The sequence below is a fragment of the Paraliobacillus zengyii genome (assembly GCF_003268595.1).
Taxonomy (GTDB): Bacteria; Bacillota; Bacilli; order Bacillales; family Amphibacillaceae; genus Paraliobacillus_A; species Paraliobacillus_A zengyii.
On the sequence record NZ_CP029797.1, the window covers coordinates 207,501 to 322,843 of the forward strand.

At 36.4% G+C, this 115,343-nt stretch carries 110 protein-coding genes, 9 tRNA genes, 2 rRNA genes and 2 pseudogenes (1 of these 123 only partly in view); 92 read left to right on the forward strand and 31 right to left on the reverse strand.

Annotated elements, in window-relative coordinates:
- Nucleotides 1-19: 19 nt before the first annotated feature.
- The 16 genes from DM447_RS01080 to glmM all read left to right on the forward strand — a co-directional run bounded on the left by DM447_RS01080 (nucleotide 20) and on the right by glmM (nucleotide 9,101).
- A 23S ribosomal RNA gene (locus tag DM447_RS01080) occupies nucleotides 20-2,966 on the forward strand.
- A gap of 64 nt (nucleotides 2,967-3,030) precedes the next feature.
- Nucleotides 3,031-3,146, forward strand: a 5S ribosomal RNA gene (rrf, locus tag DM447_RS01085).
- A gap of 57 nt (nucleotides 3,147-3,203) precedes the next feature.
- A tRNA-Asn gene (locus tag DM447_RS01090) sits at nucleotides 3,204-3,278 on the forward strand.
- 4 nt (nucleotides 3,279-3,282) lie between these two features.
- Nucleotides 3,283-3,354 (forward strand) — tRNA-Thr (locus tag DM447_RS01095).
- A 20-nt stretch (nucleotides 3,355-3,374) separates the two neighbouring features.
- Nucleotides 3,375-3,446, forward strand: a tRNA-Glu gene (locus DM447_RS01100).
- Between the two features lie 5 nt (nucleotides 3,447-3,451).
- Nucleotides 3,452-3,527, forward strand: a tRNA-Val gene (locus DM447_RS01105).
- A gap of 3 nt (nucleotides 3,528-3,530) precedes the next feature.
- Nucleotides 3,531-3,606 (forward strand) — tRNA-Thr (locus DM447_RS01110).
- Between the two features lie 11 nt (nucleotides 3,607-3,617).
- Nucleotides 3,618-3,703 (forward strand) — tRNA-Tyr (locus tag DM447_RS01115).
- A gap of 51 nt (nucleotides 3,704-3,754) precedes the next feature.
- A tRNA-Gln gene (locus DM447_RS01120) sits at nucleotides 3,755-3,829 on the forward strand.
- A 14-nt stretch (nucleotides 3,830-3,843) separates the two neighbouring features.
- Nucleotides 3,844-3,919 (forward strand) — tRNA-Lys (locus DM447_RS01125).
- A gap of 30 nt (nucleotides 3,920-3,949) precedes the next feature.
- Nucleotides 3,950-4,022: transfer RNA gene (locus DM447_RS01130), tRNA-Ala, on the forward strand.
- Between the two features lie 202 nt (nucleotides 4,023-4,224).
- Entirely contained in the window at nucleotides 4,225-4,788 is a 564-nt protein-coding gene (sigW, locus tag DM447_RS01135; protein ID WP_112182609.1) for an RNA polymerase sigma factor SigW, read from the forward strand.
- Nucleotides 4,789-4,802: 14 nt separating this feature from the next.
- Entirely contained in the window at nucleotides 4,803-5,414 is a 612-nt protein-coding gene (locus DM447_RS01140) for an anti-sigma factor family protein (protein WP_112179344.1), read from the forward strand.
- 175 nt (nucleotides 5,415-5,589) lie between these two features.
- Entirely contained in the window at nucleotides 5,590-6,414 is an 825-nt protein-coding gene (gene cdaA, locus DM447_RS01145) for a diadenylate cyclase CdaA (RefSeq protein WP_112179346.1), read from the forward strand.
- The gene (locus DM447_RS01150; RefSeq protein WP_112179348.1) at nucleotides 6,407-7,654 is read left to right on the forward strand and encodes a CdaR family protein; all 1,248 of its coding nucleotides are present in this window, start codon (nucleotides 6,407-6,409) and stop codon (nucleotides 7,652-7,654) included. Before cdaA ends, DM447_RS01150 begins: the two co-directional genes overlap by 8 nt.
- Nucleotides 7,655-7,754: 100 nt before the next feature.
- Nucleotides 7,755-9,101: a phosphoglucosamine mutase gene (glmM, locus tag DM447_RS01155; RefSeq protein ID WP_112179350.1), complete on the forward strand. Its 1,347-nt coding sequence runs from the start codon at nucleotides 7,755-7,757 to the stop codon at nucleotides 9,099-9,101.
- Between the two features lie 49 nt (nucleotides 9,102-9,150).
- Here the strand turns inward: glmM and DM447_RS01160 are convergent, their stop codons facing one another.
- The 4 genes from DM447_RS01160 to DM447_RS01175 form a co-directional block, all read right to left on the reverse strand.
- Nucleotides 9,151-9,834: a DUF4956 domain-containing protein gene (locus DM447_RS01160; RefSeq protein ID WP_198663183.1), complete on the reverse strand. Its 684-nt coding sequence runs from the start codon at nucleotides 9,832-9,834 to the stop codon at nucleotides 9,151-9,153.
- Between the two features lie 36 nt (nucleotides 9,835-9,870).
- On the reverse strand, nucleotides 9,871-10,578 hold the full coding sequence (locus DM447_RS01165) for a polyphosphate polymerase domain-containing protein (RefSeq protein WP_112179353.1): 708 nt from the start codon (nucleotides 10,576-10,578) through the stop codon (nucleotides 9,871-9,873).
- 225 nt (nucleotides 10,579-10,803) lie between these two features.
- Nucleotides 10,804-12,105 carry a sensor histidine kinase gene (locus DM447_RS01170; RefSeq protein ID WP_112179354.1) on the reverse strand — a complete coding sequence of 434 codons (1,302 nt, stop codon included), beginning with the start codon at nucleotides 12,103-12,105 and terminating at the stop codon, nucleotides 10,804-10,806.
- Nucleotides 12,098-12,784 (reverse strand): response regulator transcription factor, encoded by a 687-nt coding sequence (locus DM447_RS01175; protein ID WP_112179356.1) that lies wholly within the window; start codon nucleotides 12,782-12,784, stop codon nucleotides 12,098-12,100. Before DM447_RS01175 ends, DM447_RS01170 begins: the two co-directional genes overlap by 8 nt.
- A 508-nt stretch (nucleotides 12,785-13,292) precedes the next feature.
- On the opposite strand from DM447_RS01175, the gene glmS reads away from it, so the two are divergent.
- The 4 genes from glmS (at nucleotide 13,293) to DM447_RS01195 (ending at nucleotide 17,817) form a co-directional block, all read left to right on the forward strand.
- A complete protein-coding gene (gene glmS / locus DM447_RS01180; RefSeq protein WP_112179357.1) occupies nucleotides 13,293-15,095 on the forward strand; it encodes a glutamine--fructose-6-phosphate transaminase (isomerizing) in 1,803 nt (600 codons plus the stop codon).
- 291 nt (nucleotides 15,096-15,386) lie between these two features.
- Entirely contained in the window at nucleotides 15,387-15,674 is a 288-nt protein-coding gene (locus DM447_RS01185; protein ID WP_112179359.1) for a TniQ family protein, read from the forward strand.
- A gap of 8 nt (nucleotides 15,675-15,682) precedes the next feature.
- The gene (locus DM447_RS01190) at nucleotides 15,683-16,741 is read left to right on the forward strand and encodes a TnsD family Tn7-like transposition protein (protein WP_241964581.1); all 1,059 of its coding nucleotides are present in this window, start codon (nucleotides 15,683-15,685) and stop codon (nucleotides 16,739-16,741) included.
- A 245-nt stretch (nucleotides 16,742-16,986) separates the two neighbouring features.
- Entirely contained in the window at nucleotides 16,987-17,817 is an 831-nt protein-coding gene (locus DM447_RS01195) for a TnsA endonuclease N-terminal domain-containing protein (RefSeq protein WP_112179363.1), read from the forward strand.
- 54 nt (nucleotides 17,818-17,871) lie between these two features.
- Here DM447_RS01195 and istB read toward each other — a convergent pair whose 3' ends face one another.
- Both istB and DM447_RS01205 read right to left on the reverse strand, forming a co-directional pair.
- Nucleotides 17,872-18,624 carry an IS21-like element helper ATPase IstB gene (gene istB, locus DM447_RS01200; protein ID WP_112179365.1) on the reverse strand — a complete coding sequence of 251 codons (753 nt, stop codon included), beginning with the start codon at nucleotides 18,622-18,624 and terminating at the stop codon, nucleotides 17,872-17,874.
- A pseudogene (locus DM447_RS01205) lies at nucleotides 18,617-19,090 on the reverse strand (Mu transposase domain-containing protein); the annotation flags it as partial. The pseudogene DM447_RS01205 and the gene istB, both read right to left, overlap by 8 nt.
- Here DM447_RS01205 and DM447_RS18215 point away from each other — a divergent pair.
- Nucleotides 19,090-19,257: a hypothetical protein gene (locus DM447_RS18215; RefSeq protein WP_162632530.1), complete on the forward strand. Its 168-nt coding sequence runs from the start codon at nucleotides 19,090-19,092 to the stop codon at nucleotides 19,255-19,257. The pseudogene DM447_RS01205 and the gene DM447_RS18215 overlap by 1 nt on opposite strands.
- Nucleotides 19,258-19,545: 288 nt before the next feature.
- Here DM447_RS18215 and DM447_RS01210 read toward each other — a convergent pair whose 3' ends face one another.
- Entirely contained in the window at nucleotides 19,546-20,088 is a 543-nt protein-coding gene (locus DM447_RS01210) for a CBO0543 family protein (protein ID WP_112179368.1), read from the reverse strand.
- 412 nt (nucleotides 20,089-20,500) lie between these two features.
- Here DM447_RS01210 and DM447_RS01215 point away from each other — a divergent pair, with 412 nt between their 5' ends.
- Nucleotides 20,501-21,007, forward strand: coding sequence for a CBO0543 family protein (locus tag DM447_RS01215; protein WP_112179370.1), 507 nt, complete (start codon nucleotides 20,501-20,503; stop codon nucleotides 21,005-21,007).
- 385 nt (nucleotides 21,008-21,392) lie between these two features.
- Nucleotides 21,393-21,869, forward strand: coding sequence for a CBO0543 family protein (locus DM447_RS18775; RefSeq protein WP_422385911.1), 477 nt, complete (start codon nucleotides 21,393-21,395; stop codon nucleotides 21,867-21,869).
- Nucleotides 21,870-22,490: 621 nt separating this feature from the next.
- Here the strand turns inward: DM447_RS18775 and DM447_RS01225 are convergent.
- A complete protein-coding gene (locus DM447_RS01225; protein WP_332871755.1) occupies nucleotides 22,491-22,862 on the reverse strand; it encodes a COX15/CtaA family protein in 372 nt (123 codons plus the stop codon).
- A gap of 133 nt (nucleotides 22,863-22,995) precedes the next feature.
- On the opposite strand from DM447_RS01225, the gene DM447_RS01230 reads away from it, so the two are divergent.
- The 3 genes and pseudogenes from DM447_RS01230 to DM447_RS18785 form a co-directional block, all read left to right on the forward strand.
- Nucleotides 22,996-23,664 (forward strand): hypothetical protein, encoded by a 669-nt coding sequence (locus DM447_RS01230; RefSeq protein ID WP_112179374.1) that lies wholly within the window; start codon nucleotides 22,996-22,998, stop codon nucleotides 23,662-23,664.
- Between the two features lie 43 nt (nucleotides 23,665-23,707).
- Nucleotides 23,708-23,944 (forward strand): alpha/beta hydrolase, encoded by a 237-nt coding sequence (locus DM447_RS18780; RefSeq protein WP_369974654.1) that lies wholly within the window; start codon nucleotides 23,708-23,710, stop codon nucleotides 23,942-23,944.
- Nucleotides 23,913-24,152 (forward strand): annotated as a pseudogene (locus DM447_RS18785) (alpha/beta hydrolase); the annotation flags it as partial. The gene DM447_RS18780 and the pseudogene DM447_RS18785, both read left to right, overlap by 32 nt.
- Before the next feature lie 920 nt (nucleotides 24,153-25,072).
- On the opposite strand, the gene DM447_RS01245 reads toward DM447_RS18785, so the two are convergent.
- Together DM447_RS01245 and DM447_RS01250 are read right to left on the reverse strand one after the other, a co-directional pair.
- Complete coding sequence (locus tag DM447_RS01245) at nucleotides 25,073-25,804, reverse strand: SDR family oxidoreductase (protein WP_112179379.1); 732 nt, start codon at nucleotides 25,802-25,804, stop codon at nucleotides 25,073-25,075.
- Nucleotides 25,805-25,824: 20 nt separating this feature from the next.
- A complete protein-coding gene (locus DM447_RS01250; RefSeq protein ID WP_241964545.1) occupies nucleotides 25,825-26,097 on the reverse strand; it encodes an Atu4866 domain-containing protein in 273 nt (90 codons plus the stop codon).
- 175 nt (nucleotides 26,098-26,272) lie between these two features.
- On the opposite strand from DM447_RS01250, the gene DM447_RS01255 reads away from it, so the two are divergent.
- The 3 genes from DM447_RS01255 (at nucleotide 26,273) to DM447_RS01265 (ending at nucleotide 28,053) form a co-directional block, all read left to right on the forward strand.
- Nucleotides 26,273-27,202, forward strand: coding sequence for an AraC family transcriptional regulator (locus DM447_RS01255; protein ID WP_112179383.1), 930 nt, complete (start codon nucleotides 26,273-26,275; stop codon nucleotides 27,200-27,202).
- Between the two features lie 131 nt (nucleotides 27,203-27,333).
- The gene (locus tag DM447_RS01260) at nucleotides 27,334-27,534 is read left to right on the forward strand and encodes a CsbD family protein (RefSeq protein ID WP_112179385.1); all 201 of its coding nucleotides are present in this window, start codon (nucleotides 27,334-27,336) and stop codon (nucleotides 27,532-27,534) included.
- Nucleotides 27,535-27,606: 72 nt separating this feature from the next.
- Complete coding sequence (locus DM447_RS01265) at nucleotides 27,607-28,053, forward strand: DUF1801 domain-containing protein (protein WP_112179386.1); 447 nt, start codon at nucleotides 27,607-27,609, stop codon at nucleotides 28,051-28,053.
- 31 nt (nucleotides 28,054-28,084) lie between these two features.
- Here the strand turns inward: DM447_RS01265 and DM447_RS01270 are convergent, their stop codons facing one another.
- Nucleotides 28,085-28,504: a VOC family protein gene (locus DM447_RS01270; protein WP_112179387.1), complete on the reverse strand. Its 420-nt coding sequence runs from the start codon at nucleotides 28,502-28,504 to the stop codon at nucleotides 28,085-28,087.
- 248 nt (nucleotides 28,505-28,752) lie between these two features.
- Between DM447_RS01270 and DM447_RS01275 the strand changes: the two genes are divergently transcribed.
- From DM447_RS01275 to DM447_RS01320, 10 genes are all read left to right on the forward strand, one after another.
- The gene (locus DM447_RS01275; RefSeq protein ID WP_112179388.1) at nucleotides 28,753-30,168 is read left to right on the forward strand and encodes a PTS mannitol transporter subunit IIBC; all 1,416 of its coding nucleotides are present in this window, start codon (nucleotides 28,753-28,755) and stop codon (nucleotides 30,166-30,168) included.
- 216 nt (nucleotides 30,169-30,384) lie between these two features.
- The gene (locus DM447_RS01280) at nucleotides 30,385-32,490 is read left to right on the forward strand and encodes a BglG family transcription antiterminator (RefSeq protein ID WP_232824268.1); all 2,106 of its coding nucleotides are present in this window, start codon (nucleotides 30,385-30,387) and stop codon (nucleotides 32,488-32,490) included.
- Between the two features lie 20 nt (nucleotides 32,491-32,510).
- On the forward strand, nucleotides 32,511-32,945 hold the full coding sequence (locus tag DM447_RS01285; protein ID WP_112179389.1) for a PTS mannitol transporter subunit IIA: 435 nt from the start codon (nucleotides 32,511-32,513) through the stop codon (nucleotides 32,943-32,945).
- Complete coding sequence (locus DM447_RS01290) at nucleotides 32,946-34,109, forward strand: mannitol-1-phosphate 5-dehydrogenase (protein ID WP_112179390.1); 1,164 nt, start codon at nucleotides 32,946-32,948, stop codon at nucleotides 34,107-34,109. It begins immediately after the preceding gene.
- A 576-nt stretch (nucleotides 34,110-34,685) separates the two neighbouring features.
- Nucleotides 34,686-36,335, forward strand: a complete 1,650-nt coding sequence (locus DM447_RS01295) for an AraC family transcriptional regulator (RefSeq protein WP_112179391.1) — start codon at nucleotides 34,686-34,688, stop codon at nucleotides 36,333-36,335.
- 113 nt (nucleotides 36,336-36,448) lie between these two features.
- Nucleotides 36,449-37,444, forward strand: a complete 996-nt coding sequence (locus DM447_RS01300; RefSeq protein ID WP_157967386.1) for an ABC transporter substrate-binding protein — start codon at nucleotides 36,449-36,451, stop codon at nucleotides 37,442-37,444.
- Between the two features lie 769 nt (nucleotides 37,445-38,213).
- Entirely contained in the window at nucleotides 38,214-39,278 is a 1,065-nt protein-coding gene (locus DM447_RS01305; RefSeq protein ID WP_112179393.1) for a FecCD family ABC transporter permease, read from the forward strand.
- Nucleotides 39,278-40,297, forward strand: coding sequence for a FecCD family ABC transporter permease (locus DM447_RS01310; RefSeq protein WP_112179394.1), 1,020 nt, complete (start codon nucleotides 39,278-39,280; stop codon nucleotides 40,295-40,297). Before DM447_RS01305 ends, DM447_RS01310 begins: the two co-directional genes overlap by 1 nt.
- 521 nt (nucleotides 40,298-40,818) lie before the next feature.
- Entirely contained in the window at nucleotides 40,819-41,895 is a 1,077-nt protein-coding gene (locus tag DM447_RS01315; protein ID WP_112179395.1) for a PstS family phosphate ABC transporter substrate-binding protein, read from the forward strand.
- Nucleotides 41,888-42,838, forward strand: coding sequence for a PstS family phosphate ABC transporter substrate-binding protein (locus DM447_RS01320; RefSeq protein ID WP_112179396.1), 951 nt, complete (start codon nucleotides 41,888-41,890; stop codon nucleotides 42,836-42,838). The genes DM447_RS01315 and DM447_RS01320 overlap by 8 nt, the downstream gene beginning before the upstream one ends.
- A gap of 65 nt (nucleotides 42,839-42,903) precedes the next feature.
- On the opposite strand, the gene DM447_RS01325 is transcribed toward DM447_RS01320, so the two are convergent.
- Complete coding sequence (locus DM447_RS01325) at nucleotides 42,904-43,857, reverse strand: aldolase catalytic domain-containing protein (RefSeq protein WP_112179397.1); 954 nt, start codon at nucleotides 43,855-43,857, stop codon at nucleotides 42,904-42,906.
- A 344-nt stretch (nucleotides 43,858-44,201) separates the two neighbouring features.
- Between DM447_RS01325 and DM447_RS01330 the strand changes: the two genes are divergently transcribed.
- The 6 genes from DM447_RS01330 to DM447_RS01355 all read left to right on the forward strand — a co-directional run bounded on the left by DM447_RS01330 (nucleotide 44,202) and on the right by DM447_RS01355 (nucleotide 50,424).
- Nucleotides 44,202-45,293, forward strand: a complete 1,092-nt coding sequence (locus tag DM447_RS01330; RefSeq protein WP_112179399.1) for a metallophosphoesterase — start codon at nucleotides 44,202-44,204, stop codon at nucleotides 45,291-45,293.
- A gap of 196 nt (nucleotides 45,294-45,489) precedes the next feature.
- Nucleotides 45,490-46,029: an RNA polymerase sigma factor gene (locus DM447_RS01335; protein ID WP_338418775.1), complete on the forward strand. Its 540-nt coding sequence runs from the start codon at nucleotides 45,490-45,492 to the stop codon at nucleotides 46,027-46,029.
- Nucleotides 46,010-46,753 carry an anti-sigma factor gene (locus tag DM447_RS01340; protein ID WP_112179402.1) on the forward strand — a complete coding sequence of 248 codons (744 nt, stop codon included), beginning with the start codon at nucleotides 46,010-46,012 and terminating at the stop codon, nucleotides 46,751-46,753. The genes DM447_RS01335 and DM447_RS01340 overlap by 20 nt, the downstream gene beginning before the upstream one ends.
- Before the next feature lie 234 nt (nucleotides 46,754-46,987).
- On the forward strand, nucleotides 46,988-48,334 hold the full coding sequence (locus tag DM447_RS01345) for a copper amine oxidase (protein ID WP_112179404.1): 1,347 nt from the start codon (nucleotides 46,988-46,990) through the stop codon (nucleotides 48,332-48,334).
- A gap of 60 nt (nucleotides 48,335-48,394) precedes the next feature.
- On the forward strand, nucleotides 48,395-49,018 hold the full coding sequence (locus DM447_RS01350; RefSeq protein WP_112179405.1) for a class F sortase: 624 nt from the start codon (nucleotides 48,395-48,397) through the stop codon (nucleotides 49,016-49,018).
- 209 nt (nucleotides 49,019-49,227) lie between these two features.
- Entirely contained in the window at nucleotides 49,228-50,424 is a 1,197-nt protein-coding gene (locus DM447_RS01355; RefSeq protein WP_112179407.1) for a NupC/NupG family nucleoside CNT transporter, read from the forward strand.
- An 86-nt stretch (nucleotides 50,425-50,510) separates the two neighbouring features.
- On the opposite strand, the gene DM447_RS01360 is transcribed toward DM447_RS01355, so the two are convergent.
- Nucleotides 50,511-50,966, reverse strand: coding sequence for a DUF2188 domain-containing protein (locus tag DM447_RS01360; RefSeq protein ID WP_112179408.1), 456 nt, complete (start codon nucleotides 50,964-50,966; stop codon nucleotides 50,511-50,513).
- A 172-nt stretch (nucleotides 50,967-51,138) separates the two neighbouring features.
- Nucleotides 51,139-51,777, reverse strand: coding sequence for an NAD(P)-dependent oxidoreductase (locus tag DM447_RS01365; protein ID WP_112179409.1), 639 nt, complete (start codon nucleotides 51,775-51,777; stop codon nucleotides 51,139-51,141).
- A 264-nt stretch (nucleotides 51,778-52,041) separates the two neighbouring features.
- On the opposite strand from DM447_RS01365, the gene desA reads away from it, so the two are divergent.
- The 9 genes from desA (at nucleotide 52,042) to DM447_RS01410 (ending at nucleotide 60,570) form a co-directional block, all read left to right on the forward strand.
- Nucleotides 52,042-53,061, forward strand: coding sequence for a Delta(5) desaturase DesA (desA, locus tag DM447_RS01370; RefSeq protein ID WP_112179411.1), 1,020 nt, complete (start codon nucleotides 52,042-52,044; stop codon nucleotides 53,059-53,061).
- A gap of 134 nt (nucleotides 53,062-53,195) precedes the next feature.
- Nucleotides 53,196-54,314 carry a sensor histidine kinase gene (locus tag DM447_RS01375; RefSeq protein ID WP_112179412.1) on the forward strand — a complete coding sequence of 373 codons (1,119 nt, stop codon included), beginning with the start codon at nucleotides 53,196-53,198 and terminating at the stop codon, nucleotides 54,312-54,314.
- Nucleotides 54,315-54,327: 13 nt separating this feature from the next.
- A complete protein-coding gene (locus DM447_RS01380; RefSeq protein WP_112179414.1) occupies nucleotides 54,328-54,924 on the forward strand; it encodes a response regulator transcription factor in 597 nt (198 codons plus the stop codon).
- 290 nt (nucleotides 54,925-55,214) lie between these two features.
- Nucleotides 55,215-55,478 (forward strand): hypothetical protein, encoded by a 264-nt coding sequence (locus DM447_RS01385; RefSeq protein ID WP_112179416.1) that lies wholly within the window; start codon nucleotides 55,215-55,217, stop codon nucleotides 55,476-55,478.
- A 2-nt stretch (nucleotides 55,479-55,480) separates the two neighbouring features.
- Nucleotides 55,481-56,842: a tripartite tricarboxylate transporter permease gene (locus tag DM447_RS01390; RefSeq protein ID WP_112179418.1), complete on the forward strand. Its 1,362-nt coding sequence runs from the start codon at nucleotides 55,481-55,483 to the stop codon at nucleotides 56,840-56,842.
- Between the two features lie 72 nt (nucleotides 56,843-56,914).
- Entirely contained in the window at nucleotides 56,915-57,859 is a 945-nt protein-coding gene (mvk, locus tag DM447_RS01395) for a mevalonate kinase (protein ID WP_112179420.1), read from the forward strand.
- Nucleotides 57,860-57,910: 51 nt separating this feature from the next.
- A complete protein-coding gene (gene mvaD, locus DM447_RS01400; protein ID WP_112179421.1) occupies nucleotides 57,911-58,888 on the forward strand; it encodes a diphosphomevalonate decarboxylase in 978 nt (325 codons plus the stop codon).
- 42 nt (nucleotides 58,889-58,930) lie between these two features.
- The gene (locus DM447_RS01405; protein WP_112179423.1) at nucleotides 58,931-60,028 is read left to right on the forward strand and encodes a phosphomevalonate kinase; all 1,098 of its coding nucleotides are present in this window, start codon (nucleotides 58,931-58,933) and stop codon (nucleotides 60,026-60,028) included.
- A 62-nt stretch (nucleotides 60,029-60,090) separates the two neighbouring features.
- Complete coding sequence (locus DM447_RS01410) at nucleotides 60,091-60,570, forward strand: hypothetical protein (RefSeq protein ID WP_112179425.1); 480 nt, start codon at nucleotides 60,091-60,093, stop codon at nucleotides 60,568-60,570.
- 93 nt (nucleotides 60,571-60,663) lie between these two features.
- Here DM447_RS01410 and DM447_RS01415 read toward each other — a convergent pair whose 3' ends face one another.
- Genes DM447_RS01415 through DM447_RS01425 form a run of 3 tightly spaced genes read right to left on the reverse strand, consistent with a single transcriptional unit; the run spans nucleotide 60,664 to nucleotide 63,150 of the window.
- Nucleotides 60,664-61,065, reverse strand: coding sequence for a potassium channel family protein (locus DM447_RS01415; protein WP_112179427.1), 402 nt, complete (start codon nucleotides 61,063-61,065; stop codon nucleotides 60,664-60,666).
- A 58-nt stretch (nucleotides 61,066-61,123) separates the two neighbouring features.
- On the reverse strand, nucleotides 61,124-62,113 hold the full coding sequence (locus tag DM447_RS01420) for a FecCD family ABC transporter permease (RefSeq protein ID WP_112179429.1): 990 nt from the start codon (nucleotides 62,111-62,113) through the stop codon (nucleotides 61,124-61,126).
- The gene (locus tag DM447_RS01425; RefSeq protein WP_112179431.1) at nucleotides 62,113-63,150 is read right to left on the reverse strand and encodes a FecCD family ABC transporter permease; all 1,038 of its coding nucleotides are present in this window, start codon (nucleotides 63,148-63,150) and stop codon (nucleotides 62,113-62,115) included. Before DM447_RS01425 ends, DM447_RS01420 begins: the two co-directional genes overlap by 1 nt.
- A 181-nt stretch (nucleotides 63,151-63,331) precedes the next feature.
- On the opposite strand from DM447_RS01425, the gene DM447_RS01430 reads away from it, so the two are divergent.
- On the forward strand, nucleotides 63,332-64,306 hold the full coding sequence (locus DM447_RS01430; RefSeq protein WP_112182611.1) for an ABC transporter substrate-binding protein: 975 nt from the start codon (nucleotides 63,332-63,334) through the stop codon (nucleotides 64,304-64,306).
- 75 nt (nucleotides 64,307-64,381) lie between these two features.
- Here DM447_RS01430 and DM447_RS01435 read toward each other — a convergent pair whose 3' ends face one another.
- Nucleotides 64,382-65,425, reverse strand: a complete 1,044-nt coding sequence (locus DM447_RS01435) for an NAD(P)/FAD-dependent oxidoreductase (protein ID WP_112179432.1) — start codon at nucleotides 65,423-65,425, stop codon at nucleotides 64,382-64,384.
- Nucleotides 65,426-65,758: 333 nt separating this feature from the next.
- Here DM447_RS01435 and DM447_RS01440 point away from each other — a divergent pair, with 333 nt between their 5' ends.
- Entirely contained in the window at nucleotides 65,759-66,739 is a 981-nt protein-coding gene (locus DM447_RS01440) for a ring-cleaving dioxygenase (RefSeq protein ID WP_112179434.1), read from the forward strand.
- A gap of 43 nt (nucleotides 66,740-66,782) precedes the next feature.
- On the opposite strand, the gene DM447_RS01445 is transcribed toward DM447_RS01440, so the two are convergent.
- Together DM447_RS01445 and DM447_RS01450 are read right to left on the reverse strand one after the other, a co-directional pair.
- On the reverse strand, nucleotides 66,783-67,394 hold the full coding sequence (locus tag DM447_RS01445) for a YczE/YyaS/YitT family protein (protein ID WP_232828021.1): 612 nt from the start codon (nucleotides 67,392-67,394) through the stop codon (nucleotides 66,783-66,785).
- 115 nt (nucleotides 67,395-67,509) lie between these two features.
- Complete coding sequence (locus DM447_RS01450) at nucleotides 67,510-68,427, reverse strand: methyl-accepting chemotaxis protein (protein WP_112179438.1); 918 nt, start codon at nucleotides 68,425-68,427, stop codon at nucleotides 67,510-67,512.
- 173 nt (nucleotides 68,428-68,600) lie between these two features.
- Between DM447_RS01450 and DM447_RS01455 the strand changes: the two genes are divergently transcribed.
- The 12 genes from DM447_RS01455 to DM447_RS01510 all read left to right on the forward strand — a co-directional run bounded on the left by DM447_RS01455 (nucleotide 68,601) and on the right by DM447_RS01510 (nucleotide 80,126).
- On the forward strand, nucleotides 68,601-69,752 hold the full coding sequence (locus tag DM447_RS01455; RefSeq protein WP_232828022.1) for a sensor histidine kinase: 1,152 nt from the start codon (nucleotides 68,601-68,603) through the stop codon (nucleotides 69,750-69,752).
- On the forward strand, nucleotides 69,749-70,381 hold the full coding sequence (locus DM447_RS01460; protein ID WP_112179442.1) for a response regulator: 633 nt from the start codon (nucleotides 69,749-69,751) through the stop codon (nucleotides 70,379-70,381). The genes DM447_RS01455 and DM447_RS01460 overlap by 4 nt, the downstream gene beginning before the upstream one ends.
- Before the next feature lie 132 nt (nucleotides 70,382-70,513).
- The gene (locus DM447_RS01465) at nucleotides 70,514-71,431 is read left to right on the forward strand and encodes an ABC transporter ATP-binding protein (protein ID WP_369974655.1); all 918 of its coding nucleotides are present in this window, start codon (nucleotides 70,514-70,516) and stop codon (nucleotides 71,429-71,431) included.
- Nucleotides 71,432-71,443: 12 nt separating this feature from the next.
- Nucleotides 71,444-72,718: an ABC transporter permease gene (locus tag DM447_RS01470; RefSeq protein WP_112179446.1), complete on the forward strand. Its 1,275-nt coding sequence runs from the start codon at nucleotides 71,444-71,446 to the stop codon at nucleotides 72,716-72,718.
- Nucleotides 72,715-73,830 (forward strand): ABC transporter permease, encoded by a 1,116-nt coding sequence (locus DM447_RS01475; protein ID WP_112179448.1) that lies wholly within the window; start codon nucleotides 72,715-72,717, stop codon nucleotides 73,828-73,830. Before DM447_RS01470 ends, DM447_RS01475 begins: the two co-directional genes overlap by 4 nt.
- A 136-nt stretch (nucleotides 73,831-73,966) precedes the next feature.
- Nucleotides 73,967-74,527 (forward strand): AAA family ATPase, encoded by a 561-nt coding sequence (locus DM447_RS01480; protein WP_112179450.1) that lies wholly within the window; start codon nucleotides 73,967-73,969, stop codon nucleotides 74,525-74,527.
- Between the two features lie 203 nt (nucleotides 74,528-74,730).
- Complete coding sequence (locus DM447_RS01485; protein WP_112179452.1) at nucleotides 74,731-74,826, forward strand: putative holin-like toxin; 96 nt, start codon at nucleotides 74,731-74,733, stop codon at nucleotides 74,824-74,826.
- A 203-nt stretch (nucleotides 74,827-75,029) separates the two neighbouring features.
- Nucleotides 75,030-75,680, forward strand: a complete 651-nt coding sequence (locus DM447_RS01490; protein ID WP_338418768.1) for a TetR/AcrR family transcriptional regulator — start codon at nucleotides 75,030-75,032, stop codon at nucleotides 75,678-75,680.
- Nucleotides 75,677-76,570, forward strand: coding sequence for an ABC transporter ATP-binding protein (locus DM447_RS01495; protein WP_112179454.1), 894 nt, complete (start codon nucleotides 75,677-75,679; stop codon nucleotides 76,568-76,570). Before DM447_RS01490 ends, DM447_RS01495 begins: the two co-directional genes overlap by 4 nt.
- Nucleotides 76,570-78,174 (forward strand): ABC transporter permease, encoded by a 1,605-nt coding sequence (locus tag DM447_RS01500; RefSeq protein WP_112179456.1) that lies wholly within the window; start codon nucleotides 76,570-76,572, stop codon nucleotides 78,172-78,174. Before DM447_RS01495 ends, DM447_RS01500 begins: the two co-directional genes overlap by 1 nt.
- Nucleotides 78,175-78,501: 327 nt before the next feature.
- Nucleotides 78,502-79,176: an HAD family hydrolase gene (locus DM447_RS01505; RefSeq protein WP_332871754.1), complete on the forward strand. Its 675-nt coding sequence runs from the start codon at nucleotides 78,502-78,504 to the stop codon at nucleotides 79,174-79,176.
- 56 nt (nucleotides 79,177-79,232) lie between these two features.
- Entirely contained in the window at nucleotides 79,233-80,126 is an 894-nt protein-coding gene (locus DM447_RS01510) for an ROK family protein (protein WP_112179460.1), read from the forward strand.
- A gap of 67 nt (nucleotides 80,127-80,193) precedes the next feature.
- Here DM447_RS01510 and DM447_RS01515 read toward each other — a convergent pair whose 3' ends face one another.
- Nucleotides 80,194-81,024 carry an alpha/beta fold hydrolase gene (locus tag DM447_RS01515; RefSeq protein WP_112179462.1) on the reverse strand — a complete coding sequence of 277 codons (831 nt, stop codon included), beginning with the start codon at nucleotides 81,022-81,024 and terminating at the stop codon, nucleotides 80,194-80,196.
- 30 nt (nucleotides 81,025-81,054) lie between these two features.
- Complete coding sequence (locus tag DM447_RS01520) at nucleotides 81,055-82,137, reverse strand: iron-containing alcohol dehydrogenase family protein (protein ID WP_112179464.1); 1,083 nt, start codon at nucleotides 82,135-82,137, stop codon at nucleotides 81,055-81,057.
- 811 nt (nucleotides 82,138-82,948) lie between these two features.
- Here DM447_RS01520 and DM447_RS01530 point away from each other — a divergent pair.
- Nucleotides 82,949-84,295 (forward strand): IS4 family transposase, encoded by a 1,347-nt coding sequence (locus DM447_RS01530; RefSeq protein WP_162632532.1) that lies wholly within the window; start codon nucleotides 82,949-82,951, stop codon nucleotides 84,293-84,295.
- A 276-nt stretch (nucleotides 84,296-84,571) separates the two neighbouring features.
- Here the strand turns inward: DM447_RS01530 and DM447_RS01535 are convergent, their stop codons facing one another.
- Nucleotides 84,572-84,949, reverse strand: coding sequence for a carboxymuconolactone decarboxylase family protein (locus DM447_RS01535; RefSeq protein WP_112179470.1), 378 nt, complete (start codon nucleotides 84,947-84,949; stop codon nucleotides 84,572-84,574).
- 145 nt (nucleotides 84,950-85,094) lie between these two features.
- Between DM447_RS01535 and DM447_RS18410 the strand changes: the two genes are divergently transcribed.
- The 8 genes from DM447_RS18410 (at nucleotide 85,095) to DM447_RS01570 (ending at nucleotide 91,247) form a co-directional block, all read left to right on the forward strand.
- Nucleotides 85,095-85,250 carry a hypothetical protein gene (locus tag DM447_RS18410; protein ID WP_198663197.1) on the forward strand — a complete coding sequence of 52 codons (156 nt, stop codon included), beginning with the start codon at nucleotides 85,095-85,097 and terminating at the stop codon, nucleotides 85,248-85,250.
- A gap of 335 nt (nucleotides 85,251-85,585) precedes the next feature.
- A complete protein-coding gene (locus DM447_RS01540; protein ID WP_112179472.1) occupies nucleotides 85,586-85,756 on the forward strand; it encodes a XapX domain-containing protein in 171 nt (56 codons plus the stop codon).
- Between the two features lie 13 nt (nucleotides 85,757-85,769).
- Complete coding sequence (deoC, locus tag DM447_RS01545; protein ID WP_112179474.1) at nucleotides 85,770-86,438, forward strand: deoxyribose-phosphate aldolase; 669 nt, start codon at nucleotides 85,770-85,772, stop codon at nucleotides 86,436-86,438.
- A gap of 626 nt (nucleotides 86,439-87,064) precedes the next feature.
- Nucleotides 87,065-87,604, forward strand: a complete 540-nt coding sequence (locus tag DM447_RS01550) for an HD domain-containing protein (protein WP_112179477.1) — start codon at nucleotides 87,065-87,067, stop codon at nucleotides 87,602-87,604.
- A 267-nt stretch (nucleotides 87,605-87,871) separates the two neighbouring features.
- The gene (locus DM447_RS01555) at nucleotides 87,872-88,453 is read left to right on the forward strand and encodes an RNA polymerase sigma factor (RefSeq protein ID WP_157967396.1); all 582 of its coding nucleotides are present in this window, start codon (nucleotides 87,872-87,874) and stop codon (nucleotides 88,451-88,453) included.
- Nucleotides 88,450-89,247: a DUF4367 domain-containing protein gene (locus tag DM447_RS01560; protein ID WP_112179481.1), complete on the forward strand. Its 798-nt coding sequence runs from the start codon at nucleotides 88,450-88,452 to the stop codon at nucleotides 89,245-89,247. Before DM447_RS01555 ends, DM447_RS01560 begins: the two co-directional genes overlap by 4 nt.
- Nucleotides 89,248-89,340: 93 nt before the next feature.
- Nucleotides 89,341-89,613 carry a YrhK family protein gene (locus tag DM447_RS01565; RefSeq protein WP_112179484.1) on the forward strand — a complete coding sequence of 91 codons (273 nt, stop codon included), beginning with the start codon at nucleotides 89,341-89,343 and terminating at the stop codon, nucleotides 89,611-89,613.
- 164 nt (nucleotides 89,614-89,777) lie between these two features.
- Nucleotides 89,778-91,247, forward strand: coding sequence for a Na+/H+ antiporter NhaC family protein (locus tag DM447_RS01570; protein WP_112179486.1), 1,470 nt, complete (start codon nucleotides 89,778-89,780; stop codon nucleotides 91,245-91,247).
- Nucleotides 91,248-91,307: 60 nt separating this feature from the next.
- Here DM447_RS01570 and pepT read toward each other — a convergent pair whose 3' ends face one another.
- Both pepT and DM447_RS01580 read right to left on the reverse strand, forming a co-directional pair.
- Nucleotides 91,308-92,540: a peptidase T gene (gene pepT / locus DM447_RS01575; RefSeq protein WP_112179488.1), complete on the reverse strand. Its 1,233-nt coding sequence runs from the start codon at nucleotides 92,538-92,540 to the stop codon at nucleotides 91,308-91,310.
- 246 nt (nucleotides 92,541-92,786) lie between these two features.
- Nucleotides 92,787-93,701: a MerR family transcriptional regulator gene (locus DM447_RS01580; protein ID WP_112179490.1), complete on the reverse strand. Its 915-nt coding sequence runs from the start codon at nucleotides 93,699-93,701 to the stop codon at nucleotides 92,787-92,789.
- A 173-nt stretch (nucleotides 93,702-93,874) separates the two neighbouring features.
- On the opposite strand from DM447_RS01580, the gene DM447_RS01585 reads away from it, so the two are divergent.
- The 10 genes from DM447_RS01585 to DM447_RS01630 all read left to right on the forward strand — a co-directional run bounded on the left by DM447_RS01585 (nucleotide 93,875) and on the right by DM447_RS01630 (nucleotide 104,374).
- Nucleotides 93,875-95,407 (forward strand): phytoene desaturase family protein, encoded by a 1,533-nt coding sequence (locus tag DM447_RS01585; protein WP_112179492.1) that lies wholly within the window; start codon nucleotides 93,875-93,877, stop codon nucleotides 95,405-95,407.
- Entirely contained in the window at nucleotides 95,407-96,861 is a 1,455-nt protein-coding gene (locus DM447_RS01590) for a phytoene desaturase family protein (protein ID WP_112179494.1), read from the forward strand. Before DM447_RS01585 ends, DM447_RS01590 begins: the two co-directional genes overlap by 1 nt.
- Nucleotides 96,851-97,678: a phytoene/squalene synthase family protein gene (locus DM447_RS01595; protein WP_112179496.1), complete on the forward strand. Its 828-nt coding sequence runs from the start codon at nucleotides 96,851-96,853 to the stop codon at nucleotides 97,676-97,678. The genes DM447_RS01590 and DM447_RS01595 overlap by 11 nt, the downstream gene beginning before the upstream one ends.
- An 88-nt stretch (nucleotides 97,679-97,766) precedes the next feature.
- Nucleotides 97,767-98,429, forward strand: coding sequence for a carotenoid biosynthesis protein (locus DM447_RS01600; RefSeq protein ID WP_162632534.1), 663 nt, complete (start codon nucleotides 97,767-97,769; stop codon nucleotides 98,427-98,429).
- Nucleotides 98,407-99,156 (forward strand): lysophospholipid acyltransferase family protein, encoded by a 750-nt coding sequence (locus tag DM447_RS01605; RefSeq protein WP_112179500.1) that lies wholly within the window; start codon nucleotides 98,407-98,409, stop codon nucleotides 99,154-99,156. Before DM447_RS01600 ends, DM447_RS01605 begins: the two co-directional genes overlap by 23 nt.
- Nucleotides 99,138-100,247 (forward strand): glycosyltransferase family 2 protein, encoded by a 1,110-nt coding sequence (locus DM447_RS01610; RefSeq protein WP_112179502.1) that lies wholly within the window; start codon nucleotides 99,138-99,140, stop codon nucleotides 100,245-100,247. Before DM447_RS01605 ends, DM447_RS01610 begins: the two co-directional genes overlap by 19 nt.
- Nucleotides 100,244-101,716, forward strand: a complete 1,473-nt coding sequence (locus tag DM447_RS01615; RefSeq protein WP_112179503.1) for a phytoene desaturase family protein — start codon at nucleotides 100,244-100,246, stop codon at nucleotides 101,714-101,716. The genes DM447_RS01610 and DM447_RS01615 overlap by 4 nt, the downstream gene beginning before the upstream one ends.
- Before the next feature lie 15 nt (nucleotides 101,717-101,731).
- A complete protein-coding gene (gene fni, locus DM447_RS01620) occupies nucleotides 101,732-102,760 on the forward strand; it encodes a type 2 isopentenyl-diphosphate Delta-isomerase (RefSeq protein ID WP_112179505.1) in 1,029 nt (342 codons plus the stop codon).
- Between the two features lie 82 nt (nucleotides 102,761-102,842).
- Nucleotides 102,843-103,385 (forward strand): hypothetical protein, encoded by a 543-nt coding sequence (locus DM447_RS01625; RefSeq protein WP_112179507.1) that lies wholly within the window; start codon nucleotides 102,843-102,845, stop codon nucleotides 103,383-103,385.
- Between the two features lie 2 nt (nucleotides 103,386-103,387).
- The gene (locus DM447_RS01630) at nucleotides 103,388-104,374 is read left to right on the forward strand and encodes an NAD(P)/FAD-dependent oxidoreductase (protein WP_157967897.1); all 987 of its coding nucleotides are present in this window, start codon (nucleotides 103,388-103,390) and stop codon (nucleotides 104,372-104,374) included.
- Between the two features lie 101 nt (nucleotides 104,375-104,475).
- On the opposite strand, the gene DM447_RS01635 is transcribed toward DM447_RS01630, so the two are convergent.
- The gene (locus DM447_RS01635) at nucleotides 104,476-105,021 is read right to left on the reverse strand and encodes a M15 family metallopeptidase (protein ID WP_112179511.1); all 546 of its coding nucleotides are present in this window, start codon (nucleotides 105,019-105,021) and stop codon (nucleotides 104,476-104,478) included.
- A gap of 150 nt (nucleotides 105,022-105,171) precedes the next feature.
- Here DM447_RS01635 and ilvD point away from each other — a divergent pair, with 150 nt between their 5' ends.
- Nucleotides 105,172-106,854 carry a dihydroxy-acid dehydratase gene (gene ilvD / locus DM447_RS01640; protein ID WP_112179513.1) on the forward strand — a complete coding sequence of 561 codons (1,683 nt, stop codon included), beginning with the start codon at nucleotides 105,172-105,174 and terminating at the stop codon, nucleotides 106,852-106,854.
- Nucleotides 106,855-106,980: 126 nt separating this feature from the next.
- Here ilvD and DM447_RS01645 read toward each other — a convergent pair whose 3' ends face one another.
- Nucleotides 106,981-108,093 (reverse strand): NAD(P)/FAD-dependent oxidoreductase, encoded by a 1,113-nt coding sequence (locus tag DM447_RS01645; protein ID WP_112179515.1) that lies wholly within the window; start codon nucleotides 108,091-108,093, stop codon nucleotides 106,981-106,983.
- Between the two features lie 241 nt (nucleotides 108,094-108,334).
- Here DM447_RS01645 and DM447_RS01650 point away from each other — a divergent pair, with 241 nt between their 5' ends.
- The 4 genes from DM447_RS01650 (at nucleotide 108,335) to DM447_RS01665 (ending at nucleotide 112,562) form a co-directional block, all read left to right on the forward strand.
- On the forward strand, nucleotides 108,335-109,342 hold the full coding sequence (locus DM447_RS01650; protein WP_112179518.1) for an ABC transporter substrate-binding protein: 1,008 nt from the start codon (nucleotides 108,335-108,337) through the stop codon (nucleotides 109,340-109,342).
- A 96-nt stretch (nucleotides 109,343-109,438) separates the two neighbouring features.
- The gene (locus DM447_RS01655) at nucleotides 109,439-110,425 is read left to right on the forward strand and encodes an ABC transporter permease (RefSeq protein ID WP_112179520.1); all 987 of its coding nucleotides are present in this window, start codon (nucleotides 109,439-109,441) and stop codon (nucleotides 110,423-110,425) included.
- A 1-nt stretch (nucleotide 110,426) separates the two neighbouring features.
- Nucleotides 110,427-111,221, forward strand: coding sequence for an ABC transporter ATP-binding protein (locus tag DM447_RS01660; protein WP_112179522.1), 795 nt, complete (start codon nucleotides 110,427-110,429; stop codon nucleotides 111,219-111,221).
- Between the two features lie 150 nt (nucleotides 111,222-111,371).
- Nucleotides 111,372-112,562, forward strand: a complete 1,191-nt coding sequence (locus DM447_RS01665) for an aminotransferase-like domain-containing protein (protein WP_112182613.1) — start codon at nucleotides 111,372-111,374, stop codon at nucleotides 112,560-112,562.
- Between the two features lie 35 nt (nucleotides 112,563-112,597).
- On the opposite strand, the gene DM447_RS01670 is transcribed toward DM447_RS01665, so the two are convergent.
- From DM447_RS01670 to ectA, 4 genes are all read right to left on the reverse strand, one after another.
- Nucleotides 112,598-113,032, reverse strand: a complete 435-nt coding sequence (locus tag DM447_RS01670) for a YueI family protein (protein ID WP_332871759.1) — start codon at nucleotides 113,030-113,032, stop codon at nucleotides 112,598-112,600.
- 115 nt (nucleotides 113,033-113,147) lie between these two features.
- Nucleotides 113,148-113,534 (reverse strand): ectoine synthase, encoded by a 387-nt coding sequence (locus DM447_RS01675; RefSeq protein WP_112179524.1) that lies wholly within the window; start codon nucleotides 113,532-113,534, stop codon nucleotides 113,148-113,150.
- Between the two features lie 30 nt (nucleotides 113,535-113,564).
- Complete coding sequence (ectB, locus tag DM447_RS01680) at nucleotides 113,565-114,824, reverse strand: diaminobutyrate--2-oxoglutarate transaminase (RefSeq protein ID WP_369974657.1); 1,260 nt, start codon at nucleotides 114,822-114,824, stop codon at nucleotides 113,565-113,567.
- A 68-nt stretch (nucleotides 114,825-114,892) separates the two neighbouring features.
- Nucleotides 114,893-115,343, reverse strand: partial view of a diaminobutyrate acetyltransferase gene (gene ectA, locus DM447_RS01685; RefSeq protein WP_112182615.1) — the 3' portion only. Its footprint extends 65 nt past the window's final position; the window shows 451 of its 516 coding nt (coding positions 66-516); its start codon lies off the right edge, out of view; it ends in the stop codon at nucleotides 114,893-114,895.

Consider the following 115,343-nt stretch of genomic DNA (forward strand, 5'->3'; position numbering starts at 1 on the left):
CGCTTTTATTAACTAATATAGTTAAGTAAGAAAGGGCGCACGGTGGATGCCTTGGCACTAGGAGCCGAAGAAGGACGGGACAAACACCGATATGTCTTGGGGAGCCGTACGTAGGCGTTGATCCAGGAATTTCCGAATGGGGGAACCCCCTGCTCGTAATGGAGTAGGACACTTTACTGAATACATAGGTAAAGTGAGGCAGACCCGGGGAACTGAAACATCTTAGTACCCGGAGGAAGAGAAAGCAAATGCGATTTCCTGAGTAGCGGCGAGCGAAACGGAATCAGCCCAAACCAAAAAGCTTGCTTTTTGGGGTTGTAGGACACGCTATACGGAGTTACAAAGAGACGTTTTACATGAATCGATCTGGAACGATCAGCCGAAGAAGGTAAGAGCCCTGTAATGAAAAGGACGTTTCCTCCAGCGTGGATCCTGAGTACGGCGGAACACGAGAAATTCCGTCGGAATCCGGGAGGACCATCTCCCAAGGCTAAATACTCCCTAGTGACCGATAGTGTACCAGTACCGTGAGGGAAAGGTGAAAAGCACCCCGGAAGGGGAGTGAAAGAGATCCTGAAACCGTGTGCCTACAAGTAGTCGAAGCTCGATATTTTCCTTCGGGAAAAAGAATGAGTGACGGCGTACCTTTTGTAGAATGGACCGGCGAGTTACGATTCTTTGCAAGGTTAAGCCGCACAGGTGGAGCCGCAGCGAAAGCGAGTCTGAATAGGGCGTGATAGTAAAGGGTCGTAGACCCGAAACCGTGTGATCTACCCATGTCCAGGGTGAAGGTCAGGTAACACTGACTGGAGGCCCGAACCCACGCATGTTGAAAAATGCGGGGATGAGGTGTGGGTAGGGGTGAAATGCCAATCGAACACGGAGATAGCTGGTTCTCTCCGAAATAGCTTTAGGGCTAGCCTCAAGGAACGTATGTTGGAGGTAGAGCACTGATTGGACTAGGGGCCCTTACCGGGTTACCGAATTCAGTCAAACTCCGAATGCCAATCATATTGCCTTGGGAGTCAGACTATGGGTGATAAGGTTCATAGTCGAAAGGGAAACAGCCCAGACCGTCAGCTAAGGTCCCAAAGTATACGTTAAGTGGAAAAGGATGTGGCGTTGCATAGACAACCAGGATGTTGGCTCAGAAGCAGCCATCATTTAAAGAGTGCGTAATAGCTCACTGGTCGAGTGACGCTGCGCCGAAAATGTACCGGGGCTAAACGTATCACCGAAGCTACGGATTCCAAGAAGTATTGCACTTCTTGGATTGGTAGGAGAGCGTTCTAAGTGCAGCGAAGTCAGACCGTGAGGACTGGTGGAGCGCTTAGAAGTGAGAATGCCGGTATGAGTAGCGAAAAAGAAGTGAGAATCTTCTTCACCGAAAGCCCAAGGTTTCCTGAGGAAGGCTCGTCCGCTCAGGGTTAGTCGGGACCTAAGCCGAGGCCGAAAGGCGTAGGCGATGGACAACAGGTTGATATTCCTGTACCACCTCCTTTCCGTTTGAACAACGGGGGGACGCAGTAGGATATGGAAAGCGCGCTGCTGGTTATGCGCGCCCAAGCAGTGAGGCTGTTGGATAGGTAAATCCGTCCAATGTAAGGTTGAGCTGTGATGGGGAGGGAACTTAAGTACCGAAGTTCCGGATTTCACACTGCCAAGAAAAGCCTCTAGTGAGGAAAGAGGTGCCCGTACCGTAAACCGACACAGGTAGGCGAGAAGAGAATTCTAAGGTGATCGGGAGAACTCTCGTTAAGGAACTCGGCAAAATGACCCCGTAACTTCGGGAGAAGGGGTGCTTCTTTTGCGAGAAGCCGCAGTGAAAAGGCCCAAGCGACTGTTTAGCAAAAACACAGGTCTCTGCGAAGCCGTAAGGCGAAGTATAGGGGCTGACACCTGCCCGGTGCTGGAAGGTTAAGGGGATGCGTTAGCTTTCGGGCGAAGCGCTGAACCGAAGCCCCAGTAAACGGCGGCCGTAACTATAACGGTCCTAAGGTAGCGAAATTCCTTGTCGGGTAAGTTCCGACCCGCACGAAAGGTGCAACGACTTGGGCACTGTCTCAACGAGAGACCCGGTGAAATTATACGATGCGTGAAGATGCGCATTACCCGCGACAGGACGGAAAGACCCCGTGGAGCTTTACTGTAGCCTGATATTGAATGTCGGCACAGCTTGTACAGGATAGGTGGGAGCCGTTGAAGCGTGAGCGCTAGCTTACGTCGAGGCGCCCGTGGGATACCACCCTGGCTGTGTTGACCTTCTAACCCAGAACCGTGATCCGGTTCGGAGACAGTGTCAGGTGGGCAGTTTGACTGGGGCGGTCGCCTCCTAAAGAGTAACGGAGGCGCCCAAAGGTTCCCTCAGAATGGTTGGAAATCATTCGAAGAGTGTAAAGGCAGAAGGGAGCTTGACTGCGAGACCTACAAGTCGAGCAGGGACGAAAGTCGGGCTTAGTGATCCGGCGGTACCGTATGGAAGGGCCGTCGCTCAACGGATAAAAGCTACCCCGGGGATAACAGGCTTATCTCCCCCAAGAGTCCACATCGACGGGGAGGTTTGGCACCTCGATGTCGGCTCATCGCATCCTGGGGCTGTAGTCGGTCCCAAGGGTTGGGCTGTTCGCCCATTAAAGCGGTACGCGAGCTGGGTTCAGAACGTCGTGAGACAGTTCGGTCCCTATCCGTCGTGGGCGCAAGAAGTTTGAGAGGAGCTGTCCTTAGTACGAGAGGACCGGGATGGACACACCGCTGGTGTACCAGTTGTTCTGCCAAGAGCATCGCTGGGTAGCTACGTGTGGAAGGGATAAGTGCTGAAAGCATCTAAGCATGAAGCCCCCCTCAAGATGAGACTTCTCATCTTTTTAGAGTAAGATCCCTCAGAGACGATGAGGTTGATAGGTTCGAGGTGGAAGCGTGGTGACACGTGTAGCTGACGAATACTAATAGATCGAGGACTTAACTATAATACTATATGTTGTCTTGTTGTAATTCTTATCTAGTTTTGAAGGTACACTATCTTCAAAATGGTTTAGTGACAATAGCGAAGAGGTCACACCTGTTCCCATGCCGAACACAGCAGTTAAGCTCTTCAGCGCTCATGGTAGTTGGGGCTTTGCCCCTGCGAGAGTAGGACGTCGCTAAGCCAGAATTTTTTTAAAATGTTAGCTTTGTGAAGCAATAATTTTATTGTGTCATATTGTTCCACAGTAGCTCAGTGGTAGAGCAATCGGCTGTTAACCGATCGGTCGTAGGTTCGAGTCCTACCTGTGGAGCCATTTTGCTTCCATAGCTCAGCGGTAGAGCACTTCCATGGTAAGGAAGGGGTCGCCGGTTCAATTCCGGCTGGAAGCTCTGTAGCATTTTTATACAATGGCCCGTTGGTCAAGCGGTTAAGACACCGCCCTTTCACGGCGGTATCACGGGTTCGATTCCCGTACGGGTCATCAATGGAGGATTAGCTCAGCTGGGAGAGCACCTGCCTTACAAGCAGGGGGTCGCAGGTTCGAGCCCTGCATCCTCCACCATATGCCGGCCTAGCTCAACTGGTAGAGCAACTGACTTGTAATCAGTAGGTTGGGGGTTCAAGTCCTCTGGCCGGCACCATTTTTAAATCTGGAGGGATAGCGAAGTTGGCCAAACGCGGCGGACTGTAAATCCGCTCCCATCGGGTTCGTAGGTTCGAGTCCTACTCCCTCCACCATTATTCTGTTTCATAGAAATTATGTAGCAGTGTTTTTCACTGTTTTTTTATTGGGCTATAGCCAAGCGGTAAGGCAACGGTTTTTGGTATCGTCATGCGCTGGTTCGAATCCAGCTAGCCCAGCCATTTTCTTAATTAAAGAGCCATTAGCTCAGTCGGTAGAGCATCTGACTTTTAATCAGAGGGTCGAAGGTTCAAGTCCTTCATGGCTCACCATTTTATTAATGAGTATATTTTATTGTATCTGGGGCCTTAGCTCAGCTGGGAGAGCGCCTGCCTTGCACGCAGGAGGTCAGCGGTTCGATCCCGCTAGGCTCCATCATACGTACTAGTAATTAAAAAAAGACTAAATTATGTAAAAGATCCCTTTTTATTAAAAAAGGGATTTTTTTATTTCTATAAAATGGTATACTGATTTTTATAAGAAAATGTAAATTCAACAAAAACATAAAAAAGTGAAACCTTTTATATAGCTAGTTCGTACATAAATTGACCGCAATAAAAGCGGAGGTATTTAGATGATGGATGCAAAAATAAAACAAATAATAAAACAAGTTAAAAAGGGAGATCAATCCGCATTTGAGGATATCGTTATCCTTTTTCAAGATAAGGTGTATCAAATTTGCTATCGTATAATTGGTAATATGCATGAAGCTGAAGATTTGGCACAGGAAGCTTTTATTCGTGCTTATGTTAATATACACTCATTCGATGAAAATCGTAAATTTTCTACTTGGTTATTTCGAATAGCTACAAATTTAACTATTGACAGGATTCGTAAAAAGAAACCTGACTACTTTCTAGATGCTGAAATCAAAGGCACTGATGGTTTAGATATGTATTCACAACTTTCTGCAGACCAAGCACTACCAGAGGAAGAAGTGGAGAGTTTAGAACTGCAGTCTTATATTCAACAACAAATTATGGACCTGCCTACTAAATATCGAAGTGTAATAGCACTTCGTTTTGTTGATGAAATGTCTCTTGCAGAAATAAGTGAAATTCTAAATATCCCGGTTGGGACTGTAAAAACTAGAATTCATCGCGGGAGAGAAGCACTACGAAAGAGGCTTCGTCATGTATAAGGAGTGTGAAAGTTATGGGCTGTAATAAAGAAGTAGTTGCTTTAATGCATAACTATTTAGATGGTGATTTATCCAATCAAGAAGAAACAGAGTTAAGATATCATTTACAAACATGTCAAGCATGTCAAAAATATTTTCAAGAATTAACCCGAACTACAACTTTGTTGAAAAATTCAAATGAGATACAAGTTCCTACAAATTTTACAGCAAATGTGATGAAACAGTTACCAAAAGAAAAAATACGACATGGTTACAAGAGATGGTTTAAAAACCATCCACTTTTAACAGCAGCCGCAATATTTTTTATCTTTATGTTTGGTAGTGTTTTCTCGGTATGGGATGAAGATGGACAATTGTCTGTTTCTAAAGATAGTAATTTAATTATAAAGGAAGATACAGTTATTGTTCCTAAAAATGTAATTATAGAAGGGGATTTAGTTGTTAAAAATGGAGATTTAAAGATAGATGGTCAAGTTAATGGGAACGTTGTATTAATAAATGGAGAACAGTTAATGGCATCAGCTGGAAATATAACGGGAGAAATTGAACAGGTGAACCAAGTATTTGAATGGATGTGGTATCACATTAAAAAGGTGAGTAAAGGTGTATTCAATTTAACTGATTAAAAAGCAAAGGAGTGACTTACAATCATTTCTTTGCTTTTTTTTAAAGAAAACTGTTTTATTATGATAAAGGGATAAAAATTGTGATAGTATGGTAACAATAGAAAATATGTTATAATAAAGTACGTAATATTTTACAGATGGGAAGATAAATTCATGAATAGAAGGATGTGTGACCATGCTTGATGGGGGATTAAACATTTTTAATCTTTTGCGTATCGGAATTGATATTACCCTTATCTGGTATGTTTTATATAAACTTATTATGCTTATTAGAGGCACAAAAGCCATTCAATTATTAAAGGGTATTTTTGTTGTACTAGGTTTTTATCTCGTTAGTTATGCTCTAAATTTACAAACTGTTCAAGTACTCATTGAACAAGTTATTGTTTGGGGACCATTAGCAATCATCATTTTATTCCAACCTGAATTAAGACGTGCATTAGAACAAATTGGTAGAGGTAGTTTTTTCAGTAGAAATAAGAACTCTGAAGAAGAAATATTAAACGAAGTTATTGATGCAATAGTTAAGTCATGTAACTATATGGCAAAGCGTCGGATTGGTGCTTTGATTACGATTGAGCGTGACACGAATATGGGTGATTTTGTGGAAACTGGTATCCCAATTCGAGGACAATTAACCAACCAGTTATTAACTAATATTTTCATCCCAAATACACCTTTGCATGATGGTGCGGTTATAATTAAAAAGGACGAAATTGTAGCAGCAGCATGTTACTTACCATTGTCTGAAAGTCCCTTTATCTCTAAGGAGTTAGGAACTCGTCATAGAGCAGCAATTGGGGTAAGTGAAGTAACAGATGCTTTAACGATTACTGTCTCTGAAGAAACAGGTCAAATTTCTTTTACTAAAAATGGTGAGTTACATAGAGATTTAGATCAAGATAAGTTAATGGATATGTTGAGAAATGATTTAGAAAGTTATTACATGAAGGCCCCTACGATAAAAAGTTGGAATTGGAGGGGGAAGAAGAATGAATGATTGGTTAAATAGACCGTGGGTTATTCGAGTACTGTCATTAATATTAGCTGTGCTGATCTTCATTGTTGTATCATTTGATAATCAGGAGAACAGTTCGAATGAGGTTGGATTTGATGACCTTTTTAGTAGTTCACAAGAAACGCAAATAGTTGAAGACATACCTGTTAATATTCAAATTGATGATGAACAGTACGTTGTTAGTGGAGTTCCTCAAACAGCATCTGTCACATTAGCTGGCACTGTGAGTGTGGTACAATCGACTGCGACACAACAAAATTTCGATGTATTTGTAGATTTGGAAGACTTAGAAGTTGGTACTTATACGGTTCCATTAGAACATGATGGGATATCGGATCGATTAGATGTAAGTATAGACCCAGAAGAAATTGAAGTAACTATTGAAGAGCGGGCTTCAGCAGAATTTGAGGTTATTGCTGATTATACAAATGAAGATGGTTTACAAGCCGGATATGAATTATTGGAAGCTTCTATAGAACCATCAACTGTTCAAATTACTAGTTCTAAGAGTGTTGTTGACCAAATAGCTGTAGTGAAGGCTTTTGTTGATGTAGATGGGATAGGAGAGTCTCTTACAATAGAAGAGGTTCCTGTACGTGTTTATGATAGCGAAGGAAATGAATTGAACGTGCGTATAGAACCAGAAACAGTAAGTGTTACTGTTAACGTAGACAATCCGAATAAAAATGTACCAATTAATATAGATACAACAGGAGAAGCCGCAGAAGGAATCATTATTTCGTCTACTACTTCAGAAACAGAGGAGGTTCAGGTTTTTGCCTCTGCATCTGATTTAGATGAAATAGATGAAATTTCAACGGAACCTATTGATCTATCTGAAATAACGGAAGATACTACTATAGAAGTTGAATTAAATGTACCTGATAATGCAAGGATGCTAAATCCATCTACAATTACGGTGAATGTTGAAACAGATCTGGAATTAGTTGAAACATTTGAAAACGCTCCTATTTCTGTTGAAAATTTGGACAACACCTATACTGCTTCGTTCATAGAGCCGCAAGGTGGAGAAGTTGATTTATCGGTGACAGGTTTTGAAACAGATTTAGAGGGTGTTACTGTAGCAGATTTCCAGTTAACTCTTGATGCCTCAGGACTGGAACCTGGAGAGCATGAGGTACCGATTGATGTGATAGGACCGAACAATTTGGACATTGTTCTATCAGTTGATGATGCCATAATAAGTATAACTTCTGAGTAAGTTCAAAATTGAATTTATATGTAAATACTTGGGTAAAATGATAAGTATGATAGAAAATAAATGTCTATATTTTAATTAGGAAACAAAGGAGAGGTACATTATGGGTAAATATTTCGGAACAGATGGAGTTAGAGGGATTGCAAATGAGCAATTAACTCCGGAACTAGCATTTAAACTGGGCCGATTTGGGGGATATGTACTAACCAAAGATACCAATAAACCGAAAGTATTAATAGGCAAGGATACACGCATTTCTGGGAGTATGCTTGAGGGCGCACTAACAGCAGGTTTACTTTCGATAGGTGCTGAGGTAATGCGACTTGGTGTTATAACAACACCAGGTGTAGCATATCTTACTAAAGCGATGAGTGCGGAAGCAGGAGTAATGATTTCAGCTTCCCATAATCCTGTAGAGGATAATGGCATTAAGTTTTTTGGACCAGATGGGTTTAAATTAACGGATGCACAAGAACAAGAAATTGAGGCTTTATTAGATGCATCAACTGATGATCTACCTCGACCAACAGGAGCGGATATTGGTCAAATCAATGATTATTTTGAAGGTGGACAAAAATATATTCAATACTTAAAGCAATCTGTTGATAACGACTTTGAAGAATTACATATAGCTTTAGACTGTGCACATGGATCAACTTCTTCATTGGCAACACATCTATTTGCTGATTTAGAGGCAGATATTTCTACGATTGGAGCATCACCGGACGGTTTGAATATTAATGCAGGTGTAGGCTCTACGCATCCTGAAACATTACAAGCCTTTGTATTAGATAAAAAAGCAGATATAGGTTTAGCATTTGATGGAGACGGTGACCGCTTAATTGCTGTCGATGAAAATGGTGATATTGTAGATGGTGATCAGATCATGTACATTTGTGCGAAATATCTTAATGAAAAGGGTCTATTACGACACTCAACTGTTGTTTCTACCATAATGAGTAATATTGGATTTTATAAGGCAATTGAAGCACAGGGTATGAAGAGTGATAAAACCTCTGTTGGTGATCGTTATGTCATGGAAGAAATGCGTAGAGGTGGTTTTAATTTAGGTGGAGAGCAATCAGGGCACATCATCTTTCTTGATTACATCACGACGGGTGATGGAATGTTAGCTGCCTTACAGTTAGTTAATGTAATGAAAGAAACAGGCAAAAAACTTTCAGAATTAGCTGGAGAGATGGTTAAGTTCCCACAAGTTCTAAAAAATGTTAAAGTAATTGATAAACACCAAGCCCTTGTTCATCCACGTATTCAAGAAGTGATTGCGAAAGTAGATGGAGAAATGGGTGATAACGGACGTGTGTTAGTTCGACCGTCTGGTACAGAATCATTGGTTCGTGTTATGGTTGAAGCACCTACATTAGAGAGATGTAATGAGGCAGTTGAAAAAGTAGTTACCGTAATAGAACAAGTTCTTGGAATGAAATAAGGAAAAGCGATGTCCTAATTTGGACATCGCTTTTAAATTTAGTATAAAGTTAGGCTGTGAAATTCCCATCATAGCTTAGCATGATAGCAGATTTAACGTTTTCCATATTTGCTATATCATTAACAAAAGCAGTTTTTGAATCTTTTACACGCACCTCATAAGTAACTTCATATTCATGATTTGACATCGATGATTTAGATTTAACTGCATGTTTTGTCGCAAATTGTGAAATGATTTTCTCAAAACCCTTCTCAATTGTAGGATTAGTATACTTGACGATTAGTAAATAAGGATTTTCAATGGTAACACGATTGATAAAGAAAATCATAACCAAACCAATTAAAACTGTCCCTACTATTACAAGTGGAATAAATCCTGCCCCACATAATATACCAGAAACGATTGCCCAAAATAAGTAGACTAAATCCATAGGGTCTTTAATTGGTGTACGGAATCTAACAATTGATAAAGCACCAACCATACCGAGTGACAATAGTACATTAGATGAAATCCCCATAATAATGAGAGCGGTAGCCATTGTCATAATAATAATGGAAACATTAAAGCTGTGGGAGTAAATAACACCAGAAAATGTTTTCTTATATATGAAGTAAATAACCAATCCAATAATAAAAGATGTTATTAAACCGAGTAAGGAATCGATTAGTGAAAATTCCTGTGTTGATTCTAAAAAATTCGAACTAAGTATATCTGAAAAATTAACTGTACCTATCATTGTGTTTTCCTCCAACATAATTTAATTTTATTTTTAGCCATACATTCGACTAAGGTGATACTTTGAATATGTGCCGAGTCTACGGTCGTTTACTTGTAATAGTTTTTTTATTACATCTGGTAGAAATTCATCATATTTCACTTCTAAAACGACTAAGTTTGGATCCAATGCTTCAATCATTGGTAAATCTCTATTTAGAATGTCGGTGTTACGAAAGCTTGTCTTGATTGAACTGTCAAAAGTAATTCGTACGTTTCCGTATGGGTAGATAAATACTTCTCTATTGTAGTCAACAACAGTAACAGGCTTTAATTGGTATAAGTGCATTTGAATATATAACTCACGCATTAATGACCTATCGTCCTCTTCCATCCATCCAACATTACCCATGCAAATTGCTTTGTACTCTTCTGGTGAAATTGGACAACTTATTTTTTGACATAAGTTGTTTCTTTTGCTTTTTCGTTCTAATTTTAAAGTTGTTCTGTCATGATTATAAAGTCGAACGCGATATTTATTTCGGCTAAGATAGCCTTCTTTTTTTTCAGTTAGAACCTTATCTTCACTATTATCAAAGTAAACACTGCGTATGAAGTATTTTCCGTGTTCATCGGCATTGTTATCGTAATGCATAACATGTTTTAAATTTTGGCGCAATAGATGACAATCTAATTTATTAATCGCATGTTTTAATTCTCGTCGTCCTTGTTTTTGTTGAAAGATATTTCGTTTAAATAACATATGTATTCTCCTTTCTGTTAGTTTACTGTGATAGTGCCTACTTCCTATTATATAAATGGAACTTAAAGTTAACTTAAAAAAACTTTACGAAGTTTTAACAGAAGTGTGGAAAAAGCGTGTAACAGGAAAGAAAAAAAACAAAAAACCCCGTCAAGACGGAGTTTTTAGAAAAAATCAATAATGAGAAAGCTCAATAGTGTTAGAAAATAAATAAAAAGGACATGACTACGGTAGCCGAACGTGAAGTACAGTGCCTTTAGGTGCATTCTGTTTTGCAGAAATAGAACCATCATGACTTGCAACAATCCACTGTGCAATCGATAAACCGAGTCCTACTCCACCTTGCTCACGAGAACGGGCCTTATCTTCTCGATAAAAACGTTCGAATATATGATCAAGATTCTCTGACTGCAAGCCTATTCCAGTATCTTTAATTACGATTTCATGATAGCCATCATACCATGATGTCAGAACCTCAATTTTATCACCTTCTTCGGTGTATTTTAAGGCATTGTCTAGTAAGATCACAAGTAGTTGATGCATACGATTTTTATCGGCAACGATCTTCTTCGTTGATTTTAATTTATAGTTTATCTGTTTATCTTGTGATTGCGCAATTTCTCGATAAGGTGCACAAACCCCTTCAACAAATATATCCAAATCAAATTTCTCTTTTTCTAACTGTGTTGCAGTAGAATCTGCACGGGCTAATGTTAGTAAATCACTAGTTAGTTTAGATAATCGATTCGTTTCAGATAAAGACAATGCGATATTTTCAAATACATCCACCACTTTCTTTTGGGGAGAGGTTAATAATAACTCTAATTTATTTTTTATAATCGCAAGCGGCGTACGTAATTCATGCGAAGCATTCTCGACAAATTCAGTTTGCTTATCCCAAGAGTTAATAATAGGTTGCATTGTCTTTTTTGATAAAAAGTAACTTGCCACAAGTGAAACCACTATAAAAATAATGGACACAATGATTAATAACTTTTCAAATCTATTTAAAAGCTGATATTCTGTATCAACATTTAATAGTAATTGTGTGTAAGCGACCCCTGTATCTTCTGTATTAGAAAAGGTGAGGGAACGGAATTGATAGACGTCATCTACTGTGAGTGGTTCAATTACATTCAATGACTCTGCATCGTTATCGACTTGTAAATCTTCTAAATAGCTTTGATAAAATAAACTGCCAATTTGATCTTGGTTAATAATTGTTCCGTCTTCTCCCCATTCAATCATAACAATTCGTGGGCTAGCCATTCTATCTTGTTCATTTGGGCCTCTTTCGATTGGATCTTCAGAAAGCTCTCTATTGTCATCGTCTAGCGGAGAAAAGCGTTCACTAGATGTTATAAGCTCTTGATATTCGATCAATTCTTCATCAGGTAATGAAAAAAGCGATGATTGAATTTGGCTATATATAATCACACCGAATAAAGCAAAGATTAAGCTAAATGCAATAAAGTTATAAATCATAAGCCGTAGCTGTTGTTTTTGAATAATTTTTTCCTTATTCATTTGTATCACCAGTTGCACTTAGCATATAACCAAGACCGCGAAATGTTTTTATATAATGGTGGTAATTGAATTGTTTTAGCTTTTTACGTAAATGACTAGCGTATACTTCAACAACAGTAGTAGAAGTATCTGATTCAAATCCCCAAATTCGATCAAATATTTGATCTTTCGTAACAATAATGTCCTGATTGTGAATGAGGTATTCTAATAAATCGAATTGTTTACCGTTTAATATTAAATTTTCATCATTTATACTGGCAGATTTATTTTGTATATTTAGCTTTAAATCAAGGAATGTTAAAAAGTGATTGTCTAACTCACCTGTAACTCGGCGAACAATTGCTTCAAGTCTTAGTAATAGCTCCTCCCGATGAAAAGGTTTAACTAAATAATCATCTGCCCCAATCTTAAAACCTTTGATCTTATCGTCAATACTATCTTTTGCAGTTAAGATAAGTACAGGTGTCTTAACTTGTTTTTCTCGGAGCTTTTGTAGCACTTCATAACCATGGATGGAGGGAAGCATAAGATCAAGAATAATAACATCAAATATATTCTGTTCGGCTAAAAAAAGACCTTCTTCGCCATCAAATGCTTGTGATACATCAAATTTGATTTTGGTTGTTTCCAGTATTGTGTGAGATAAATTTTTGTCATCTTCTATAATAAGCAATTTCATGTAGGTCACCTCTATGTGTAAATATAATATATGCTTATTAGAAACTTTTTCTGCAAAAATAGCAAGCCTTTCTTGCACGGTTAAATATTTCAAAACATATATTGTATTACCGAGAAAAAGAAGGATTTTGTAAAAATATCTCACTAAAAAAGATTGCTAGTTGATTTATTCTCGGTTAAAATAGGGTGTGTTCTCATTTCTAAAGAGAGCAGTATTCGAGAAGAAAAGGAGGAAAGTAGTTAATAGCAGTTAAAGCGCCTGAACTATTTTTGAACGATAAAAAATAGTTGACGAGGAGGAGGATTATCGAGTTTTCGGCGGATACCTCCCGGTTGCACACATCTCCAACCGAAAAGTTTTTATTCGAAAACAAAGAGGTGACTCTTTGAACAAGAATATTAACCTGATGATGAAAAAAATCATGAGAAAGGGGCAAATAGACGCCTCTAAATCAACTAAAGATATAGGTTTCGTTTGTTTGCCCCTTTATATTAGGAGGAAACAAAATATGTGTGGAATTGTTGGATATATTGGACAAAATGATACGAACGAAGTTTTATTAAACGGGTTAGAAAAATTAGAATATCGTGGTTACGATTCAGCCGGTATTGTAACGCTAAATGATGATGGATTGAACTTGTTTAAAGTAAAAGGTCGGATCGCTGTATTGCGTGATAAAGTAGATGAAAACGTAAAAGCAACTATGGGAATTGGCCATACCCGCTGGGCAACACATGGGGAACCAAGTGAGGAAAATGCCCATCCACACCAAAGCGCGTCTGGTAGATTCACCATTGTTCATAATGGTGTTATCGAAAATTATTACGAACTACGTGATGATTATTTAGCTAATGTAGCATTAGCAAGTGAAACAGACACAGAAATTATTGTACAATTAATGGAAGTCTTGTTTAACAAATATAGTGATGTTACAGAAGCGTTTCGTCAAACGGTTTCTTTATTAAAAGGTTCTTACGCAATTGCTTTAATTGATGCTGAGAATCAGGATACAATTTATGTGGCGAAAAATAAAAGCCCATTATTGGTTGGACTTGGTGATGGTTTTAATTTAGTAGCGAGTGATGCAATGGCAACATTGAAAGAAACAGATCGTTACCTTGAAATCCACGATAAAGAGATTGTTATGCTAAATCGTTCTTTTGTTGAAGTACAAAAACTAAACGGTGCTGTAGTAGAAAGAGAGCCTTTTACCGCTGAAATTGACGCTTCTGATATAGAAAAAGGAACTTATGCTCACTTTATGTTAAAAGAAATTGATGAGCAACCCTTTGTAATGAGAAAAATAGTCCAAGAATATCAAGATGAAAACGATAATATCAAATTAGATCCATCTGTTCGCCAGGCAATGATGAATACAGATCGTATTTATATTATTGCAGCTGGTACTAGTTATAATGCTGGTTTAGTAGGTAAGCAATGTATTGAAAAAGTAGCAGATATTCCTGTTGAAGTGCATATCGCAAGTGAGTTTGCTTATAACATGCCTTTGTTATCTGAAAAACCATTATTTGTATTTATCTCACAAAGTGGCGAGACTGCAGACAGTCGTTCTGTATTAGTTCGAATTAAAGACTTAGGTCATCCGGCACTAACGATTACAAATGTTCCGGGATCTACCCTTTCTCGTGAAGCGGATTATACTTTACACTTGCATGCAGGTCCTGAAATAGCAGTGGCTTCAACAAAAGCTTACACTGCACAAATTGCTGTATTGACCATTTTGGCTGTAGATACTGCACAAGCAAAGAATTTAGATTTAGACTTTGATCCATTACAAGAGTTAGGTATTGTATCTAGTGTAATGGAATCCTTAACAGATCAAAAAGAAGAATTTGAAAAGATAGCGAAAGAGTTTTTTACAGAAACACGCAATGCATTCTTTATTGGACGTGGAGCAGATTATTTTGTTGTCCAAGAAGCATCATTGAAGCTTAAAGAGATATCTTATATTCAAGCAGAAGGTTTCGCTGGGGGAGAGTTAAAGCATGGTACGATCGCTTTAATTGAAGAAGGAACTCCAGTAGTAGCTCTAGCAACACAAAAAAATGTAAATTACTCTATTCGAGGTAATGTGCAAGAAGTAGCAGCACGTGGGGCTAAGACATGTATTATTAGCCTTGAAGGATTAGATCAAGAGACTGACTCGTTTGTGTTACCGAAAGTACATGAACTATTCACACCGTTGGTGAGTGTTATTCCAATGCAACTACTTGCTTACTATGCTGCTTTACATCGTGATTGCGACGTAGATAAGCCGCGTAATCTAGCGAAGAGTGTGACTGTGGAATAAGATGTTTTTAAGAGTGTTTTTACAATGTATCATGAAAAAAAGTTTTATACTTGAAAAAAAAGTTCTATTCTTCGAAAAAAAGTTCTATACCAATTTTTGAGTAATAAAATATCAGGATGTTTAGTTGAAAAAAATAGATTTTAAAAATGTGATTTTAAAACTAAATATTTTTTTACCCTCTGCTCTTAAATAAGAACAGAGGGCTTTTTTATGTAGTTACCACTAATAGTAACCAATAAAGTATACGTTTGATATTTTTTTCGAATTAAATAATAGGAGGAGTATTATAGCATGATTGGATATTTTCCTCACCCATATAAAGATGAGAGTATCTATAGTATTGTTGCACGCTACCATTACCATATGGGAAATAAATCAAAGTATCATACATTAGAAGAATTATTTTCGAAAACTGTCTCTTTAAATACAGAATATATTAATAATCTGGATCAACTTAGTTCTAAAATAAATCATTTTTCTAATCAGCCGGGATATGAGTTGTTAATCAATCATACTACAGTCCCATTATACTATCCGTTTAATAAAACAACATTACTTTGTACAAACTGGATGATTTAGAAAAACATTTGGCGCTTGCCGAAGATGTAAAATTTCTCGTTAATTATCGAGCCTGTTTTCTTGAACAGGCATTATACAAGAAGTATCTAACCATTATAAAAATTAAAGGAATTGCTTATCCAATGTCCCAAATGCTAAAGAACTTATCTGATTTATTACTAACTACCTATGGAAATGAATTTTTAAATTATATGGATTCAAATTTAAAAGATGATAATTGGATAAATAGATTATTTCATGAAAAGAAGCTCTTCGACATTCATCCTATTAGGCACATTTTATTAATGAGGGCATTATCTGGATCTGTGGAAAGTTTTATTCATAACAGTGACCAGTTTGAACCCTTTGGTGAAGGTCCGTGGGTTTGTATGAATCCTTTATGTGATCATTACTTAAAAGAGGTAGTAACTAAAGTTGAAGTATCTGTACATCCTTTTAATAGAAAGATTCAAGGAGATTTTATTTGTAACTGTGGTTTTGTATATCGGTTAAGGCAAGGGGAATTTGATCCATGTAAAGTTCCTTATTTTAGCAGTCGTGTAATGAAGAAGGGACATGTTTGGGAACGAAACTTTTACAAGATGGTTAATCAAGGACTGAAAATGAATGAATTAGAAGAGAAAACAAAATTAAGCAGACCTACAATTAGAAAAATATTAAGAGAGGGAATAGATCCTATTCAGAATGCTATACAAAAAAGAGACAAGAAAACAAAAGAATGGAGGAAAAGGAAAACTGCAACTTATCGAAGGGTTTGGATAAATGCTGTGAATAACAATCCAAATCATACAAGGAGCGAGTTAGCGAATCATAATAGAGCTACTTTTGCATGGTTGCACCAATTTGATTCAGAATGGCTTGAAGAAAATTCACCAGTGTCCCAAAAAGGGCATCGACGGAAAGAAAAAGAGGATTTTGAAGAAAAGGATCTTTTCATGGTTAAGGAGGTTCAACGGATAAATGATGAATGGAAGCAGCATGAAAAAGTGGTAGGGAAAATTATAAGAAAAACCTTTTCTGCTATTTGTGATTTATTAGGTAGCAATAGAGAGAGAAAAGTTCCCTAAAACATATAAGTATGTTCAATCAATACAAGAGTCAGTAGAGCATTTTCAGATAAGGAGAGTTGATCTAGTACTTGAAATTCATTTCAAAGATAAGATTGTAACTAAATATCAGTTATTAGAAACGGTTGGAATCCGAAAGAATATTAAGCCAAATGTTGTCCCTTATGTTAATGAAATACTTATCAAGCATAACAACCTGATTACACTAATTAATTAACGTATGTAAATAAAGGAGTAGAGAATTAATGGCAAAACGCAAAAATATTTGGACTGAAGATAAAATTGCGCGGTATATAAAAGAGGGGAGAGGTAGCGGAGAATTAAGCGATTATAAACCATGGCTGACTAATCAGGATTTTCCCTCTTTAGGACGTACACATAGACCCAAAGGTTGGAAAACTAACAGGGAGCATCAGCTGTTTTCAGATATTGAACGAAACTATTTTTACATACTTGATTGGTCAGAAAATGTAATTGATATTAGAGAACAGTATCCTCTTGATAGAGAGAAAACAATCAAAATAGCTGATAAGAAACGAATAAACCATTCATTTGAAAGAGCAAATAAAACACCCATTGTGATGACAACCGACTTTTTAGTAACCGTAAAAGGCCAAGATGGAATAAATTATATTGCAAGGTCCATTAAACCGGCAAACCAATTAAATGATAAACGTGTTATAGAAAAGTTGGAAATTGAAAGGCAGTATTGGGAGGATGAAAATGTTGACTGGAGAATTGTGACTGAGCTTGACATTCCACGTGACCTTTGCAGAAATATTGAACAACTTCATAAACATTACGACTTAGAGGAAAAGGACAAGTTGTTGGCGGAAACTTTGTATAGAGAAATAGTAGAACAGGAGGGCATATTATTAAAAGCTCTAAATTCATTTGATTCCAAATATAATTTGGAGGTCGGTAGCGCATTGGCTCTATTTAAACATTTATTGGCTAATAAAAATATCAAATTGGATTTAATGCAGAAAATAAACTACAGGATGGATATGGGAAACCTCAATATTACAGAGTTAAGTGTAGAAGAAGGGACTGTAAAACATGAAAATATACTCTAATTATAAATGTCAAGCTTATCATGTACAATTTTGATTGTTTAAGAATGTACAAAATTACGCATCATCTTGCTTTAAATGATCCTTAATTCTATAAGAAGGTCCTACGATATTGACTACTTCTGCGTGGTGTAACACTCTGTCTAATATAGCGTTTGCTAACTTAGTATCTTGGAACACCCCATCCCATTCTTTGAAGCCAATATTCGTCGTTAAAATGGTGCTTTTCTTTTCATATCTCAAATCAATTAATTGGAAGAATAGCTTGGCATCTTCTTTGTCAATTGGTAAATAACCTATCTCATCTATAATTAATAATTTGTATTTCCCGTAGTGTTTTAGTCGCGCCTCTAATCTGTTTTCTAGTTTTGCTTTCATTAGGTTTAGTATTAGTTCGTTACACTTTATAAAATAAGTACTTGTTCTTTTCTTAGCTGCAGCGATACCTATGGAAGTTGCCAGATGTGTTTTACCAACTCCACTAGTTCCCATAAATATAATATTTTGTTTATCTTCGATAAAGCGTAAGGAAGTAAAATCGAGAATCTGTTGTTTACTTATTGCTGGTTGAAAGTCAAAATCAAACGCACTTATTTCTTTTCGGTGGGGGAAACCCGCCACCTTAACCATAGAGTTGATCATACTTTTCTCTCTAACATCAATTTCATAATTCGTTAGCTTAACTAATGTATCAACCAAGGAAAGCTCATTCTTCGTACTGAAGTCTATCGTATCACTTAGATGGATTACCATTTGTTTTAACTTTAAATACTCTAGATTACTTAATAACTGTTGATAGCTGCTATTCAATTTTATACACCTCGTCGATCGCTTGTAGGTTCTTTCTTGCTAACTCATCAATATCAGGATATTTAGGCATACCACGTGATAAAAAATCTACGTAGTGCTCTTTCTTGTAATTTAGTCTCTTTGGACTGAGTTGATGTTGTGCAATCAAATCCATGTTATAATAAATGTGGATTTGATCATCATATACTTGTAAACCAACGGTTTTTCCTTTGTATTCAGCTGGAACTGAATACTGATTTGATTTGTATGTAATCATACATGAAGGATTTACTTTTACAGGTTTATGCTTGATTTTATAAGAGTCTCTTATTTCTTTCCTTGGTAGGGGGAGTAAGTGACTCTTTTCTTGTTCTAAGGCAAGAATTGGAATCTTTCCGTTACCTTGGTTATAGCTGTGATTAACACGTTCATTTAGTTTTAGTACGAACTGATGGAGCTCTTCATAATCAAACTTACCTTGATCAGTTGGTTGAGGATGTACCGTCATTTCAAATTAGGAGAATACACTATATTGTTGATCAATTAAAAGAACAAGGTCAGAATGTAACAGAATGGTTAGTACGGAGAAAAGCTGGTTTAAAAACGAATTTAGATACTAAAGCTGAAAATGTACTTCGAGAACATACTGAGTAGGAATGAAACTATATTACTTATCACAAAAAAATGCGTGTTAGGGAAACCTTATTCAGTGATTTTCAACAATCGGGCCATATTGTTGAGTAACTCAATTATTACGTAGTAGACGAATACTGCGCAGCAAAGATCTTCATTTTTAGAGTGCTTTGTAAGGAATGTACTTAAAAACTAGAGAAGTAAGTATAGGTAAGTATAGGTAAGTATATGAGATATTGTAGATAGTGTTTTTTGTGAATAAGAAAGGACATTTGGTAGTCCTTTCTATTATTGTCCTTTGAAAAATCATTAACCATTATATTTTAATTTAACTTTGTCTATGATAGCCTTAGAAATAACAGCCATTATAACTAGACTTATAAAAGACCAATGGGCATTCCAGCTTTTTTCGAGGTAGATGTTTACGGCTTTCATCATGGGAAGAGCGATGTAAGATATAAAAGCGGAAAATACGCCTAAAGCAATCAAAAATGATTTCCAGTTCTCATATCTGTCGTATGTTAATGTAAGTCCAATTGGAATGATAAAAAGATTAGCAGGTAACATTGTTGGGATAATCGGTTCAAGTTGTATTCGATAGTCATACCAATCCATTGCTGTTGCAAGATCATCTAAGTTTCTATTTAATATGTATATGATACCGAGATACGCAATGGAGGGGAGAAGTCTTTCTTTCTTGATAAATAAAAAGAATAGTACTAACATTATAATGCATGCAACAAGAAGCATCCACCATTGCCAAGTGAATAATGTGTACTTGGTCCATAACTCCATTCTTAAGTCAGTCACTTGATTTGTAAGTTTATCTATTTTCTCCCCTAATTCCTCCATGTTTTATTCCCCCATATTTTAAGTTTTCTATTTTAAGTTTTCCCTTATATTAGATTCCTATTCAAATTACTAGGGACTGCTATGGACATGATTTAGTAAAATTGAGTACTAAAAAGGTGTGCGTTTTTAAGGTTGTGAATTAATTTATTTATTTAGAGTTAAGGTGCTTATGTTGATGAAAACAATTAATAAACCAAGTCATTACTACACAGTACAACGCTACTCGTGACTAAATGCTATTTATTCAAGACGATCACTTTTTAGGGTGATCGTTTTGTCGTATTTGACTAAATACTGTGTAGCAAATATTTTTAATTTTTAAATGAATTTGTGAAAAAAGTTATTGTGTATCCCTATAACTATATCTGACTTGGGAAAGGATGGTAATATGATTAGCCGGAGGAATGGTTTAATGTACATTTTAATTAATGTTTTCTACTTAATAGCAGGATATATATGGGGAGATTTGAAAAACTGGAAGAAGTATTATTCAACCATATTATTCCTCATTATTGGAGATTTTCTATATAATTTTCTACTTTATAATAAGTCCATGTGGCTTTTTCATGATTTAATATTACCTAATCATACTCTGATTACAATCTTAGCTATGCTTGTTTCTTATTCTGCGACAGTGTTAATTTATCTGGGAAGATTTCCTGAAGGATGGCAAAAACGTTTCCTATGGTTTTTATTATGGGTTGGAGTATATATGACAATAGAGTTCATAAACAGTAAATTAGGGTTTATCACATATCATAATGGTTGGAACTTGTGGTGGTCTTTCTTATTTACAGGTATTATTTTCTTCATTTCACCTATACACCACAAACGACCTCTCCTAGCTTGGTTAATATCAATTGTAATTATAATCTCTTTATTGGGTATTTTTGATGTAAAAATAAGTGATATGAAATAGAGTAGACTAATCTTAGATTAGTTGAAGATGATAAATCTAAAATACTCTATCATAAAAATACAGAATAAAGATAACTTCTAGTGTAAACATAAAAAGAGCAATTTTTATGAAGGTATTTCTATGCCAGTAAACCCGAAGATTACGCGAACTAGGCACATAATGGACTACATATCAATAGAAAATAATGATAATGCGGATGTTTGTATATTTTATAGCAGATGATAAAAAGCCAAGGGAATTATGGTAAATTTATTATGAAGAACTTGATGTTTATATTAGTAAAATAACAGGGGATTTGAGATATGAACGAGCTACAATACCAGTGGGATACACTTCTGAAGCTGTTAATAAAGAAGTACCGAAGCAAAGCCGACATAGCCATGGGGTGTGTAATTTGTGGATACTAATATTTATTGCATTTATCTTTTTTAACATAATTGCATATTTTGTTCCCAAAAAGATAAGTAAAATAGAAATCTATGCGACATGTTTTTTTGCTTATGCATATGGTATAACTACTGATATTATATTTGATTTGCATCTTCATCTTTATGGTTATTTTCAGAACGGATTTCAATGGGTGGGACTTCTCGGTATCATTTTATACTTTCCAGCAATAAGTTTTTTGTTTCTAAATCATTATCCTTCCGAAAAAAAGGTCACCCAAAAATGGTTTTATATTTTCCTTTGGTCTTTGTTCGCAGTTATCTTTGAATGGCTCTCTGTAAAAGCGGGATATTTTTATTATAATGGGTGGAAACTTTGGTACTCTGGAGCGCTATATCCACCTATATTTTTAAGTCTTGTGGTGAATCATAAATTGGTTAAAGGACTGATAAAAAGGTTCCAGAACTCTTTTTAAACTTTCGAGATTGATGAAGAAGAAAATACAAAATAGCTACAGAGCATTTGCTGCGAAGTACAAGGCTACTCGTGACTAAATGCTATTTATTCAAGACGATCACTTTTCAGTGTGATCGTTTTGTCGTATTTGACCAATACTGTTCAGTAAAGTTCTTCATTTTTAAAGAATGTACTAAATTAACGGCAGTAAATTTAGTAACAAACAATATTCTGTATCGATTAGAATCAGTTAGACAAGTGAAGATTAATTATAGTGTTACTCACCAACACTACAATTCGATATGGAGGGATATTCTGTGAATTCTCTTGTCAGCTTAATCTCAAACTTAATTTTATTGGTGATGAAGCTTGCATTCTCAATTAAGAGGAAGACATCTTGGGTAAAGTCAATATTAAGAAGGCCATCGTTAACCTAAGCATTGGAACTAATTAGAACATCTAAAATCACATCGTACTATGAGAAAGGTAGCTTACATTTTTTTAGCTTATCAAAAAATACATATATATAGGAATATTTGACACCCTGCCAATTGTTTAGTTCACTAAATTTAATTTTGCTTTTTTTGTTTTATTAACTTTACTTTATCCATAGTCCCAGGCGGTTGTTTGTTCGAGCCATTCATTTTGAATCATTAAATACAATAGTTCCTTGGCTAAATAAGACGAATTCTCCATTACATAAAGGAAACCCCGTACAAACTTTAGCCGCCCCCATATGCTTTACAAATGCACCTGTATAGATAACAGCATAAGCATAAATAGTAATTACAATGATAAAACGCTTAAAATGTATTCCGACCTGTACGGTGACCTTATTAAATTGTTTTTCAAATGTAAAAAAAGTAATCGTAAATACGGCTGCTAAAGAAATTGCTGAAAAACCAAAATGTAATGCCATAATTAATGGAGGTTGTCCAAATACAACTTGTCCAGCCCCCATTAAACCTTGAATAATAATAGCAGCCGAAGCTAGAATTGCAAAGAATTTTATTTCTTAAATATAATTCAATTTACGCCAAGACCAGAACGATAATATTATTGCAGGAATATTATAGTGCTAATTAAGAAACATCTGAATAGGGATTCTTATATCATTAGAGTTAACAAAACAGGAGGAGAGTTAATTGGATACATTTCTTTTCAGCTTTTTTACAGTTGCCTATATCGTTCTATTTGTTTTAGGACTATTACTATTTAGAACCTACCACATACAGAGTATATTGTTACTTTTACCTGTAATGGTTGGGCTTATCTATGACAACGGAATTATTGCTATTGGGCGATACATAGGAGCAGGAACTTTATTAGAAGGATTAAACCTTGCTCGCTTTTGGATACATGCATTATTCACTCCCATGCTCGTTCTATATGCTTGGAAAACACTTGAACAAGGAGAAGTCTTATGGGCTAAGCAATCTTTAGGGCGTATATCTGCCTTTTTATTAACCGTATCATTGGTGCTGATAGAACTTTTCACTGAAGTATTCGGACTTAATTTAGTGGCAAGTGTTGAATACGATGTACTAAGTTATAGTTCAAACGAAATATCGAACGGACCTCCCATCATGGTATTAGGTGTATCACTCGTATTGTTTGTTGCTTCTATTATCATCTGGCGGAAACAAAAATGGCCGTGGTTTTTCGTGGGTTCCCTATTAATGATTATCGGAAGCGCTGTGGGGTTACCGATAGAAAGTGGAGCAGTTATAAACTTTTTCGAAGTAGCGTTAATCAGCTCCTTGCTTTGTACAGCCTACTTTCAAAATAAAAGGGGGACCAGAAAAACAGGATAATTGGCTTATTTTCAAGCCAGAAAGGGATCCGAAAACGGGGATCATCTTATATTCAGGAGCGAAGGTGGAGCCAGAAGCCTATAGTTATATCGGACATCAGCTTTCCGAACAGGGCTATCTCGTGGGAAATCCACAAATGCTCTTTAATTTCCCTATCCTTGACACGAATAAGGCAAATGAGATTATTGACAATTATTCATCTATTTCTCATTGGTTTATAGGGGGGCGTTGGGAGGTGTTTCAGCAGCAAACTATGTCTACAATTACCACAAGAAGCTAGCGGCCTTATTTTGTTAGGGGCTTACCCGACAGAAGATACCGACTTTTCAAACACTCAACTCCCAAAACTTTCTATTTATGCTGAAAATGACGACCTTACAACACTTCACGATATTAAAGATACACGGAACTTACTGTCAAAGTCCGTGGTTTTCTATCAAATCGACGGGGGATATTGTGGCTTTGAAATAAAGTTCGATAATTTATAATAAAGTCTGATCATTTATAAAAAAGAGTGATAATTTGTAATAAAGTTTGATCAAAATCCTGTATTAATTAAACAAGATTTTTATTTTTTGCTCTTGTTGATACTAAAACTCTCTAGAATGGTATTCAATTAAAGGTCCAGATTGTGGAGTACTCTTGTATTGCGTAGTACAACCATTCTATGCAATAGAAAAAGGATATTTCACAATCGGGCGCAATTATTGAAGATCATTGGTCTAATTTCTCGGTAAATTACAGAAGTATTAGACTTTTTTATCTCTTAAATCCCTTAAAGTTGTAAATCTATATTCTCTTGGTATCACTCAATTGGTAAATGCATTGGGCAAAAAGTGGTAACTCGTTACAATCGCTGGTAAATAACATTGAAGAAGTGGTATATTTATATGGTCGCAATCAGTAAGTATAGAACTTTTTTTTCATGCGCATTAAATAGTATTCCATATAATGAAAGATGAGTATAGAACTTTTTTGTTATATCATTTAAGAAATTAAAGTCATTTTACTATATGGAGCGCATCATAGTATAGAACTTTTTTTTTTTGTAACATACAAATTAATATTCAACAAAGAATCAGGCTGGATCCAATGCGGATCCAGCCTGATTCTTTTTCTCTAATAGCCCTCTTTCGCCTCATTAAAACGGCCTCAGCCCTATGAAAGATAGAATTTAAGCCATTTAGCTCAATTTTATTACTCAACGATCGCAACAGGCCAATCGTCTCCTCCTCCTCCAAATTTTGAATGTTCTCTGGTGATTTTGCTTATCGTTATATACTATTATAAGGATAATTTACTATTGCAAATTTGAAAATATCACTTTTTCTTTGCTGAAAGCAGTTTTAAATACTCTATAGTTAGTCAAGGGAGTAGGCAAGTGCTCCCTTGACTATACAAAAATGTACTAAACCAACGGTCTAATTATCATTTCATTCACATCGACATTAGCAGGTTGCTCAATCGCATAAACAATGGAACGAGCGATAGTTGCGGCTGGTAGTGCATTGCGTCTGTATTCTTTCATAAAATCTATTGCTCCTTTATGTGTAATGCTATCGGCAAGCTCAGACTCCGTTACGCCAGGCGATACAAGAGTCACACGAATGTTCTGTCCCGCCGCCTCTTGTCGCAATCCGTCCGTGATTGCCCGCACTGCATATTTGGTTGCGCAGTAAACTGTTGCTGTAGGTGATACCTCATAGGCGCCAATGGAGGCAATGTTAACGAATTGTCCAAAACCCTGCTTCTTCATAACTGGGAGTCCTGCGGCAATACCATGAAGAAGACCACGGATATTAACGTCAATCATTCTATTCCATTCTTCGATCTTTAGAGCTTCTAATGGTGAGAGAGGCATCACGCCAGCATTGTTTACAATCGCATCTACCTGTCCGAAATGGGTCTGGGCCAATTTGATGATTTCCTGCATTTGTCCAAGCTCTGTCACGTCAAGTCTTTGAAACGTTACAGAACCTCCATTCGTTCGAATTTCGGCTGCCAAGGCCTCCAATCTTTCGACGCGCCTCGCTCCAATAACAATATTAGCACCCTGTCTAGCTAGTAGACGTGCTGTTTCTTCGCCGATTCCACTACTAGCACCTGTAATAATAACTGTTTTCCCTTCAATTGAATACATTAATATTCACCCTTGTCTTTTTATTTTTTCAGATATAGCACCATTCCTGCGTGATAGAGTAAACCGTCGACAAAGTCACCATCAGCCGTAAAGCCTGTGTCATCTACATATTTGATATGGTTGCCCACGATCGTATAACTGCCTTGGTAAGCGCTTGTGCGATCATCGCGGGCTTCATCATATCTTCCGTTTGGCAGTAGTTCATGCCGAATGTTTCTATCTGCGGTGACCCACATGCCGACATAAGGACGTGATATTGTCAGTTCGTTTTTCATATCATTTTCTCCTTTCATTCTCGATTGGAATTTGCGTTCGGGTCTTGCATCATCAATAGATTAAAGAAAGAACTTGTAACAGAACCCTAGTCATTCTTCCTACCACAGCTTTATTATGAATCAATTTGTAAGCAGGACGGTAGCCGAAATATTCACAAGTCTTGCCTAATCCTCTAAAAGATTATAGTATAATATGAAAAAGACATTGAGACAGGATGAAAAGAATGGGGGAGAATCTGTGAAACGAAATCGAGAATTAAAGGAGGTAATTGGACAATTTATTCGAACAGACGGCACGCAGGAGACGGCTATTCCGGGTTTGCGCTTTATTCGTACTTCCAAAATTTCTGAACCAGTTTACTCTGTCTACGAGCCATCTCTCTGTATAGTGGCTCAAGGCTCAAAAGTAGTCATGCTTGCAAAAGAGAGCTTTCAATATGATCCAGCCAGCTATTTGACGGCTTCTGTTCATTTGCCAATCATGGTTCAAGTCGTAGAGGCTTCACCTGAAATCCCTTACTTAAGTTTGCAGTTACAGCTCGATATGAATCAGGTTCTTGATATCCTACAATCATCGGATCAATCGTGGAGTTCTAAATCTGAATCAAGACGTGGTCTGGTAATTAGCCGGATGGGTGACTCGCTCCTCGACGCCGTGTTGCGACTAGTCCTACTTTTAGATACACCACAAGATATTCCTGTGCTTTCTACAGGTCTCAACCGTGAGATCATTTACCGACTTCTACAGGATGGACAGAATGAGACCTTGAAGCACTTTGCACTTATCGGGAGCCAAGCCCAGCGGATTGCAAAGGTGATCAAGCGACTAAATTTTACATTTGACCAGCCTATTCGAGTTGAAGAGCTGGCGGAGGAAGTACGAATGAGCGCTTCATCCTTCTACAGTTATTTTAAGGAGGTCACAGGCATGAGCCCGATTCAGTATCAGAAACAGCTCCGCCTTCAAGAAGCTCGCCGACTGCTCTTTATAGGAGAACTAAATGCGGCAGAGGCTTCGTTTCATGTCGGATACGAAAGCCCCTCACATTTTAGTCGGGAATATACCCGAAAGTTTGGATTGCCTCCGATGCAGGACCTTCAACGTCTACGTGAAACTTTATAAGGAATTATCTTATGTAATTCCCTCTTCTGAAAAGTAGGCACTTGTTATCATTTAGCAAACTGTATCAGTGTTTTAAACAAAAGTTATTCGGGTAAAGTTCTCTAAGATAAGATAAAGGAGACGTGATCATAATGGCAGATAAGAAGGGCCTAAGTGATAAAGTAAAAAGTACTATCAACAAGGCAAAGGGAGAAATTAAAGATCAATTCGGTAATGCTACCGACGATCCGAAGTTGCAAGCAAAGGGAAAGAAGGATAAAGCGAAAGGCGCTATCCAAGATGAAGTTAGTGAATCTAAGAAAGAACGGGAAGATGAAAATAACAAAGAATAGTTGGAAAGAGGCTTTGATCATGATAATTGGTCAAAGCTTCTTTATTGCAGTAGTTGAAGTGGAGGGGTAAACATGTCAATGGTTGAAATTAATAAATATCTAAAGGATAAAGAGGCAAAGTGGCAAGAAGCGTTTTTAGAACTCAATAAAACGATTGCTGAGAATATTCCCAGTGGTTTTGAGTTTGAAATGCAATACGGGATGCCTTCTTTCGTGGTGCCATTATCTATTTTTTCTGAAGGATACCATTGTAAATCGGATACACCGCTTCCTTTTATTAGCATAGGAATAAAAAAGAACCATATTGCTGTTTATCATATGGGGATCTATGCTGATGTGGAATTGCTAGGTTGGTTCCAACAAGAATATCCTAAATTTGTATCAACAAAGCTTAATATGGGGAAAAGTTGTATTCGATTTACAAATCCTAAAAAAATTCCCTATGCATTAATTGGCGAGTTAGTATCCAAAATTACGGTTGAAGAATGGATCGAAATGTATAAGGGCAATAAAGTCTAGCATTATAGTAAGGTTGGCATAAGTTGTGCAATTAATCATTTGTTGGATAATCACAATACTCAATAATAGTCCCTTCCGTATCAGCGGGATTTAAGTAGATTAAGCGACGACCGTGTTTGTTTGTCCGTAATGTATCTTCTAATACACGAATTCCTCGTTCCTCTAATTCAATTCGGGCATTATCCAAATTATCAACTTTGTAAGCTAAATGGTGAACACCTTTTCCCTTTTGTTTAATAAATTTGGCGATAGGAGAGGTTGTGTTATTGGTTGGTGCTAGTAACTCTGTTCGAAAACCATTCACTTCCATAATCGCAATCTCACTTTCTACACCGACAGCTTCACTTTTGTAGTGATCAATCAGTTCCGCACCTAAGACATTTTTATAAAATGAAATGCTATCCTCTATATTTCTAACTGCAACTCCAATATGATCTAGATTTTTTTCCATAACGGTCTCCTTATAATTCAGTTTGCCTCATTATAACATATAACAACTATGCCTCTTTCTTGGCTGAATTTATTTGGATATAATTTTCATCTAATACTGATAAAGTTGTCAATTTATAATTCTGTCAACATTAGTATTGACAAAACTAAATTTTGAAAGCGTTGCTTTAAATATTGTATACGCTTTATTATTAAGGAGAAGGTTCATATGACTCATATTATTTTAAGTTAAGGAAGGGGAAATTTTTTATGGCAGAAAAAGGGGTTCGCGAAAAAATACAACAGTTCGGTAGTTATTTAAGTGGAATGATTATGCCAAATATTGCAGCATTTATTGCTTGGGGGATTATTACAGCTCTATTCATTGAGACTGGTTGGACGCCAAATGCAGATTTAGCAGAAATGGTAGACCCAATGATCAAATATTTATTACCACTCTTAATTGGTTTTACTGGTGGTAAAATGGTTTATGGCGTTCGTGGTGGTGTAGTTGGTGCTACAGCAACTATGGGTGTTATTGTTGGTGCCGATATTCCGATGTTTTTAGGTGCAATGTTAATGGGGCCTCTAGGTGGTTACCTAATTAAGAGTATTGATAAACCACTACTACCAAAAATTCGTTCTGGTTTTGAAATGTTATATAATAATTTCTCGGCAGGTATATTAGCTGCGGTATTAGCAGGGGTAGCGATGAAAATCATTGGTCCCGTTGTAGAAGGATTAAATAATCTTCTAGGATCAGGTGTTGAAGTAATTGTAAATGCAGGTTTATTACCATTAGCGAGTATTTTTATAGAACCAGCTAAAGTGTTGTTTTTAAACAATGTTATAAATCATGGAATTTTAAGTCCTTTAGGTGTTGAAGAAGCAGCAGCAACAGGTAAATCTGTATTGTTCTTATTAGAAACCAATCCTGGACCAGGGCTAGGAATTTTGCTAGCATTCATGGTATTTGGAAAAGGAATGTCAAAGAGTTCAGCTTATGGAGCTTCTGTTATTCACTTTTTAGGTGGTATTCATGAGATTTATTTCCCGTATATATTGATGAAACCAGCATTAATTTTAGCAGCTATTGGTGGTGGAGCAACAGGTGTACTAACATTTACTATATTTAATGCAGGATTGTCTGCTACGCCATCTCCGGGAAGTATTTTTGCATTAATAGCAATGACTCCAAGAGGTAATCATATTGGTGTACTACTAGGTGTTATCGCCGCGACAGCCGTTTCATTCTTAATTGCTTCAGTCATTCTTAAATCAAGTAAAGATGATAAAGAGGAAGATATTGAAACAGCAGCAGGTAAAATGGAAGGAATGAAAGGCAAAAAGAGTTCTGTAGCAGATTCATTTGCAAGTCACAAAGATAATGTTACATCACTAAATGCAGAAAACGTAAATAAAGTTATCTTTGCTTGTGATGCAGGTATGGGTTCCAGTGCAATGGGAGCATCGTTACTAAGAGATAAATTCAAGAAAGCAAATATAGGTATTGAAGTTACTAATACAGCAATAAATGATATACCAAGTGATGCAGATATTGTTATTACACATAAAGATCTTACCGATCGTGCGAAGGCTAAATTACCAGGAGCACAACACATTTCGGTAGAAAACTTTTTGAATAGTCCTAAATATGAAGAACTTGTATCACAATTAAAAAAATAAGTACGTAATTATAGCCTTAACTTTCACTCTCAGTTGAAAGTTAAGGCTTTTTAGAAACAAACAATTTAAAAAGTTATTAAATAATGGCAACAACTTTTAAGACGAAAATAGTTCTGGAACTGATTGAATACTTTATTTTAAAAGGTATAGTATAGACATACGGTGTTGCTTTTCTATTTGTGTCAACATGTTCTGCTTTTAACACACCATTAGGAGGTGATCAGACTGTACATCTCTGGAAGAGAAAGAAAAATCATTGAACTTTTGTTACTGCAAGAAAATGGTGCAACGATTCAACAATTAGCTAGCAATTTAGAAGTTAGTGGTAGAACCATACATCGAGATTTAAAAAGCGTTGAAGATACTTTAGATTATTATCAGCTAAGTTTAAACAAAAAATCCGGTGTTGGGGTAAAAGTAAATGGAAGTAAGGAAAATAAACGAAAACTAAGCTTGGCTATAACACAAGTGGAACACACAGATTATACGCCAGATGAACGCCAGGCAATTATCCTATCTACCTTATTGGAGACAAGTGAACCAATAAAGTTGTTTACATTGGCTAATGAGTTACACGTGACGATTGCAACTGTAAGCAATGATTTAGACAAAATTAGTGAGATTTTAGAAACGTACGAACTAAAGCTTATTCGAAAAAGAGGTTATGGAGTAAATATCTCTGGTAGTGAATCCAATAAAAGATCTGCTTTAAGTTTTCTGATTTCTAAATATGTAGATGAGTTAGATTTTATTATATTTATCAAAGAAAATATCGAAAAAAAATCAAAACAACAATTAGATTCGATCTCAGAGAGACTGTTAGGTCTTGTAGATCAATCAAAGTTAGTCACGATAGAAAAAAGTATAGATCATGTACGTAATGAACTACCTTATGAGCTTGCTGATAGTGCGCACATCGGGTTGGTTGTCCATTTAGCTCTTGCTATTGAACGTTTACAGCAAGGAGAGCGTATTCGATTCGACTTAAACTATTTGAATGAAATAAAAGATACCAAAGAATACGAAATTGCCAAAAACATTATAAATGATTTAGAAGTTGCTTTTCATATGAGCATACCTAAAGATGAGATTGGTTACATTACAATGCACCTTCTTGGAGCAAAAATAAGATCTGATCATGACTATTTAGTTGAGGAATCATCTTTAGATATTGCATTCAAAGCAAGAGAATTAATTAATTATGTTGGCGATAGATTAGAAGTGAATTTAACAGAAAATAAGCATTTATTTAACGATCTAGTTACACATCTAAAACCGACTATGTACAGAATTCAAAAAGGTATGCACATTAAAAATCCCTTATTAACGGAGATATTAAATGATTATAAAGAATTATTCATCACTCTAGAGGATGGTTGTAAAGAGGTATTCCTTGGTACTGAATTTCCGCAAGAAGAGATTGCTTACCTTGTGCTACATTTTGCTTCAGCTACAATCCGTCGTGAGGAACCATCTGAATTAACTGTTTTGGTTATTTGTTCAAGTGGCATAGGAACTTCAAAAATGCTAGCAACACGTTTGATTCAGGAAATTCCTGAAATTGCAAAAATAGATAATCGTTCGTTATTTGAGCTAGATGAAATTAATTTAAATTCATATAATCTTGTTATATCAACTATTGCATTTCGAGAAAAAATAAGTAACTATATCTTGGTTTCACCCATTCTCACAGAGAAAGAGATTGATAGAATTAAAACTATTGTAAGGCAGCAACGTAAAACCGGTGCCAAGAAACAATTGGTTACTGAGTCAATAGTAGAAGGTGATCCGCAAGAACGGATTGTTACAAGATTACAACGTATGCAAAATTATTCAAAAGTAACGCTTGATTTACTTATAGAGTTTAAGGTTCACTCGATCAAAGAGATCTTAACTAAGGAAGAAATTTTAGAAGTTGCCTGTGAAAATTTAAAAGAAGCACAGAACATTAATAATAGCGCAGGCGTGTTTAAAGCTCTTGTTACTCGTGAAAACCTTGGTGGGATAGGTATTCCAGATACTTCTTTAGCACTTTATCATGCAAGAAGTGAATTTGTAAGAAAGCCGTCGTTCACTATATATGCATTAGAACATCCTGTTACTATAGTCGGAATGGATGATCAAGACATGCAAGCAAACACATTTCTTTTAATGCTCTTGCCTGAACATAGTAATAGTGAAAGTATGGAGATATTAAGTTATATTAGTGGATTAATTATTAGTGATCAACAAAGTATTACTACCTTTCAATCACAACAAGAAAGTATAATCAGTCAATTTTTATACCAACATCTAAATTCGTTTATTAATGACAAGTTATAAAATAATAAGGAGTGTCGAAAATGGCAAAAGAAATACTAACAAAAGATAATATTACATTAAATGCTTCATTAACAAATAAGGAAGAAGCAATACGTTTTACAGGGAAAATTTTAGTGGAAAATGGCTATGTCGAATCATCATATGTAGAAAAAATGCTAGAAAGAGAAGAATTAACTACTACTTATATTGGTAATAATGTTGCAATCCCACATGGTACAGAAGATGCAAAAGGTGCTGTAAAAGAAACGGGATTATCTGTTGTTATTTCTCCTGAAGGTGTTGATTTTAATGGCAACACGGTCAATATCTTAATAGGTATAGCTGGAAAGGGAAATGAGCATTTAGAAATTTTATCGAAAATTGCTCTTGTTTGTGCGGATGAAGGAAATATTCAAAAATTAATTAATGCTTCAACTAAAGAAGAAATTATGGAACTATTTAGCGAGGTGAATTAAATGGAAGCTGTACACTTTGGTGCTGGTAATATTGGACGTGGATTTATTGGATCTCTACTCTACAGATCCAATTTCCACACTACATTTGTCGATGTAAACAAAGAAGTGATTAATGCAATTAACGAAAAAAATCAATACAAGGTTATTTTAGCTTCTGAGCAGCAAGAGGAAGAGATTGTTGAAAATATAACAGGGATGAACAGTTTAGAAGACCCAGAGTCAGTTGTAGATCAGATTGTAAAAGCGGATATTATTACTACAGCTGTAGGACCTAATGTATTGTCAATTATTGCAAAACTAATTGCGAAGGGGTTAACAAAACGGATTAAACAAACCACTACCCCTCTTAATATTATTGCTTGTGAAAATATGATTGGTGGTAGTGCCCTCCTTAAGGAAAAAGTGTTAGAGTATATTGATGAAGCAGATAAAGAGACATTTGAAGAATTATTTGCTTTTCCAAATGCAGCTGTTGACCGTATTGTACCAAACCAAACGAATAAAGATATATTAACGGTTTCCGTTGAACCCTATTTTGAGTGGGTTATAGAAGATGATCTCATAAAAGGGGAAAGCCCCCCTATCGATGGCGTAACGTATGTACGTGATTTAGGTCCTTTTATTGAACGAAAACTATTCACTGTTAATACAGGTCATGCAGTTGCAGCTTATCTAGGCTACTATCTTGGTTACCAGACGATTAAAGAGGCAATGGACGCACCTATTGTAAAGTCATTTGTTATGGCAACATTAAAAGAAACTGGTGCTGTTTTAGTGAAACAATATGGTTTTGAAGCAGAAAAGCATCAACAATATATTGATAAAATCATAAATCGTTTCTTAAACCCACACATTTCTGATGAAGTAACACGTGTTGGAAGGGGACCATTGCGTAAATTAGGAGGAAATGATCGTTTAATTCGTCCGGCTAGTTTATACTTAGAAACTTTAGAAAAAGAACCGACGTATTTAGCAAAAGCGATCGCTGCAACTCTTCAATTTGACTATAGAGAAGATGAGGAAGCTGTATCCTTACAAAAAAGCATAAAAGAACAAGGATATGAAAAAGCACTTCTAGCTGTTTCAGGGTTAGATAAAGACCATCCGTTAATTCCAATTGTTTTAAAAGAGTTAGAGACATTAAACGAAATAAAAGCTAACTAAATATAGTTGAAATAGAATAGTAAACAAATAAACCCCATCAAAGGTGCATGATGGGGTTTATTTGTTTACTATTCTCTCTAATAAATGACTGTTGTCTTTTTATAACACAGTTACATTAAAGAGGTAGGAATCAGGGGCAAGTAGGATGAGGGTTTAGTTGGATAGAGTGGTTTAGTGAAATTTAATTTCTTTTCATTCATTATTATATTTCAAAAATCCATAGCTTGCATATAATTTCAATCCAAGAGTTGTCGGATTTAAAAATGTTTCCATTAATCAAATGAAGTGTATTCTTAAAAAATTATCATTGACGGATAGAGGTAGATAAAGATACACTGATACAATCGATAATGATTATCGATATCATTTACATAAAGATCTTAAGAAACTAAACTTGTAGAAAATGAAATTTAATATGAGTGGAAAGAAGGAAATAACCTTTCATCTACCTATGGTTCTAGCTATTATTTAGGAGTGACTAAGTTTAAACACCAAGATAGGTAGACGTATGATTGATGGTAAAAGAAATCGAATAACAAATAATATACAGGCGTCGAGGGAAGAGGGTAATAAGAAATGAACAAGGTTGAAAACGATCAATCAATCTTTTATCAGGCGATGTATGAAATACTGAATGTAGAATGCTTAGATTGTAAACCTGGCTGGCAGTTTGAAGAAAAGACAATTGATCATCATACAATTTTTTTTATTGTAAAAGGAAAAGGTGAAATAGTTATCAATAAACAGCTTATGACGATGTCACAGAAGAATATATTTATACTTCTTCCTGGTATGAAGGTTGAAGCCTATAACACAAATGAGAGTAGCTTAGAATTGTATAGATTGTCTTTTGAAATATTTCGTATATCAGAAAAAACGAACCAGTATAGAGTGTATGAGAAGGATACCACCTTCCCTAAAGAGGGGCAGATTCCTTTAGAGTTACATGGGTCACTTATTCGCCTAATGGAGCTCTTAATAGAAAGTTGGCATTCAACAATTAAAAGTCAGCAATTTAAAGGACAGATTTATTTGCGTGAAATCATCAATGAAATACTTAATAACGATTTCCTTATGACAAATGAGTCGACAACTCGATCATTTGAACAGTCCATTAAGCATATACAAAACATGTACCATTCGGAGTTAAGACTTGATAAGCTTTCTCGATTGGCGGGGATGCATTCAACCTATTTTTCTTCACAGTTTAAGAAAAAAATAGGTAAGGGTCCGATCGAATATATAACCGATTTGCGCATGAATCGGGCCAAAGAGTTAATGCTTTTTTCAAATGACAAAATTCGGGATATTGCTCGGATGGTAGGATACAATGATGAATTTTATTTTAGTCGCCGATTTAAAGCAAAACAGGGAATGGCACCAACCGTTTATATAAAAAATATCCGTAGAAATATTGTGCCACTCTCATATGCATATACGGATCATTTGGTCACTCTAGGTGTCGTTCCTCATGCGGCACATATTGCAAAAGAATTCACTTATATAACAAAGCAGGTTTCGATTCCATTTGAGCGTTCGCAATCATGGGGATTTCAAAGACAAGCACTAATGGAAGTGAAACCAGACTTTGTTGTGTGTAAAGAAAATATCGCTGCAAAAGTGAGAGAAAACTTGGCTGATATTGCCCCAATCATTGTGATTCCTTGGATACGTATGGATATATTTGATCATCTAAAGCAAATCGCACAGTTAGTTAATAAAGAAAAAGAAGCAGAAGAGTGGATTTACAGTTATGAGCAAAAAGTCAAAATTGCAAGAAAAAAAGTGGAGACTGTTATCGGTGGAGCCACTGTAGCCATTTGCAGCATCACCGACAACGGATTTAGAATGTATGGCAATCGAAATATGGGTCATGTTTATTACCGCTCATTACAGCTCCAACCTCCTGAAAAGTTGCGTAAGGAATTAGAGAAATATCCTGTTGGAACGGGTATTAACTGGCTACCTGTTGCTGCAGAAAATGTGATGGATTATGAGGCCGATTATTTATTGATTACGGCCAAGTCGAAAGTACATGCCAGAAATAAGCTAAAGCAACTCCAAGCTTATCAATCGTGGCAGCGGCATCCAGCTGTAAAGGCTAAGCGAATTTACTATTTAAATACCTATCAGTGGATTGTTTACGCACCATATTCAGTTGAGAGGCAACTAGAGGAAGCAGTGTCCTTGTTTACGGAGTCAAAAAAGGTCTCTGCTCTGATCTGAAAATAATCCATGTTAATAATCATAAAAAATGACATGGATTCTATAAGAAATTAACTATACAATAATTGAGAATGATTATTAATCTAAATTATTATAAATTGGAGGGGGAAACAATGAAAAATCATATATTACAATCAAAATCATTTTTACATCAGCTTTTGTTCGCTATAATGGCGGTTCTTATAATAATAATTATAACCGGATGTGGATCAACTTCTTCTAGTAATTCGAGTGTTGAATCAGAATCAACTATGGAAACGAATGAGGGAGAGTATCATGAAATTATTCATCAACTGGGTGTTACACAGGTTCCAGATGAACCAGAACGAATAGCAGTACTAAGTTCCAATTTCGTTGATAATTTATATGTGTTTGATATTATACCAATAGTAGCTGGCGAATCAGCACTGTCGAATGAAAAAATATCTTCACTCTTGCCTCAGGATTTATATGAAGATGTTCAATTCATCAGTGAAGACGAGGTCGACTTGGAAGTAATTCTGGCCGCAGAGCCTGATCTAATTATTGGACAAGAGAAAACTGGAAAAATATACGAGGAGCTTTCTAAAATTGCCCCTACGGTCATTTTGGGGAATGATGATTGGCGTGAAACACATTTTAATTTTGGTGAAATTCTAGGCAGAGATGAGGAAGCTCAGGCTTGGATGGATCAATATGAACAAAAAGCAGAAGAAGCCAAACAAAAAATTTCCGAATCGATAGGAGAGGAAACAGTAGCTTTCATGCGGGTTTTACCTAAGGAGTTTAGGCTTCACGGAACAACTGACCAGCGATTTATTGATGGTACGCTTTTTCAGGATTTAGGATTAAACCCGGCGAACGGAGTCCCAGAGGAACGTCAAGCTATATCACTTGAAGGGATAGCATTAGTTAATGCTGATCATTTTTTCCTTGATTATAATACAGCCTCCCAGGAAAATGATCAGGCAATAGAAAGATATAAGTCACTGACTGAAAGTGTTATTTGGCAACAGCTGACAGCGGTGGAAAATGATAATGTCTATTTAGTTCCTGACTGGTTTATCCAAGTATCTCCTTATGCAAGATCAATGGTAATAGACTATGTGGTTGAGACATTAGTTGAGTAAAGATAGAAAACCAGTGTGATTTGTAATAAAGACAAAGCTATACTGGTTTTCTATTTTGAACTTGGCTTCAGAAAAAAACGTATATATTGAAATTAATTTTCTATTTTCGTTTTCTTTTTCAATTTATCATTTCATTATATGTTCAAGTAACAAGGCCTATCCTTACTTTTTAAAAAGATTAATAGAATGTTCCGTTTTTTGTGATCGGAATATTAATTGCTACATCTGTGCTTCTACCGATCATTTTATGAATCCATATTGGGAGATGAAGTGACTATTGTGGGACTTATAAAACAATCTGTATAGGTAAGCTTATGTTCATTATTTGCAATTGGGCTAGCTGCTATTTTTCCAAAGATTTGAATTTTATTTAGGCCACAGGTTTTGGTAGAATTGGATATGTTTTTTTAGAATTACGTTATGAAAAACAAACACTAAATTTTTAATTTATGGCTTATTAGCCTTACTAGGAGTATCACGTGGTTTAGGTATCTTTGAAATGCTTGGAATATGGACAAGTGTTCCAAAAATTAAGTATGGTTAATATCAGTTGTTTTTAGCAGATTTGACGTATTGAGTAAATTTGTTTCAGTGTTTTGAGAAATGCCTTTCTATTGCTGTTATATCTTGTCTGACTCAACAGTTTAGTAAGAATGCTAGAAAACGTGAATTGGATGAGAAGGGTCAATTATTTAATTCTTACTATGTATGTAGGATCAGACAAAATGATCTTGATTAGAGCTTAATAAGAAAAGGAATGGATTATCATATGGCAACGAAAGAAAGTGAAGAAGAACTGACACTAACACAGGTGGAAAAGAGACAGGATAAAATAACAACTCGTCCTTTTATAGCTACACTTATCCTATGCATTGGGATGGTTTCTCTAGTGTTTTGTTTAGGAGCATCAATTTCCCTAGGAGCTGTAGATATTGATTTTAACACGGTATGGGAATGGTTATTTTATTTTAATCCAGAACTAACTGCTCATCAAATTATACAGGAGATTCGGATGCCACGTGCTCTAGCAGCTGGCTTAGTCGGAGCGTTTCTAGCGGTTTCGGGTGCCATAATGCAAGGAGTAACGAAAAATCCATTAGCATCTCCTTCAATTATGGGGATTTCGGCGGGATCAGCATTTATGATTGCAATTGCTTTTGCCTTTTTTCCTGGAACTTCCTATTTCGGCTTAATGGTTTGGTCATTTGTTGGTGCTGGAATGGCTGCTTGTATTGTGTTTATGGTAGGGGCTTTTTCAAAGGGTGGCTTATCACCGGTGAAGCTTGCCCTTGCTGGAACAGCAGTTACTGCTTTTCTGGGATCAATTTCTTCTGGAATTGCTATTTATTTTAATGTAGCACAAGATATTAGTTTTTGGTATGCGGGAGGCGTTGCTGGGACGCAATGGATTAGCGTTCAGTTAATGATTCCGATTGCAATTATTGGTTTATTACTAGCTTTAATTTTAGCACGTTCGATAACGGTTTTAAACTTAGGTGATGATGTAGCGAAAGGGTTAGGACAACGAACAGCTGTTGTAAGGGTGTTAAGCACGATTGTGGTTTTATTATTAACAGGGGCAGCAGTATCTGTTGCCGGAACAGTAGGTTTTATTGGGCTCATTATTCCCCATCTTACGCGCTTTTTAGTAGGGGTTGATTATCGTTGGATTATTCCTTGTTCAGCAATTTTAGGAGCACTGCTTTTAGTACTTGCTGATATTGGAGCGCGTATGATTAATCCGCCATTTGAAACTCCGATTGGTACTATTACTGCAATGATTGGTGTGCCATTTTTTCTCTACTTCGCTCGTCGTGAAGGGAGAGGATTGTAATGGAATTAGCAAGGAAAACAAGAAAAAAATCTCTAATTACATTGGGAATTCTAGTTGTACTTATATTTATATCATTTTTAATTAGTTTAAATATAGGTTTTAGTCGAATAGCTCCTATTGATGTAATAAAAACGTTGGTTGGAGCTGGAACTGAAAAAAATGCCCTTGTCCTCTTTGATTTCCGGTTGCCAAGAATAGTCATTGCTATATTAATAGGTGCGGGACTGGCGGTCTCAGGAGCAATTTTACAAGGTGTTGCTCAGAATGACTTAGCTGATCCTGGAATTTTAGGGATTAATTCCGGTGCAGGTCTCGCTGTTGTTATATTTATTTTCTTTTTTCAAGGATCAACGACCACACTTGGTGTATTATCAATCTTTATTATGCCGTTAGCTGCTTTAGCTGGTGGGTTGATTGCTGCTTTTCTCATTTATACATTGGCCTGGAAGAATGGTGTTACACCCGTCCGACTTATATTAGTCGGGATAGGGGTTAATGCAGCATTTGGAGCAGCATTAATTATTTTTCAATTAAAGATGGACCCAAGTGATTTTATGCAAACAACGATTTGGTTGTCAGGAAGTATCTGGGGATCTAATTGGAATTTTGTGTTAGCTGTGTTGCCTTGGATCCTGATTCTAATACCTTACACAATTTATAAAGCTAGTTATTTAAATGTCTTAAACCTAGGTGATGAAGTTGCAACAGGACTCGGAGCAGCTGTGGAAAAGGAGCGTAGAATACTTTTGTTTTTAGCAGTGGCTTTAGCGGGATCTTGTGTAGCTGTTGGGGGAGGAATTTCTTTTTTAGGACTTGTCGCACCTCATTTAGCACGACGCTTAGTTGGTCCAAGGTATCAAATCATGTTACCAACTACAGCGCTTATGGGAGCGTTACTGCTGCTTGTAGCAGATACAATTGGACGAAATATACTCTCAACATCAGAAATAGCTGTTGGAATTGTAGTATCAACCTTGGGAGCGCCATATTTCATTTATTTGTTAATGAAAACAAATTAAAAAGAAGTGATATGGCTAATGAGACATAGATATTGTTAAGGGATTGAATATTAAACCTAGAAGCAAAGTAATTTATAAAACATCAATGAAATTAATCGCAAAAAAAGATGTCTATTCTTCTCCAAACTTCTCAGCATCAAGGTGTCTAACTGTGTCAGTCATTAGTTCTTAAGGTTTAGCGGAATTATCGAGGAAAGTGAATAATTATACTGTTGCTCATTTGGTACATATGGTAGCGTGTGAAGGTGGAAAGACGGAAAGATTATAAGAGAAGGAATTTAACAAAAGTAAAAGAGATAAACAATTATAGAAAATCTATTTAATATTTTAGAAAATAAGATATTTCAATTTTGTCTAAAGTGCTTTTGCCTAAAGAACTTGAGACGCAATCGTAATGTTAACCGAGCGGAAACAAGGATCAGGCGAGTGCTTTACTTTATTATGATAGTTTCGTTGCACACTCTCTAGTCACAAGATAATCTCAATGTATTATGTAAATTAATTTAGGAGGTTTTATATAGATGAAACATAAATCTAACTCATTCTCAGGTACTGAGCTTACCAAGACGATCGGATCTTTGGCATCGAGTTCGACCGATCAGGATTTACCAGCCTATCAACCCCGATCTATCTTACCGTTGTCAGGAGCGTCTTATTTTGATGACAATGGAAAGGTTCGTCTGTCCGGCACGCAACATGCTGATTTCGTGATGAGAAGATTTGCGGAATCTTTCTCAACTTTCCACCCTGACATTGAATTCAGTCTCGAATTATTTGGGACGCAGACGGCTACTCCCTTTCTAATACATGATCGTTCACTCGCAGTGGTGATGGGACGCGAGATGTCAGACGTAGAAGCGGTACCCTATCGCAAGGGGGTGAGCGCTGAGCCCGCCTTAATACGCATAGCCCATGCTGCGCTCTCATCAAAGAATGGTCTTGCCACCTCGCTTGCTGTCTATGTTCATCACAGCAATCCTCTTGAACACCTGACTATGACGGATTTGTCGCGAATCTTCACGATTGGTAATCCAAAGGGTGATGTGAGTCGCTGGGGGCAAATTGGTCTGAATGACTCATGGGCTGAACGACTCATCCATCCGATCGGCACACCTGAATCCTCAGGCTTTGGTAGCTATATGCAACGCCACCATTTTTCTGGCCGTGCGCTGACACCATTCTACGAGCAATGTGTCGGTGGAAAAGCAGTGCTCGCTCGCCTAGCTGATAACCCTGCAGGCATTGCAGTCGCGGCCATCGGGGGGCAGGACAAGAATCTTAGGCAGATACCACTTGCCTGGAATGAAAGTGATACCTTCTCCGTAGGTAGAAAGGATGAAATCAGTAATTGCAACTACCCGCTCGGTCGTTTTCTCAATCTTTATCTGCGCCATGAAAGCAATAGACCGTTAGATCCACTTGCTGGAGAGTTCGTACGCTTCATCCTGTCGCGGGAAGGACAAGCAATCGTCAAAAATCAGCCTGAAGGTTATTTGCCACTTAAGGCGTCTCTAGCTGCAAGAGAACGTAGCACCCTTGAGGAATGGCTATCCGCTGGACAAAAGCAAATTCAACCGAGGAGGATCGATTATGTTTAATAGATACCAACCTGAGAGCACCGCTAGCTATATACTAGCTGATCATTCCATCGCAATCATAGGAAATGATGGTATGGAGAAACTGATAACACCTTTTAACGATTTGTTTCGACAAAGCAATCCTGACATTCGCTTTACTATTACAATGCGTGGTTCGTCGACTGCTATTCCCGCCCTGATTACTGGAGTGAGCATCTTCGCGCCGATGTCACGGGATCCCTGGGCTGGTGACCGGGCTGCCTTTCGAGCTGTACGTGGCTACGATCCGACGCCTGTTCGTCTTGGTTATACCGGACATGGCCCACGTCCTGGGGCCAAAACTCCTCCTGCTATCTATGTCCATAAAGATAACCCTTTGCCTGGCTTATCGATGGATCAACTGCGTGGCGTCCTTACCTCTGGTTCGCCAGAGGGCGACCTTATGCTCTGGGATCAGCTTGGAATCAAAGGGAAATGGGCTGGTCGAAGAATCCATGTCTATGGGCTCCGCGACAATGGCAAATATGCCTCTGGTTTACGTGAAGGCCATCTTTGCGGACGCAACTATGTAGCACATTATGAACCATTTATAGACCGTTCTTCGGTCATCAGAGCATTATCAGAAGATCCATTCGGTATCGGTACGATTGGATGGTTTGAAGCTGCAAAGGTGTCTAATTCTGTGCGCGTTGTTGGATTGAGCGCAGAGACTGGCAACGAGTTCCACACACCGAATCTGTCCGATGTCGCTGCCGGTAGCTATCCACTTAGTTCATTTGTCAGTATCTATCTGGATCTCCCCCCAGGTCAGCGGCTGGATAGTCTAATCAAGGACTATCTGCGTCTCGCTCTTTCCGACAAAGGGCAGAAGATCGTTGCAGCGCAAACCCATGAGCCAGATGGTTATGTGCCGCTCAGCAGGCAACATCTCGAAGACGAACGTCGTAAATTAGAGATGCTATGAGCTACATTTGTTAGAGTTTAATAAAACAACATCCCATCAAAGGAACTTGGTGGGATGTTGTTTTATTATTTCGGTATTTCTACTGATGTTAATTTATCATAAAAATCTAAGAACTTATCTTTGTCATCACTATTCCTTAATGCCATCGCTGTACGTGGGTGTTCGTTTAATTGACCAGTAATAGCATAAGGGATAATATAACCCCATTCGATTTTCTCTCTTAAAGGAATAAAGAGTTCTTCTAATACACTAAGAAGAGGCTTAATCTCATAATTTGTATTTTTAAGTTGTCCTACTAAAAGTTCAGTTGGACAGTTACCAGCAGCTCGTCCCATCCCATAAACGGATGAGTCTAGAAAGCTTACCCCGTTTTGGGAAGCAAATAATGTATTGGAGAAAGCCATCTGTAAATTGTTGTGTGCATGAATACCAAGTTTTTTATTTGGTAAATGTTTTTTGAATAAATTAATTAAATGTTCAAAATCACGATTAAATAGTGTTCCATAAGAATCAACTATGTAGGCTGTATCCACAGGACTTTCATTAAGTTTATCAAGTGCCTCGGTTAAATCATGTTCCATGGCATTTGAAACGGCCATAATGTTTACACTTGTTTCATAACCTAGCTTATTAAATTTCTTAACTAAGTCAATTGCTTTATCAATGTCTTTTAAATAGCAAGCAACTCTTAATAAATCTAGCTGGCTTTCAGAACAGGGTAAAAGATCTTTATCCTCGACTCTACCGATATCTACAAGTGCAGATAATTTGGTGTTCGCTTTCTCAGGGAAAACATCTTTTAGAAATTCTTCATCTAAAAAACGCCATGGCCCAACACCTTCACTTTGTACAAGGTTTCTAGAATTTTTGTATCCAACTTCCATATATTCTACGCCAGCTTCACTCAAAGACTGGTAAAGCTTTTGAACAAATTCTTTGCTGAAATCCCAATTGTTGATTAAACCTCCATCTCGAATGGTACAATCAAGAACTTTGATATCGTTACTTGCGTCTGTCATATTAATGCCTCCTATAGGATGGTATAAAATGTACGCTAATTTTATCATAAGCATCTCAAGGTTGAAAGCCTAAAAGTCTAAATAGTCAAAAATCATAGACGCTAATGATCCAAGTTCTCTAGTTATTATTACTTTTTAATACGAATCCGCTATTATGCTATACTAGTTTGATAAATCAAACGCGATGATAATTAAGGATGCTTAGGTTCTAACAAGTACTCCATTTTCAATATGTTTTGATGTTTCAGGATAATTATATTTAATATGACAGATCCATATTCAGGGTTCTGGAATTTATATGCTTGACTAAGGAAATTGTAGGACAGAAAAAAGGGGGGTCTCAAGTGGATAAAATTAAACAAATTACAATTCCGGATCATGCTCGAATAATTGTTGTTTCTGATATTCATGGTGAATTAGAGCTGTTAACAAGTGTTTTGGAGAAAGTCTCTTTTAGTTCAGATGATTACTTAATTATTAATGGTGACCTATGTGAAAAGGGGTCTAATAGTAGTGGTGTTGTGAGCTATGTGATGCAGCTTACTGAAGCAAATGACAAGGTACATGTTACAGAAGGAAATTGTGATTCATTGGTAGAAGAACTTCTAAACGAAAGTCCAACGTTTATAGATTACTTAAGGTTCCGACCGCAATCTATCTTCAATGAGTGGTTGAAACAGATTGGTTATAGTATACATGATAATACAACAGTTCAAGAAGTAAAAGAGCTATTGATACCTCACTTTAAAGATGAAATCAAATGGTTAGTTGAATTGCCAACAGCTATAGAAACAAGGGAATATTTATTTGTTCACGCAGGTATTGAGAATAAAAGTAATTGGCAGGAAACCGATCGAGAGATGGCTCTTACTATGCAAGCCTTTTTGGAAAAAGAACATCAAGCGGAGCAGTTTGTTATTGTTGGCCATTGGCCGGTGTCTAATTATAAATCTAACATAGAAGTGAATAATCCAATTATTAACTATGATAAAAAAATGATCGCAATAGATGGTGGGAATATCATTAAAGACACTGGACAATTAAATGTATTTATTATAGATAGACAAAAAGATGGTGACATATTTTCTTATAGTTATGTGGATAGATTCCCAATATCTAAAGTATTAGCTGACTTTTATAGTGATGGTGAAAGTAGCGGTGTAATTAATTATCCATATTATCAAGTAAAACCAATTGAAGTGAGTATTGATTTTACCTTATGTGAGCAAGTAAAAACGTCCAAACTTTTATTGGTAAAAAATGAATACCTGAAACAAGCGGATGATTCGCGTTATTTCGTAAAAACGGATCTTTCTTGTGCACAATTAAGTGTAAAAAAAGGTGATAAAGTTGCGATTATAGATGATACATGTTCGGGTTACATATTAGTTAAAAAAGACGGTATAGTAGGTTGGATTTCAAAAAATGTTATTTGAACAGTTGATGTAAAAAGTTTTTCAAAAAAATTTAAAAGTCAATCGGTAGATCATGTCATAGTGATCCAACGTTATTATATATACGTATACTCATAGTGATGGAATTATTAATTAAGGATGTATGCTAATATAGTTTTATATTAGGGTATTAAGGGAGGTTTCTATCATCAGTCAGGACATAGACTTATATGCTCGTATTCAGACTGGCGATCAACAGGCACTTGAAGAATTATATGATCGTTATGAGAAGCTTGTCTACTCGTTCGCTTATCGAATGGTTAAACACGGAGCAATTGCAGAAGAAATTGTACAAGAAGTTTTTATGAAGATATGGACAAAGAAGGGTCTCTATAAAAGGGACAAGGGGAAGTTATCCTCCTGGATATTAACAGTTACCCGCAATACTAGTATAGATGCTCTGCGTAAGAAAAAGGAAACAACATACACATTAGAAGAAAGAGATGCACTTGAAAGTGATCAGGTCGCTACGGAAGATATTGTCGAATGGAAAGAAGAGGGAGAGAAGCTACGATCAGCAGTCAAAACATTGAATAACGAGCAACAAGAAATTATTACGTTATTTTATTTTAACGGTTTATCACAGCGTGAAATTGCAGAACAATGCAATATTCCCCTCGGAACGGTGAAGGGACGTATTCGTCTGGCACTAAAACATTTAAAACAAAGTTTGAATAGAGAGAAAAGGGGGTCTAACGATGAGACAAGAAGCGTGTAATTTATTAATTGATTATTTTAATCACCAACTTAGTGAAAAAGATAAAGCGTTATTTGAAGAACATCTAAAAACATGTGAATCATGTCAAGAAGAATTGAATGAGTTAGAAGAGTTAACACAGGAATTACCGTTCATGTCTGAGTCGGTGACCCCTCCGGCACAAATGAAGGGACAAGTGCTAGAAAATGTTTTTTCCAGTAAGCAAGAAGAAGAGGAAGAACAGAAAAAAACTACTGTAGCACCAATACAACAAGACAGATTTAATAAACGAAATTGGCTAACACCACTATTAGCTGCGGGATTATTACTATCTGTTTTAGGTAATGGTCTGTTAATGATGAATCAGACGGACAAAGATACAACACAAGAGGAAGAGATTAGTCTTGATAAAACGCAGCTAAGTACGCAGCTGACCCCTTCAGAAGGATTAGAATCTCAGGCAAATGCTACGATGGTTGAACAACAAGATGGTGTAAGCTTGGTTATTCAAGCAAATAATCTCTCCCAATTAGAGGGTGAAGAAACTTACCAGGTATGGGTTTTAGAAGATGGTGAACCATATCGTGCAGGAACATTTGTACCAAATGAGGATGGCTTTGGGGCAGTTTCATATAAAATGGATTTTCCTGAAGAACATAACTGGGATACCATTGCCATTACGATCGAACCAGATGCGACAAGCGAAACACCACGAGGTGATATAATTTTAAGCGCAGCTTTATAGTTAGTTAAAGGGACATCTTTTCACTTAGATGTCCCTTTTGTAATTACTCAACTTTCACTTTCATTTCATCAAGCTTTTAGGTCAATGATTCGCACTTGTTTTATTGATGAGAAAATTGAATGCTTATCAATAATAAAGTTCTTTCAAAAGAATTTCATTAAAAGTGATCCATTTTGAAAAACACTCCGTTAGCTAATTAGAAAATAAAATAAAAACTTTAAGAGGAGTGTTTTAATGAATTGGAAGAAAACAATTTTAGCAGTTTCATTGAGTGTACCATTATTAGTTCCAACAGCAGCAGGAGTAGTAAGTGCAGAAACGGGTGACCAAACACCTACTGTCAAAACAGAAGCTGTGGACTTGCGTTCTGACTTGAGCCATTTATTAAGCGAACACGCATTTTTAGCAATCGAAGCAATGCGTAATGGGGCTGAAGGAACTGCCGACTTTGAAGCATCTGTTGCAGCGTTGAATGCAAATACAGAAGATTTATCAGGAGCGATAGGCTCAGTATATGGAGAAGAAGCGGGACAGGCGTTTAATGAAATGTGGAGTAACCATATTGGATATTTTGTCGATTACGTTAACGCCACTGCAGCAGAAGATGAAGATGCAAAACAAGAGGCTTTAGATGAGTTATCTGAGTACAGACAAGATTTCTCGCAGTTTTTAGAGGATGCAACTGATGAAAGGCTGGAAGCTGATTCATTAGCAGAAGGCTTACAAATGCACGTAAATCAACTAATTGGTGCTTTTGATAGTTATGTGGGTGGTGACTATGAACAAGCATATACACATGAGAGAGAAGCAATTAGTCATATGCATATGGTAGCTAAGGGGTTATCAGCCGCTATTGCAGATCAGTTCCCTGATGATTTTAACAATACAAAAGCAGTAACACCTGCAGGGGATTTACGAGCTAGCCTAGATTACTTATTATCAGAGCACGCTGGTTTAGCAGCAATTACTATGCAAAATGGAATAGACGGTTCAGATGATTTTGAAGCCTCTGTACAAGCTTTAAACATGAATACTGCTGATTTAACAGATGCTATTACTTCAGTCTATGGAGAAGAAGCTGGAGAGCAGTTCAATCAAATGTGGTCTGACCACATCGGTTACTTTGTGGATTATGTACAAGCAACAGGAGCAGAAGATGAAGTGGCAAAAGAAGAAGCACTAGAGCAACTTAGTCAGTATCGTGATGATTTCTCATCCTTTATTGAAACAGCAACAGGTGGAGAAGTTCCTGCTGAAGGTTTAGCAGAAGGTTTGCAAATGCACGCTGATCAACTAATTTCAGCTTTTGATAGCTATGCAATGGAAGATTATGATGCGGCATTTACTAAAATACGTGAAGCATATGCACATATGTATGTTGCTTCTGAGATGCTAGCTGGTGGAATTGTGATGCAATCACCGGAAATGTTTGCTTCCGAAATGCCATCTGACATGCCACAAACAGGTATGGGTGGTACAAGCAACGATTCAATGAGTTGGATTTGGGTCAGCTTGATAAGTTTGACTATGCTTACAGGAGCAATAATTTTAATTCGCCAAAGAAAAGAATCACAACAATAAAGTAGCTTAACCCCATCCAATTAATTGGGATGGGGCTTATATTTTTAGGAGTGTTCTATGATGAGGAAATTAATCTGGTTGGCTTTAATGGTTCTATATGTGACTGGCTGTGCATCAACTTCAGAGGAGAAAGTTTCTGATACAGAAGAAAGAAATAGTGCTATGGTACAGGTGGAAGCAAAGGAAGAAGTCAATGCAACATCCCAAAGTAGTGTACCTGTAATTAAAGATGCAAACCTTGGTGTTGATCCTGTTACTATCGAAATTCCATCTCTTGATATCAATGCAGAAATAGAAGAGGTCGGAAGGATTGAAAATGGGCAAATGGGGGTTCCAGAAAATGTTGATAATACGGGTTGGTTTGAGCCTGGTACAAAACCAGGAAACCGTGGCAGTTCTGTCATTGCAGGTCATGTAGATGATAAGACTGGACCCTCTGTGTTTTTTAATTTAGAAGATATGGAAAACGGTGATAAGATAATTATTACTGGTGAAAATAAAAAAAGGCTTACTTTTAAAGTAGTAGGAAAAGAAGTATTTCCAAAAAATGACGCACCAGTATCCGAAATTTTTGGGTATACATCCCGTCGAATGCTTAACCTTATTACATGTACAGGTGATTTTAATAATTCCGTTGGAACACATAATGATCGATTAGTTGTCTATACAGAGTTAGTGGAATAACAATCAAACATATTTAGATAGATGGTACCTTTTACCCCCCCTTGTGAATTGACATATTAAATGTCTAACCTCTATAATAAAAAACGCAAAAATAATTGCGTGCACTTCTTTCTTACTAGACGTTCTATCACTTTTCTTGGATAGAACGTTTATTATTGTTCCATATTACATAGAGGAGTTCATTCGAAATATAAAGGAGAGTGACATATTTGCATTTACTATGGGGGATATTTGGTATTATTGTTATATTAGCTATTGCATTTCTTTTCTCTAATAAAAAGAGATCAATTAATATCAGAACTATTATTGGTGGATTAGCGATTCAGATACTATTTGCTTTTATTGTTTTAAAGTGGGACTTGGGACAAGAAGGCTTGAGAAGGTTTACATTAGGTGTGCAACATATTATTAATTATGCAAATGAAGGTATTGGTTTTTTATTTGGTTCATTAGCAGATAGTGACGAGTTTGGAACTATTTTTGCTTTTCATATTCTACCAATTATCATATTCTTTTCATCATTAATTTCAGTGTTATATTATCTTGGCATTATGCAATGGTTTATTAAGATAATTGGTGGTGGGCTCTCAAAATTACTAGGAACAAGCAAAACTGAATCGATGTCAGCAGCTGCAAATATATTTGTTGGACAAACGGAAGCACCCCTAGTTGTACGACCTTTTCTGGCTAAAATGACAAATTCAGAGTTGTTTGCCGTCATGACTGGAGGACTTGCTTCTGTAGCAGGCTCGGTATTAATAGGTTACTCCTTGTTGGGAGTACCATTAGAATATTTACTAGCGGCTAGTTTTATGGCTGCACCTTCAGGTCTTATTATGGCTAAAATAATCATGCCAGAGGTAGAGCAATCGAAAACTACTGATAAAATTGAATTGGAGAAGGATACAGAAACCGTCAACGTTATTGATGCAGCAGCAAAAGGTGCATCAGATGGTTTGAGTTTAGCGTTGAATGTTGGGGCGATGTTACTCGCATTTGTTGCATTAATAGCCTTGGTTAATGGAATTCTAGGGATATTTGGAGGAATAACATTGCAAGGGATTCTCGGTTATATCTTCTCTCCAGTAGCGTTTGCAATTGGTGTGCCATGGTCGGAAGCTTTACAGGCAGGTAGTTTTATTGGCCAAAAGCTTGTTTTAAATGAATTTGTTGCCTATGCAGCATTTGCTCCAGAAATGGATTCACTATCACCAAAAACAAACTTAATTGTTAGTTTTGCTTTATGTGGATTTGCTAATTTCAGTTCGATAGCGATTTTATTAGGTGGATTAGGAGGTTTAGCGCCAAATCGACGTAAGGATATTGCTAAAATGGGATTACGTGCAGTAGCGGCAGGTGTATTAGCATCTTTACTAAGCGCAGCAATTGCTGGTATGTTCTTCTAAGAAGAATTGTTAATAAGTGGAGTTAAAAAGAGGCCTTTAATTTAATTAAAGGCCTCTTTTTAACTAAGTATTTATTTTTGGTTTGCTTATTTTGAATAATTAATCTGTTCTTGAATATCCCCATTTTGCTTATGAATAATGAGACTAGTACCTTTATTTTGTGCGATCTCTTTTGCTCGTTTAATAGCATCCTCTTTTTTATCGTAAACAGCCGCAGCTTGTTTGGCGTTCTGTGTTTTCACTGCCCAACCGTCTTTGTATGAAATGACATGTTCCTCTTTTTCCATTAGTTCTGGCCGACTATTTTCCGCATTATCATCGCGAGCTCGAAGCTCATCATCACGCATTTGCTTGACCTTATTTATTTCCTTTTCAGCCGCGTTGTTATACCATTCCTTAGCTTGTGATGTTGCGATGGGAATTGCTCGTCCCTCATCATATCCCTCATCGAGCATGGCATTAGCGATATCAATAGCCTTTTTTCGAGTAACAGTATCCAAATTCTTCAATGAACTCGGGTAATCAGTTGTGTCCCAAGGCATTTCAATTCCTCCTTTATTTAATCTGTTGTAAATAGCAACCATCGTTTGTTATTTGTCTTGTAACCTTTTATAACGAAGCTTAAACTTATTATGGAGGCTTTTTAGAATTTATCAAATGTAGTTCAATTTAAAAAAGCGCGAAGGAATTATCCCTTCACGCTTTATAACTTTCTTATTCTTTTTCTCCTACAACTGTGAATCGTTCATCTTCATGAACAGGTTTCTCAATTTCATCAATAACAGCAATTGCATAATCGGCATAGCTAATATAGCTGTCACCTTGACTATTAGTTATAACGTGGTCTTTTCCGGTTTGATAAGAACCAGTACGTTTTCCTTCTGCATCAAACATAATAGCTGGACTGAGATGCGTCCATGCAATGTTATCTGCTTTTTCTAATTCATCTAATGCTTTACTCATATTCGATGCTGTAGGATAAATAAAATCCGGAAAGTCTGGTGTATCCATTAACTTGGTTGTTTTCTCTGGATCAATATAAAGACTTCCTGCTCCACTAACGACAAATAATCGTGTGTTTGTTCCTTTAAATGCATCTATTAACACGCGATGAGAATCTACGTGTAAATGTTCTTCTCCTTGTGGTGCATTGAATGCATCAACGACTACATCAAATTCTTCAATGTCTGCGGTAACAATGTCGAAAATGTTTTTTTCTTTGATTGTGATAGAGGAATCGGTTACTTTTGCAGCATTACGTACAATGGCTGTTACCTCATGTCCTCTATCTTTTGCTTCTTTTAAAATTAGACTTCCTGCTTTTCCAGTTGCGCCTATAATTCCTATATTCATATTTATTGCCTCCTTAATAAAATCTAAAATGATATTGTAACCATTATAGTTACAACATTTTTTGATGTCAATTAATATACTAGTAATCCTACGAATTTTTATGTATTTCTATAAAAAGCTTTTTTAATAAGCCGCCAATTTTTATGAGCCAAGCAGTATGACATTTGTCATATAATATTATTGACATTTGTGTCTATTAAAGAGACTTAGGTACCTTTATAATAGGGTGAAGAAGAGAATGTTTTGTCCGTTAAGGAGGATATTATGAGTAAACAAAAACAAGCAGAGTTAAGAAAAACAATAGCACCTTATGAAAAATCAGACAGAAGGTCAAGTATTAATCAAATTGCAAACACCATTATTCCGTTTTTGATTCTATGGTTTCTTGCATACCAAAGCCTATCGATTTCAATCTTTCTATCAATAGCTGTTAGTATTGTAGCTGCTGGCTTTGTTGTTCGAACCTTTATCATTTTTCATGATTGTGCCCATCAATCATTTTTCAAAAACAAAAAAGCTAACCGGATTTTAGGTACAGTAACAGGTGTGATCACCCACTTCCCTTTTGAAAAATGGAAAAGAAGTCACTCGATTCACCACGCAACAAGTAGTAATTTAGATAAACGCGGTGTTGGTGATGTTTGGGTGATGACGGTAGAAGAATATCTTGCTGCGTCCTTTTGGCAGAGACTGACCTATCGTTTGTATCGTAATCCGCTTGTCATGTTTGGATTTGGTCCGTTTTATCTATTCCTTATATCAAACCGCTTTAATCGAAAAGGGGCAAAACGCAAAGAACGTCTAAATACGTATATCATTAACTTGTCTATTGCTGTAATTTACGCTAGTTTGATTGTTGCAATGGGTTGGCAAGCATTCTTGATTGTACAAGTACCAATATTATTTGTAGCAGGTGCACTGGGGATTTGGTTGTTTTATGTCCAACATCAGTTTGAAGATTCCTACTTTGAAAATGAATCAGAATGGGATTATGTGAAGGCTGCAGTTGATGGTAGTTCCTATTATAAGTTGCCAGGATTTTTGCAATGGTTAACGGGTAATATTGGCTTTCATCATGTACATCACCTAAGTCCACGTGTTCCAAATTATCATTTGGAAAAAGCTCATACATCTACACCGCCACTTCACCAAGCGACAACTATTACGTTATTATCAAGTTTACAATCAATACGTTTTCGTTTGTACGATGAAAAAAACCATGTATTTGTTAGTTTTAAAGATGTGAGCTCATTACTAAAGCAAAAATCAGCTAACAATATTTAAAGTGTAATTGGAAGAATTAAAAGCTAAATAAAGAAAGCACCTTCCAAATTGGGGAGGTGCTTTCTTTATGGGTGTTTTTTTTTTGGTATACTTAACCAAAGAATGTTTGAATAATGTAATTAAAGGAGTAGAACATGCAAAATTGGTATCAGATTTTCCCTAGAAATACCGGGTTAAGTGTATATGCTTGGATTGCTTTTTGTGTTTTACCATTTTATTTTATTTTAAGATCTTCTTCATTATATGAAGTTATGTTTGGGATCTTGATGGTTATTATGTTTTTTATTTCCTATCGTTTATCCTTTATTTCAAAGGGTTGGGTTGTCTATCTATCCGTCATGATTGAAACAATTATAAGTGTCATAATGATATTATATTTCGTTTATGTTTATTTTTCCTTATTTTTATCTTTTTTTATTGGTAATATTAAAGATAGAGTCCGGTTCTGGACGTTATATGTTATTCATTTGTTAACTACAGTTATAACCGTTAGTGTTGGTTTCTTTACTAAAACAGAGATGTTTTTTGCGCAATTACCGTTTATTGTTATTAGTGTTCTTGGTGTAATCGTTCTCCCGATTAGTATGTATAATCGCAATAAACAAGAAAAGCTAGAAGGAGAACTAGAGGTTGCTAATAAAAAAATCTCTCAATTAATAGTCTTAGAAGAGCGTCAGCGGATTGCACGTGACTTACATGATACATTAGGACAGAAGCTATCTTTAATTGGATTGAAAACGGATTTAGCAGGAAAATTGATCGAAAAAGATCCGAAAGCGGCAAGACAAGAAATGATAGATGTAAGACAAACAGCGAGTACTGCCTTAAAAGAAGTCCGTGAAATGGTTGCGGATATGCGTGGTGTACGACTAGTTGATGAAATAGCACGTGTAAAGGAAATCATGGATGCGGCACAAATGAATATACATTTAGAAGGTACGCCCAAATTACAGAATACACCATTACTAGTAGAAAGTGTTCTTAGTATGTGTTTAAAAGAAGCGATAACAAACGTTATTAAACATAGCAAAGCTAGTAATTGTAAAGTTTCGATCCAACAGTTGTCAAATGAAGTTGTGATTAGGGTACAAGATGACGGTGTTGGTTTGGAAGAAAATGCGCAATATCAAGGGACAGGTTTACAAGGGATGAGAGAACGTTTGGATTTTGTGAATGGTAGTTTTGAGATTTCGCAAACAAATGGAACGTTACTGAAATTTAGTGTACCTACAGTAATACAACAAACATATTAGGGAGGGGTTAATAATGATTCGTATCGTACTTGCTGAAGACCAGCGTATGCTTCTAGGGGCTATTGGTGCTCTACTTGATTTAGAAGAGGATATGCAAGTTGTAGGTAAAGCAAGAAATGGGGAAGAAGCTTTAGCTTTAGTCAAAGAACAAAAGCCAGATATTTGTGTAATGGATATTGAAATGCCAGTGATGACAGGTTTAAATGTTGCAGAAGTGCTAAAAGAAGGTGTTTGTAAAGTTATCATATTAACAACTTTTGCTCGTTCAGGTTACTTTAAACGAGCAAGAAATGCCAATGTTAGTGGTTATTTATTGAAAGATAGCCCAAGTGAAGATTTAGCAAATGCTATCCGTAAAATTATTGCTGGCGAACGTATCTATGCCCCCGAATTAATTGATGTTGCTTTTGGAGAAGCAAATCCATTGACAGAGCGAGAAGAACAGGTTATTAGATTAATGGGTGAAGGGAAAAGTACAAAAGAGATTGCAGGTAAACTTTTTATTACAAACGGAACCGTTCGCAATTATATATCTGTTATTTTAGCAAAGTTGGAAGTAACGAATCGCATTGAAGCGATTGAAAAGTTTAAAGAAAAAGGATGGTATTAAAATAATAAGCGTATATTTTCTGGAACCATTTCCAATGAAAGAAATAATTAGGGGTAAATGGGCTAAGCTTCTCTGAATTAGAAGGGAAGCTTTTTTGTTTGGTGATTAATAATGAAGTTGTGACAATTATCACGGTTTTTCCACTCATATTATTGATAGTGTTTTTTAATTAGATTATAATTAAATGCGAGTCTGAAAAACTCGCAGAATCGACTAGAAATATGCTATCTTTATTTATGAACTATTAATCACTACTGAGGAAGAATGAATTTCAAATAGGAGTGATTATATTGAAAGAAAAAACTACTACTGATAAACAGAAACATACTGAAGAAAACATAGAAGTATGGGCCGATCTTGTAAATATTAAAGATTTAGTAATGGCGCTTGTAATAACAAGTGTTACAACACTTGGTGCTTATTTTATTGCTCCGAATGAAGATCCGCAACCTTTATTCTTTGGCCTCATTGGTGCTCTAATCGGTTTTGTGATTTCTAGTTTCCTCATTAAACCAAAAAGAAATTTTGATGAAGCAGAAAGTGAGGAAGAGTAAGAATGGACGCGGGCTTAATACTTCAAATGGTCATGGCAGCTGTTGCTGGGACGCTTATTTATACGATTATAGGAATAGCTCCAGGTACAGATGAAACAGCTGTTTTAGCACCAGTAACGCTTGTTCTAGTACTGACAGGATTAGAACCAATTGTAATTCTATCATTTTTTATTGCTTCCATTATTGCCAAGAAGCTAACTGACTCGATCCCAGTAGCTGTAGCAGGAATCCCAGGAGGTGTAATGGCAGCACCGATGGTTGAGCATGCACTCGTATTAAAAGCTCATGGGAAATCTGAACTTAGTATTCGTAAAATGGCGTCTGGTTCTGTAATTGGAACGCTTGTTGCAGTTCCATTAAGTTTACTTTTAGCAAATGCACTAATCCCTATTGCTGAGGATATAAAGAATTATGCTGATCCTCTTTTTTTCATTGGAGCAATCTTATTAGCGGTTATCTCCAAAAATAGGTGGATTGCACTTGTGTCTATTGTACCATTTGCTATACTTATACAAGGCCTACGTCATTTGTATTGGGGTATAGGAGTAGTGCCAGAAGGAACGACTGTTTTCATTTCGTTTTTTTTAGGTATTACGATTGGACCTATTATCTTAACGTTATTTGAATTACTGAATAAAGATAAGCGAAATGCGTTAGAACGCTTTGATAAAAAGACAATTACCATTAACAAAAAAGATCAATATAAAGGAATACCCAACCCCTTTAAAATTCTGACGACTCAGGAATTAGGTGCCAGTACGATCTCTGCCTTTTTCGGATCATTATTTTTTATCCTGAGTCCAGTTGGGATTACAATTTTGTTAGGGGAATTGGTTTCAAGTTTTGTGAAAGATCCGATTAAAAAAAGTTCTTTGGCAATTTCGAGTATGGACGCTTTGACGAATGCGGCGTATATATCTGGAACGCTTATTCCATTAATAGCACTTGGAATCCCGTTATCTCCGGTAGCCATTGGACCAGCAAATGCATTGTTTAATGCTCCACCAGTATTCACATTAGAAAATAATATGCATCATATGTTATCAAGTGGAGATTTTGTCTGGGCGGTATTGATTGGTGCGATTGTAGCAATCGCAATTACTTATTTTATAATAATAAAATATGCGCAACGAATTTGTACGTTTGTTTTTAAATGGATTCCACATGAAGCAATGCTTGGACTTTTCTTTGGTTTAGTCCTATTATTGGCTTTCATGGATGGTGGCTGGATTAATATTGGCGGCGTATTGTTGATCGGTTTAGTAGCAGGTTTTATGCATCGATTAGGCATTAATTACGGGGTTCAATTTATGGTATTATATGCTGCACCATGGATTATTAGTAAATTAGCAGGTTTATCTTAGATAGGCAACGGGAATTTTTAATTTGCATGCCCAAAAAAATCTCGCAGATAGATTAAAAGGAGAGGCATCATCATGTTAGAACTACCACAAAAAACAGTAATAGGTAGCGCGCATAGTAAGTTAATTTTAGTTGGAGAGCACGCTGTCGTTTATGGTGAACCAGCTATCGCGCTACCGTTTCCAGAAATAGAAGTAAAAGCAACGGTTGATCAAGTTGATGGACCAATTCAGATTAATAGCAGTTTCTACTATGGTTTACTCAGCGATATGCCAGATAAGTTAGAAGGACTTGCAATCTGTATAAAAAAAACTTGTAAAGAATTAGATCAAGATGCAACAGGATTTCGTATTCAAATTGAGTCTAGTATTCCTATAGGACGTGGTTTAGGGTCAAGCGCTGCGATAGCAATTGCAATTGTTCGTAGTTTATACGCATATTATGAGCATGATTTATCGAGAAATGATTTAATGAAACTCGTTGATATTGCAGAAACATATGCGCATGGAAGTCCTAGTGGAATTGATATGGCGGCTGCGAGTAGCGAAGTGCCGATTTGGTTTGAAAAAGATAAGGAAATAGAGCATGTCTATATTAATAAGCCTTTTCATTTAGTTGTAGCTGATACTGGACGAATAGGTGACACACATGCAGCTGTCGCTAGTATCAAAGAGCAATATAAAGTAGATTTCACTGAAACGAAACTGTCCATTGCACATTTAGGCGAACTAACAACACAAGCAAGAACAGCACTTCACGATGGAGACCATTCTTTATTAGGCATGTTATTAAATCGAGCACAAGATGAGTTGTCGAAATTGGGCGTAAGTGATGAAGGCATCGATCGCTTAACAAAAGTTGCACGTAAATCAGGTGCTCTTGGTGCAAAACTGACTGGTGGAGGTCGTGGGGGATGTATTATCGCTCTAGCGAAAAGTATCAAACATGCTAAAGAGATTGCTGATGATTTGTTGCATGCAGGTGCTGACCAAACATGGTATTTTACAGTTGGTGAATGAATAACAGATTGCTGAATCGGTGAAAGTAAGATTGAAAAGGGGTTTTATATCATGAAAGCTGCTGCAAAGGCACATACGAATATCGCTTTAATTAAATATTGGGGAAAACGTGATGAGCAGCTTTTTTTGCCAACAAATAGCAGTATCTCTCTTACGTTAGATAAGTTTTATACAGAAACCTCTGTTGCGTTTGATCCAGACTTAGACACAGATCAATTTTTTCTGAATGGCCAACAAGCTGACCAAAAGGAAACAGCCAAGATAACAAGCTTTCTTGATCGAATCCGTATTATGTCAGGTAAATCTCTTTATGCAAAAATTGATTCCGAAAACCATGTTCCGACTGCGGCTGGTTTTGCATCGTCTGCATCTGGTTTTGCAGCACTGGCAACAGCTGCAACAAAAGCGATTGGTTTAGATCTTGATGATCGCAAATTATCACAAATTGCCAGACAAGGTTCCGGTTCGGCAAGTCGATCAATCTTTGGAGGATATGTTGAATGGCAAAAGGGTGAAAAAAACGATGGTTCTGACTGTTACGCACTTCCGATTTTAGGTGAACAAGCATGGGATCTTCGCATTTTGTCTGTAGAAGTAACGACAAAAGAGAAAAAGATTCTAAGTAGAGAAGGAATGAAACGAACGGTTGAGACGTCCCCATTCTATTCTGGATGGCTTGAAGCTGTCGAGAAAGACCTAATTACTGCAAGAGCAGCTATTAAAGCAACAGATTTTGAAAAACTAGGACATGTAGTTGAGGCAAATGCATTGAAGATGCATGCGACAACATTAGGTGCTAATCCACCTTTTATGTATTGGCAAAGTGCTACGGTTGAGGTTCTTCAAGAGGTTCAAGAGCTTCGAGCAAGTGGAGTAGAGGCTTATTTTACAATTGATGCTGGACCAAACGTAAAAGTACTTTGTAAGCCAGAAGATGAAGCGAAAATCATGGAGAAGTTATCATTATTACCTGTTGTTCGAGAAATTCATCCTTGCCGTCCTGGACCAGGCATTTCGTATTTATCCTGAGAATGTTAGTTAAAAGTGTGATTGGAAGAGGGAGGCACCATCATGGAAGACGCAACTTATGTCGTCAAAGTACCAGGTAAGTTAATGATTGCTGGTGAATATGCAGTAACAGAACCTAATCAAGCGTCGATTGTTGTGGCAGTAGATCGTTATATTACTGCTAAGATAGTGACCAGTAAGGTAAATCAACTTACTCTTCCACAACTCGGATTGGATCATGTGACGTGGGATATTAAATCTGGTATCGTCAATTTTCCTTCAGAAGACAAACGACTTCGTTTTATTCAAAATGCCTTTCACGTTGTGTATCAATATCTTCACGAAAGAGATATTAGCATAAAGCCTTTTCACTTAGCTGTAACAAGTGAATTAGATGATCCTTCTGGAAAGAAATATGGATTAGGCTCAAGTGCAGCAATAGTTGTTGCAGTCGTAACAACCATGTTAAAGCTCCACGATTCTCATAAAGGAAAGGTTAATCCCGACATTATTTTTAAACTTGCTGCTATTGCACATTTTAAAACACAGGGAAACGGATCGTGTGCTGATATTGCTGCGTCAACTTATGGTGGGTGGTTACATTACACGGCATTTTCTGCTGATTGGTTAGTGGAACAAATACATAAAGTAACTAGTATTTCTACATTAGTTGAGTCACAATGGCCGATGTTACAGGTAGATTCTATTACCCCACCAACAGAACTACACTTTTGTGTTGGTTGGACTGGAGAATCTGCAGCAACTGCCCCAATGGTTTCACATGTGCAACAGTTTTGTAATGAGAATCCAGAAGCCTATCAAAATTTTCTAACTGAGAGTTCTCGCGCAGTAAATAAAATCGCTACTGGTTTTCTGCAAAATGATAGTGATATGGTCATGAGAGGTATGAGGGATAATCGCTTTATCCTATTAAAAATAGCTGAACTAGCACACGTAACAATTGAAACACCTGAACTAAAACGGCTAGCCAATATTGCAGAACAATATGGAAGTGGTAAATCGTCTGGAGCTGGCGGTGGTGATTGTGGTATTGCATTTGTTAAGAAAGAATCACAGGCAGAAAAACTTAAATTAGAGTGGGAAAAGGTAGCCATTCATTCTCTTAATTTAAAAGCGTCTTTACAAGGTGCATATAAATAATGTTTTATTTTCACCTTAAAGAGAAAAATAAAATAAAGTAAGAAAATGGAGTGTCTATTCAAATGAAAAAAATATATGGCTTTTTCACTATTGTTTTTAGTGTCTTTATAATTGCAGCATGTAATTCAGAAGAAGAGACAGATACGACAATAGATAATGAAGAAACAATTGAGCAGGAAAATGAAGATATGAGTGAAAGTGATTCAACTAACGAAACGGAAGAACAAGCAAGTGAAGGAAATGATACGACGGAAGAGTCAGTAAATGAAGAGAATGAATCAGATACAGCCAGTGAAGAAGAGAGTACAAGTAATGAAGAAACTGTTGATGGAGTTACCGAAGGCGAAGCGGAAGAAATAGTACGTAATGAAGCGGAAGGCATAGAAGATCTTATTGTGGCAGTTGACCATCTTAATGAGGAAGGTAATTATGTTGTGCATGTATATGAAATAGTTGAGAATGATGGTAGTTCTCATACGGCAACATACGGTTGGTATATTGTGAACGCAATAGACGGCACAGTAGAAAATATGATGGAGTAATACAATCATGTAAGTTGAATGGTGTCTTTCAAAAAATAATAAAGATAAAATAATGGAGCATTCACAGTATAAGAAGGCTCCATTATTTTATGTTTAATTATCTTTTCTTGAGTGATCGATTGCTTTGATAAAATATGCTGTTGGTAATAGGACCCCGATGGCTGCTTCCAATAAAGAAAAGAACCTTGCAGCTCCAACTGGGAGCATATCACCATAACCAACTGATAAGAGGGTAACACCACTATAGTATAGAAGATTCAAGAAATTATGATCAATCGGTTGTTTGTCTGTTATCGTTTGTACTAAAACGGCATCCTGTAGGGCTAATGCGTAATATAAAAGGGCAAACCCAATCATCACCCCAGTTAATACAAAGAATAACTTCATAAACAATACTGTACTAAAATAACTCTTTTTATATGCTTTGTTATTAAAAAAATAATATAAATTAAATACGATTATTAGAATCGCTAGACCAACTAAAAATTGAGACATCTCTTTCACCTCTACTCGGTATATCACCTACTTAAGAAGAAGTTAAACATTTTTGAAACTAGGTTTTCATTAATAAGTAAATAAAGTAACTACCACCGATTACCGAAACAACTAAGCCAACAGGTATTTCTGATGGAGCGAGCATATTACGGCCAACAGTATCTGCGATAAGGAGCAATAACGCCCCTAATAAGGCCGCGGTAGGTAGCATTACCCCATGTCGTGCACCAACTAATTTTCTTGCTAAGTGTGGAATAACAAGTCCAAGAAAAGCTATCGCACCACCGACTGCAACACTTGCTCCAGCAAGTGCTACAGCAATAAATAAGAGAAACATTCTTTCTCGTTCAACACTTGTACCTAAACCTTTGGCAGTCTCATCACCTAAGTGGAGTGTGTCTAGTGTACGTGCTTTATAAAATACTACTGGAATGAAGACGACAATCCATGGTAATAATGCAAGTACATATCGCCAATCGGTACCAGAAATACTTCCGGAAAGCCAAACAGTGGCTTGCATAAAGTCTGTAGGATCCATTTTCAACTGAAAAACAATAATTAAAGCTGAAAAAGCTGAGTTAATCCCAATTCCAACAAGAATTAGACGAATAGGTGAGACTCCATCTTTCCAAGAAATTGTATAGATCAAAGTTGCAGCAATTGTCGCCCCAATAAGAGCGGCAAGAGGTAATAAAAATACCGATGTTCCAGATCCTTCTGAAAAGAAAATAAATAATACAACAGCGAAACCTGCGCCCGCATTTATTCCAAGAATACCTGGATCAGCTAATTCGTTATGTGTAACACTTTGTAAAATCGCTCCGGATATAGCCATACCCGCACCAATAAGAATTGCAATAATCATACGTGGTAAGCGAAAATCAAATAAAACTAGCTCATTTTGCGCAGTGCCATTACCAATGACTGTATCCCATACCTCTGTTGGTGTGATTGACATAGTTCCTAGATTAAGACTGATTATAAGCGTCGCTAAAATAGTAAAAAATAAAATGATAAATACAATTAAAGATTTATTTATTTTCAACATTAGAGCCCTCTCCCTTCGCGCCGTGCTAAATAAAGGAAGAATGGTACGCCAACTAAAGCAGTAACGGTTCCTACAGGTGTTTCAAATGGTGGATTAACCATTCGCGAAGCGGTATCAGCTAGAACAAGTAAAAGGGCTCCCAAAATCGCAGCACAAGGAATGATCCATCTATAATTAACACCAACAAGAAAACGAGTAATATGAGGGATTACCAGTCCTATAAAACCGATTGTCCCGGAAATTGAAATAGAAGCACCAGTTAATAACAAGACGACTAATGTTCCGGTTATTTTTACAGTGGCGGTTTGTTGTCCAAGGCCTCTAGCCACATCATCTCCAAGATTTAATACTGTGATTGAATTAGCAAGAAGAAAGGCGATAATTAACCCGATTACTGTAATTGGTGCTAATAATTGCACGTGTACCCATTGAACCCCTGCTACACCTCCTGCATACCAAAAACTGATATCTTTTGCTATATTAAAATGAATTGCAAGACCAGATGAAATTGCGCTTAATAGAGCGGTTGCTGCTGTTCCAGCTAAAGCTAGTTTAACAGGTGTTAAACCGCTTTTTGAAATGGATCCGACACCAAAGACAATTCCAGTTCCTAACCCAGCGCCGAGGAATGCCCATAGCATCATAATTAAATTAGAAGCTTGGGGTGTAAGTACTAGTGCTAAAGCCATCATAAAACTTGCTCCAGCAGTCACCCCCATGATGGAAGGAGAAGCAAGAGCATTCCTTGTCATACCTTGCATAATGGCACCAGAAACGGCGAGAGAAGCTCCGATCATAGCTGCTGCAAGTCCTCTAGGGATACGCAGGCCGCGGATTATTTGGTGAGAAGATTGAGTTGGATCAAAAGCGATTAAACTTTGCCAGATTGTATCAAATTGAATATCAGCAGCACCATACATAATGGATAGACCTAGTGATAAAATAAGTAAGCCCAATCCACCGATTAATATAAAGGTAGCGATAATCGGACGTGAGATAAATTGTGTTGTTTTTTTAGATGAAGTAGTTGCGGACATATGCAAGGCTCCCTACTTTAAAATTGAGAATTGTTATCATTATAGTATAAGGTATAGCTAGAGACAATGGTAGTTTGTTGAATTAGATCAAATAGGGTAAAATTATCTTGTAATTGAGAATGAAAATTGTTATCATTAGTAAAGTTATGAAGTGATACAAATAAGGAGGATTTTAATAGTGATGAAGATACTCAATCAAAAATACATTTTAATGTTGTTGCTCGCAGCAGTGCTTTTATTATCAGCTTGTGGTAGTGAAAATGATGAAGATACAAGCTCAGATGCAGCATCAGATGATACACAAACAGAAGAAGCAGAGGAAAGAGTGTTAACAGATGCAATGGGAAATGAGGTAACAATTCCAGCAAATCCTGAACGTGTTATTGCGTCTTACTTAGAAGACTACTTAGTAGCACTTGATATTACACCAGTAGCACAATGGACAGTTGGTGAAGGTAGTATTCAAGAATATTTACAAGAAGATTTAGGTGATGTAGAAACTATTTCATATGATCTTCCATATGAAGCAGTAACAAGCTTTGAGCCAGATTTAATTTTGATCGACTCTGCAAGTATGGTAGAAGATAACAAATACGATCAATATAATAAAATTGCTCCAACCTATGTAGTAGGAACGGAAGAAAATAATGACTGGCGTGAAGAGTTACTTACGATTGGTGAAGTTTTCGGAATGGAAGAGCATGCCGAACAAGTTTTAGCTGAATATGAAGAGAAAGCAGCTGCAGCGAAAGAGGAAATTCAATCTGCAATTGGCGAGGATTCAGTAGCAGCAATTTGGTTAGTGAGTGATACTTTCTATGTTGTAAGTGAAAACTTATCAAGTGGAGACCTTTTATACAATGATTTAGGATTAACAGCTCCAAGCGTTGTAACAGAAATTTCGGAAACATCTACGGCTAACTGGTCAGAGATCTCATTAGAGAAACTAGCTGAATTAGAAGCAGAACATATTTTCCTTGTGAACAGTGATAAAGGAAATGGCTCAGCTATGCTAGAAGATCCTATTTGGCAGAATATTCCTGCCGTTCAAAATGGCAATATCTATGAGTACGAAGCTGATGCTAGCTGGTTATATACAGGACCTATAGCAAATAGTCAAATGATTGATGATGCATTAGAAAGTTTAGTTGAATAATGGAAATGAAAAAGTAGCTGATCAATATTGATCAGCTACTTTTTTTGAGTTTTGCAACTTTTGTAGTATGGAATATTAGTTTAATTGTTTTTTTATCAATTCTTTATTTCGCTCTTTAAATTTATCATTATGTGATGAAACCATTGCCCCTTCTGTTGCGTCGGGTTCCAAATACTGTTTGGCTTTATTTATTGCATTCGCTGCATCTTGAAATGCTCCAGCAATTAAATGCAGTTTACCAGCATGTTTTAAAATGTCACCTGCTGCATATAACCCTTCAATAGAAGATTCACTCATGGACGTGCCTGCAATAAAGAAGTTATCGACCATCTCAATCGGCAGTACACTGTCTTGTAATAAAGAAGCTTCTCGATCATAGCCATGATGGACGATTACTTCATCGATTGGTATGTAGCGCTTTTCCCCAGTATCGGCAGTTAATTCCACTTCTTTAATATGATCACTTTCTTTTTCAGCAATCATTTTTGTCATATTGGAATTCAGAAAACACGTAACGGAGCTATTAAGTACGTGATTAACAATGGCTTCATGTCCTTTTAGGTGATCACCACGATATGTAAGGTAAACCTTATTAGCGATAGGTTCTAGTTCATAGGCCCAGTCGATAGCTGAATTTCCTCCACCTGAAATGATTACATCTTTACCTTTAAAGTATTCAAGTGGTTTCATTGTGTAATGTAGATTCGTTACTTCAAATTTTTCTGCACCTTCTAATTCTAAACGTTGCGCCTTCAGTATCCCAACACCTACTGCTATTACTACGGTTTTTGTATAATGAACATCACCATTTTTTGTATGTAGATAAAAGACCTTATTGGAGTCTTGTGAGATTGATACGATTTTTTCATTTAATACAACTGTAGGGTCGAATGTCAAACCTTGATCGACTAATTGCGTAATAAGTTTTGCACCTGATAATGGGGGTACACCACCAACATCCCAGACCATTTTCTCTGGATAAACATGTACTTTACCCCCAAGATGAGGTTGGAATTCAATGATTTTTGTTTTCATTCCGCGTAACCCACTATAAAAAGCTGAAAAAAGTCCTGCCGGTCCTCCACCAATTATGGTGACATCAAAAATATCTTCTTGCATTGTAATTCCTCCTTCAGATAAAAAACGAATTATATGAAATGGATCTCGGTTCAATTGTCCTTTATACGCTCACTTTAGAATATAAGTCAGTAAGTAGGGTACTTATTAAACTAGTATAAACGATATTGATAATCATTATCAATATTTTTGTTAAAATAATCAAACTACTGGCCGTACGCTGCTAATGTTACACGCTAGATAAGACAAAGAAACGGATTAATTGACTTGTCTTTCATAAACATGTTATATTTATCTCGAATTAAAGATAAATATAAACAGTATTGGATAAAAAATATTGAAATAGATGAGCATAGTATTAAGGAGGAATTTTTAATGGTTACGAATTTAAAAGGGATGCATCATGTTACAGCTATAACAAGTAGTGCAGAAAAGAATTATGAATTTTTTACGTATGTTTTAGGAATGCGTTTAGTTAAGAAAACGGTCAACCAAGATGATATTCAAACGTATCATCTATTCTTTGCTGATGATAAAGGGACTGCTGGAACAGATATGACATTTTTTGATTTCCCTGGTATTCCAAAAGGTACACATGGGACAAATGAGATCTTTCAAACAGGTTTTCGAGTGCCAGATGATAAGGCAATTGATTATTGGGAAAAACGTTTTGATCGCTTAAAAGTAAAACATACTGGTGTAAAAGAACAGTTTGGTAAAAAAACATTAGCATTTGTTGACTTTGATGACCAACAATACGTGCTTGTTTCTGATCAAAATAATAAAGGTGTTGCAGCGGGAACACCTTGGCAAGACGGACCAGTCCCTTTAGAATATGCAATTACTGGTTTAGGGCCAATTTTTGTACGTATCGCAGAATTTGATTACTTTAAAGAAGTATTGGAAAAGGCTCTTCTTTTCAAAGAGATTGATCAAGATGGAGCCTTTCATTTATTTGAAGTTGGAGAAGGAGGAAACGGTGCCCAAGTTGTTGTTGAACATAATGTTGTTCTTCCAATGGCACAGCAAGGCTATGGTACAGTACACCATGCTGCTTTACGTGTCGAAGATCGCTCTGTTTTAGATGAGTGGATTGAACGTATGCCGAAGTTTGGATTTCAGACATCAGGCTATGTAAACCGTCATTTCTTTGAATCATTATATGTTCGTGTTGCACCACAAATTCTGTTTGAATTCGCGACAGATGGTCCAGGATTTATGGGCGATGAACCTTATGAGACTTTAGGGGAAAAGTTATCTTTACCACCATTTTTAGAACCTAAACGTGATGAAATTGAAAAAAGTGTCCGTTCAATCGATACAGTTAGAAGTACAATTGATTTCAAAAAAGAATAAGTGAAAATCCCGCATAACAGATACATTGTTTCGCGGGATTTTTTTATGCATTTTGGATTTTTTTTCGTTCGAATCTTTCCACATAAGGCATGAAGAAGTTTATTACGAGGCCAGAAAACACAGCATAAATCAATGTTCCTATACCAATAGCGCCACTAAAAATAAAAGCAAAAATTACAAGTATGATACTTAATAAACCACGTGATATAAAGAGATTGAAACCCGTTAGCTTTCGAATGACGAGCATGGACCGATCCATTGGGTTCGGGGCAAAGTCTGCTTGTAGATTAATAGCGATTCCAAGACCGCCAACAATCATGCCAATTAACAAGACTAACAATTGAGTTAAAAATAACGCAGGGTTAACTATATCAGAAAGAATTAGTAGCCAAAAGTCTATACAGGCTCCCGTAATCAGAGAAGTAACTAATGCAAAGTATTCAGGTCTACGTTTTTCAGCCAGTGCGTTTGATAGTACCATAATAAGTCCTAAGACAATTTCCCAGCTTCCAACAGATAAACCAAACGTACGATGTAAGCCAACAAGAAGCGCATCAAATGGACCTGCTCCTAACGTTGATTGAATTGTACAGGCAATACCGAATGTTAGAATGAAAATACCTAATGAATAAAAAATAAAACGTTGTAAGACCATAGACACACCTCTCTTGTGTTCATATCGATTCGCAAGTCATTTCTTTATCTTAGGTGATTGGGCCTGTTATTTCAAGAAAAAAATCCCTCCTTTTATATTAAAGGGAAGGAATCATTTAGATAATATTTTTCACTTCGCGTGCCTGATTGTCTAACTTTTCAGCTGCTGATGAAATAGCTTTAAAAATTTCTGTAGCGACCTGCATTTGTTGTTGTGCATTCCCTACACTTTCCTCGACACTTGCTGTTCCTGCAGTAATAGTCTTCATTTCAGTTGTTATTGAGTCAATATTTTGGCGAATTTCAATGATTGATTCTTCCACACGTGATGACAATTTACGTACTTCCTGTGCAACAACGTTAAAACCTCGGCCATGTTCTCCAGCTCGTGCTGCTTCAATTGCTGCATTGAGTGCTAACAAATTGGTTTGTGATGCAATGCCTCGAATTGTCTGAACAATCCCTTGAATTGATTCTGTTTGTTTTTGTAGATTCCCTAATGTTTTATTATTATCCACATATACTTCAACAATTTTATCAATATTGGCTACAATTTCGTCACTACGTTCTATACCTGTTTCAGCCTGTACATTTAAGTTCTCTGCCATTGTTTGTAATTCTTGGACGACGGAGGTTACTGTATTCTGACGAGAGGTTATATCTGTTGCAACTTTAGAAACGCCTATCACATTGCCAGCTGAATCTACAACAGGCATATATGTTGCTTCTAGCCAAATACGATTCCCTTGTTTATCCATCCGTTCAATTTTATCTTGATAGCTTTTACCAGAGAAAAGATCGCTCCAAAACTTTTGATAATCATTACTATTGGCAAACTCCGGAAAGCATAGCTCTCTATGGTGCATATTAATCATTTCATTTTTTGTATATCCCATTGTTTTAGCGAAAATCTCATTAACGTAGGCGACACGTCTGTCTATATCAAAACGTATAATGGCGAAATTATTTTCTAAAGACTTTACAACTAATGTATCAATATTATCTGTTTGTTCTTCTATATTACTTGTTATCATGTAGGTTTCTTCCTCTTTTGGTAGATGTATTTTTAATTATATTACTATATACCCAATTATAATAAAATTAATCTTTAATTCGAGATTTATTTATAAAAATAATAATCCAATTTTTTCTTCCGTTCTATTGCCCGTTTTGCTATTCTAGGGGTAAGACAAGACGAAGAAAAGGAATGAAAAATATGCGCTCTTATTGGTTATGGCTTCTATTATTGTTTTCTGCGTGGTTCCTTGCAGCGAGTTTTCGCTTCCATCCAATTATCGAACACCCGCTTATCCTAATTGGAAGTGCATTGTTTTTTGCTCTTTATTTTTTAACAGCTTTAATGCAACAAAAACCAAACATACATATGCTAACATTAACGATAATCAGTTTAATTAGTATCGTTATGTTTTGGCCTACGAAGGATAATGAACTAGCTTTATTACCTTTACTTGTCTATGCCATTTTGGCAGGGAATGCGGTACATAGACTTCATGCTAGTCATGCAATTATTGTTAGTAGTCTTCTTTTCTTAGTTGCACTTTCACCCTATCTAAAGGGTTATCCAATTGAAGTACCAATTTATATTAGTTTCTCTACACTGTTACTTACTTTTGCTTTATGTGCATATTATCAAACTAAAAAGCAAGAAGCGTTAGTAAGTATACAACATGAAGTATTACGAACTGAGTTTCGAAAAGTAAAGAGACAACTTTTATCAAGTGAAAAATTCGCAAGGCAAGATGAGCGTGCACAAATTGCTAGAGATATGCATGATTCAGTTGGTCATAGGCTGACAGCTTTACTAATGCAGTTAGAAATTGCCCAAATGCAAGAGAAAGATAGGGAATCTAAAGAAAGATTGCTAGTGTTAAAGGATTTAGCGAAGGCGAGTTTAGCAGATACACGAAGTGCAGTAAAAACACTAAAAAATGAAGATATAGGTGGTTTATCAGCAATTATTAGTTTGATTCGGAAACTAGAAGCAGAAAGCCATGTACGGATTGAATTTTCGATTAAGCATGGTGCATTATCAGCACCTTTAACAAATGAACAATCGATCGTAATTTATCGGTCTGTACAAGAAGCCCTAACAAATATGATGCGTCATAGTCAAACGAAAGAGGCCACGATTATTTTTGATGTTCCAGCTAGTAAATTTTTTCGTTTTGAGATAACTAATCCTATATCTGAAAAGAAAACGATGCAGGAAGGTTTCGGTTTAACATCCATGCGAGAAAGAATCAACCAGGTTAATGGTACCCTTGAAATCCAACAATACAATGCACTATTTAGTGTCAAAGGAAGGATACCGTTAATGGAAGGGGAATTAGAGGCATGATTAGGGTATTGTTAGTGGAAGATCAGGCGATGGTACGTCAAGGACTTAAAATGATGATCGAAACAGCTGAGGATATACGTGTTACTGGTCAAGCGGTAAACGGAAAAGAAGCACTGGTATGTTGTGAAAAACATGGTTACGATATTGTGATTTTAGACATTCGTATGCCTGAAATGAACGGCATAGAAGCTGCTCGGATCATCCATTCACGTTGGCCTAATTGTAAGATATTGATCCTTACAACCTTTAATGATGAGAAATATGCATTAGAAGCATTAAGAAACGGTGCAAATGGCTATATGTTGAAGGATGCTGAACCGACTGATTTAATTCGAGCTATTCGGAGTTGTCTGGATGGTGGACTTGTATTACAAGACAATGTTGCAGCAAAAGTAATGCCGAATTTAATTAACCAAAATGAAGTGGAAAAGCTAGATCCGTCGATAACATCAAGAGAACTTACTATTATAGAGTTTATTGGAGCGGGCTTGAGCAATAAGGAAATTGCAATGCAGTTAAACTTATCTATCGGTACAGTAAAAAATAATATTACGATTGTGTTAGATAAATTAGCATTACGTGATCGAACACAAATCGCGATATATGCTATTCGCCATCACATTGTATAAACGAAAATGACTTAAGTCATGATAAAAGGGAAACGGAATGACTAAAGACAGTGGGAACACTGTCTTTTTCTCTGTATACTCTTCAATAGAATAACCGAAATATAGGAGGCTGAAGAAATGTTGGAAACAGAAATGCTCCAAAAAAAGTTTAAAGATAAAGTAGCCGTAGATGGTGTCAATTTATATATGGAGAAAGGCGAATCGGTAGGCTTATTAGGTCCAAACGGTGCTGGTAAGTCAACAACCATTTCAATGATTTCTTCTTTAATAAAACCTACTGCTGGTGATGTTCGATTACATGGCAAAAGTGTTGTTAAAAACCCTAATTCAATTCGGACCGTGCTAGGTGTTGTACCACAGGAAATAGCTTTATACGAAGAATTAACTGCATATGAAAACTTGAAATTCTTCGGACGGATATATGGACTTCGTGGTAAGGAACTTGAAGAAGCAATTCAACATGTTTTAGAAATAGTTGGATTAAAAGAACGTCACAAGGATTTAGTTAAAACATATTCTGGTGGAATGAAACGTCGTATTAATATTGCAGTTGCGCTTTTACATCAACCAGAGATTTTAATTATGGATGAACCAACTGTTGGAATTGATCCACAATCACGCAGTTATATTTTAGAAATGGTCAGGCAATTAAATAGAGAAAAGGGGATGACAGTATTATATACAAGTCATTATATGGAGGAAGTGGAGCGTCTTTGTGACCGTGTATATATCATGGATCATGGTCAAGTCATTGCTTCAGGTACAAAAGACGAATTAAAAAGTATTCTTTCAAATGAAGAGACTATAATGATCGAGATTAACCAACCTTCGCCTGAGCTTTATGATGCAATACAAGAAGATAAAAGAATTCAAAAAATAACTAAGACAGAAAAAGGATTTAAGCTAATTGTATCTAAAGGAAATAATATACTAGCAAGTATCTTTCATACTGCAGAGAAATACAGTGTCCAAATCATAAATGCCAATGTGCAAACACCAACCTTGGAAGATGTTTTTTTACATTTGACTGGAAGGAAACTTAGAGATTAGGGAGGAATCAAAATGTGGGATTTTCTAAAGAAAGATTTACTTATCCTTGTTCGAGATCGTGCCGAATTGATCTTATTATTGTTGATGCCGTTTATTCTAATCTCTATTCTTGGCTTTGCACTACGCGGATTGATGACTGGTGATACGGAAGTACTTCGTATGCAAGTTGCGATAGTTCAGCAAGATCAAGAAGCAGAAGGGATTGCTCAATTTCAAAATGACCTAGAAAAGCAAAATTTTTCAAATCAAATGGCAACTCAAATGGATAAAGCTGCATCAGAAGTTTTACCTTATCAATTGCTAGGTGAAGTATTAGAGGATGATAGTGTTCGTGCGATGATAGAAGTGATCGAAATGAATAAAAGGGAAGCTGAACGAGCATTGAAGGAAGAAACTATTGAAGCTATCTTAATTCTGCCAGAGAATTTCACTTACCATACATTGAAAAAGATGTTTTTAAACATAGGCGAAGGTAGTCAGTTAGAATTACTTGTTCAACAGGAAGGTGAACTCCAGGCAGGAATTTTTCAAAATATTATGGAAAGCTTTACGCGCTCGGTCAATTTTGAATATGCGATTGCAACAGCATCCGGCGGGCAGGATTTAGAGACAGGCGTTAGGACAGAAAATTTAGGAGAGGTTGAGACTATTTCTACGCGTGACCCAGTCACATCATTTCAATACTATACACTCGCAATAGCTGTCATGTTTGTGATGTATGTTGCATCTACAATTGGAATTAGGGCATATATGGAGAAATATCAGTATGTTTTTAGTCGGATTATTTTAGCAGGGAGATCACCATTTGCGTATTTAAGCGGAAAGTTACTATCAACGATCGCAATTGTCATTATCCAATTGTTCATTCTTTTCACTTTATCAGCTTTTATATTCCAATCTTTCGATGGTGAAAGCTTATCTTTTTGGGGAGGCGTGTTACTAATTTCAATTGTATTGGCAATTTGTGTTGGAAGCTTAGCGACCCTATTAACATCACTATCTGTTCGCTATGATAGTAATAATATAAATGTTGTCTTTTCTGGTGGAGTTGTCACCTTATTCGCATTAGTTGGTGGTAGTTTTGTACCTGCCTCGCAATTCTCGAGTTTTTCTAGTGGAATTGGAGAATGGACACCAAATGGGGCAGCGTTATCTGCATATACAAAATGGTTGCAAGGTGCCGAGTTAATAAATTTACTACCTGAACTTAGTCGGATTATCGCGATAGCTGTTATCCTGTTTCTAATTAGTTTTGTAATTTTCCCGAAAAGGAGGTCTGCAAAATGAAATCCGTATTACTATTACAGTTTACTAGATTGAAGCGAGCCCCTGCACTGGTTTTGTCCTTTTTTATACTGACTATCATATTTGTTGCAATGTTAGCGGGTTCTGAATCAGAAGCGAAAATTACAGTATACACATATAGCGAAACATTAGATACAAATGAAGTAACAAATTGGGTAGCCACCCTTAATCAATCAGATGGATATGATTTTCAATTAGTGGGAAGTTCTGAGGTTAAAGAGCTTATTGAGACTGGAGATATTAACTTTGCGTTACAATTAAATAACTGGAATTACAAGTTTTTAGTTGGCACGGAAGATGAAGAACGAATAGCCGTAGAACAGTATGTAACGCAGGTGTTTAGAGAAGAAATACGTTTAAATGAACTTGTAGGTAAATCAGAAATCGATAAAATAAAATTTCGATCAGAAGTCAAATTGGCAATGGAAAATCCAGTAATAACTGTTAAAACACAAGCCCTAGAAGAAAGTAGTGAAGCTAGTACTCTTTCAGGAAATTATCAACTATTGTTTGGTACGGCGTTACACTTTTCTATTTATACGGTCTTGTTTAGTTTAATGAATATTGTTGATGAGAAACGTCAGGGCACTTGGGATCGCTTAATATTATCACCAATTCGTAAATTGCAAATATATTTGGGTCATTTATGTTACTGTTTTTTAATTGGTTTTCTACAAATCACTTTTGTATTTCTATTTTTTGATTATGTTTATGGTTATGATTTTGGTTTTGGCCCCAACTTCGGTGCCATCTTATTAATTATAGGTAGCTACATTTTTTCTATAGTCGCACTAGGCATGCTTGTGATGGGATTAGTTAAATCAACCCAACAGCTACAGGCAGTCAATCCACTTATTGCAACAGGAATGGCAATGTTAGGTGGTGCATTCTGGCCACTTGAAGCAGTTTCTAATCAGTTATTGCTTGCGTTATCAAAAGGTATGCCAATATTTTATGGAATAAAGGCACTAGAAGAAGTAATTATATACAATAAAGGAATTATGGAAGTCCTCCCATCAATCTCGTTTATGCTATTGTTCGGTGTAATTTGTATGGGAGTTGGAGTTAATTTAATGGAACGAGTGAAAGGTTAGCTTGATTACTCCTTATCGTTATGTAGATAGGGAGTTTTGCTATGTCTGTAATGAGTCTCTATTCGAGTATTTCAACTATAAATACATTGCAACTTCCTTCATTTACCTTTATTCTAATAAAAATGGAGGGGTGTTTATGAAATTCGTATTATTATTTGGACCACAAGCAGTAGGAAAAATGACTATTGGACATGAGTTAGAAAAGGTGACAGATCTAAAACTCTTCCACAATCACATGACGATTGAATTAGTTAAACCGTTTTTTGATTTTGGTACACCTTCGTTTGAGCGTCTTGTACATTTATTTCGAAATGAAATTTTTCAAGAAGTTGCAGCTAGCGAAATGCCTGGGTTGATATTTACATATGTCTGGGCATTAGATCAACAGGAAGATTGGGATTTTGTTGAAAGAGTGAAAACAACTTTTGAGGAAAAAGGTGCTGAAATTTATTTTGTTGAACTGGAAGCGGATCCAGAGGAACGAATAAAGAGAAATAGTACACCACACCGATTAGAGCACAAAGCAACAAAACGAAATATCGAACAATCTGAAAAAAACTTGCGTGAAACAATGGAGCAATATCGTTTAAATTCAAATGAAGGTGAAATTAAACAGGAACACTATCTTCGTATTAATAATACCAATCTGACTGCAGAAGAAGTCGCGAAAGAAATTAAGGAAACATTTGATTTATAATAATGATAAAGGTAAAGGCGTACTTGATTTGATATCAAGTGCGCTTTTTTATTAAGCAATACCATTAAATTAGTATTAAAATAGGACTTCCGAACCTTTATAGGAACAAATGTTCTGTTTTTGGCAAAAACATGCTATACTACAAGCAAATAATTTTCTATTTGGACAGGTTTATTAGTCTCAATAACAAGGAGTTGAAGCTTGTGGGTGTATATGAAAGTTTTATGGTATTGTTTGGGTTTGGTACGTTTTTGATTGCATTACTTGCGTTGATCGTTACCTTGATTAATAAAAAGTAGACCTAACTATTTATCTGGTGGCCAAGTGAGATCTATCGTATGTAATGCTTACCACTATTGCTAAATGCTTTAGTAAAAGCATTTGTCAATGCGCCCTAGGATAGCTGTGGTTTTTGTATTTAATCCGTTTATTTAAATAATCAGTTGACCGGTGTGGTCTAAAATACTATAATGAAACCAATCGACCATGATGGTCTAAAGAGGTGAACCCAATTATCGATAAATTTGCTGGCTTGGACAAGGAAAAACAGAAGCGAATAATAAATGCAGCTCTAGAGGAGTTTGCTGAGCGAGGATATCAGGAAGCGTCAACAAACCGTATAGTTAAAGCGGCTGGTATTGGAAAAGGGATGTTGTTTTATTATTTTAAAAACAAAAAGACATTATACCATTATTTATTGACCGATAGTTTAGATATAATGCTTAATGACTTTTTAGAGGAAATAGATATGAATGAAACAGATTTTATTGAGCGATTACATCAAATTGCTAGAATAAAACTAAAATTATTCATCAAACATCCTCATGTGATTAATTTTCTCGGTACATTCATGTTAGCTCAAGAGGATAACTTACCTGTAGATATCTCAGAAAAATATCAACGACTACAAACGATAGGATTTAGCAAAATGTATGAAGATATTGATCGTAGTTTATTCCGAAGTGATATAGATGTTGAAAAAGCATTCCAATTAATTAGATGGGGAATCGAGGGTTATCAAGAGGAATTAAAGATGCGTTTAAAAGGTAAAAAATTTAATGCGAATGATTTGGAAGCCCATTGGAAGGAATTCTATCAGTATCTAGCTATATTAAAAACTGTTTTCTATCAAAAGGGAGATTCAGGATTATGACCATTTTGCAGGTAAACAATGTGACGAAGAAATTTGTTGAGTTCACGGCATTGGACGGGGTTAATTTAGAAGTAAAACAGGGAGAAATTCACGGATTTATTGGTCCGAACGGTGCGGGTAAATCAACAACGATTCGTGTACTACTCGGTTTACTACAAGCAACCTCAGGTGAAGCGAAAATTTTCGGGAAAGATGCCTGGCGAGACGCTGTGGAGATTCATAAACGATTGGCTTATGTACCAGGTGATGTTAATCTATGGCCGAATTTAACAGGTGGCGAAGTAATCGATCTGTTTTTAAAAATGCGTGGTACTGCAGTTAACCAATCGAAACGTATGGAGTTAATTGAGCGATTTAATCTTGATCCATCAAAAAAATGTCGAACTTATTCGAAGGGTAATCGGCAAAAGATAGCATTAATTGCTGCTTTTACAGCTGAAGCAGATTTATATATTTTAGATGAACCGACATCAGGTTTAGATCCTTTGATGGAACGAGTCTTTCAAACATATGTTGAAGAAGCGAAAGAACAAGGAGCAAGTGTCTTATTATCGAGCCATATTTTATCGGAAGTAGAACGTTTATGTGATCGTGTTGGAATAATTCGAGAAGGAAAAATGATTGAAACAGGGTCATTAACTGAATTACGTCATTTAACTCGTGTTCGCTTAGTTGTAGAAACAAATGAACAAATAAGTGCACTAGCAACAGTCAAAGGTGTCCATGATCTACAAGAACTAGGGAAACGAGCGTATATATTTCAAGTTGATGCTGAAGAATTAAGCCATGTAATGGAATACGTCAGCCGTTTTGGAATTGTGAAATTGGAGAGTACACCACCAACCTTAGAGGACTTATTTATGCGTCATTATGAGGGAGAGATGCAGTAATGACTAATCAATTAATCGATCAGTCAGGTGTATTGTTTCGTTTTTTAGTAAAACGTGAACGGGTTAAGCTGCCAATATGGATCATGTCTATTTTAGTGACAACACTTTCGGTAGCAGTTGCATTTACTGGTTTGTATCAAAGTGTTCAAGAACGACAAGCAATGGCAGAAACAATGCGTAACCCTGCAATGGCAGCATTAGTTGGTCAGGGGTATGGATTGGATAATTATACTGATGGTGCAATGATGGCGCATCAAATGTTATTGATAACAGCAGTTGTAGTAGCGATTATGAATATATTATTAGTTGTTCGGCTCACAAGAGCGGACGAAGAAGATGGTCAGCTCGAAATGTTACGTGCCTTGCCAATGGGTAGATTAGCGCAAACGTATGCTGTTATGATTTTAGTGGTAGGTACAAATGTAGTGATGGCATTTTTAGCAGCAGTTGGCTTATCTGTTCTAGGGATAGATACGATTAATATAAGTGGCTCTTTATTATATGGCGCTGTCTTAGGAACAACGGGGATTTTCTTTGCAGCGGTAACAATGCTAGTTGCACAGCTTTCCGATAATTCGAGGGGTGCAATGATGCTCGCATACACTGTGTTGGGTGTATCTTACTTCATTCGAGCAATTGGCGATGCCGGTAACACAACAATATCTTGGTTTTCACCATTAGGCTTATTGATGGGTGCAGAAGTATATGTAAACAATTATTGGTGGCCCGTATTAGTGACATTGATTGTTTCGGGGCTAGTTATTGTAATGGCATTTTTTCTCAATCAAATACGAGATATAGGATCTGGCTTTTTGCCATCTCAGTCTGGTAAAATGCATGCATCACGCTTTTTGCAAACACCATTAGGTCTAGCGATGAGGCTTCAACGCACACCTATTATTGCGTGGACGATAGGAATGTTTGTTATTGGAGCGTCATACGGATCCGTGTTGGGGGATTTGGATACATTTTTTGAAGAAAATGAAGTGATTAAACAAATGCTGTCATCTGGAGAAGAGATACCCATGACGGAACAGTTTCTATCAATGCTAATGGTAATTATGGCAATGATTGCAACTGTACCAGCAGTTATGACATTGGTTAAAATAAAGGCTGAGGAAAAACAACAACGAACAGAGCATTTATTAGCAAGAGCAATATCAAAACCGAGACTATTAGCCAGCTATTTGATTATTGCATTTCTTACTAGTATTGTGATGTTAGCTGTATCCGTGCTTGGCTTAGCCTCAACTGGTTTAGCGGTGTTGGAAATCGATATTTCGTTCACAACATTGCTACAAGCTATGATAGTTTATCTTCCGGCCTTGTGGGTGATGCTTGGAGTTACTACTTTATTGATTGGAATAGGACCAAGGTTCAGTGCATTTAGCTGGTTCTATCTTTTGTATGCCTTCTTTGTAGTCTATTTAGGCGGATTACTAGAATTCCCAAAATGGCTAGCTAATCTATCACCGTTTGCGCACATACCACAGCTACCAGTAGAGGAAATTAACTATTATTCCTTAATTAGTTTGACTGTAATTGCAGGTGTATTAATACTAATAGGGTTTATTGGATATAGAAAAAGGGATGTACAAGGATGAAATAAGTTCTTGAAGAGAACAGATAAATAGAAAGAAGTCACGGCATCAGCTGTGGCTTCTTTCTATTTATCGGACGAACGCAGAAAATAATTGTTTATGTAACCATTTTCATGTAATGTATACCTGTATCTTTATAGTCAGGGCATTAATCATGGGTTTAGTATTGGCGATTTTCATTAAAAATAGTGATTCAGTAAGAAATGAAGAAGTGTAAATAGTTTAAAACAAAACTTTATCAAGGAGAACTAACAAGCGGTGAGTGAAGAGGATCCCAGTGCTTGAGTTTTCATTTTATATGATGCTGATAAGCGTATTTGATAAGAGGTGATGAAAGTGATAAAAGCAGTTCTGTTTGATCTTGATGGTACATTATTAGATCGAGATACAACAATTAGGAACTTCATTGAGGATCAATATGATCGATTTCGCCATTACTTATATACTGTACCAAAACGTAATTATGTTAATCGCTTTATCGAGTTAGATCAGCATGGTTATGTATGGAAAGATAAGGTATATAAAGAATTAATTGAAGAATACCATTTCGCTGAGTTAACGTGGGAGAGTATGTTAGAAGATTATCTTCTGCACGTCAGTGAACATGCAGTTGCCTATAGTGGCTTAAATGAAATGATTAAAACGCTAAAGAGAAGCGGTTATCATTTAGGTATCATCACGAATGGTAAAAGCGTATTGCAAATGAATATGATAGAAGTATTAAACATAAAGTCGTATTTTGATGTGATACTTATATCAGAATCAGAAGGTATTAAAAAACCTGACCCACTTATTTTTCAAAAAGCGCTTATTTCACTGAAAGTTAGACCAAATGAAAGCATATATATAGGAGATCACCCTAAAAATGATGTCCAAGCAGCAATGTCTATTGGCATGCAAGGAATATGGAAAAGAAATAATAGTACGGCTATAATTGACGCGGATGCAGTTATTGATAATTTGGCAGAGATTCCTAGAATAATAGAGAACATTTCTCATCCTTGATAATAGATTGTTCTTGCTGAAAAGATAAGAATGGATTTGAAAGGCGGGAGGATAAAATGTATATCGTATTTGATATAGGAGGAACCTTTGTAAAGCATGCTCTTATGAGTAGCGACGGAAAAATCATTAATGAAGGTAAATTTTCAACACCAAACAACAGCACAGATGTATTGATTGATCAAATGGTGGAAGTATTTAAATCGTCAACTGATCAAGTAAAGGGAATTGCAATTAGTTGCCCAGGTATGATAGATGTGGATAGTGGAATAGTCTATCATGGAGGAAGTTTGACGTATTTACATAAGCAAAATTTATCTGAATTAGTAAGAAGTCGTTGCGGTGTTTCTGTATCAATAGAAAATGATGGAAAGTGTGCAGCGTTAGCTGAACTTTGGTTAGGTAGTGTAAAGGGGTATAAACATGCAGCTGTCCTTGTTCTCGGAACAGGTGTAGGCGGTGGTTTAATTATTGATGGAAAACTACATCGCGGAAGCAATTTAGCGGCAGGTGAAATGAGCTATATTATGGACGGTTTCAAATTGGAAACAAATAAAGCGACGTTTGTTGGCTTATCCGGTTCTGCTGCTAGAATGGTTGACACAATTGTTAAAACTAAGAATTTAAGAGAAAATGATGGAGAAGCTGCGTTCTCATATATTGTTAATGGCGATGAAGAAGCAACAAATGTATTTAACGATTATTGCAAAAGTATAGCTGTTCAGATTTTAAACTTACAGTATGTACTTGATCCAGATATCTTCGCAATTGGTGGTGGAATTAGTGTGCAACCAATTTTGTTAGATGGGATTAAGCAAGCAATTGAAGATATTAAACATGCTAATCCAATGCATGTTGCTACACCTTATGTTGTTACTTGTAAATTTCGTAGTGCGGCTAACCTTTATGGGGCTTTGTATCATTACTTACAACAATATGAAAAAGTGGAATAGAAAGCGGTACCTAAAGATACAACGATTTTCTTTAGGTACCGTTTTTATTACTGGAACTCTTCTAAATCTATTCCCATAAGAATTCAACGACAACTTTGTCTACTCCAGTATGTTCGTGTAGCCCAGAGTGTGTTGCGGTTTCATCATAAAAAATTTCTTTCTGCATTTGTTTCTCTTGTACGATATCTTCAATGCCTAAAGCACTTGATAAGCTAACAAGACCGTCTGTATCAGTTTCGTTTATTACCCCAGCAATGGCTAATACAGGTACCTGGGAGTTAAAATAATGTTTGTTTTTTATTAACTCTTCAAGTGCACTAGACTGTGTTTTTAAATCCACGGCAGCTTCACCACTATTTACTAAAAAGTAATTCGCTTGATCAATTCCTTTAAAAGGACTGCCTATCACAACCAGTTTTTGGATAGAAGGTGTTTGTGCTTCCTCTGTGTTTGTTAATATGAAGTTTGTTGCCGTTAAACCGCCCATAGAGTGACCAACTAAATTAACCTGTTGTATACCATAAACATCATATAAACGATGAAGTATGTCATGAACCCATTCAGTTTGCTGGTTTATGCTAGCTCTATTCTCTTGGAAAATCACTTGAACAAAAGGGTTCTCTTTTTCTGTTAGGTTTCCACTGATTGAAAGTTCTCCATTTGATAATACACGAATTACCATCGTTTTTGATCCTACTTTTTGCTCTTCCAAACGAGTCAACATATTTTGAAAAGAACTTGGCCCACCTTTAAATCCATGAATAAATAAAGTTGGGGTAATTTCTGAGGTATCTTTTGACTGTATAGGATTAGAGTAAACCAATGCAAGACAAGTGAAGGAAAAGATAACAATTAGTATAGATACTAATTTACTTCTCTTAGATATGAATTTCTGCATTGGCTCTCATCCTTTCTAAAATAAACGTAACTATCTGAAGTTGTTTTCTAAATAATCTAATGCAATAATAACATCTTTTGTACTAAAATCACCCATTAATTGTAGCGATTCTTTAGGATTAATTGCGTGCTCAGCAATTATATTCCTTGCTTTCGTTTGATTTGTAGTAATGCCTAAATCCGTAAACTTAGTAGGAAAATCTAGCTGTGTATAAAAGTCTACTAATGAAGTTATTTCATCTACACGTTTTTCAATTGCAAGTTGGACTAGTATGCCGTAAGCTACCTTATGTCCGTGTAATATGTGATGTGTCTCATTAATATAGCTTAATCCATTATGAATAGCATGTGCACCTGCTATTCTACCATAGCGTCCAGCAAATCCACCAACAGTTCCTGATAACATAATAATAGCTTCGATTACTTTTGTGAATGCAGGTGTGACTTCCCCTCGTTCACTACTCTTGACTGCTTGATTACCATCTTCAAGTAAGATGTCTCGTAAGTAAACAGACTGATTTAGACCTGCTTGAACCATTAAAGACTGTGCTTTTTCATCAGCAGCATAACGTATAATAGCTTCAGCTTCATACCATTTTGCAAGTGTGTCTCCAATCCCGCTTTTTAGATAAGTAATAGGTGCGTTTATTAAAAAGGCAGGATCAATTAAGGTGAGCGAGCTTGAATTGGTATGGTATGCAACCTTAAGGAATGCACCATCCGGAGTATAGATAGCACTTAACGGTGTCGCTGCAGCACACGTTCCGGCTACTGTCGGAATAGTCATGAATTCTATCTCTAGTTGATCAGCAACTGATTTTGCTGTGTCTAATATGATTCCGCCGCCAATTCCAATTATTACGTCAGCTTGACTTACTTTACTTGCAATATCTTTAATTGCTTTTGGTGAACTATATCCGTCATGTTGAATCACTGTCACATTATTAGGGACAGCTTCAACGTAATCAATAAATGCTTGATAAGATTTAAATCCGGTTACAATTGTTGGGTTAGTAAATCCTTCTATAAATTCAGCGAAATTCTTTAGTATTCCATCCTGACAAATATAACGATTTGGACCACTTCTTACAATATCCTCTGGTTGAACGCTCATTGTTATTTCCTCCTGTACAATAAATAAATTACTTTCTATTGTACAGCTTCTACTTTAACAAAAACATAGATTATGCATGTTTATTTAAAAAATTATAAACACCCTCCAAAACAATGCCTTGCTTAACAGTAATCATCAACTGAGACGTAACAGAATTACTTGACCCGCTTCTCAAGTAAAATTGACTCCCTTTCCGCAGGCACGGCTTCAGCTAACTCGAAAACTAAGAACGTTTCCGAGTGGATCTTCAGCCCGTGCTGTTCCTGCAGGAGTGTCGCCAATTTCACTTGATACGCTAGTTAGAAGAAATAAACAACAATATTCACTATGAAGAATTAGGTTATCCAGGAATGAAGCAAGTGGCCTTTCTGTGGGCATAGTCTCAAGTTTCATTGGTAAAGAAAAACACTTTACCAAGTAGAGATTCAGCTTTTGGGGTGCATCACAATTACTCATCCCATCGAAAACATGTGCTGTTCCCACTAGAGTTTCATCCATTTGCTTCCTTCGCTAGCTTGAAGAAAAACTGTAATTGTAATGTAGAATATAAACAATTGATAAGCTTGTCTTTAAGCTAAAGTGTCATTATTCCATACGCAATCATCATGTAGAATCTGAACTAGCTTTGGAAATATACGTAGACTCCTGTGGGAACAGCACGGGCTGAAGATCCACTTAGTAAAGCTTTTTTTGCTTTACTAAGTTAGCTGAAGCCGTGCCCCATAGTCGTCAAGCTAAGCACTACGGTTTAAAGAACTAGAAAAATACGATACCCTAACGGATAAGAAATAGTTATTTGGAGGGGATGTCGATGTATTTCAAGAAAGAAATGGAGCCATTTATTCAAGGCATTCATCAAGTGTTATCAGTCTCTGAGGTGCGTCAATGGGCGCGTGAAATAGGCTTTGTTCAACGCCAAAATAAATTAAAGCCAGAAGATTTCTTAAGTATTTGTGCCTTTTTAAAAGAAACAGTAGGCTCTAGTGGTTTGGGGAATCTATGTTCAAGTATCACGCGCATATCCGGTGCGGATATATCTAAACAGGCCCTACATCAACGTTTCGATGCGAAAGGTGTTGCCTTTCTCCAGGGGATTTTTAATCAACTAGCTGAACAACAAGCTATTTTTATGCGTCCATTATATATAGATCATTTATTTTCTCGTATCCGTATTTTAGACGCCACTTCTTTTGGTGTACCTAAAAATGATCCAGATCACCCGGATGGTGCCAAAATCCAATTAGAATATGAACTATTTGAAGGGAAATTTCTGCATACATTCCTTTATGACCAAACAAAAAGCGACCAACATGCAGCACGGGAATTGGCAGACACAATTGAACCAGGAGATCTTATCTTGCGCGATTTGGGTTACTTTTCTGGGGAACACTTGAAGAAAATAGATCGTGCAGGTGGCTTTTATATCTCACGTGTCCCTGCCAATATGACGTTTTGGACATGGGATAAAAAAGGGAAGATGATGCAAATCAAACCAGAAGAAGATGCAAAAAAATTGGGACATGGAGAAGCGATAGATTATGGGCACATTCAAATCGGAAAGAAAGGGAAAAACACACTCCAAACACGTCTGGTCGTGCAACAATTAACCGAGGAACAAAAAAAGAAAAGAGAGGGGTATTTACAAAAGAGAAGGCGGAAAGGGGGTCACACCCAATCCGCCACCAAAAAAAATCAAATCCAAATCCTTGCCACCAATATAACATCGGATCAGGTAGAGATGCAAGAGCTATATCCGATTTATTCGTTGCGTTGGCAAGTGGAAATTCTATTTAAAACATGGAAATCATTGTTTCATATCGACAAGGTGCGCGCAATGAATCCTGAACGGTTTGCGTGCCATTTATATGGTACGTTAATTCATATTCTTCTATCATCTATGATTGCTTTTCAATGTCGGTATTATCTTTATCAGAAGCATCAGATCGAAAGCAGTGAGTTCAAATCTATCGATCATGTGAAAAGTGCCATTGAAGAGGATCAAGGCCAAGCGTTGTATCATAGCGATTCCTTTATTACATTGATAAAGAATATCTATCAAAATGTCTACAGGCATGGAAGGAAAGATCATCGCTATAAGCATAAGAGTCCTTTTGATATTCTAAATCTTGCGTATGAAAGAACCGTTAAAGCAGCATAGAACAACTGTATAAAATTTCCACAATAAAGCAGGAAACGCTTCTTATTTACCTTGTTGTAAAATAATTCAATATTTAGTAAAAAGTTGTTTGGACACTGTTTTGTTTTTCTATATTTTATCCTTAGCTTGACGGCTATGAGCCGTGCCCACGGAAAGCGGAGTATACTTCCAAGGCGGTATGTTACGTCGCAGTTTCTATCACTTGCGATGTTACAGGGTAATGCGGCTTACTAATAAACAATAAAAAAGAGCCTTCGGTTAAGGAAGGCTCAAAAGTTAATGTGTTTGTTGTGAAAAATATTGATATGCTTCCATTGTTAGAGTAACGCCTTGTGCAAATGCGGCGCCTCCACCTAATGCAGCACTTACACCGATAGTTTCGGTAATTTCTTCTTCAGAAGCACCATGCTCAATGGCACCTTTCGTATGGTAGATAATACAATATTCGTCTTGAGCATAAATACTGATTCCAAGTGCAATAAGTTGTTTTTCTTTTTCTGCAATAGAACCACCTTCAAAACAAGCATCTGTAAAATCCATATAATGTTGGGTGATCTTAGGTAAATGCTCTTTTAAATGACTTGTTCCTTCTTTGTAGTCAAAAATAGCTTGATCAAAAAAATTTTCAAAGGTTTCTTGTTGAGGTTCTTCCATTTCATCCCGCCTTTTATTTTCAATAATAGTTAGAGTTTACAATTAGAAAAAGATTATACGTAGAATCTGTTTTCAGTTTAAAAAAGCATGTAAAGGGTAACTAATTACTATAGATGAGCTTTATATTTAAGGAGATGATAAGAATATGGAACAAAATAAAGATGTAGAAATAGAGAAGAGAGAGAAGAAATCTGATTCGAGTAAGGTAGGTGTAGCGTTAATAAAATATACTACCTATCTAATTATATTTTTTGGTATTATATGGTTTTTAATTACTTATGTATTTGGACAACTTTTATAAGGAAACGGAAGCGCCATAGTGAGCCTGCTATGGTGCTTTTTTAATTCCGATTCAAACCTTTAACAAAAATCTCACTTCAAAATTGACGGGATTGAAACGGTTTAAGCGGGATTAAGAGGAGATTAACAATCCAATTGATTTAACTAATAAGCCGTGATGGAGAGTGAAAATCCGCACTAATTGGAGTTTCAGTTTGTTTAATATACTGTGTTTTTGAGTATCAAATAGATTGATGTATGTTATTATTATTATGTTATAGGAACAGCTTAAGGCGTATTGTTGTTGGGACAATAGCGCAAAATAAAGTCATCAAAAGATAAGTAAGGAGAATAACAATGAAGGAATTATTTCTAAGTTTAGTGGCAGGCATGATTATTGGTATCGTATTTAAGTTTTTACGGCTACCATTACCAGCTCCACCAGTTTTAGCAGGGGTTTTAGGAGTTGCGGGTGTATATTTTGGTGGAACTCTGGTAGATTGGATATATAAAACATTTTCAATGTGAAAGGATTGATAACATGGAAGAATTAGCTAATAAGATTGATCATACAATTTTGAAAGCTGATACGACGAAAGCGCAAGTATTACAAGTATGTGAAGAGGCAAAAGAACATGGTTTTTATTCTGTTTGTATAAATCCTACTTGGGTAGAGGAAACCAATCAAGCTTTAAGCGATTCAGACGTTAAAGTATGTACTGTTATTGGATTTCCTTTAGGAGCAACTACATCAGAAGTAAAGGCAATTGAAACTTCTGACGCAATCCGTAAAGGTGCTAATGAAATTGATATGGTTATTAATATTGGCAAGTTGAAGAGTGGCGATTATACGGTTGTAGAAACAGATATAAAAGCTGTTGTAGCTGCAGCAAAAGACAAAGCATTAGTAAAGGTTATTATTGAAACGTCCTTGTTAACAGATGAAGAAAAAGTAAAAGCATGTGAACTTGCAGTACAAGCTGGGGCTGATTATGTAAAAACTTCTACTGGCTTTTCGACTGGAGGAGCAACTGTCGAAGATATCGCGTTAATGCGTAAAACAGTAGGACCAAATATTGGTGTTAAAGCTTCTGGTGGGGTACGTGATCGTGAAACAGCGATAGCGTTGGTAAAAGCTGGTGCATCTAGACTGGGAGCAAGCTCTGGTATTGCGATTATAAAAGATGAATTAGGAACCAGTGATTATTAACTAAAAGTTGGAAATAGGATGTATATTCGCTTGTAAAGCGTATGTGCATCCTATTTTGTTAGATGTAACAACCGAAATTAAGATTCTAGAGAAACAAAGTCTCGTCAGCAAAAGAAAAACCTATTGCTTAATGAATTCTGATTTATAATGTAGCATATAAAAAACGTCTTTTGAGTATAATTCAAAAGACGTCATCATCCATAATAGTGACTTAGGAAACTGATTCGAATATTATTGGTGTTGGATCTGTATCCATGAATGGTTTATTATTGTTGCGTGTAGTTAATCTGTCAATCAAGGAAATGACTTTAAAAGTAATTAATATAACAGCTAAAAGAAGAAATAATAACATATTCAACTAGCCCCTTTCAAAACAAAAATGTTTAAATATAAATGAATTCCTCTATATAATACCAAATAATACGTATAAGTAAAGAAATATATTGAGATTCTTTTATATTCTTTTAATTACTTAACTATATGCTTGATTTCTCGTATTTATAAGTAACATAATCTAACAACTTCAAAAGGTAAAATCGAGCATAAATATTGCAATTTAAATTGAGTTATGCTATTTTATTTAGCAAAATACTTTTCTTTTGAATTAGGATTAGGAGGTAGAGAAAATGAGAAATGTCACTATAGAAAAGCTGTTTGTTCATCCAATTGTTCAAAAGTATGTCGGAAGATCCGGAATGGAACATGCCATCACAGTTGCCGAAAAAGCTGTTGATATAGCAGTTAAAAAGAATGTGAATCCAGATCTTGCAGCAAAAGCAGGTCTCTTACATGATATTGGTCATTATAAATGGTATCAAAATGGTGAATGGAACTTTGAACTTTATAAAGAAAATGATATTCATGCAATTAAAGGAGCAGAACGAGCACATAAGTTATTAGTAAGGTGTAACGAGAATTTGCAAGATGCAAAAGAAATTGCTTTGGCAATTTTACTGCACACAGATTCGTATTTACCAGATGGAGAATTGCATTTAAGGCCATTACAAAAAATCGTTGCAGAAGCGGATACTTCAGATGAAGAAACTGGTGGTGCACACCATTACCGAGAAATTGATTATGAAACCGCTCTTGATCGAGTTAAACGTTTAGACAGGAAAATAGACGATTTAATAAATATGACAGAAAATGCCGAACAACATAATTAATCCTTCAATCCCCTAAAATACCACTTACAATTAAGAAGAATAGTGCCAATAAACCTTTTGTCTGTTGCCTCTCATCGATTTCTTTATTTTTCTTTTAACAAGAAGAATAAAGAAAGTTACATATCCTCTACATCAACTTGTAAGAGTGTAAAAAATCCCCTTTTAAAATACTAATATTACCTTTTGATAATTAAATTGTGATAAACTAAGGGAATAAATATAGAAAATTTTAGTGGACGCTCAATTTGGTTGCGAAGGTGTGATGGAGTGAAAGTAAAAAAACACATAAAAAAATTGGAACTATCTGAGCAAGAGTTCCGTCTTATATATGATCTATTCTATGACCGTGTGTATCGAGATGCTTATTTTGTTATTAAAGATAAATATTTAGCACAAGATATTGTCCAAGATACGTTTGTGAAGGTTTATAAACACATTGATAATTTAGAAAGTAGAGATAAGTTGGGTTCCTGGCTATCAACAATCGCAACAAGAACAGCAATTGATTTGATTCGCAAACAAAATACTTGGAATGGTATACCTACAGAGGATTTGGTGCTAGAGCATGTAAAATCGAAACATGAAATCGCAGCTTCAGTAGAGACGCTAGTTGTAAGTGGTATTATCCAAGAAGCTGTTATTGGAAAAATTGCAGAGCTTAAACCTGAATATAGAGAAGTAATGGTTTTAAAGTATATCCATGAATTAAAAGATAAGGAAATTTCGAAGTGGACAGACTTAAAAGAAGGAACGATTAAATCACGTATTCATCGAGCGAAATCAGAATTGCGTCAACTCATAAAACAAGACGAGTCATGTAAACATTTATTTGGTGGTGAACCGTTATGAAGCAGTCCAGCAAAAATGACATCATGAATGATCGATTTGTTCAAGACATTGTAAAAAAGGATTATGATCAGCCCCCAGAAGCTCCACTTTCAAAAGAAACAGTGTGGGAACGAATTAATGCAGACTTAACAGAACAGCAGGTTTCAAATTGGTTTTCGCGTAGAATAAATAACAAAATGCTAAGTGTGGCTAGTATACTTGTTATTTTGATTATCAGTTCACTGTTTTTTCATATAAAAGATGGGGAGGCATTTGGTTGGTTTACAGACTATTTTGTTACTAAACAAGGTTCAACAACACAGGTAACCAATCAATTGTCTGATGAACCTATAGAGGCAGAGGATCTGCCACCAGTCCCGTCAAAGGATGAAATAGAGGTAAAAGAGTTGATCCCGTTAGAAGAATCAATGAGCTTTGAGGAAGCGAAAGAAGTGGTTACCTTTTCCTTATTAAAACCTACTTATGTACCGGATGGCTATATATTGTCTGATGTTACGGTCATCACATTTAATGATCATCCACAAGAAGAGGTGATTTTATCTTATCAAAGTGAAGAAGAAATAGTCACTATAGGACAGGAACCTATTATGGGTGAACAGTTTTCTACTAATATAACTGTAAATAATGAAGATGCTGTTGTATCTACTATTGATGTTAATGGACAAGAAGCAACATATTTTGCTTTTAATGATGGGGTAGCTCAATTAGTTTGGATGCGTATGCGTACATTGATTACAATAGAAGGTTCGCTTGGACAAAGTGAGATGCAAAAGGTTGCCTCAACATTACAGTAAGAAAAGCCTATTATAGGCTTTTTTTATTTTAATAGTAACTACTCAGATTGGTGTTAAAGATAGGGAATAAGTATAGATGGGGGGTGAATTTTAATGAAAAGTCAGATGCCAACTGATATAGACGTTTTTTTTGGAAAACATGAGATAAAAATTAGTCGTCGATATGAATTCTATTATAATGTAAATGATATTTTAATAGCGTTGTGGTTTATTATTGGAAGTATTCTATTTTTTAAAGAAACTACTAGTTTTGCTGGAACATGGTTCTTTTTAATAGGTAGTGTTCAGTTATTGATTCGACCGGTTATTCGTATTATTAGAAGCGTACACTTAAAGAAATCGAATGAGAAACGTTCAAAACGATAAGTTACTTGTTAGATTTCTTTTCCTATATAATTTAACAAGTAAAATGAAGTATAAAAAATGTCATCAAATTGTTTTTTTATTCTTCAGAAAGTTCGTATGATTATGATAAAATAAGATATCTCATATGAGTGATTAATATATTCCGTGGTCAAAGGAGGAGCATTATGCAACAGGGTAATGAAGAACTAGCACGTGCAACGGGAAATGCTCAAGTCAGAACCTTAAGTTTCCGATTAGGAGCATTTGGAGCAGCTGTTCCCTTACTATTTTTTGTGGTGTGGGCGATTACCACTAGTGTATTAAAATTATCATCAGAAGTGGGTCTTGTAATGGGTGCAGTAATTGGTCTTACACTAGGTTTGTTTTTTAGTAAAAGCAAATGGGCTGATTATGCACAGGGATTATTTGAAGGTTTGACGCAACCAATTGGTGTGGTTGCGATGGTTGCTTGGTTTTACGCCGGCATGTTTGCCCAGGTTTTACAAGTAGGTGGTTTAGTCGAGGGACTTGTCTGGGTTGGGGCAGTAACAGGTTTTACCGGTGGATTATTCGTTGCGTTAACGTTTATTTTGGCAGCAGTATTTTCAACTGCAGTTGGGACAGGTTATGGTACGACTGTTGCATTTTGTACGTTAATGTATCCGGCGGGCGTTGCTACAGGGGCTGACCCGACGATGTTATTTGCAGCAATTTTAGCTGGTGCTGTCTTTGGTGATAATTTAGCGCCAGTTTCTGACACAACAATTGTATCCGCTACTACACAGGATGCTGATGTTCCTGGAGTCGTACGTAGTAGATTTAAGTATGCAATTGCAGCAGCAATTCCAACAGTTATTTTATTTGCCATCTTTGGTGGTGGAGGTAACGCATTAACTAATGAAACGGTGATTGGAGAATCTACAAGTCCAACAGGTTTACTTATGTTAATTCCATTTGCAATTGTATTAATTTTAGCTTTATCTGGTCATCATTTACTTACTTCCTTAACATGGGGGATTCTAGCAGCAATTGTTAGTATTGTTGTTTTCCCAATCGGTTCTTTTGAAGCAATCATATCTTTTAATCCAGATTCAGATGCAATTGTTGAAGGAGCACTAATAAATGGTATTACCGGTTACATGAACATGGCAATATTAATTTTATTAATTGTAGCAGCTGCACATTTAATGAAATTAGGTGGTACGATGGAGGCTATAACAGGAGCGTTAGTTAAGTGGATTAAGAAATCTGTCAGACGAGCTGAACTCTCTATTTGGGCAATTGTGGCGCTTTTGAATAGTGCAATTACAATTAATACGGCTGCAGAGATTGCAGCGGCTCCGTTTGTTAAAGAAATAGGAGAAAAGTATAAGATTCATAGCTATAGACGGGCGAATATGCTTGATGCGATTACATCAGCTTTAGGATATATCTTCCCTTGGGGTGCACCAGTTTTACTCGGTTGGTCTACTATTAATATGATGAAAGAAACGTATGAGTGGCTTCCAGTTGTAGCACCAACTGCAGTCTTTCCGTTTGTTTTTCAGGGTTGGTTCTTAGTGATTGTTATGCTAATAGCGGCATTGACAGGATGGGGCTTGCGCTACCAAGGAAAGAATGGTGAAGAATTAATAGAGCCACCAGAAGATGAATAAAGTATCTTAATGATTAAAATAAAAGCCAACTATGCGTTTAATCGCTAGTTGGCTTTTATTTTATGCTCTTTCTTCAAACAGTGTACTAATTTCTACAATCGTTTTAACTGCCTTCTCCATATTGTTAACTGATATATACTCATATTTACCGTGGAAGTTTTCTCCACCAGTAAATAGATTTGGTGTAGGTAGTCCTTTAAATGAAAGTTGTGATCCATCTGTACCACCACGGATAGGGTGAATTAGTGGCTCGATACCTAAATTCTGCATTGCGTCTGAAGCGGTATCAACTATTTCACGTACCGGTTCAATTTTTTCGCGCATGTTGTAATATTGATCAGACATTTCTAGGGACACAGCTTGGTTTCCGTGCTTCTTCTTAAATTCAGCTACAAGTTTTTCAATCACTGATTTTTTTGCACTAAATTTGGTTCGGTCATGGTCACGAATGATATAGTATAATTTAGCATCTTCTACGTCCCCTTGAAAGGAAAGAAGGTGATAGAAACCCTCATGTTTGTCAGTAAATTCAGGTGCTTCTTGAGCAGGTAGTCTGCTGTTAAAAGCAATAGCAATCTTTGTAGCACTTATTAGTTTATTTTTAGCTGTTCCTGGATGTACGTTGTTTCCTTTAAAAGTGACTTTAGCTGCTGCGGCATTAAAGCTTTCGTATTGTAGTTCGCCAAGAGGACCGCCGTCAACGGTGTAAGCAAAGTCAGCTCCAAATGCTTTTACATCGAATTTATGAGGGCCACGGCCAATTTCTTCATCGGGAGTAAAAGCTACACGAATTTTTCCGTGTTTCACTTCTGGATGTTTGATAAGGTAATCCATTGCTGTCATAATTTCAGCAACACCCGCTTTATTATCTGCGCCAAGTAATGTTGTGCCGTCTGTTGTTATTAATGTATGTCCTTGATATTTTTTAATTTCTGGATAGTCTTTCGTTTTCAATAGGATACCTAAAGATTCATTTAAAATAATATCATTTCCATCATAATTTTCGATAAGCTGAGGCTTAACATTTTTTCCGGTAAAGTCTGTTGCAGTATCAATATGTGCTAGAAATCCAATGGTTTGAACTTCTTTTTCCGTATTAGCAGGCAGTGTAGCCATTACATAACAATTCTCGTCAATCGTTACATCTTGCATACCAATTTCCTTTAGCTCATTAACTAATATGTGAGCTAGTGTCCATTGTCCTTCTGTTGACGGACAAGTATCGTTATTTTCATTTGATTGCGTATCAATTTTGACATATGTAGTAAAGCGATCTATTAGTTTCTTGTTCATTCTCAGTTCATCTCCATTTATTAGAATCCTTTTCATTTTAACACATTTATCCCGGTGTAACCGTCCATAAGACTTCCTCTGCAAAATAGGAAGTGAAACGAAGCAATTTAAGTGGGAGTTAGTGTATGCTAATACCCAGAATGGTTTAATTGATAAAATGGGGGAATAGCATGTCATGGCTAGAAGTGCCGCCTTTCAGAGAGAATATAAATTGAAATTAATAAATCTATTGACTAGCGTAATGAATTAAATTTTCACATTACGTCGTTTTTCTTGTTTGTGGTAATGCGTTGTTTGAAACCATTTTTCCCAATCTTCTAGTTCACCAGTAAGTACATGATTCTGATATTCCTTTGGTAGTTGATTAGCTGCATGTCCACCAATTAAATAGTCTAATTTAACGGGCTGCTTTTCAAGATATTCAATAAAATCTACAACGTAATGGATATGAGAATCCAATGTAACAGAAAAGCAAATCAACCGAACTTGGTTTATCTGAATTAATGACTTAATACTTTCCTTTGTCGTGTTTTCTCCGATATATATAACATCAACGCCTCTTTTTTTGAGAAATAATGAGAATAGTAGTAAGCCTATATTATGAAATTCATTTGGAGGACAGATTGCCAAGGCTTTAACATTTCCTTGTTCACTTTGCGTATCTTCAAAAAAACGCAGAATTTTTCGTTGTATAAAGTGACTAATAAAATGTTCTTGTGCAACACTTAGCTTCCCCGTCTCCCATTGATAACCAACATTATATAAAATAGGAATGAAAATTTGATGAAAGACAGTTTCATAGTCAAAATTTGCAAAGGCTGAATTGACGATTTCTGTAGCTGTGCTTGCATCATATTCAATAAGAGCTTCGTAAATAGTATCTATTAAATTGGAGAAGTTGATGTCCGAAGAAGAGAGTGATGTAAAGCTAGTTTGCGATGCTTGCTTTTCTTTAAAGGCAAGCATCGCTTGTCGGATTGAAATCATTTTATCTTCTTTTTCATCTAGAATCCATTTTAAATCACTTAGGTCTTGCTCGGAGTAAATTCTAGTACCCCCTTCTGTTCGGGTTGGTGTTATTACACCATAGCGATTTTCCCATGCACGTAAAGTGATAGGTGAAACGCCAAGCAATTCAGATATTTTTTTAATGCCATACATGTTTCCCACTCTTTTCTACAAGACAGTTAAATTTGTACTATTAGTATACCATTTTTATATGTAATCCAAAATCTATACAAAAGTTATACAAATATTATATAATTAGAGTAATAGATTTGTCACGGCGTATTCAGCATGAATAACTAGCTTTTTAGTGAAGAGGAGAAGATTGGATGAAGAAGAAAGTTATAGTAGTAGGTGCAGGTCCAGGAGGTTTGGCTGCAGCAATGCGTCTAAGTGCCGAGGGTTATCAAGTAAAGGTATTTGAGAAGCAACCGCATATTGGAGGGCGCACTTCAAAATTACAAGTAGGGGATTACACATTTGATTTAGGTCCGACGTTTTTTATGATGCCACAGATGTTGGAAGAGTTATTTGTGAAATCAGGGCGAAATTTGCATGATTATGTAGATATGCGAGAAATTGATCCACTCTATACACTCAAGTTTGGCGATGTGACATTCTTACCTAGCCAAGATCCTGAAAAAACAAAAGCTGAAATTAAACGGTTATTTCCAGGTGATGAAGAAGGGTATGAAAGATTTCTTCGGTATGAAGGAGAAAAATTTGATCGTGTTATTGCATTGTTAAAGCAGCCGTTCACAAAATGGAGTGATTTCTTTACCAAAGAAATGTGGCGAGCATTACCTAAGTTAAATGCTTTAGATACAGTATATGGACGTCTATCAAAGTATTTTAAAGATGAACGTTTAAAATGGGCCTTTTCTTTTCAATCTAAATATCTTGGGATGTCTGCTTGGGACTGTCCGGGTACATTTACGATTTTATCTTTTTTAGAACACCGTTATGGTTTATTTCATCCTATTGGAGGAGTAAACCAAGTTTGTGCAGCAATGGAGCGTGTAATTATAGAGTTCGGTGGAGAGATATTCACTGAAACAGGTGTCAAGCATGTCTTAGTTGAAGAAGGAAGTGCAACAGGTGTTTTGTTAGAAAATGGTGAAAGTATTTTTGCTGATGATGTCGTAATTAATGCCGATTATGGTTATGCGATGGCGAATTTATTCGACCAAGATAAATTAAAAAAACATACAAATGAAAAGGTAGATAAAAAACGTTTTTCTTTATCCACCTTCATGGTTTATTTAGGTATTGATCAGAAACTTGACTTGCCCCATCATATGGTACTATTTGCCGATGATTACAAACAAAATGTTGATGATATTACGAAGGAAGGCCGAATTTCAGATGATGCATCTATTTATATCCATAATCCGTCCAAACTGGATCCTACGATGGCACCAGAAGGGAAATCTGCGTTATATGTGTTAATGCCTGTTCCTAATTTAGATGCGAATATAGATTGGGAAGAAGAAAAACCGAGGTTACGAGAAAAAATAATCCGTCGCTTAGAGCTTGAGACTGGAATTAGTGACTTTAAAACCCATATCGAGGAGGAAAAAATTGTATCTCCTTTAGAATGGCAAAATGATTATTTCGTATATCGAGGTGCGACTTTTAATTTAGCGCATAATTTAGATCAAATGATGTATTTTAGACCGCATAATAAATTTGAAGATGTTGATCACTGTTTCTTAGTTGGTGGCGGAACTCATCCGGGAAGCGGCTTGCCGACTATTTTTCAGTCAGCAATGATTAGTTCGGATCTATTGAATAAACAATACGAAACGAAAGTAACGAAAAGTATTAAACGAGATATTGCCAAAGCGAAGGAGCAGGTATAATGGAGATCGCTATTGTTGGAGCTGGAATCGGAGGACTTACTGCTGCACTTTTATTAGAGAAACAAGGTCACAAGATAAGCATCTATGAGAAAGAAGATCGACTGGGAGGAAGAGTAGTCTTTCAGTCAAACGGTGAATTTACAATTGACCAGGGACCTACCATCGTACTGTTGCCAGATATGATCCGTGAAATTTTGGGTGAGGCAGGAATTGATCAAGAAGCAATTGAGTTCATTCCTTGTGATCCGCTTTACGATATTCATTATCCAGATGGAACGATTTATCGAAAATGGCGTGATCAAGTAAAACAACTAGAGGAAATTGAAAGATTGTTTCCTGGAGATAAACAGGGTTTTCTTCATTATACGGATGAAATGAAGAAGGTTTATCAGTTTGGTACAGAAGCCTTTTTATCTCGTATCTTTGGACGTAAACGGGATTTTCTATCCTATCAAAATATTAAATTTATTTTGCAGTCGCAATCCTATCAAAGTGTTACCAATTATTTAGCTAAATTCTTTAAAGATATTCGTTTGCGTCATGCATATGCATTACAAACGTTATACATTGGGGGCGCGCCACATCGTGTTCCAGCACTATACGGTTTAATTTCATATAGTGAGCATGCATTTGGTATTTGGTATGTGAAGGGTGGTTATGCAAGTTTAATACCTGTTTTAGAACAAGCTTGTGTAGAGCGGGGGATTGCTGTCCATAAACAAACAGCTGTAGATGAAATTATTGTAGAAAAGGACCGTGCTACAGGGATTAGAATAGACCAAACAATCTTCTCGTATGATGCAATTGTTTATAACGGGGACTATCCAATGATCAAGTCACTTGTTCCAAAAAAACATATAGAAAAGAAGAAGGTTAAACCCTCATCAGGCTGTGTGCTGGTTTATTTAGGGGTTAAGAAAAGATGGAAAAATGCAATTCCGCATCAATTTTTCTTATCAGAGGATTTCGATAGCTATATGAAAAAAGTGACAGAAAAGAGTAAGGTGCCAAATGATGCGTCATGTTATATGTTTAATCCAGTAACACTTGACCAAGACGCTGCACCACCAGGCAAGAGTGTTCTTTATATGCTAATCCCAGTACCTTCTAGTATGGAAGATGATCAAGAGGCTATCGAACATTTAATAGATACTCAAATTAGTAGGGTAGAACGTGCTAGTTTTCCTGGTTTACTAGAAGCAATTGAATGGAAGGATGTTCGTACTCCACGAGATGCTGAAGTAGAAGGATTATTTCAAGGAGGAAGTTTTGGAGTCGCACCGGAGATAAGACAATCAGGAGGGTTCAGATCTCAAATTATCCACCCTACTATTAAAGGTCTATATGCAGTTGGTGCGTCTGTGCACCCAGGTGGCGGTATTCCAATTGTCATGCAAGGTGCTAGATTGCTGAGTCAACACTTTGAGAGAGAGGTGGAGAGAAATGTTAGATGAGAATATAGCGTTAGCATGTAAAGCCATGATGAAAAAAGGTTCATCTAGCTTTTATCACGCTTTTAAATTTTTGCCCAAAAAACAACGAGAGGCTGTATATGTCATTTATTCCTTTTGTAGAATGATTGATGATGCAGTTGATGAGCCTGAAAATTCACCTTATTCATTAGATGAATTAGAACGGCTGTTTGACCATTTAGACACGGCAGAGGGACATTTTATCTGGCCGGCTTTACGTTGGGTAATAAAAGAATATGATTTGCCGAAGGAACCTTACTATATTCAAATTAGTGGTCAACGTTTAGATTATATTCGTACATCTTACCAGACAATGGACCAATTAGAAGACTATTGTTACAGGGTTGCTGGTTCAGTTGGTGAGATGTTAATTCCAGTCCTGCGTAGTGATGCGGATGAAACGTTAATAGAGGCTGGTATTTCTTTAGGTAAAGCCATGCAAATTGTTAATATAATTCGAGATATTGGTGCAGATAAGAAGCTTGGTAGAAGGTATGTACCACTTGAAATTATGGAAAAGTATAAGTATCAAGAACGAGAGTGGGAAAATAAGGTTGTTAATGATGAACTGAGAGAAGTAATCGAAGCATTAACTGATCAAGCAGATGAGTGGTTTAATGAAGGTATGCGTTATATAGATGCATATCCTCCTAAAAGCGCGTTATCGATGAAGCTTGCAGCTGGATATTATCGTGAAATCATACGGGTTGTTCGAGATAATAATTATCATGTTTTTACGGAGAGGGCCATTGTTACGAGTAAACGAAAAAGTCAATTGTTATTACAATTGACGAAATAGAGAGTGGGTTACTGTTATCGGAGGAGAGAAAAGATTCTTATTATATCCAACTTTTTTAATATGGTATACCATTGGCCTTATTCTACAATTGTTCTGGTATGTACCTACTAGTCTAGCATTCTCTAAAGCGCTTTTTCTTGTGTTTTATGCACTATGTTTAATTGAAATTTTTGGGCGAATATTTAATAGTTGGAAAATATTCTATGTAGGTGTCGGAGTCATCGCCCTGATAACTTTTGGTATTGAAGCAATTAGCGTTGCAACTGGTTATCCATTTGGTTCATATAATTATACTAATACGCTAGGCCATCTCATAGCGGGTGTCCCGTTTACGATAGCAATTGCTTGGGTGGGTGTCATTTTAAATAGTATGCTATTATCAAATCAAAAGTCGAAAACGAAGCGTGCAGTGGAAACTGGGGTTTGGGTAGTCGTACTTGACCTTATTTTAGATCCAGTCGCAGAAAAGTTAATTTTTTGGGAGTGGCATGGTACCGGAGCCTATTTCGGTATTCCACTATCAAACTTTATTACATGGTTTATTCTTTCAGCATTACTAACATATATTTTCCCATTATATAAGATTAACAAATCGATACATCGAAAAGGCGCACTTGTTTTTCAGTTAATGCTTTTCTTCTTTGGGATGCTTGGTTTTAAAACAGGCTTAGTAGCAATTGGGTGTTTGAGTATGCTGTTCATAATTCTGGTAGAAAGTAGGTACCGATATGATTACCGCGAAAAAAAGTAAATGTTTTTCGCAATTATTTTATTTTTATTTAAATAACTATTTATTAAAACGACACTTTCAATCTATTGTGGTCGAAGGCGAAGTGGATCCACTGCATAAGGGACCTGTTATTTATATAGCAAATCATAGCTCTTGGTGGGATGGATTATTGCTCTTTTACATGACACATCAGCAATCTAAACGTCACCATTATATTATGATGGACGAAGTTGGTTTGAATAAATATCCGTTCTTTCGCAAAATAGGTGCATTTTCTATTAACCGTGATCAACCAAAAGAAGTGGTTAAGTCTTTACGGTATAGTGAACAACTAATTAAACAAGGAAATTCGTTATGGCTTTTTCCACAAGGAGAAATTCAAAATCAGGAAATACGACCACTTCAATTTAAAACAGGTATTGGTTATCTATTAGAGCGCTTTGAACAAGTGACTATTAAGCCTGTAACTTTTTATTATGCTTTCGGAGAAGCGCAAAAACCAATTGTTTCTATTCGAATTGGCGATCCGTTTTTAGTAGAGGGTACGAGTAAAAGTCGAAAACGCTGGACCTCTTATACGCAAAGACTTATAGAAAAACAGGCAGATGCACAGAGGAAAGAAGTTATTACAAATCTTCATTTTGATCATTTGCCAAGACAGTATCAATTGATGAAGCAGAGTAAGTCGACAAGCGACCGTTTTGATAACTGGAAAGAAGGGGTGCGTAAGTGGACACCATTCTCCTAATCGTTATAGCTATTTTATCTTATCAATTGTTGTTCGTGTTGTGGAATCTTGCAACGTTTCCTTCTCTGAAAAAATCCGTTAAAGAAAGATATGAATCACCACGTCTTTCTGTATTGATTCCAGCGCGCAATGAAGAAAGAAATATCAAGGATTGCTTGAATTCTGTATTGAAACAAACGCATTTACCTGATGAAATACTTGTATTAAATGATCATTCTACAGATCAAACAGAAGCTATTTTAGAACAAATTGTGATAAAACAATCCCGTGTCAAGATAGTAGAAGGTGTTGCGTTACCGATTGGATGGATGGGTAAATCTTTTGCTTGTCAACAATTAGCTGATCATGCAAAAGGAGACTGGTTAGTGTTTCTTGATGCGGATGCTCGATTAGAAAAGGATGCATTAGAGAAATTACTCCCTTTGGTAGATAAGCAACAAACTGGAATAATTTCCGGTTTTCCTAGACAAATTTTAGGTACATGGATGGAAAAACTAGTTGTTACAATGATGCAGTTTGTGATCATTTGTCATCTTCCGATACGATATGTGCAAAAGGCAAAAAGTTCTCTATTTGCTGCAGCGCACGGCGCATTTATTTTAGTCAATAAAGAAAGTTATCAAAAAGTTGGCGGACATGAAGCGATTAAAAGTAGTTTGTTAGATGATATGCAATTAATGAAACGATTTAAATTGTGTGGTTATCCTGCAACTTTAGTGAAGATTGATCAAGTGGTCAATATGCGTATGTATAGGAATGCGAAAGAAGTTTGGCAGGGTTATCAAAAAAACTTATTTGCCGGACTAAACCGAAATGTTTTTTTATTTGTCATTATTTTTAGTTATTACACTTTTTTATACCTATTACCGTGGGTAACCTTGTTATTTGGAGGAAGTTTTATATATGTTTGTGTGGCTTATGGGTTAGCTGTAATAACAAAGATAGTAATCGATTTATCCAATCAAGCATTGACCTTGGCTAGTTTCTTGCTCCCAGTTAGTGTAATACTGATGTTAGCGATTGCGACAGATTCTCTACGAATAAGTTACTTAAGAAGAGGATATGTCTGGAAGGGAAGGCGTTATCTGTGAAAAGAGTAGTAGTTATTGGAGCGGGTCTAGGTGGCTTAGCTAGTGCAATTCGATTGGCTTATCATGGATTTTCAGTTACAGTATTAGAAAAAGAAGCGTCTGTCGGTGGGAAATTGCAACAGGTAGATACAGGCGAATACCAATTTGATTTGGGTCCAAGTACAATTACCATGCAACATGTGTTTGAAGAGGTTTTTACAGCATGCGATAGGCGGATAGAAGATTATGTGACATTTTACCCCATTAAAGCAGGAACGCGGAATTTTTTTGCTGATGGTAGCATCGTTGATTTTAGTACAGATGTGGATCATGTAGAAGAACAAATTGCAAGATTCAGTCCACATGATGCAGCAAATTATCGACGCTTTTTACAAGAGAGCTCGAAGTTTTATCGGATTGCTGAGCGGCAATTTTTTAGTCAACTTATGTACAGTTGGAAAGTAAAGTTATCTTCTTCCTTGCTTGTAGATTTTATGAAAATAAAACCATTTACTACATATCAAAAATTTCTTCGACAATTTTTTGAACATCCAAATACATTAGCGATGTTCGGTCGATATGCGACTTATGTTGGTTCTTCCCCATATCAAGCGCCAGCTATTTTTGGAATGATGGCGCACTTAGAAGGAAATCAGGGTATATATGGAATTAAGGGTGGGACATATGAAATTGTGTCAGCTTTTGAGAGACTTGCATTAGAGTTAGGTGTTACAATTAGAAAGAACACAACGGTGAAGAAAATATTGCTAGACAAGAAAAGAGCAGTAGGTGTACAAACGGACTCAGAAGACTTTTTTGCGGATGAGGTTATTGCAAATGTTGATGCATTAACCGTCTATCAGAATTGGTTAAAAGAGCACCCTATGCATAAAAAGATTGTAAAAAAAGAACCTTCTTTATCTGGGTTTACGATGCTCTTAGGCATTGATCAACAGCACAAACAATTGCGACACCATAATGTTTTCTTTCCGAAAGTGTATAAAGATGAATTTGAGTCAATCTTTACGAAGAAGAAAATGGCAGATGATGCAGCAATTTATATTTGTAATTCAAGTTACTCTGAGCCGGTACGATCAAAAGAAGGTGGTAGTAATTTATTTATTCTTGTAAATGCACCAAGCTTATCGGAAGTGGAGTCTTGGAGACTTGATGAGAAATATAAAGTGCGAGAACGTATTTTGGAACAGTTAGAAGCTTATGGATTAAGCCATATTGGTAATTCCATTAAGTATGAAGAAATCATGACGCCAGCTGATATTCAGGCGCGAACAGGAGCGTATCAAGGTACGATTTACGGGATGTCTTCAAACCGGTTTAATCAAGCATTCTTTAGAGTTCCAAACAAAGATATGTCTATCGAACATCTATATTTTGTCGGAGGTTCAACTCATCCTGGTGGTGGCACGCCAATGGTAACGATCTCAGGTTCTTTAGTAGCGGAAGATATAATAAGTCATTCAAAAACATAAAGGAGTTAATTTAAGATGACAGATTCAATTAATAAACGAAAAGCAGAACATATAAAACTTTGTCTTACCGATCAAGTAACAGGAAATAATATTAAAACAGGGATGGAATCTGTTCGATTAGTACATAATGCATTGCCAGAAATCGATTTTGAGAAGGTTTCTCTTGCGACTTCTTTCTTAGGATATGAACGTAGTGCGCCATTTTTAATAAGCTCAATGACTGGTGGAGCTGAAATGGCAGAAACAATAAACCGTAATTTAGCTATTGCTGCAGAAGAAAAAGGCTGGACATTTGCGTTGGGTTCAACCCGTGCACTTGTTGAAAATAAAGAATATCGTCCTTCTTTCCAAATTAGAAAATATGCTCCGACAGTTCCAATCATAGCTAACTTAGGCGCTGTTCAGTTAAATTATGGATTTGGTGTAGATAAGTGCCGACAAATTATTGATATTACCGAGGCAAATGCGCTTGTATTGCATTTGAATGCAATTCAAGAAGTTATTCAGACTGGTGGGGATACTAACTTCTCGTCATTGTTAGGTAAAATTGAACAACTTTGTAAAGAACTCGATGTACCGGTTGGTATTAAAGAGGTTGGCTGGGGTATTGATGGTGCAACAGCAAAGAAACTACGAGATGTGGGAATAGCGTTTATTGATGTCGCAGGGGCAGGCGGAACATCTTGGAGTCAAGTTGAGAAATTAAGATCTAAAGATAAAGTTAAAAAGGAAGCAGCAGAAGCTTTTGTAGATTGGGGAATTCCTACAGTTGAAAGTATTGTTTCTGTTCGTGAACATGTGAAGGATATTCCTATTATTGCTAGTGGTGGCATGAAGACTGGTTTAGATGCTGCTAAAGCAATTGCAATTGGCTCTGATATGGTTGGTTTTGCACGTTCGATTTTACGTGAAGCAACAGAATCAGTGGAGCAATTAATTGAATTGATGGAGACGCGAGAACTTGAGTTACAAATGGCAATGTTCGCACTAGGTGTAAGCTCAATTGATGAATTGAAAACAACTGATCGTGTCATTATCGGATAATAATTAAGAGTTCATGGACGAAACTTAAATTTCATTTTAAAAAGTGTCATTAAGTTTGGTCCTATAGAAAGGAGTCCTTCCTATGCGAACAGCTTTTCACAAAATATTTTGGGGATTTCTTTTGGCAGTAATCGAAATTCATATTTATGTAATTGATATCTTACCAGAACCTGTCGGCTATTTTTTGATTGCTGGAGGACTTATTTGGTTTAAAGAGACATATAAAGAGGCGAAATATGCACATCAGCTTGCAATGATACTGGTAGTTATTTCGATTCCATCTGTTTTCATTCAACAACAACCAATTGATCAAATAACAACGTTTGGATCAATATGGGGAGCATATGGTTTATTAATTCAAATTGTCAATCTTATTCTTGTTTATTTTGTTTTCCGTTTATTGGTAGCAATTGCTATTCAAAAGAGTGCCAATGAATTAGCTCGCGGTACAACAATTTTATTTAAAGTCTACATGGTGGTTATGTTACTTGCATTTATATTGCCGTTATTCTCAGTGAATTCACAATTTATAGTTTCAATAGCTGCATATGCGGTGTTAGGTGGGTTAGTAGTAGAAGTGGTGTTTTTAATATGGTTACGTAAATTTGCTAATCTGGAGGAATGATAATGGAACGATTCGATGTTACCATTATTGGGGGTGGTACTACTGGTATGTATGCAACCTTTTATAGTGGTTTACGTGAGTTGAAAACAAAACTAGTAGAAGCAAGTTCTGGCTTTGGTGGAAAAGTAGCTCTATTTTATCCAGATAAATATATCTATGATATTGGTGGGATCCCAGGAGTTTCAGGTGATGAAATCGTTGAACAAACGCTAAAACAAGCCGATACATATAAACCAACTATTATACAAAACGAGTGGATTGAGCATGTCGTAAAACAATCAGATGGAACTTTTCTTTTAATAGGAACAAGCGGTAAGAAACATCTATCGAAAACAATTATATTAGCGACGGGTAATGGTAGATTTACGAATGTTGCGCCAGCACTTCTAGATCCGATAAAGGATCAAAATGTTACGGCATTGGTCAAGGAATTGGAACAATACAAGGATAAAAACGTTGCAATATTTTCGAATAATAAAACAGGTATTGATTGGGCGCTTGAATTAAGTGATGTAGCCAAACAGGTTTATTTATTCAATGACAAAGTGAATTTTCAAAAAGCAAAGCAATCGGATATTGCGCATTTAGAAAACTCAAATGTAAGAGTGTCTACAGAGGTAACGATAGAAGAGGTTGTCCGTGAGCAAAGCATCGTAAAAGAATTGATAGTCAGTGACAAGGATAGCGTTCGAAAACACATAACAATTGATGCAATCCTGTTGAATAATGGTTTGAATTTACAGGCTGTACCTTTTGAAAAGTGGGGATTAGAAACAGATAAAGGGAGAATTGTCGCTGATACTAGAATGGCAACAAATGTGGAAGGGGTTTTTGTTTCTGGTGATGCAGCATCTTATCCAGGTAAAACAATGCTAATTGCATCAGGCTATACAGAAGCAATGACCGCAGTTAACAGTGCTAAAAAATATCTTGATCCTAAATCAAGTGAGCAAGTATATAGTACGGTGATTTATCGGGATAAGAAATAATTGTGATTACTAAACTATATATATTGAATAAACGAAAAAGTACTATTACGGATTAAACCATAATAGTACTTCCTTTATAACGGAGTAGTAATCGTATTAATCTACTCAACATCCGGCCTTTTCCCTTTTTGCAGATCTCTTATGCTTAGGCCAAAATCCATTTGTAGATGTGGATTATCCTGAAAATTAGCCCAATCGCCGCCCCAAGAAAAACCAAGCTCTTTAGCGATTGCTACCACTTCTGACCAATCAGACTGGCCATTCTCATTACCATCATATTCTAAGTCCCAAATAATATCACCGTTTGTTAATTCAAGTGCAAAATCAATTGCTAAACCATAATTGTGATATGACTGACCACCTTCTGCATTTGTAACAATCGATCCGTCGTCTGTTCGCCCTTGTGCATATAAGTTGTCCTGTTCATCTTGAGAACGAAATCCTGCTGTTATAACAATTGTAATTCCCTTTTCAGCCGCTTGCTCGATCAATCTGTTTTTCTTCTCCTCTACAATAGGATGTAATGCAGTAGGCATTGGTTGATTAGCCAGTTCTTTTTTTTGTTCCATATAATAATAAACGGATAATCCGATTAAAAATAATACTAGTAATAATGTAGCTTGCTTAATTAAACGTTCAAGTTTCATTTTATCCCCCAAAAATAACAATATATCTGGAGTATACCATATGAAAGTAGTTCATTAATTAGACAAAAATATTTTCTGAAAATAACAAAAATATTGAAATGCAAATCAAAAGCCTTTATAGTATATAGAAAGGGAATTGGAGGTAGAGCAATGTCTAAAGATTTACGTATTAAAAGTAATGTATTTGATGATCCAAAACGTGCACCAAATAGAGCAATGTTACGAGCTGTAGGTGTTACAGATGAAGATTTCAAAAAGCCTATGATTGGTATTGCAAGCACATGGAGTGAGGTTACACCTTGTAATATCCATTTACATGATTTGGCTATGAAAGCTAAAAAGGGTGCGAGAAAAGCAGGGGGCGTTCCACTTATCTTTAATACCATAACGGTATCAGATGGTATTTCAATGGGTACAGGTGGCATGCTTTATTCGTTACCAAGTCGAGATGTTATCGCGGATTCAATTGAAACGGTTGTTGGGGCCGAAAATTTAGATGCTTATGTCGCAATTGGCGGCTGTGATAAAAATATTCCAGGCTGTATGATTGCAATTTCCCGTTCTGATGTTCCAGCAGTATTTGTTTATGGTGGTACAATTGCTCCAGGATACCGAAACGGAGAAAAGCTTGATGTTGTTTCTGTATTTGAAGGTGTAGGTAAGCATAACAACGGCGATATCTCGGATGAGGAATTACATGGGATTGAATGTAATGCGTGTCCTGGTGCAGGATCTTGTGGTGGTATGTATACGGCAAACACAATGGCTGCTGCTGTTGAAGCACTTGGAATGAGTTTACCGGGAAGCTCTTCGAATCCTGCTGAATCAAGAGACAAGCATAAAGATACGGAGCAAGCTGGAGAAGCGGTATACAAATTATTAGAACTAGGTATTTATCCAAAAGATATAATGACAAAAGAAGCATTTGAAAATGCAATTACTGTTGTTATGGCACTTGGTGGCTCTACTAATGCGGTCTTGCACTTATTAGCAATGGCACACGCAACAGAAATTGATTTATCTATGGATGACTTTGATCGCATTCAGCAAAAAGTTCCACATCTAGCAGACTTAAAGCCAAGTGGTAAATATGTTATGGAAGATTTGTATAAAGTTGGCGGTGTACAAGCTGTTATGAAGATGCTTTATAATAATGGTTATTTACATGGTGACTGTTTAACGGTAACTGGCAAGACGCTTGCAGAGAACCTTGCTGAAGCACCAGATTTAGCTGAAGGACAGAAAGTTATTTTACCAATTGAAAAGCCTTATCGCACAACAGGACCACTTGTTATCTTAAAAGGGAATTTGGCTCCTAGTGGCGCTATTGCTAAAGTTTCTGGTGTTAAAGTTAAACGACATACAGGACCTGCTCGTGTGTTTGATAATGAAGCAGAAGCGACAGAAGCTGTTATGCATAACATTATTAATGATGGTGATGTACTTGTTATTCGTAATGTGGGACCTAAAGGTGGACCAGGAATGCCAGAAATGTTATCTATTTCTGCAATTTTAGTTGGTAAAGGAATGGGTGAAAAAGTCGCATTGTTAACGGATGGTCGCTTTTCTGGTGGAACACATGGTCTAGTAGTTGGACACATTGCACCTGAAGCACAATCTGGAGGACCAATTGCCTTTCTACAAGAGGGTGATCTTGTAACAATTGATTCCGATTTAAAAGAAATCTTTATGGATGTCGAAGAAAGTGAGATTGAAAAACGAAAACAAGCATGGACTGCACCACCGCTTTATAAGAAAGGTGTACTCGGTAAGTATGCACATAATGTTTCCTGCTCTTCAAAAGGTGCAGTGACAGATGATTTTCAAGATTAAAAAAATACCCTCAATGCATGATTGCCTTGAGGGTATTCTTTTTTTTAGACATAAAGTGAATGGAATACAAGCGATGTAACAGACACCTTTCAAATCATAGAATAATGTCGTGTACACTATAGGTTATTACTTAATTGCACCGCTAACAGGATAATCATCTATATTAATTTCCATTTCTTCGCCTAAAACTAACTTAGCTAATTGCTGGCCTAGAAAAGGTCCGGTTGTTAACCCAGAAGAACCAAGCCCATTCGCAATATAAATATTTTCAAAATTAGGTAACGAACCAACAACAGGTAGATAACCAGGTGTGCTTGGTCTAAAACCAACCCGTGTTTCTAAGACTGAACTTTGTGCTAGACCAGGTGCGATACGAAGTGCCTTGTCGATGATTTCTTGCATACCGATTGGGGTGATATCGTTATTAAAACCAAGTCCATTTTCATGTGTTGCGCCCGCAATAACGCGTTGATCATCATAAGCTACTAAATAATGATCACTTGGTGGCATAACAACAGGCCAGTTACTTGTATTTGCTTCGGGTAAATGTAAATGCATAATTTGCGCTTTTTGAGACTCGACTAAAAATTCAATATCAAGTGGACGGAGCATTTCATTTGTCCAAACACCTGCAGTGATAATAATTTTATCTGCACAAAATGCTTTTTCTTTTACTCCTACTGTTACCTCATTATTATTTACGTTTAGATGAGCTTCTTCTGCAATGAATTTCGCACCATGTCTAATGGCGGCGTTCAGAAGTGCGTCTCGCATTTTCTGTCCATTAACACGAGCTGCACCACTTACATGAATGGAACCAAATTCCTTGGCTAACGGAGGGAACAAAGCTTTTGTTTCTTCGGGAGATAGTTTTTTGACTTCACCAATTTCTGGAGCATCAACACGCCTTGCTAATGCACGTTCTAAAATTGCCTCTAGTTTATCAGGTTCTTGACGAATGCATATCGCTCCAACTTTTTTATAACCTGTGTCGGTTTCGCCGTCATCTTGTAATTTATTAAGAAGTTTAGGATAATAACGAGCACCACCTTTTGCCAATGCATACCATGCCTTATTTCTGCGTTGTGAAAGCCAAGGGCAAACGATTCCTGCAGCAGCTTCAGTTGCTTGACCAAGATGTTTTTTATCAATAATGGTTACATTTTCTCCGTGCTTTGCTAAATGATAGGCAGTAGACGCACCCAAAATTCCAGCACCTATTACAATATATGTTGACAATATAGCCTACTCCTTTTTAAACAGTATTATTATGTCATTATTTTGCTAGATATAAATAAAAATAGCAAGTAAACCAATCAATCAAATTTTACAATATTCATAATTAAAATCATAATTCTAGAAGCGGTAGATAACTTTCTGAATAAACATGTATTCTCATCTATAATTATGTGATATAATAATCCGCATAAATTCAGAAAATTGAAATCAGTACAGATAGATTAATAAGGGGGCATAATACATGCATAAAAAGTTTTGGATTAGTTTAGTAGCAATTATAAGTATTATAGTTTTAGCGGCATGTGGTAATAACGATAGCGAAGATACAGATTCTGGTTCTGATGATGGCTCGGAAACATATACAATTGGAGCATCACAATTTGTCGAGCACCCCTCTTTAGATGCTGCATATGAAGGGTTTAAAGAAGCGATTGCAGATGCAGGATTAGATGTAGAGTATGACTTACAAAGCGCACAAGCAGATCAAAATAACACAAGCACAATTGCTCAAGGATTTGTTGCAGATAATGTGGATCTGATTTTTGCTAATGCTACGCCAAGTGCACAAGCGGCATTACAAGCAACTAAAGATATTCCGATCCTGTTTACTTCAGTGACAGATGCAGTTGAAGCTGGTTTGGTAGAAAGTATGGATCAACCAGGTGAAAATATTACTGGTGTTATGGATTTACATCCTGATGCAATTAGCAATACGATAGAATTTATTGCTACCTATTTTGAAGGATCAACAGTAGGTGTTGTGTATAACGCTGGAGAGCAAAACTCCGTGTCTCAAATTGATGCGGTTAAAGAAGCAATCGATGGAACGAGTCTTAGTTTAACAGAAAGAACTGTTTCTACTTCAGCTGAAGTACAACAGGCAGCTACTTCATTAGTAGGGGATGCAGATGTTATATATATTGTGACAGACAATACAGTTGTAAGTGCGTTAGAAGCGGTTGTTGGAGTGGCAAATGAACAAGATATTCCGTTAATTGTTGGTGAACCAGATTCGCTGGAACGTGGTGGATTTGCAACATATGGAATCGATTACCACACAATTGGATACCGAACAGGTGAGATGGCAGTAGACATTTTAACTGGTGAGCAAACAACTGCAGATATACCAGTAGAGTATCCGTCTAGCATGCAATTATTTATTAATAAAGGTGCTGCAGAGGAACAGGGTATTGAGTGGAATGATGATTGGGATGTAGATGCGGAATTTAAAGAGACTGTAGAAGAATAAAAGGTTGTTAATAGAGAATATAAAAGATAAACCGACTCTTATCCTATTTTGTTTACTAGTCGGTTTTCTTTTTTAGTTAGATAGGAGCGTATTAAGATGTTAATATCAATGTTTGGAGCGGTTGAATCAGGCGTTATTTATGCGATAATGGCTTTAGGTGTCTATTTATCATTTCGTATATTAGATTTCCCAGATTTAACAGTGGATGGTAGTTTCGTAACAGGTGCAGCAATTGCAGCAATTTCAATTGTAAATGGTGTACCAACAATTATAGCAACGCTTCTAGCAGTGTTAGCGGGTTTTATTGCTGGTAGTATTACAGGAATATTAAATACTAAAGGTAAAATCAATCCGCTTTTATCAGGTATCTTGATGATGATTGCATTATACTCGATTAATCTGCGTATCATGGGGCGACCTAATTTGCCACTATTAAATGAGCCAACTATATTTAAACAATTACAAGAATTATGGGCATCAACAGGAATTGATCAAGCTTTAAATGCTTTTCTTACTTCAATAGGAGCAGAACGACTACCAACCACTTGGTCAATCGTTATTATTATGGTTGTGGTTACAGCAATTATTAAACTTATAACAGATTATTTTTTAAAAACCGAAATTGGCTTAGCATTACGTGCTACCGGTGATAATGAAAAGATGATTCGCAGTTTTTCAGCAAATACAGATAACTTAACAATTGTAGGACTAGGAATTTCTAATGCATTAGTCGCTCTTTCTGGTGCATTGATTGCGCAATATCAGGGATTTGCTGACGCTGGTATGGGAATTGGTATGATTGTTATCGGTTTAGCCTCTGTCATTATTGGTGAAGCTTTATTTGGGACAAAAACAATCATGCGTACGACATTAGCTGTTATTGGTGGAGCAATTGTATATCGCATTGTTGTAACTTTTGCTCTCCGTTTAGATTTCTTAGACACTGGGGATATGAAGTTAATTACGTCACTTATGGTGATTATAGCATTAGTCGTTCCGAAGATAATTGATAGACAAAAAGAAGCTAATCGAAAGAAAAGAAAAAGGCAAGAATTACAGGCGCGTTTGAAAGGAGAGGTATAATATGTTAGATATAAAAGATATCTCATTAACCTTCAATGAGGCCACTCCAGATGAAAAAAAGGCATTGCAAGGTGTGAACTTAACATTAGAAAAAGGCGATTTCATTACAGTTATTGGTAGTAATGGAGCAGGGAAATCCACTTTAATGAATGTGATATCAGGAAGTTTGATACCAGATGTTGGGGACGTAAAGATTGATCAACATAATGTGACGATACTACCTGAATTTAAACGATCTCAATACATTGGACGTGTTTTTCAAGATCCAATGGCTGGAACGGCACCGGATATGACGATAGAGGAAAATTTAGCAATGGCTTATGCACGAAACAAAAAAAGAAAATTAAAACCAGGTGTATCCAAAAAACGTAAAGTGTTATTTCGTGAGTATTTAGAAACATTAAATATTGGTCTAGAAGATCGTCTAAATGCGAAAGTAGGTTTGTTGTCAGGTGGAGAAAGACAAGCGCTTTCCTTACTTATGGCAACTTTCACTGAGCCTAACATCTTACTATTAGATGAACATACGGCGGCGTTGGATCCTTCACGTGCGGAATTAATAACGAATTTAACACATGATGTTGTTGAAAAGTTTCATTTAACGACGTTAATGGTAACACATAATATGCAACAAGCATTAGATCTTGGTAATCGATTAATAATGATGGATAAAGGTCAGATTATTTTTGATGTAGCAGGAGAAGAAAAACAAAATTTAACAATTGAAAAACTATTACATGAATTTAAACGTATTCGTGGAACGCAGATGGACAATGATCGGGCCATATTAGGATAGGAAAGAACAAGGAAGTGCGCTAGTTTAAGCTAGTGCACTTTTTAAATTGTACTAATCCTTGAAAACAGAACTAAAAGTGTTATAATTATAAAACACAAATGAAGTCTGACTTTTCTAAATTGTTTAATAAATGAAGGTGGGAGAGCAATGATGAAATATGGTTTTTCACATCGTGTACGTTATTTAAGGTCTTCAGCAGTTCGTGATATTCTGAAAGTCGTAAATAAAGGGGATGTGATTTCTTTTGCAGGGGGATTACCAGATGAAGGTTTATTTCCAGTCGAGGCGATGCAACAAGCTTTTACTAAGGCGCTAACATCGGGTAATAAAGCACTACAATATGGTGAAACAGAAGGGCTATTAGCATTAAGAGAAAGGTTAGTAGAAAGAATGAAGTGTAAAGGTATATCGCGACGACCAGAGGATATTTTGGTTACGTCTGGTTCACAACAAGCAATTGATCTGTTTGCTCGTATTATGTTTAATCCAGGTGATATAGTTCTAACGGAAAATCCGACATACTTAGCTGCTTTGCAAGTATTCTCTTCTTATGAAACAAATGTTGTAGCAGTTGATTCAGATCATGATGGTATGCTCGAAACAGACTTAGAGGAAAAGATTAAAACGCTAAAACCTAAATGTATTTATGTTGTGCCAACTTATTCAAATCCAGGTGGAAAAGTATGGTCGTTAGATCGACGAAAAAAATTATTGAGTCTAGCTAAAAAGTACCATGTTGTTATTTTAGAGGATGATCCTTATGGTGATATTCAATTCGAAAAGAAAGAAACACCGCCATCTTTAGCTTCAATGGATCAAAATAAGTATGTACTTTATACAAGTACAATTTCTAAAACCGTTGCACCAGCACTTAGGATTGGTTGGATTGTTGGGCCTCATCAAATCATACGGCTAATGGCACAAGCTAAACAAGCAACCGATCTTCACACAAATTCTATTAGTCAACATGCACTTGTTCATTTGATAGATGATTTTGATATTGATGGACATATTCAACGGATAAGAGATACCTACTATGAACGGATGCTTATCATGAAGAATTTACTTGATCAAGTAGAATTAGAAGGAATGTCTTATACAGAGCCTAAAGGTGGCATGTTTATGTGGGTAAATATGCCGAAACATATTAATACAACAAAGTTATTAGAAACGGCTGTCAGTAAAGGGGTTGCATTTGTACCCGGTGCACCGTTCTACGTTTCAAATCCAGAAGAAAATACAATGCGTTTAAATTTTACGAATGCCAATCCAGAAAGTATTAAGATAGGAATGGAAAGACTAGTTTCAGTAATCGAAGAGACAAAACTTCAGCTCACCTAAAAAAGAAGCCGGCTATGTGTAAAAGCTGGCTTCTTTTATTGATTATATCCAAAAAGTCGTTTCCAGAAGGACGGCTTTTTCTTTTGCTCTGATTCTAATTCTTCTTCCTCTTGTAAATAAATATCTTCTTTATCAATAGCGTAATCATACGTCAATACAAGACCGAAATCCGATTCAGCATCTCTATTATTAACAGTGGTATAGAGGACTTTATGTTTTGTTGCTAATTGGCGATAAGGCTTAAAAAACCCAAATGAAATATTTCCGTTCAACAAAATAGTAGTCGTAGGGTTTTCTTTTATCAGTTGTTCTAATTCTTTTATTCCTTTAGCTTTCATTACTTGCCCTTTTGTAAGTACGAAAACAACTCTTTCACGAAGTGTACCTAAAAAAACCTTTCGTTCAGCAGGGTTAATCTCTTTCGCACCGTAGATACCGTCTTGCAAATAATCTTCTACATCTTTTTTCAAAATTGCACACTCCTTTGGAAAGTAATCAAGCCTTATTATATATGATTTATGTTTCTTTGTAATCTTATACAACTAATTAAATGAAAAAAACCCCCGTAATGGAGGTTCTTTCTAATTAATCTTCGTCTACTGGATAGACGCCGTTCTCATCATGTACTTCATTACCTGAAAGGGCAGGATTGAAAACACAAACCATTCGCATATCAGTTTTTGCACGTAAAAGGTGTTCGTCGTTTTTATCTAGTGCATAAAGTTGATCTTTTTTAATAGGCCACACTTTGTTGTCACTAATTGTTACAACTTCTCCTTCTCCTTCTATACAGTAAACAGACTCTAGATGATTTTGATACCAAATATGCGTTTCTGTACCAGCTTTAATAATGGTGTCATTTACGGAATAACCCATTCCATCACTTTTATTAATTAAACGACGACTAATCCAATTGCCACCGTCTACTTCATGTTTTGTGCCTAATACTTCTTCTAAAGATACAACTTTCATAAAAAAATTCCTCCTGTTGATTATCCTAGTCTAATTAGTAACTGGTTTTTTTACGACTGATTTAATACTTGCTTCAAGTATTTCTAAGCCTTTATTTAATCCCTCATCATCAATGTTTAAGGCAGGGAATAATTTAAATACTTCATCATTTGGGCCAGATGTTTCCATTATAAGACCAAGTTCGAATGCTTTTGCAGCAATCTTATTAGAAAGACCTTCAACTTCTGAAGCAACACCAACCATAAAGCCACGACCACGTACTTCACCTTTAAGTTCCGGATATTTTTCGACCATTGTTTCTAAGAAATCAATGATTGTCTGTGATTTTACTTTTACATTATTCTCTAGTGCATCGTCTCTCCAGTAATCAAGTGCGGCAGTTGCAGTAACAAATGCATGATTATTACCACGGAATGTTCCATTATGCTCACCTGGTGCAAACTTATCTATCTCTGGTTGAACTAATGTCACTGCGAATGGTAAACCATAACCGCTAAGTGATTTAGATAGACAAACGATATCTGGTTTAATGCCTGCTGGTTCAAAACTAAAGAACGTACCAGTGCGACCGACACCTGCTTGGACATCATCAACAATTAGCAAAATGCCCCAACGCTTACATACTGTTTCTATTTTCTTCAACCATTCAAAGCTTGCAGCGTTAATGCCACCTTCACCTTGAACAGTTTCTAAAATAATAGCCGCTGGAATCGCAACGCCACTACCACTATCTTCTAAAAAGCGTTCTAGATATTCAATTGAATGATCATCATCGACATAATTATCATAAGGCATTGTTACAACATTTTGTAATGGGATACCAGCTCCCTTACGCTTCATGGAGTTACCGGTCACAGATAATGATCCAATTGTCATACCGTGAAAACCATTCGTGAAACTAATAATATCTGTTCTACCTGTTACTTTACGCGCTAATTTTAATGCGCTCTCTACTGTGTTTGTACCAGTTGGTCCAGGGAACATAATTTTATAATCAAGATCACGTGGTTTTAAAATAACATCACGGAAAGTTTCTAAAAAATCTACTTTTGCTGTAGAAGCCATATCAAGTGAGTGTGTAATTCCATCACTCTCTATATATTCTATTAGTTTTTTCTTCATTTTATCGTTATTATGACCATAGTTAAGAGCACCGGCACCAGAGAAGAAATCAATGTACTCTTTCCCTTGTTTATCCCACATTTTGTATCCTTTTGTCTTGGTGAAAATGGTTGGAAAACTTCGCACATAACTACGTACCTCAGATTCTAAATCATCAAAAATTTTCATATCTTCACTCACAGATTTGCCTCCTTGTATTTGCTATCCTAAAAGTATTTTCTAAATATTTAATCTATTTAAGTTTCTATTGGACCTACTCGGAAGTTTAGTTCTTCCTCATGCGAGTCATTTGGAAATAGTTCTTGTTTAAAAAACTCACTTACTTCACACTTTGTATTATACTGGCGAGCTAATTTTTTAAATAATGCTTGTGATGCTTTGTTTGATGGGGTTACAGTTGCTTCAACAAAACGGACTTCTTTACATGCGTCTCGTTTAAATAATTCATTTAATAATTTAGATGCAACTCCCTTACCTCTTTGAGATGAATCCACACCTACTTGCCATATGAATACAACATCTGATCTTTCTGGGGGTATAAATGCAGTAACGAATCCCACTAGTTTATCAGCTTCTTTTGCAACAACACATGTTTCAGCAAAATACTCACACATCATTATATATTTGTAAGCAGAATTTTGATCTAAAGTTGATTGATTGACTAACTCCCACATCGCTGCGCCGTCT

What these genes read in the sequence shown, in the direction of transcription:
- DM447_RS01275 (WP_112179388.1), top strand. Translation starts at nt 28,753, where the DNA reads ATGGCAGAAAAAGGGGTTCGCGAAAAAATACAACAGTTCGGTAGTTAT.
- DM447_RS01675 (WP_112179524.1), bottom strand. Translation starts at nt 113,534, where the DNA reads ATGAAAGTTGTATCTTTAGAAGAAGTATTAGGCACAAAACATGAAGTA.
- DM447_RS01410 (WP_112179425.1), top strand. Translation starts at nt 60,091, where the DNA reads ATGAAAAAAATATATGGCTTTTTCACTATTGTTTTTAGTGTCTTTATA.
- DM447_RS01270 (WP_112179387.1), bottom strand. Translation starts at nt 28,504, where the DNA reads ATGGAAAAAAATCTAGATCATATTGGAGTTGCAGTTAGAAATATAGAG.
- DM447_RS01535 (WP_112179470.1), bottom strand. Translation starts at nt 84,949, where the DNA reads ATGGAAGAACCTCAACAAGAAACCTTTGAAAATTTTTTTGATCAAGCT.
- DM447_RS01580 (WP_112179490.1), bottom strand. Translation starts at nt 93,701, where the DNA reads ATGTATGGCATTAAAAAAATATCTGAATTGCTTGGCGTTTCACCTATC.
- DM447_RS01630 (WP_157967897.1), top strand. Translation starts at nt 103,388, where the DNA reads ATGGAACGATTCGATGTTACCATTATTGGGGGTGGTACTACTGGTATG.
- DM447_RS01595 (WP_112179496.1), top strand. Translation starts at nt 96,851, where the DNA reads ATGTTAGATGAGAATATAGCGTTAGCATGTAAAGCCATGATGAAAAAA.
- DM447_RS01475 (WP_112179448.1), top strand. Translation starts at nt 72,715, where the DNA reads ATGAAATCCGTATTACTATTACAGTTTACTAGATTGAAGCGAGCCCCT.
- DM447_RS01285 (WP_112179389.1), top strand. Translation starts at nt 32,511, where the DNA reads ATGGCAAAAGAAATACTAACAAAAGATAATATTACATTAAATGCTTCA.
- DM447_RS01260 (WP_112179385.1), top strand. Translation starts at nt 27,334, where the DNA reads ATGGCAGATAAGAAGGGCCTAAGTGATAAAGTAAAAAGTACTATCAAC.
- DM447_RS01585 (WP_112179492.1), top strand. Translation starts at nt 93,875, where the DNA reads ATGAAGAAGAAAGTTATAGTAGTAGGTGCAGGTCCAGGAGGTTTGGCT.
- DM447_RS01375 (WP_112179412.1), top strand. Translation starts at nt 53,196, where the DNA reads ATGCAAAATTGGTATCAGATTTTCCCTAGAAATACCGGGTTAAGTGTA.
- DM447_RS01605 (WP_112179500.1), top strand. Translation starts at nt 98,407, where the DNA reads ATGATTACCGCGAAAAAAAGTAAATGTTTTTCGCAATTATTTTATTTT.
- DM447_RS01530 (WP_162632532.1), top strand. Translation starts at nt 82,949, where the DNA reads ATGTATTTCAAGAAAGAAATGGAGCCATTTATTCAAGGCATTCATCAA.
- DM447_RS01405 (WP_112179423.1), top strand. Translation starts at nt 58,931, where the DNA reads ATGGAAGACGCAACTTATGTCGTCAAAGTACCAGGTAAGTTAATGATT.
- DM447_RS01290 (WP_112179390.1), top strand. Translation starts at nt 32,946, where the DNA reads ATGGAAGCTGTACACTTTGGTGCTGGTAATATTGGACGTGGATTTATT.
- DM447_RS01500 (WP_112179456.1), top strand. Translation starts at nt 76,570, where the DNA reads ATGACTAATCAATTAATCGATCAGTCAGGTGTATTGTTTCGTTTTTTA.
- DM447_RS01350 (WP_112179405.1), top strand. Translation starts at nt 48,395, where the DNA reads ATGAGGAAATTAATCTGGTTGGCTTTAATGGTTCTATATGTGACTGGC.
- DM447_RS01315 (WP_112179395.1), top strand. Translation starts at nt 40,819, where the DNA reads ATGAAACATAAATCTAACTCATTCTCAGGTACTGAGCTTACCAAGACG.
- deoC (WP_112179474.1), top strand. Translation starts at nt 85,770, where the DNA reads ATGGAAGAATTAGCTAATAAGATTGATCATACAATTTTGAAAGCTGAT.
- DM447_RS01140 (WP_112179344.1), top strand. Translation starts at nt 4,803, where the DNA reads ATGGGCTGTAATAAAGAAGTAGTTGCTTTAATGCATAACTATTTAGAT.
- DM447_RS01510 (WP_112179460.1), top strand. Translation starts at nt 79,233, where the DNA reads ATGTATATCGTATTTGATATAGGAGGAACCTTTGTAAAGCATGCTCTT.
- DM447_RS01590 (WP_112179494.1), top strand. Translation starts at nt 95,407, where the DNA reads ATGGAGATCGCTATTGTTGGAGCTGGAATCGGAGGACTTACTGCTGCA.
- DM447_RS01215 (WP_112179370.1), top strand. Translation starts at nt 20,501, where the DNA reads ATGTACATTTTAATTAATGTTTTCTACTTAATAGCAGGATATATATGG.
- DM447_RS01380 (WP_112179414.1), top strand. Translation starts at nt 54,328, where the DNA reads ATGATTCGTATCGTACTTGCTGAAGACCAGCGTATGCTTCTAGGGGCT.
- DM447_RS01345 (WP_112179404.1), top strand. Translation starts at nt 46,988, where the DNA reads ATGAATTGGAAGAAAACAATTTTAGCAGTTTCATTGAGTGTACCATTA.
- DM447_RS01480 (WP_112179450.1), top strand. Translation starts at nt 73,967, where the DNA reads ATGAAATTCGTATTATTATTTGGACCACAAGCAGTAGGAAAAATGACT.
- mvk (WP_112179420.1), top strand. Translation starts at nt 56,915, where the DNA reads ATGTTAGAACTACCACAAAAAACAGTAATAGGTAGCGCGCATAGTAAG.
- DM447_RS01255 (WP_112179383.1), top strand. Translation starts at nt 26,273, where the DNA reads ATGAAAAAGACATTGAGACAGGATGAAAAGAATGGGGGAGAATCTGTG.
- DM447_RS01185 (WP_112179359.1), top strand. Translation starts at nt 15,387, where the DNA reads ATGATTGGATATTTTCCTCACCCATATAAAGATGAGAGTATCTATAGT.
- DM447_RS01250 (WP_241964545.1), bottom strand. Translation starts at nt 26,097, where the DNA reads ATGAAAGGAGAAAATGATATGAAAAACGAACTGACAATATCACGTCCT.
- DM447_RS01570 (WP_112179486.1), top strand. Translation starts at nt 89,778, where the DNA reads ATGCAACAGGGTAATGAAGAACTAGCACGTGCAACGGGAAATGCTCAA.
- DM447_RS01320 (WP_112179396.1), top strand. Translation starts at nt 41,888, where the DNA reads ATGTTTAATAGATACCAACCTGAGAGCACCGCTAGCTATATACTAGCT.
- DM447_RS01440 (WP_112179434.1), top strand. Translation starts at nt 65,759, where the DNA reads ATGGTTACGAATTTAAAAGGGATGCATCATGTTACAGCTATAACAAGT.
- DM447_RS01415 (WP_112179427.1), bottom strand. Translation starts at nt 61,065, where the DNA reads ATGTCTCAATTTTTAGTTGGTCTAGCGATTCTAATAATCGTATTTAAT.
- DM447_RS01450 (WP_112179438.1), bottom strand. Translation starts at nt 68,427, where the DNA reads ATGATAACAAGTAATATAGAAGAACAAACAGATAATATTGATACATTA.
- DM447_RS01495 (WP_112179454.1), top strand. Translation starts at nt 75,677, where the DNA reads ATGACCATTTTGCAGGTAAACAATGTGACGAAGAAATTTGTTGAGTTC.
- DM447_RS01515 (WP_112179462.1), bottom strand. Translation starts at nt 81,024, where the DNA reads ATGCAGAAATTCATATCTAAGAGAAGTAAATTAGTATCTATACTAATT.
- DM447_RS01175 (WP_112179356.1), bottom strand. Translation starts at nt 12,784, where the DNA reads ATGAAATTGCTTATTATAGAAGATGACAAAAATTTATCTCACACAATA.
- DM447_RS01310 (WP_112179394.1), top strand. Translation starts at nt 39,278, where the DNA reads ATGGAATTAGCAAGGAAAACAAGAAAAAAATCTCTAATTACATTGGGA.
- DM447_RS01660 (WP_112179522.1), top strand. Translation starts at nt 110,427, where the DNA reads ATGTTAGATATAAAAGATATCTCATTAACCTTCAATGAGGCCACTCCA.
- DM447_RS01540 (WP_112179472.1), top strand. Translation starts at nt 85,586, where the DNA reads ATGAAGGAATTATTTCTAAGTTTAGTGGCAGGCATGATTATTGGTATC.
- DM447_RS01420 (WP_112179429.1), bottom strand. Translation starts at nt 62,113, where the DNA reads ATGTTGAAAATAAATAAATCTTTAATTGTATTTATCATTTTATTTTTT.
- ectB (WP_369974657.1), bottom strand. Translation starts at nt 114,824, where the DNA reads ATGAAAATTTTTGATGATTTAGAATCTGAGGTACGTAGTTATGTGCGA.
- DM447_RS01340 (WP_112179402.1), top strand. Translation starts at nt 46,010, where the DNA reads ATGAGACAAGAAGCGTGTAATTTATTAATTGATTATTTTAATCACCAA.
- DM447_RS01455 (WP_232828022.1), top strand. Translation starts at nt 68,601, where the DNA reads ATGAAAAATATGCGCTCTTATTGGTTATGGCTTCTATTATTGTTTTCT.
- DM447_RS01565 (WP_112179484.1), top strand. Translation starts at nt 89,341, where the DNA reads ATGAAAAGTCAGATGCCAACTGATATAGACGTTTTTTTTGGAAAACAT.
- sigW (WP_112182609.1), top strand. Translation starts at nt 4,225, where the DNA reads ATGGATGCAAAAATAAAACAAATAATAAAACAAGTTAAAAAGGGAGAT.
- DM447_RS01435 (WP_112179432.1), bottom strand. Translation starts at nt 65,425, where the DNA reads ATGCAAGAAGATATTTTTGATGTCACCATAATTGGTGGAGGACCGGCA.
- DM447_RS01195 (WP_112179363.1), top strand. Translation starts at nt 16,987, where the DNA reads ATGGCAAAACGCAAAAATATTTGGACTGAAGATAAAATTGCGCGGTAT.
- DM447_RS01300 (WP_157967386.1), top strand. Translation starts at nt 36,449, where the DNA reads ATGAAAAATCATATATTACAATCAAAATCATTTTTACATCAGCTTTTG.
- DM447_RS01445 (WP_232828021.1), bottom strand. Translation starts at nt 67,394, where the DNA reads ATGGTCTTACAACGTTTTATTTTTTATTCATTAGGTATTTTCATTCTA.
- DM447_RS01650 (WP_112179518.1), top strand. Translation starts at nt 108,335, where the DNA reads ATGCATAAAAAGTTTTGGATTAGTTTAGTAGCAATTATAAGTATTATA.
- DM447_RS01665 (WP_112182613.1), top strand. Translation starts at nt 111,372, where the DNA reads ATGAAATATGGTTTTTCACATCGTGTACGTTATTTAAGGTCTTCAGCA.
- mvaD (WP_112179421.1), top strand. Translation starts at nt 57,911, where the DNA reads ATGAAAGCTGCTGCAAAGGCACATACGAATATCGCTTTAATTAAATAT.
- DM447_RS01390 (WP_112179418.1), top strand. Translation starts at nt 55,481, where the DNA reads ATGGACGCGGGCTTAATACTTCAAATGGTCATGGCAGCTGTTGCTGGG.
- ilvD (WP_112179513.1), top strand. Translation starts at nt 105,172, where the DNA reads ATGTCTAAAGATTTACGTATTAAAAGTAATGTATTTGATGATCCAAAA.
- DM447_RS01460 (WP_112179442.1), top strand. Translation starts at nt 69,749, where the DNA reads ATGATTAGGGTATTGTTAGTGGAAGATCAGGCGATGGTACGTCAAGGA.
- DM447_RS01625 (WP_112179507.1), top strand. Translation starts at nt 102,843, where the DNA reads ATGCGAACAGCTTTTCACAAAATATTTTGGGGATTTCTTTTGGCAGTA.
- fni (WP_112179505.1), top strand. Translation starts at nt 101,732, where the DNA reads ATGACAGATTCAATTAATAAACGAAAAGCAGAACATATAAAACTTTGT.
- DM447_RS18410 (WP_198663197.1), top strand. Translation starts at nt 85,095, where the DNA reads ATGGAACAAAATAAAGATGTAGAAATAGAGAAGAGAGAGAAGAAATCT.
- DM447_RS01360 (WP_112179408.1), bottom strand. Translation starts at nt 50,966, where the DNA reads ATGCCTTGGGACACAACTGATTACCCGAGTTCATTGAAGAATTTGGAT.
- DM447_RS01165 (WP_112179353.1), bottom strand. Translation starts at nt 10,578, where the DNA reads ATGTTATTTAAACGAAATATCTTTCAACAAAAACAAGGACGACGAGAA.
- desA (WP_112179411.1), top strand. Translation starts at nt 52,042, where the DNA reads ATGAGTAAACAAAAACAAGCAGAGTTAAGAAAAACAATAGCACCTTAT.
- cdaA (WP_112179346.1), top strand. Translation starts at nt 5,590, where the DNA reads ATGCTTGATGGGGGATTAAACATTTTTAATCTTTTGCGTATCGGAATT.
- DM447_RS01430 (WP_112182611.1), top strand. Translation starts at nt 63,332, where the DNA reads ATGAAGATACTCAATCAAAAATACATTTTAATGTTGTTGCTCGCAGCA.
- glmS (WP_112179357.1), top strand. Translation starts at nt 13,293, where the DNA reads ATGTGTGGAATTGTTGGATATATTGGACAAAATGATACGAACGAAGTT.
- DM447_RS01295 (WP_112179391.1), top strand. Translation starts at nt 34,686, where the DNA reads ATGAACAAGGTTGAAAACGATCAATCAATCTTTTATCAGGCGATGTAT.
- pepT (WP_112179488.1), bottom strand. Translation starts at nt 92,540, where the DNA reads ATGAACAAGAAACTAATAGATCGCTTTACTACATATGTCAAAATTGAT.
- DM447_RS01465 (WP_369974655.1), top strand. Translation starts at nt 70,514, where the DNA reads ATGCTCCAAAAAAAGTTTAAAGATAAAGTAGCCGTAGATGGTGTCAAT.
- DM447_RS01560 (WP_112179481.1), top strand. Translation starts at nt 88,450, where the DNA reads ATGAAGCAGTCCAGCAAAAATGACATCATGAATGATCGATTTGTTCAA.
- DM447_RS01635 (WP_112179511.1), bottom strand. Translation starts at nt 105,021, where the DNA reads ATGAAACTTGAACGTTTAATTAAGCAAGCTACATTATTACTAGTATTA.
- DM447_RS01265 (WP_112179386.1), top strand. Translation starts at nt 27,607, where the DNA reads ATGTCAATGGTTGAAATTAATAAATATCTAAAGGATAAAGAGGCAAAG.
- DM447_RS01520 (WP_112179464.1), bottom strand. Translation starts at nt 82,137, where the DNA reads ATGAGCGTTCAACCAGAGGATATTGTAAGAAGTGGTCCAAATCGTTAT.
- DM447_RS01305 (WP_112179393.1), top strand. Translation starts at nt 38,214, where the DNA reads ATGGCAACGAAAGAAAGTGAAGAAGAACTGACACTAACACAGGTGGAA.
- DM447_RS01425 (WP_112179431.1), bottom strand. Translation starts at nt 63,150, where the DNA reads ATGTCCGCAACTACTTCATCTAAAAAAACAACACAATTTATCTCACGT.
- DM447_RS01150 (WP_112179348.1), top strand. Translation starts at nt 6,407, where the DNA reads ATGAATGATTGGTTAAATAGACCGTGGGTTATTCGAGTACTGTCATTA.
- DM447_RS01210 (WP_112179368.1), bottom strand. Translation starts at nt 20,088, where the DNA reads ATGGAGGAATTAGGGGAGAAAATAGATAAACTTACAAATCAAGTGACT.
- DM447_RS01655 (WP_112179520.1), top strand. Translation starts at nt 109,439, where the DNA reads ATGTTAATATCAATGTTTGGAGCGGTTGAATCAGGCGTTATTTATGCG.
- DM447_RS01470 (WP_112179446.1), top strand. Translation starts at nt 71,444, where the DNA reads ATGTGGGATTTTCTAAAGAAAGATTTACTTATCCTTGTTCGAGATCGT.
- DM447_RS01245 (WP_112179379.1), bottom strand. Translation starts at nt 25,804, where the DNA reads ATGTATTCAATTGAAGGGAAAACAGTTATTATTACAGGTGCTAGTAGT.
- glmM (WP_112179350.1), top strand. Translation starts at nt 7,755, where the DNA reads ATGGGTAAATATTTCGGAACAGATGGAGTTAGAGGGATTGCAAATGAG.
- DM447_RS01365 (WP_112179409.1), bottom strand. Translation starts at nt 51,777, where the DNA reads ATGAATATAGGAATTATAGGCGCAACTGGAAAAGCAGGAAGTCTAATT.
- DM447_RS01325 (WP_112179397.1), bottom strand. Translation starts at nt 43,857, where the DNA reads ATGACAGACGCAAGTAACGATATCAAAGTTCTTGATTGTACCATTCGA.
- DM447_RS01505 (WP_332871754.1), top strand. Translation starts at nt 78,502, where the DNA reads ATGAAAGTGATAAAAGCAGTTCTGTTTGATCTTGATGGTACATTATTA.
- DM447_RS01170 (WP_112179354.1), bottom strand. Translation starts at nt 12,105, where the DNA reads ATGAATAAGGAAAAAATTATTCAAAAACAACAGCTACGGCTTATGATT.
- DM447_RS01550 (WP_112179477.1), top strand. Translation starts at nt 87,065, where the DNA reads ATGAGAAATGTCACTATAGAAAAGCTGTTTGTTCATCCAATTGTTCAA.